The organism is Streptomyces sp. NPDC005963 (genome assembly GCF_040638655.1).
Lineage (GTDB): Bacteria > Actinomycetota > Actinomycetes > Streptomycetales > Streptomycetaceae > Streptomyces.
This window is the reverse complement of record NZ_JBEXVD010000017.1, coordinates 1-113,654: the sequence shown is the minus strand read 5'-3', so window position 1 is coordinate 113,654 and position 113,654 is coordinate 1. Positions and strand designations below refer to the sequence as shown.

Below are 113,654 nucleotides of genomic sequence, written 5' to 3'. Positions count from 1 at the left end.
CGGAACCGCGGTCTCCCAGCTCACCACGGCTGTGGAGTCCTCCGGCGGGTCCGTGACCGGTCTGGACGTCACCGCGTCCGGCCATGAGAAGCTGCGGATCGACGTCACCATCGCGGCGAGTTCCACCGCGCACGCCGAAGAGATCGTCGAGGGTCTGCGCGGCATCGAGGGCGTCGTCCTCGGCAAGGTCTCCGACCGTACGTTCCTGATGCACCTCGGCGGCAAGATCGAGATGGCGTCGAAGCACCCCATCCGCAACCGTGACGATCTGTCGATGATCTACACCCCCGGTGTGGCGCGGGTCTGCATGGCGATCGCGGAGAACCCCGAGGACGCCCGTCGCCTCACCATCAAGCGCAACTCCGTCGCCGTGGTCACCGACGGCTCCGCCGTGCTCGGCCTCGGCAATATCGGCCCCAAGGCCGCCCTTCCGGTCATGGAGGGCAAGGCCGCCCTGTTCAAGCGCTTCGCCGGCATCGACGCCTGGCCGCTCTGCCTGGACACCCAGAACACCGATGAGATCGTCGCGATCGTCAAGGCCATCGCCCCCGGTTTCGCCGGCATCAACCTGGAGGACATCTCCGCACCCCGCTGCTTCGAGATCGAGGCACGGCTGCGCGAGGCGCTGGACATCCCCGTCTTCCACGACGACCAGCACGGCACCGCGATCGTCGTCCTCGCCGCGCTGACCAACGCCCTGCGGGTGGTCGGCAAGGGCATCGGTGACGTCCGCGTGGTCATGTCCGGGGCGGGCGCCGCCGGCACGGCCATCCTGAAGCTGCTGATCGCGGCCGGCGTCAAGCACGCCGTCGTCGCCGACATCCACGGGGTGGTGCACGCCGCCCGTACGGACCTGAGAGACGCCGCGGCCGACTCGCCGCTGCGCTGGATCGCCGACAACACCAACCCGGAGGGCGTCACCGGCACCCTGAAGGAGGCCGTGGCGGGCGCGGACGTGTTCATCGGCGTCTCCGCACCGAACCTCCTCGGGGGCGATGACGTCGCCGGCATGGCGAAGGACGCGATCGTCTTCGCCCTCGCCAACCCCGACCCCGAGGTCGACCCGGCAATCGCCCGGCAGACCGCGGCAGTTGTCGCCACGGGCCGCTCGGACTTCCCCAACCAGATCAACAACGTACTGGTCTTCCCGGGTGTCTTCCGCGGGCTGCTGGACGCCCAGTCCCGCACCGTCAACACGGAGATGATGCTCGCGGCGGCGACAGCGCTTGCCGATGTCGTCACCGAGGACGAGCTCAACCCGAACTACATCATCCCGTCCGTCTTCAACGACAAGGTCGCCGGGGCGGTCGCCGGAGCCGTGCGCACCGCCGCCAAGGCCGCCGGCGCCACTGTGACGGGTCCCACGTCTCCCTGACCTACGGCGCGTCGCGGGATGCCCGGCCCTGAACACCGATCTAGGGTGGCGGACCATGGCCCCAGTGGCTCCGAGGAGTCCCCACCCTGTGGACGGAACGTCACCACGACGTGGCAGTGGCGCTTTTCGTGTGACTCTGGCGGGTGCCGGATTGGCGTTCCCGCCGTTGGTGGGGGCAGGATGCGTAACTGGGCGCGAGGGTCTGACGTAGACCCTGGTCCGGGGACTGTCAGTGGGCCCTGGCAGCATCGGCTTCGATCTCACGCCTCATAGGCAAGAAGAAACACGGGAGTAAGAACATGAACCGCAGTGAGCTGGTGGCCGCGCTGGCCGACCGCGCCGAGGTGACCCGCAAGGACGCCGACGCCGTTCTGGCCGCCCTCGCCGAGACCGTCGGCGAGGTCGTCGCCAAGGGCGACGAGAAGGTCACCATCCCCGGCTTCCTGACCTTCGAGCGCACGCACCGTGCGGCTCGTACCGCGCGCAACCCGCAGACCGGCGACCCGATCCAGATCCCCGCCGGCTACAGCGTGAAGGTTTCGGCGGGCTCGAAGCTGAAGGAAGCGGCGAAGGGCAAGTAAGCGGTTACTGCTTACGCCACTTGGCGCTAGAAGGGCGGCTCCCCGTGGGGGGCCGCCCTTGTGCGTGCCATGCAAGGACCCTGGGCCGCCCGTGGACGCTCTCGCGCTGGCCGGACGGCCCGGTGGGAGGTCCCGGGCGGGGAATGGCCGCATAGGGCCGTTGAGCGGTCGGAGCCGATGGGGCCTGTCGGGCCGTACCCGACCGGGCCCTACCCGACCGGCCGCCCGGTCTGTCCGCACCCGCCGGCCCCGCGGGATCGCTCCGGCCGGTGCGGGGCTCCGGGGTGAGGGCCTTTCGGGTGGAAACGTCGAACGCCGGGCGGGCTGGTGACAACCAGCCCGCCCGGCGTTCAGCGGTGCACCGACAGCGCGTTCCGGAGGACGTCTAGGGTCTTTCTTTTGGATCAGGCTGGATCAGGGAGCGGGGTCTGGTGCCGTGGATCGCAAGGCGGAGGAATGAATCACTGCGGAGCATTGGTGATTGACGACAACGCGGCGAGGCGCGGTGCCAGGGCACGCGAGCCCAGCAAGATCCGAAAGAAGGGCCCTAAGCCAGGCCCTTGGCGGGCAGCTCGACCTTGGCGCCGAGTTCCATCAGCTTCGCCATGAAGTTCTCGTAACCACGGTTGATCAGGTCGATTCCATGCACCCGTGACGTGCCCTGGGCGGCCAGTGCCGCGATCAGATACGAGAACCCGCCGCGCAGATCCGGAATGACCAGATCGGCGCCCTGGAGCTTCGTCGGCCCGGAGACCACCGCCGAGTGGAGGAAGTTGCGCTGGCCGAAGCGGCAGTCCGAGCCGCCCAGGCACTCGCGGTACAACTGGATGTGGGCGCCCATCTGGTTGAGCGCGGAGGTGAAGCCCAGTCGGGACTCGTACACCGTCTCGTGCACGATGGACAGGCCCGAAGCCTGGGTCAGGGCCACGACCAGCGGCTGCTGCCAGTCCGTCTGGAAGCCGGGGTGGACGTCCGTCTCCAGCGCGATGGCGTTCAGCGAGCCGCCGGGGTGCCAGAAGCGGATGCCCTCGTCGTCGATCTCGAAGGCGCCACCGACCCTGCGGAAGGTGTTCAGGAAGGTCATCATCGAGCGCTGCTGGGCGCCCCGCACATAGATGTTGCCCTCGGTCGCCAGCGCCGCCGAAGCCCAGGAGGCGGCCTCCAGCCGGTCCGGGAGCGCCCGGTGGGCGTAGCCGCCGAGCCGGTCGACGCCGGTGATGCGGATCGTCCGGTCGGTGTCCACCGAGATGATCGCGCCCATCTTCTGGAGCACGCAGATCAGATCCTCGATCTCCGGCTCCACCGCGGCGTTCGACAACTCCGTGACGCCCTCCGCCAGGACGGCGGTGAGCAGCACCTGTTCGGTCGAACCGACCGAGGGGTAGGGCAGCCGGATCTTGCAGCCGCGCAGTCGCTGCGGGGCCTCCAGGTACTGGCCGTCCGCCCGCTTCTCGATCTTCGCGCCGAACTGCCGCAGCACGTCGAAGTGGAAGTCGATCGGCCGGCCGCCGATGTCGCAGCCGCCGAGCCCGGGGATGAAGGCGTGCCCGAGCCGGTGCAGCAGCGGGCCGCAGAACAGGATCGGGATGCGCGAGGAACCGGCGTGCGCGTCGATGTCGGCGACGTTGGCGCTTTCGACGTACGTGGGGTCAAGCACCAGTTCGCCCGGTTCGTCACCGGGGCGGACGGTCACGCCGTGCAGTTGGAGCAGTCCGCGCACCACCCGCACATCGCGGATGTCTGGCACATTGCGCAGTCTGCTCGGCTCGCTACCGAGGAGGGCGGCGACCATCGCCTTCGGCACCAGGTTCTTGGCGCCGCGGACGCGGATCTCGCCCTCCAGCGGGGTTCCGCCGTGGACAAGCAGTACATCGTCTGTGCCGGTCATGAATCTCGCGTTCCGGAGGGGGTCCCCCCAGTGCAGCGAGGGGATGGCGGGCAGAGGGTCAGAGAAAAGGGTAAGGGGCCTTCACCCCTGTCCTGTATGGGCGAGGACCCTCAGCGGCGTAATGACTTCGGTACAGCACACTGGGTCCACCAGGGCTTGCACAGTGTCACGCTCTGTACGGGAGAGTGGTGGTTCGGTCCGTCCTGTCCTCGGCCCTGTCCTCGCCGACTGTGCCAACCCTGCCCCCGTGGACGCCGAACATGCGAGATCATGGCTCGCATGACCGAGGTGTCCTCGCTCACAGGCCGACTTCTCGTCGCCACCCCTGCCCTCGCGGACCCGAACTTCGACCGCGCCGTCGTTCTGCTGCTCGACCACGACGACGAGGGTTCCCTCGGCGTGGTCCTCAACCGCCCCACCCCCGTGGGCGTCGGTGACATCCTCGCGTCCTGGGCCGCATTGGCCGGTGAACCCGGGGTGGTCTTCCAAGGCGGCCCGGTCTCCCTGGACTCGGCGCTCGGCGTCGCGGTCATCCCGGGCGACGAGGGCCCCCTCGGCTGGCGCCGGGTGTACGGGGCGATCGGCTTGGTCGACCTGGAGGCGCCGCCCGAACTGCTCGGCGCGGCACTCGGTTCGCTGCGCATCTTCGCGGGGTACGCGGGATGGGGCCCGGGCCAGTTGGAGAACGAACTCGGCGAGGGCGCCTGGTACGTCGTGGAGTCGGAGCCGGGTGACGTCTCGTCCCCGCGGCCCGAGGGGCTGTGGCGAGAGGTTCTGCGCAGACAGCGCAGTGAACTGGCCATGTTCGCCACGTACCCCGACGACCCCTCGCTCAACTGAACGGTTCCGGTGGTGGCCCGGTCGTACGAGGTCGATGGGGGTCACGAGGTCCCCGGGGGGAACGGGACGGGCGGGGCCTGTGTCGTCGAGACGGGCGGTGTCGGACGGCTGGGACAGGGGAGCGTCAACGGGTCGGGGCCGCTGCAACCCGGGGGGTCGGCACCCGGGTATTCTTGGAGTTCATGAGCACTCTTGAGCCCGATCGCGGGACTGGGACGGGAACCCTCGTAGAGCCGACGCCACAGGTGTCGCATGGCGACGGCGATCACGAGCGCTTCGCCCATTACGTCCAGAAGGACAAGATCATGGCGAGCGCCCTCGACGGCACTCCCGTGGTGGCACTGTGCGGCAAGGTCTGGGTACCGGGGCGCGACCCCAAGAAGTATCCGGTCTGTCCCATGTGCAAGGAGATCTACGAGTCGATGGGCCCCGGCGGCGACAAGGGCGGCAAGGGCGGCAAGGACTCCTGACCGGTTCGCGTCACCGCTGCGACGGTGACGGTACGGCCCCGGGGGCGCGCGATCATGCGACGCCCCCGGGGCCGTTTCGCATGTCCGCCCTCCGGCGGGCCGGCTGCCCACTGCGTTTCAGGGTTCCGTCCGTATCGGGCCGGTGGCTGCCCCGCGCGGTGATGTCCGGCGGCCCCTGCGCGAGGCCGGACGGGTTTCGTCCGACGGGACGCGATGCGCTTCCGTCCCGGTGATATCACTCCGCTCCAGCCATCTGTTCGCGGCGCAGGAGCCCCTTCCGTCCCGTCGCCGATGAGCTGACCTCGGGCATCGGGAGGCCGGTGACGCCTGGGTTTCCGGCTTGCCCCCATGGGGCCCGTGCAGACCTCTTCAGTCCCTTGTGCCCCAACTGTCGCGTTGCAGAGGATGCATCTGCACGTCACAGAGTGGTTGAGACCTCTTGTCCCCGTCTTGTCCCCGCTCTAGCCTCCTCCCTGTTGTGGAGAACGAAACGCGCGTTGCGTATTTTGCAACGTCTACTTGTAGGGGACCGCCCATGAAACTCAGCTCCCGCTTCGCCGCCCCTGTCGCGGCGCTCGTGTTGGCGGGTGTCACCGCCACTGCTTGTGCACCCCAGACCTCCGACAACAGCGCCAAGAAGGACGAGAAGAAGGGCACCCTCCGCGTCTGGCTCTTCCAGGAGGTCAACAACGACCCGAAGAAGAAGGTCGTCGACGAAGCGATAGCCGCCTTCACCGGCGAGAACAAGGGTTCCAAGGTCGAGGTCGAGTACATCCCCGTCGAGACCAGGGCCCAGCGCATCAAGGCGGCATTCAACGACCCCAAGAGCGCACCCGACCTCATCGAGTACGGCAACACCGACACCGCCGGCTATGTGAAGGACGGCGGGCTCGCCGACATCAGCAAGGAGTTCAAGGCCTGGGACGAGGCCAAGGACACCGACCCGACCGCCACCCAGTCGGTCACCGTCGACGGCAAGATCTATGGAGCTCCCCTCTTCGTCGGCGTGCGCGCGCTCTACTACCGCACCGACGTCTTCAAGGAACTGGGCATCCAGCCCCCCAAGACCCAGGACGAGCTGATCTCCACCGCCAAGAAGATCCGCAAGGCGAAGCCGGAGCTGTACGGCCTCGCCGTCGGCGGCGCCTACACCTACGGCGCCATGCCGTTCCTGTGGTCCCACGGCGGCGAGCTGGCCACCGGTGAGGCCGGGTCCTACAAGTCGGCCATCAACAGCGCCGAGTCCCAGAAGGGCATCACGGCGTACACCTCGCTCTTCGGCGACGACAACTGTCCGGCCGCCAAGTGCGCCACCATGGGCGGCAACGCGACCGTCACCGCCTTCGCCTCGGGCAAGGCGGGCATGGCCATCGGCGGCGACTTCAGCCACCAGGCAGTCGAGGACGGCGTGGTCAAGGGCAAGTACGCGGTGGTCCCGCTGCCCGGGCTGAAGGCGGGCGACATCGCCCCGGCCTTCGCCGGCGGCAACAACCTGGGTGTCCTCAAGAGCAGCAGTCACCGCACGCTGGCCGTCGACCTGATGCAGCGCATCACCGGCAAGGACAGCCAGCGCAAGCTCTTCGACGCCATGGGATTCCTGCCGACCTACACCGATGTGCGCACCGAGGTGGCCCAGAAGGAGCCGTTCGTCGCACCCTTCGTCAAGACACTCGGCTCGGGCGCCAAGTTCGTCCCGGCCTCCGCCGGCTGGGGCCAGATCGACGCCTCCCTCGTCCTGCCGACGATGTTCCAGGAGATCGTCAGCGGCAAGAAGGACGTGGCCACCGCCTCGGGCGAAGCGGCCAAGAAGATGGACGCCGCCTTCTCGTCCGCAGGCTGACACGAGCGGCTGACCGAAACATGACGCACCAAGCGACAGCCCCCGGGCCGGCCGCGGTTGACAAGACCGCGCCGGCCCCGGCGGGCCGCCCCAAGAAGCGCCGGCCCATGGGTCGGCACGGCAGCCGCTGGACGCCCTGGCTCTATCTGGCGCCCGCGATCGTCGTCCTCGCCGGACTGCTGGTCTACCCGATCTACCAGCTCGGCCTCATATCCTTCCTCGAATACACCCAGGTCCAGGTCAGCGGTGGCGAACCCACCACCTTCAAGGGGCTGGACAACTACCGGGAACTGTTCTCCGACGACCAGTTCTGGCAAGTCCTCCTGGCCACGGTCGTCTTCGCCGCCGCCTGTGTGGTCGCGACCCTCGCCGTCGGCTGCACGATGGCCGTCCTGCTCACCCGCATCCGGGCGATCCCCCGACTCGCGCTGATGCTCGCCGCGCTCGGCGCCTGGGCGACGCCCGCCATCACCGGCTCGACCGTCTGGGTCTTCCTCTTCGACCCCGACTACGGACCGGTCAACAAGATCCTCGGACTCGGCGACTTCTCCTGGACCTACGGCCGCTACAGCGCCTTCGCCCTGGTCCTCTTCGAAGTCGTCTGGTGCTCGTTCCCCTTCGTGATGGTGACCGTGTACGCGGGCATCAAGGCCATCCCATCCGAAGTCCTGGAAGCGGCCTCCCTGGACGGCGCGTCCCAGTGGCGCATCTGGCGCTCCATCATGGCGCCCATGCTGCGCCCCATCCTGGTCGTCGTCACCATCCAGTCGATCATCTGGGACTTCAAGGTCTTCACACAGATCTACGTGATGACCAACGGCGGAGGCGTCGCGGGCCAGAACCTCGTGCTCAACGTCTACGCGTACCAGAAGGCGTTCGCCTCGTCGCAGTACAGCCTCGGCTCGGCCATCGGTGTCGTCATGCTGCTGATCCTGCTGGCCGTCACCCTTGTCTATCTGCGCCTGCTGCGACGTCAGGGAGAAGAACTGTGAGCCGTCCGAGCCGACTGCGCATACGCCGCCCCTGGCGCCTCGCCGCCGAAGCGTCCGCGCTCGTCATCGCCGTCGTGGTGGCCTTCCCGCTGTACTGGATGGTCCTCTCCGCCTTCAAGCCGGCGGGTGAGATCCAGTCCACCGACGCCAAGCCCTGGACCCTGTCGCCCTCGCTCGACAGCTTCCGACGGGTCTTCGAACAGCAGGACTTCGGCCGCTACTTCCTCAACAGCCTCTTCGTGGCGAGCGTGGTGGTCATCGCGTCCGCGCTGATCGCCTTCCTCGCCGCGACGGCCGTCACCCGCTTCCGTTTCAAGTTCCGCACCACTTTGCTCATCATGTTCCTGGTGGCGCAGATGGTCCCGATCGAAGCGCTGACGATTCCGCTGTTCTTCCTCATGCGGGACACCGGTCAGCTCAATACGCTCTGGTCGCTGATCATTCCGCATATCGCCTTCTCCTTGCCGTTCGCCATCTGGATGCTCAGGGGATTCGTCAAGGCGGTTCCGGAGGCCCTGGAGGAAGCCGCCTACATCGACGGCGCCAGCCGTACGAGATTCCTGTGGCAGATCCTCTTCCCACTGGTTTTCCCGGGCCTGGTGGCGACCAGCGTGTTCTCCTTCATCTCCACCTGGAACGACTTCCTGTTCGCCAAGTCGTTCATCATCAGCGACACCTCGCAGTCCACGCTGCCGATGGCGCTCCTGGTCTTCTTCAAACCCGATGAGAACGACTGGGGAGGCATCATGGCCGGCTCCACGATCATGACGATCCCCGTGCTGATCTTCTTCGTTCTCGTCCAGCGGCGCCTGGTCTCCGGACTCGGCGGCGCGGTCAAGGATTGAGCCCCGCCCGACACCACCGGGTGGTGTGCCCCGCCCGGCGACACGATGGAGGACCGACCCCATGACCCCCGAGAATCCCGTGCAACTGATCCCCGCGCCCATGTCCGTCGAAGGGATCGAAGGAAGCGACCGCGGTGGCTTCGCCCTCGATGCCCGCACCACCGTGTCGGCGGGGCCGGGCACCGGGAGCACCGAACGATGGCTGCGCTCCACCCTCGCCCCGGCGCTCGGGCTGGCCCTCGCCCCGGCCGCCGAGGGGGAGGGGGCTGCGAAGAACACCATCCGGCTCGTCGTGGACGAGACGCTGGAGCCTGAGGAGTACCGGCTCCGGATCCGTGCGGACGAGGGCGTCGAACTGCGGGGCGGCAGCGGGGCCGGTGTCTTCTGGGCTGCACAGACCCTGCGTCAACTCCTGGGCCCGGACGCGTTCCGGCGGGCACCGCTCGCCGGAACCAAGCCCGTGGTCCTCGCCGAACAGACCGTCGAGGACCGGCCACGGTTCTCCTGGCGCGGCATGATGCTCGACGTCGCACGGCACTTCACCCACAAGTCCGATGTGCTGCGCTACCTCGATCTGCTGGCCGCACACAAACTGAACGTCTTCCATTTCCATCTCACCGACGACCAGGGCTGGCGCATTGAGATCAAGCGCTACCCCAAGCTCACCGAGATCGGCGCCTGGCGGGCCCGTACGAAATGGGGCCACCGCTTCTCCGATCTCTGGGACGAGAAACCGTACGGTGGTTACTACACGCAGGACGACATTCGGGAAATCGTGGCGTATGCAGCCGAGCGCCACATCACCGTCGTGCCCGAAATCGATATCCCCGGACATTCACAGGCGGCCATCGCCGCCTATCCCGAACTCGGAAACTCCGACGTCATCGACACGGCCGCCCTCGCGCCCTGGGAGACCTGGGGCGTCAACCCGAATGTCCTCGCGCCGACCGAGTACACCGTCAGGTTCTACGAGGGCGTGCTGGAAGAGGTCCTGGAACTCTTCCCGGCCGATGTCTCCCCGTTCATCCACATGGGTGGCGACGAATGCCCCAAGGACCAGTGGAAGCAGTCCCCGACGGCCCAGGCGCGCATCGAGGAACTCGGTCTCGCCGACGAGGACGAACTCCAGTCCTGGATGATCCGTCACTTCGACGACTGGCTCTCCCATCGCGGCCGACGGTTGATCGGTTGGGACGAGATCCTGGAGGGCGGTCTCGCCCAGGGCGCCACCGTGTCCTCCTGGCGCGGCTACGCGGGCGGCATCACGGCGGCCGAAGCCGGCCACGACGTGGTCATGTGCCCGGAGCAGCAGGTCTACCTCGACCACCGGCAGGACGGCGGCACCGACGAGCCGATGCCCATCGGCTACGTCCGCACCCTGGAGGACGTCTACCGCTTCGAGCCCGTCCCGCCCGGTCTGAGTCCCGAGGCAGCCGCCCATGTGATCGGCACCCAGGCCAATGTGTGGACCGAGGTCATGCAGGACCGCTCCCGCATCGACTACCAGGTCTTCCCCCGGCTCGTCGCCTTCGCCGAGGTCGCCTGGTCCGCACTGCCCGCCCCCGAGGCCCGGGACTTCGAGGGCTTCGAGCGGCGGATGGCGGAGCACTACCGCCGGCTGGACGCCCTCGGCGTCGACTACCGTCCGCCCGGCGGGCCGCTGCCCTGGCAGAAGCGGCCGGGAGTACAGGGGTTCCCGCGTGAGGGAGCGCCCCCGAACGTGTGAGCCCCCGGCGCACGCCCCGCCCGCACGACACCCCATCGGGTTCCCGTCCGTCGCCCACCAGGGCCTCGGGCGGGCCCCGGGCCCGGCGGACGTGACGGAGGCGGCCGATCGCCCTGGTCAACTGCCCCACCCGCGCCACCAGTCAAAAAGCCCAAGGCGGGCAAGTCGCACAAGCCTCGTGTATGTCATCGGGCGGAGTGATGCGCAAAGGCTACGCAGGGGGCGTTAAACCGGGTCAACAGCACAGCAAAGACGCATCCGTCATGGATGCATCCTTCGTGGACCCTCTCGCCGGTCGTCTCAGAAGATGTGCCAGAGTTGCCACGTCCGGACCGTGAGCACGTACGGTACGGCAACACAGGCGGGATGGCCGGACACCGGGAAGGGGCAGCTGGGTGACCACGCACGCACCGCAGACACCGCGGTCGGTGACGCTGCCGACCTCGCTCGACGAGGCAGTCGCGGCGCTGACGGCCATGCCGGCGGCCGTGCCGGTCGCAGGCGGAACCGACCTGATGGCATCCGTCAACAAGGGCCAACTCCGGCCCGCCGGACTGGTGGGCCTCGGCCGCATCAGCGAGATCCGCGGCTGGCGCTACCTCGACGGCCACGCCCTGCTCGGCGCGGGTCTCACCCACGCGCGCATGGGCCGCCCCGACTTCGCCGCCCTCATCCCCGGCCTCGCCGCAGCCGCCCGCGCAGCCGGCCCGCCCCAGATCCGCAACGCGGGCACCCTCGGCGGCAACATCGCCTCCATCGCACCGACGGGCGACACCCTGCCCGTACTCGCCGCCCTGGAAGCGGACCTGATCATCGCCGGCCCCGAAGGTGCCCGCCGAGAGATTCCCGTCGCCCATCTGCTCGCCGGACGCGACATGCTTGCACCGGCGGAACTCATCGGCTACGTGCGCGTGCCCCTCCTGCACGCCCCGCAGATCTTCCTCAAGGCGACCGGCCGCACCGGACCCGGTCGCGCCACCGCGTCCGTGGCGGTCGTCCTCGACCCGGCGCGCCGCGGAGTGCGCTGCGCGGTCGGAGCCATCGCCCCCATGCCGCTGCGCCCCCTGGAGGCGGAGCGCTGGATCGCCTCCCTCATCGACTGGGACGGCCGGCGCGGACTGACCACCGAAGCGTTGACGGCCTTCGGGGACTATGTGGCTGCTGCCTGCATCCCGGACCCGGAACCGGCCCTACCGGGTGAGGAACCGCCACAACACCCGCCCGCCGTACTGCATCTGCGACGCACCGTCGCCGCACTGGCCCGTCGTGCACTGGGGAGGGCGCTGTCATGAGCAACGAGGAACACTCGCAAGGGCACCCGCCCGCGCCGCCGGGACACCCGTACGAGCACGGCGGCTGGCAGCCCACGCCGCACGGCGAGTACGACCCCGAGGGCACGGCCTTCGTCCAACTGCCCGCGGAGGACGTGCCGCACGCCGCGCCGCTGGAGGCGCCGGGGCACGGCTATGTCCCCCCGACGATCACACCGCCCGCGCCGGGCGGCCCTCCGTCCGCGCCCGCGTGGCCCACCGTCCAGCACACGCAGGGCCACCCCGGCGAGTACGGCTGGCCCGACCCCGCGGGCCATCCGCAGGGCGCGCCGAACGGAGACCCGCACGCCACCGGGCAGTGGAGCTTCCCGACGGCCGAGCAGCACCCGTCGGCACCCGAACCGACCGGGCAGTGGACGATCCCGCTGGCCGGGAACGACGTACCGGACGAGACGGGCGAGTACACCACCGCGATGCTCCAGTCGCAGTGGAGTTCCGCGCCCGCCACCCTGCCCGGGGGGGCGACGGCGCCGTGGGCGACCGACGCATCCGCGACCCTGCCGGGCGGTGCGCCGGCGCCCTGGGCGACCAACCCGCCCGAGCAGCGGGAACAGCCCGCCGATCCGGCGCGGCCCGAGCCCCCGGCCATGGGCCAGGACACCCCGCAGTCCGCCCCGCAGTCCCCCGCGGAGCCCTCCGCGGGGGAGGAGCCGGTCGAGCACGCACTGGTGGCCGACGGGGTGCCGGGGAGCGCCCCTTCGGACCCCGAGGCGACCGAACTGCCCGAGGTGTCCGCCGAGGAGCACCCGTCCGACCCGGCCTCCGCGGGGACCGACCCAGACGACCGCCCCGGCGATGAAACCGTCGAGGAGCCGACCGCCGGGACCGAGACAGTGCCGGCGTCCCCGCAGGAGCCCACCGGCCTCGCCACCGCTGACGCTGCCCCGACGGCCGACCCGGACACCACGCACGAACAGCCCACCGACCCGGGCGAGCCCGCCGAAACTGCCGAGGCGGACGCCGGGCAAGGGGCGACGGCTTTGGGCCCCGGCCGGGCGAGCACCGTCGACGAACACCCGCCCACCTCCTACGTCCTGCGCGTCAACGGCACCGACCGCCCGGTCACCGACGCCTGGATCGGCGAATCCCTGCTGTACGTGCTGCGCGAGCGCCTCGGTCTCGCCGGGGCCAAGGACGGCTGCTCGCAGGGGGAGTGCGGCGCCTGCAACGTCCAGGTGGACGGCCGGCTTGTCGCCTCCTGCCTCGTGCCCGCGGCGACCACCGCGGGCTCCGAGGTCCGTACGGTCGAGGGGCTCGCCACCGACGGCGAACCCTCCGACGTCCAACGCGCTCTCGCCACCTGCGGTGCCGTTCAGTGCGGCTTCTGCATCCCCGGCATGGCCATGACCGTCCATGACCTGTTGGAGGGCAATCACAAGCCCACCGAGTTGGAGACCCGTCGAGCGCTCTGCGGCAACCTCTGCCGGTGCTCCGGCTACCGCGGTGTGCTCGACGCCGTGCGCGAGGTCGTCGCAGGTCGGGAGGCGAGCGCGGCAGCCGCGGCCGAGGCCAGCGAAGCCGCCGCCGACCCAACTCCGGAAGCCCGCATTCCGCACCAGGCGTCGCCCGGTGCGGGTAGTGTGCAGCCCCACCCGCATGACGGAGGCACGGCGTGAGCAATGACGCGGCCACCACCGCAACACCCCTGACGGCCGGCTCGGTTCCCGGTACCGGTCCCGCAGGAGCCACGCGACCCGAGCCCTCGGCCATGGGCCTGGGGATCTCGCTGCCGCCCGCGGACGCCCGGGCGAAGACCGAGGGCACCTTCCCCTACGCCTCCGACCTCTGGGCCGAGGGCCTGCTGTGGGCGGCGATCCTGCGCTCGCCCCACGCCCACGCGCGCATCCTCGCGATCGACACCTCTGGCGCCCTGGACATGCCGGGCGTCCACGCCGTCGTCACTCACCAGGACATCCCCGGCGACACCTCCTACGGCCGGAGGATCGCCGACCGTCCCGTCTTCGCCTCCGAGATCGTCCGCCACCATGGCGAGGCGATCGCCGCCGTGGCCGCCGACCACCCCGACACCGCACGGCTGGCCGCCGCGGCCATCGTCGTCGAGTACGAGGCACTGGAACCGGTCACCGACCCCGAACGGGCCTTCGAGGCACAGCCCCTGCACCCCGACGGCAATCTCATCCGCCATATCCCGCTGCGATACGGCGACCCGGACGTCACCGGAGACGTCATCGTCGAGGGCCTCTACCGCATCGGCCGCCAGGACCCCGCCCCCATCGGAGCGGAAGCCGGACTGGCCGTACCGCGCCCGGACGGCGGTGTCGAGTTGTACGTCGCCTCCACCGACCCCCACACCGACCGCGACCTCGCCGCCGCCTGCTTCGGACTGGAACCCGACCGGGTCAAGATCGTCGTCACCGGAGTCCCCGGCGCCACCGGCGACCGCGAGGACCCGGGCTTCCAACTCCCCCTCGGACTACTGGCCCTGAAGACCGGCTGCCCGGTCAAACTGACCGCCACCCGCGAGGAGTCCTTCCTCGGGCACGCCCACCGCCACCCCACCCTCCTGCGCTACCGCCACCACGCGGACCAGGAGGGCCGACTGGTGAAGGTCGAGGCCCAACTGCTCCTCGACGCAGGCGCCTACGGCGACTCGTCCTCCGAGTCCCTCGCGGCGGCCGTCGCCTTCGCCTGCGGACCCTACGTGGTGCCCCACGCCTTCATCGAGGGCTGGGCCGTCCGCACCAACAACCCGCCGTCCGGACATGTGCGCGGCGAGGGCGCAATGCAGGTGTGCGCGGCATACGAAGCGCAGATGGACAAGTTGTCCACCAAGCTCGGCCTCGACCCGGTCGACGTCCGGCTGCGCAATGCGCTGGCCACCGGAGACATCCTCCCCACCGGCCAGACGGTCACCTGCCCGGCCCCCGTCGCCGAACTCCTCCAGGCCGTACGCGACTACCCGCTGCCGCCCCTGCCCAAGGACACGCCCGAGGACGAATGGCTCCTGCCGGGCGGCCAGGAAGGCGCGGGCGAACCGGGCGCCGTGCGCAGGGGCGTCGGCTACGCCCTGGGCATGGTCCACATGCTCGGCGCCGAGGGTGCCGACGAGGTCTCCACGGCCACCGTGAAGGTCCAGGACGGGGTCGCCACGGTCATCTGCGCCGCCGTGGACACCGGCTCGGGCTTCGCGACCCTGGCCCGTCAGGTCGTCCAGGAGACACTGGGCGTCGAAGAGGTCCACGTGGCCTCGGTCGACACCGACCAACCCCCCGCCGGACCCGCAGCCCACGGCCGTCACACCTGGGTCTCGGGAGGAGCGGTCGAGCGGGCGGCGAAGATGGTCCGTACACAACTCCTCCAGCCGCTGGCGCACAAGTTCGGGATGTCCACCGAACTCCTCCAGATCACCGACGGCAAGATCACCTCGTACGACGGCGTGCTCTCCACCACGGTGACCGAGGCGCTCGACGGCAAGGAACTCTGGGCGACCGCCCAGTGCCGCCCGCACCCCACCGAGCCGCTCGACGAGTTCGGTCAGGGCGACGCCTTCGTGGGCATGGCCTTCTGTGCCGTACGCGCCGTGGTGGACGTCGACATCGAGATCGGCTCGGTCCGGGTCGTGGAGATGGCGGTGGCCCAGGACGTGGGCCGCGTGCTGAACCCCGCCCAACTCGTGAGCCGCATCGAAGCCGGAGTGACCCTGGGCGTCGGAACGGCACTCACGGAGAACCTGCGCACGGCCCGCGGCCTCATCCGCCACCCCGATCTCACCGGGTACGCACTCCCGACATCCCTGGACGCCCCGGACATTCGCATCGTGAAACTCGTAGAGGAACGTGACGTTGTCGCCCCCTTTGGGGCGAAGGCGGCAAGTGCCGTTCCTGTGGTCACGTCCCCGGCCGCGGTGGCCGCCGCGGTACGCGCCGCAACCGGCCGGCCCATCAATCGCCTCCCCATCAGGCCCCAGGCTGCTGTGTCCGCTGCGTCCAACTAACCGCCCCGGTAAGGCATTGCACCCGCAATCAAAGGGTGCGGCTTGTCGGCGACGCTCGGTAAAGTGAATCCCCTAGGCAAGACAACGGGGAGGCGTTCGTGGCAGAGGACGACGGGACGGGGCGGCCGGTCTACGGCCGGCCGACGCCGATGCCCAGCAAGGGTGGTACTGGTAAGGACCTGGACGTCGACGCCGAAGAACTGATGAAGTTCAAGGACCGCGTCGACAAGTTGCTCATCAAGCTGGAGAGTTCGGCCGCAGCACCGACGAGGATGACCGACGGCCAGGTCCCCGCGGGTGACCTCGGCGTCGGCTTCGGCGAAGCGACCGCGCTGCACGGGATTTACCAGAAGGTCCATGCGGAGCTACAGAACCTGTCGAAGGGGCTGGCCGGCCAGATCGAGGGCCTGAGCATCGCGGTCCACGGCTCGACCAAGGGCTACCAGAACATCGAAGAAGACATCAAGGAGCGGATGCGCACCATCAGCAAGGACGCACGCGAGGCGTACGACCGACGCGAGGAAGAACGCCGCGGGTCCGAGCCGAAGCAGCCGGAGGACCCGAAGCAGCCGGGGAACGAGCAGTCCCCACAGGCCGGTTCGGGTGACACGAGCGGTGGAGCGTCCTGATGGTGACGGTTACGGGGACCACGGGGACACGGGGAAGGGTGGGATGACGTCATGGGCGCTGAGTCGACACCGGGCGGTGGGGGCTTCTTCTCTCCGCTGAGAATTCTGGGCAGCCTCTTCGGAACCACCGATTTCGAGGCCCACTCGCACGAACAGCTGCTGGCGATGGTGGAGGCGGCCAATCCCAAGTCGCTGGAAACCCTTTCGGCGCAGCTGACGGACGCGGCCAAGACCATCACCGAGATCGGTGAGGACCTGAAGACCTACATCACCACCGTCCCGTGGGAGGGCGAGGCCGGAAAGGCCATGGAGACATGGGGTGAGGGCGCTTGGAAGGCCACGCTCCAACTCGGTGAGTACAGCAACGTCGGAGGCAAATGGATGGGCCTGGCGGCCCAGACGCTCCGCGAGGTCAAGCAGAACATGCCTCCGGTGGACGCCACGGCAAAGGGCAACGTGGAGTCGGCGAAGCAGTTCCGCAACCTGCCGGACTACAAGGAACTCCTGGGACCGGCGCAAGCGAAGCTGCGCGAGGACAAGGCGCAGGCCGTCCAGCAGATGAACAAGCTGGCGCAGTCGTACTCGCTCTCGACGTTCGTCATCAGCGCGGCGGAGGCACCGACGTTCCCGCCGCCTCCGGGGGAGTTTGTGCCCCAGGCTGAGCAGCAGAGGCAGGAACTCGTAGGAACCAGCAGGCAGGAGTCTCGCGCTGCTGTCGGCTCCCAGCCAGATAGCGCCAGACGGGTACGGGGCGTCGAATCCGGCGACTTTCAGACCCAAGGGCGGCCAGAGCCTGGGACTGTTCCTCCTACTCAGAGCCATACAGAGGGCGTTCGGCCCAGCCCCCCGCCTGTTGATCGACCGACCGGACAGCCGGTAGGTATGGAGATTGACAGTGTGGACACCCTGCCGCCTCCTACAGCGTCGCAACCACAGACTCCCAGCTCTGGTCCGCTACCCAATCGACCTGATGGAGCGAGTCCGGTCCTGCCCGGATTGGTTCCGCCCACCTTTGCGCGGAGTCCTGGGAGTTCCGGTCTTCCTGGCTCAGCCGGCGGGTCGGGCGCGGGTAAGGGCGCCGTCGGTGGTCGAGGTGTAGTACCGCCTGGTCATGTGGGTACCGTGGGGTCGGCTGGCCCGGTTGGTGCAACGGGTGGTGTCGCTGCTTCTCGGGTGCCGCTGGCACGCGAAGGAGGGATCGTCGGCGGGAAGCCGGTCATGCCGACGACGAACAACCCCTCAGGTGCGATTCCTCGGGGGCCCGTGATCGGTACGGAGAACACGACTGGCTCTCGCAGTGGCGCCATGGGCCGAGGCATGGCCGGTATGCCGGGAGGCATGTACGGCGGCGGTCCCATGGGCGGTGCCGACCAGAGCGGTGTCTCCGGTGGGCGTCGACTGGCCTCCGAAGCCGGTGGCGTCGTCGGAGGAAGGCAGCAGCAGCCCGGGCAGGGGAGCGCCCGTCCGTTCACACCTGGTGGGTCCGGCCTGGTCAGAGGTTCTGGCGAGCAGAGCCAATCGGGTCGAGCGGGCATGGGTGCGGCTGCGCTGAACAGGCCCAACTCCTCGCGCGAGGAGTCGGACGGCGATCGTCCTGACTACCTCTCGGAGGATGAGGAGACCTGGCAGCAGGGACATCGCCGCGTCGTCCCGCCTGTGATCGATTGACCATCATCTCCCCCACAACAAGAAGACGGTCTGAGGAAGCAGATGCCTACCAGTAGTAATCGAAATGCTCGATACGGTCGATGTGTGTCGGGTGCCTTGGGATTGCTATTGGTGGGCGTTGCGGCAACTCCAGCTCATGCTGACTCGGTTCGATCTCAGCAGTGGCATCTCGACACGATGCGTGCAGATCAAATGTGGAAGATCAGTACTGGCAAAGGCATCACCGTGGCCGTGCTGGACACGGGTGTTAGTCATCTGGCTGAGTTGGACGGTCAAGTTCTTCCCGGAGGTGCAGACTTCACCAATATTGCTGGGGATGAGCGAGACGACTACAAGGACCACGGTAGCGGAATGGCCTCGATGATTGCCGGAACGGGTAAGGGGCCAGGTGGAAACGGTGCTTTCGGCCTCGCACCGGGGGTGAAGATTCTCTCCGTCCGTGTCCCCATGGGTGGCGGCGGTGGCCCTAGCCCTGACGAGGGAATGTCGCAGGCAATTAGGCATGCAGCGGATGCCGGGGCCCAAGTCATCAACATTTCGATGGGTAGCCCTGCGAACGAGGGTGACCTGGTTCAGAACGCAGTGCGCTATGCGCTCGGAAAGGGTGCACTGATCTTTGCGGCCTCGGGGAACGCTGGATGGGACTCGCCCGTTGACTTCCCGGCTGCTACTCCTGGTGTAGTGGGTATCGCAGCAGTCGATCAAAAGATCAATGGTACAAAGCAATCCCAGCGTGGCCCGGAGGTGGATCTAGCTGCTCCAGGGCTGGGCATCGTCGCTGGTTGTGTGGGAAAGACAGAAGAGGATGAGTATTGCAAGGGGGACGGGACCAGTGCCGCCACCGCTCTTGCGTCTGCCTCCGCTGCGCTGATCTGGTCCAAGTACCCCAGGTGGACCAACAACCAGGTGTTGCGCGTCATGCTCAACACCGCCGGTGGGCCCACCAGTGGGGCGAAGCGCAACGACGTCATCGGGTACGGCATGGTCCGGCCGCGGATCGCGTTGACCGATCCCGGGGATCCGGGGCCCGCCGATGTGTATCCGCTGCCCGATCTGGCTGCCGCCGCGCCCAAGTCCCCTTCCACGGCAGCCTCCAAGCCGGCGGCGGACGGCAAGGCGACGGACCAGCCCATCGAGGCCGCCGCTCCCGCTGCTGAGGAGGACGACGGCAACACCGGTCTGTGGATCGCGTTGGGCGTCGGTGCCGCCCTGCTCGTCGGGGCGGCAGTCGCGATCCCTGTCGTTCGGTCCCGACGCCGGGCCGCGGCGGCGCCGGCGCCCGTGCCGGCGGGGCCTCCCGGGTATCCGCAGCAGCAGTACCAGGGTGGCTATCCGCCCTACGGCCCTGCCCAACCGGGCGTTCAGCAGCCCCCCGGACAGCCCTATCCGCAGCAGGCTCCGTACCCGAACTACGGACCGCCGGCCGGAGGGCAGCAGCCGAACAACCCACCGCATCCCGGACAGCAGTGACGCATTGAGGGAATGCGGACGTATGGATTGAGTTCCGTCCGACGGGGTTGTCACCGAGCCTGCGGTTTCACAGAATCCCCACCGAACGCCGATCATGTGTGCGGGTCGCCGTCCTACGGTGGGGCCACCGGGCCCCGCCGGAAGGTCGGTAGGGCCCAGCGTCGCTTCTGCCGACGTGCACCATCACGAGACAGCAAACGGGGATCTTCCATGTCGTTCGACCAAGAGTGGGTGTCCACTCGCTCCGCTTCCACCGTGCACGTCAGCATGCGGCTGAACCAGGTCGATCCGGGGGGCGGCAGCGGTGGGGGAGGGGCGGACCTCGGGGTCAGCCAGGACAAGCTCGGGGCACTGGGCAGTGCGGCCTTCAAACTGCACGGCCATCTCTCGGCCGACGGCAAGCACGCGGATGCCAGCACCACCGAGGCGGCCACCACCATGACGGTGAACGGCTTCCAGACCGGTTCGGCGATGAGCACGGTGCAGAAGACCTGGACTTCGCAGCTCAAGACGCTTCTTGACGCTTGTGCTCATATATCGAACCACCTCGACTACACCTCCGCCTCGCACGTCAATGAGGAGAAGGACATCCAGACGGCCTTCCGGACGTCCCAGATCACCGAATTCCTCAAGTAGGGCGGGAGCCGAAGATGTTGACGTTCGACAACGTGTACCAGGCACCGCTGGGCACGATGAACTCCGCGGTCGGCGACTGGGCCGCCATGGTGACCAAGCTGGAGAAGCTGGCCGAGGACGCCCGTACGACCATGGCGAACAAGGCCAAGGACGACTATTGGCGGGGTGTGAACGCCGAGGTCACGAAGCCGTTCATCGACAAGACGGCCAAGGAGTTCGACGACGCGGCGAAGGCGGCCAAGGGCATCAAGCAGATCCTTGAGGACGGCCACCGCGAGTTCAAGAAGGCCCAGGACGAGCTGAAGAAGATCGTCGATGTGGACGCGCCCGCTCAGGGCCTCATCGTCGGCGCGCACGGTGTCGTACGACCCAAGCACGATCTCGCGCAGGACCGTGCGTACCGTCGTGACCCCGACTACGAGCCCGCGCTGAGGGAGCAGCGGGCCAAGGTCGAGGCCATGCAGGCGCGCATAGAAGCGGTGGTCGAGACGTGCAACGACGCCGATGTGGCGACGTCCAACGCGCTCAAGGCGAATATCACCGACGACCAGAACAACTTCAGCGCGCCCAAGTACACGAGCATCGATGCGGAAGAGGCGCAGCGGGCGGTCGATCTCGCGAACAAGGGTCGCGATCTCACCCACACCGAGCTCCAGGCGCTGAACGAGCTGCTGAAGGACAACCACGGTTCGCGCGAGTTCTCCCGGGCGTTCTACGACACCATGGGGCCGAAGAAGTCGCTGGAGTTCTTCGGGCAGCTGTCCACGGACACCTACAACTACAGCAAGCAGGACAAGGAGCGGCTGAAGGACGTTCAGGAGCTCCAGCGCAATCTCGGGCTGAACCTGGCCACCGCCACCGGTTCTGCGGGTGCGGACGACAAGTGGGGCCAGCGCTGGTCCGACGAGATGCGCAAGTTGGGTACCGAGCGCATTCCGTTGGCCAAGTACGACCACAACGGTCCGTTCGGCTACCAGTTGCTGGGCGGCATCATGCGGTACGGGAACTACGACCCCAAGTTCCTCACTCCGATCGCCCAGCACGTGGTCCAGCTCCATGCCAAGGACCCGTACATGTTCGCCGAGAACAAGAGCACGTCGAGCTGGGACAAGAACCCGTTCAATCCGTCCGGCAAGAACGGCTCCGGCTATGACCCGGTGCTGAGCATGTTGGAAGCACTGGGGCACAGCCCCGAGGCGTCCAAGGAGTTCTTCTCCTCCGATCCGAAGGCGTTCAACGACGACGGCACCGTCAAGAGCGGTCTGCCGAAGGACGAGGACGGCAAGGAGATCAAGAGCTATCTGGACTACTTCGGTGACAAGGACTTCAAGTCCTTCCCGGACATCACGGGCCATGACCCGGACGAGATGGGCAAGTCGCTGAACCACATGCCCGACGCGTTCGGGCATGCGCTGGAGGCGGCGACCCTCGGCCATGCGTACGACGATCCGAACCCCAAGCTGATCCGGGACGAGACCTCGTCGAAGATCATGGAGGAGGTCGTCGAGAAGTACGGCGGCGACGCTGGTCTGCTCAAGCAGCAGGAGGCGATGGCCGACAGCCTCGGGCGGATGGGCGCCGGCTATGTCGACGACATCAACTGGGCGCTCAACGAGAACAAGTCGGACAGCCTCTTCGCGCCGGGCAAGGACGCCGAGGCGCACGCCGAGTTCGGTCGGGACAACGCGCGTCAGTTCCTGAGCACACTGGGCCAGCACCCGGATGCGTACGCCTCCGTCTCCGTCGCCGAGCGCGTCTACACCACCAGCATGTTGGAAGCGCAGGTCGGTGAGGGCGGCAAGGTCAACGAAGCCCACGCCCGGGAAGTGGTCCGTACCGGCGCGGAGGTGCAGGGGATGCTCGACCAGTCGCGGGCCGACCAGGTCGACGCGACGAACAAGAAGAAGGACGAGGAGTACAACAAGGCGTTGGAGGAGCGTTCGGCCTGGGTCAACTTCGGTGCTGCGGCGGCCATCGGTGCGGGCGTCGCCTTCCTGCCGGCGACCGTGGCGGGCGCGGGAGCCGCGGCGATCCTCGTACCGCTGGCGGTGGAGACCGGGAGCGGGGCCCTGGAGACCCAGATCGGCCAGGTGATCGGCGACTGGACCAAGACCGAGCAGCAGGACAGCTCCGAGAAGACCCAGGAGACGCGCAACGAGATCTTCCGCGCGGGTGAGATGACGGCCGAGTCGCCGATGGAGAAGTTCATGCAGCAGCATCGGATCGATCCGAACAGCGACTTCGGTCAGGACCTCGAAGAGGCGCTGACCAACGGCTACAGCAAGGGAACCCTGGGGCAGGGCCGACACGGCACGACCCCGCAGACATGAGGGATGTGAAGGTCATCAAGGCGTGGCGGGCTATGACATCCGCGATCCTGGTAGGGGCACTCGGTCTTTCCCTGGTCGCCTGTTCGGGGAAGGGCGACGGGTCGAAGGGCTCGGACGAGAAGCTCGTCGGTGCCGACGAGATCTGTGAAGGGGTCTTCACCGCCCCCGCGGCTCGTCAGGCGCTGACGAAGGTCACCGAGTCGGATCGCTTCGTGCAGAACGGCGTTGCGAACGGCCTGGCCAAGACGGTCTCCAACCTCGTGTTCGACTACGAGTCGTCCGGTCCGAGCAAGGGGCGCGAGTCCAGTCTCTGCCTTGTCTACGCAGGCGGCCCTTCCGACCTGGACGACCTTTCGTTGGCGTTCGCCCTGGACGACGGTGAGTTCCTCGACAGCAAGGACCATGCCGCGAAGCTGACGGCATATCAGCTCGGGCGGCGGGCGCTGGCCGGGAAGGACTACGCCTCCCAGTACTTCCTGTGCACGAGCCCGAAGCTGGGCAGCACGGCGGACGATCCCGCGGTCGTACGCGGAGTGCTGCGGGTCAGATCGGAACCGAGCGGGGACGCGCGGGAGCTGAGCGACGCGACCATGACCGTGCTCAACTCGGCCGCTTTCGCCGTCGCCAAGGAGCTCGGATGCGCTGGGAACGGCGGATTGACCGCGTCACCGGTGCTCAAGCCGGTGCCGGGCAAGCCGACGCCCAGTAGCCCGGCCCAGTGACCCGTCCGCCCAGCCCGTCCGCATAGCCCGTCGGGCGGTGCGGTGGTCGGGGTGTCCGTGCGGTACGGGTGTCCGGGGGAGTGCCAGGGAGAAACCGGAGTGAGAGCGACGACGGGTGCGGCTAGCGTCCTCGTATGAGCGAACCGCTGGAGTCGTCCGTCGTCCTCATCACCGGGATCATGGCTTCCGGGAAGTCCACCGTCGCCCAGGCGCTCGCCGAACGGCTCCCGCAGGCCGCCCATGTCCGCGGTGACGTCTTTCGGCGCATGGTCGTCTCCGGGCGGGTGGAGATGGGCCCGGACCTCGATCCCTCGGCCGTGGCCCAGCTACGGCTGCGGTACCGACTGGCCGCCAGGACGGCCGACGCGTACGCGGAGGCCGGGTTCACCGCCGTACTCCAGGACATCGTCATCGGTGAGGAGTTCGCGCCGTACGTACGCCTGGTCCGCACCCGTCCCCTGTACGTCGTCGTCCTCGCTCCGCGCCCCCACGCCGTGGCCGCACGGGAGGCGGGTCGGTCGAAGACCGGATACGGCGAGGGGTGGACGCCGCACGCCCTGGACGAGGAGTTGCGGGCACGGACACCGAGGGTGGGCCTGTGGCTCGACTCCAGCGAGCAGACGCCGCAGCAGACCGTGGACGAGATCCTCGCGCGCCTGCCCGAGGCCGCGGTCACCACATGTCCCTGAGCGTCTCCGCGTCCCCCGCTTCCCTTCCTTCGTACGTGAGGTGGCTCACGCCGTTGCATCCGGGGCGGTGATCGGTGAGCGGCCGGAAAACGACAACGTCCCGGACCTCGACTGTGGGGAATCCCGAAGAATTCCCCCGCCGAAGTCCGGGACGTCCCGGCCTGGAGACCGCGACCGGATTCGAACCGGTGTAACTCGAGTTGCAGTCGAGTCCCTGAACCACTCGGGCACGCGGTCATGCGTTGTTACTGATGAGACCGTAAGCCGCCGTTCGGCACCCGCTCAAGACCATCGGCCACACTGCAATACAGCTGCCACAGGGCGTTCACAGTCGTACGACCAAGGGACCAGGGCAGGTCGGGTCCTCAGACAGGGTTCACCCCGGTCCACGCCCCTTACTCTTGGTCCATGACCGCCCTGGACCCACGTGACGCCGACGTCACGACATCGACCCCTGCGCCCGACGCCCCCACCATCGACGAGCAGCCCCAGGGCGGGGTACTCGGTCGGAGCTATCGGGCCCTCAGCGTGGGCATCGTCTCCGTCGTCCTGCTGATCGCCTTCGAAGCCACCGCCGTCGGCACGGCGATGCCGGTCGCCGCCCGTGAACTGAACGGCATCGGGCTCTACGCCTTCGCCTTCTCCTCGTACTTCACCACCAGCCTCTTCGCGATGGTCCTCTCAGGGCAGTGGGCCGACCGCGACGGTCCACTGCGACCGTTGGCCACCGGCATAACCGCCTTCGGTGCCGGACTGCTGCTCTCCGGCACCGCGAGCACGATGTGGCTGTTCATCCTGGGGCGCGCGGTGCAGGGCCTCGGTGGCGGCATGGTGATCGTCGCGCTGTACGTCGTCATCGGGCGCGCCTACCCCGAGCGGCTGCGCCCCGCGATACTCGCCGCCTTCGCCGCGAGCTGGGTGATCCCCTCGGTGGTCGGCCCGCTGGCCTCCGGGACGGTCACCGAGCAGCTCGGCTGGCGCTGGGTCTTCGTCGGCATCCCCGTGCTCGTGGTCTTCCCGCTCGCGCTGGCACTGCCGCAGATCCGACGCATGGCGTCCGGCCCTGCCGATCCGTCGGCGCCCCGCGGCAACTTCGACGCCCAGCGCATCCGGTTGGCCCTCGGCATCTCCCTCGGCGCGGCGCTCCTCCAGTACGCGGCGCAGGACCTGGAATGGCTCTCCCTGCTGCCGGCTGCCGTCGGCGGGGCGCTGCTGGTGCCCGCGGTCCTCGGTCTGCTGCCGAAGGGCACCTACCGGGCCGCTCGCGGGCTGCCGTCCGTCGTGCTGCTGCGCGGCATCTCCGCGGGTTCCTTCATCGCAGCCGAGTCCTTCGTGCCGCTGATGCTGGTTACCCAGCGTGACCTCTCCCCGACCATGGCCGGGTTCTCGCTCGCGGCGGGCGGAGTGACCTGGGCCCTCGGCTCGTTCATCCAGTCCCGGCCGCGGATGGAGCCGCACCGGGAGCGGCTGATGGTGTTCGGAATGGTGCTGGTGGCCGTGGCGATCGCCGGTGCCCCGACCGTACTGATCGAATCGGTGCCGGTGTGGATCGTGGCCGTCTCCTGGGCCATCGGTTGCTTCGGCATGGGCATGGTGATCGCATCAACGAGCGTGCTGCTCCTCAAGCTGTCGGAGCCCGAGGAGGCCGGCTCGAACTCAGCGGCGCTCCAGATCTCGGACGGACTGTCGAACGTCATCCTGCTGGCGGCGGGCGGCGCTGCCTTCGCGGCGCTCGGCGGCGCCTCGGTGGCCGGCCACGGCGCGGTCACCGAAGCCGGTGCCTCGCATCCGGCCGCGTTCGTGGTGGTCTTCCTGCCGATGGCGCTGGTCGCCCTGGTCGGAGCCTGGGTGTCGACCCGCGTGAGGGTCCCGGAATCCGTGTGACCCACCGCGGAGCGGACGGTACGGTCCGGGCGGCGAGGTGGAATCGCCCCGCCCGCACCGGTGGTCGTGAGGCCCATCTCACCGTCCGCGGGGGCCTCGTCCGGAGCGGAGGCGCGTGGTCACACAGGTAGGGTGGCCCGGTTGTCATACCCGTACACCACCCGTGGCACCCCCTGCCGCGTCGTGCCCTGGACGAGCGTCGAACCGGAGACCGTGACTACTACCGCCTCCCACTCCCACCACCTCTCGCCCGCCTTCCCCGGCAGGGCCCCCTGGGGTACCGCCAGCAAGCTGCGCGCCTGGCAGCAGGGCGCGATGGAGAGATACCTCCAGGAGCAGCCCCGTGACTTCCTGGCCGTCGCCACCCCCGGCGCGGGGAAGACCACCTTCGCGCTGACCCTCGCCTCCTGGCTGCTGCACCACCACGTGGTCCAGCAGGTGACCGTCGTCGCACCCACCGAGCACCTGAAGAAGCAGTGGGCCGCGGCAGCCGCGCGGATAGGGATCAAGCTGGATCCCGACTACAGCGCGGGACCGCTCAGCAAGGAGTACCACGGCGTCGCGATCACCTACGCGGGCGTCGGCGTACGGCCCATGCTCCATCGCAACCGCTGTGAACAGCGCAAGACCCTCGTCATCCTCGACGAGATCCATCACGCCGGTGATTCCAAGTCCTGGGGCGAGGCGTGCCTGGAAGCCTTCGATCCGGCGACCCGTCGGCTCGCGCTGACCGGTACACCCTTCAGGTCGGACACCAACCCGATCCCGTTCGTCACGTACGAGGAGGGCAACGACGGCATCCGCCGGTCCGCCGCCGACTACACGTACGGCTACGGCAACGCCCTCGGTGACGGGGTCGTGCGGCCCGTCATCTTCCTCAGCTACAGCGGCAACATGCGCTGGCGCACCAAGGCCGGTGACGAGATCGCCGCCCGCCTCGGCGAGCCCATGACCAAGGACGCCATCTCGCAGGCGTGGCGCACCGCGCTGGACCCCCGCGGCGAGTGGATGCCCAATGTGCTTCGTGCCGCGGACCAGAGGCTCACCGAGGTCCGCAAGTCCATCCCGGACGCGGGCGGGCTGGTGATCGCGACCGACCAGGACTCGGCCCGCGCCTACGCAAAGCTCATTCGCGAGATCACCGGGTCCAAGGCGACCGTCGTCCTCTCCGACGACACCGGTGCCTCCAAGCGCATCGACGACTTCAGCGAGAACGAGGACCGCTGGATGGTCGCGGTCCGGATGGTTTCCGAGGGCGTGGACGTGCCCCGGCTCGCCGTCGGCGTGTACGCCACCACCATTTCGACGCCGCTGTTCTTCGCCCAGGCGGTGGGCCGTTTCGTACGGTCCAGACGGCGGGGCGAGACCGCGTCCGTCTTCCTGCCCACCATCCCGATGCTGCTCACCTTCGCCAATGAGATGGAGGTCGAGCGTGATCATGTGCTCGACCGGCCGAAGAAGGAGGGCGAGGAGGACCCGTACGCCGAGTCCGAGAAGGAAATGGACGAGGCCAACCGGGAGCAGGACGAGGACACCGGCGATCAGGACATGCTGCCCTTCGAGGCGCTGGAGTCGGACGCCGTCTTCGACCGGGTGATGTACAACGGGGCCGAGTTCGGTATGCAGGCCCATCCGGGCAGCGCGGAGGAGCAGGACTACCTGGGCATTCCCGGGCTGCTGGAGCCCGATCAGGTCCAGATGTTGTTGCAGAAGCGTCAGGCGCGGCAGATCGCCCACAGCCGCAAGAAGCCCGATGCGGAGGCGGACCTACTGGAGTTGCCGGCCGAGCGCCGGCCGGTGGTCTCGCACAAGGAACTGCTGGAACTGCGCAAGCAGTTGAACACGATGGTCGGTGCCTACGTCCATCAGAGCGGCAAGCCGCACGGTGTGATCCACACCGAGTTGCGCCGGGTGTGCGGTGGACCGCCGAGCGCGGAGGCGACGGCCGGGCAGATCCGTGAGCGGATCAAGAAGGTACAGGAGTGGGCCACGCGGATGCGTTGAGACGGGCCGTCCGCCGGGGGCACTGACGCGGCCCCGGCGGACGGCTCGTACGGTTTCCGTCCGCCACCCGCACCCGCACCCGCCACCCGCACCACCTTTCGCCTTTCGACCCGCACCCACCCGCACCGCCTTTCGCCCTTCCGCACGTACCGTGCACTCCGCCGGCCTACCGCTCGAACTCCTCGGTCCGGCGTTCCTCCCCGGTGTCCCGGACGCCCCTTCGTGATGTGCTGCGCCCGGGGACTTGTCCGTGCAATCCGGTAGGAGCGGGTCGTGGGCGGAGGTACTGTTCGAACGATCTCCAACCCGTGCAATATCCCGGGTTGGCATCCGGATTCTGGACGAGGTCTTCCGCTGAGCGGACCGGATCGCTACTGTCCGGGCCATACAACCGCTCCCGCGGCGCCACGAGCCGCGGAGCCCAGCCGGTGTGCCATGGCCTGCCGGCGGCCTCCGGGTGCGGTGCCGACGCGACCGGCACCGCGGACACCACCGCGAGGGACCGCCGTCACTCACTCCGAAGGAGAGGGCGTCGTGACCGCGGAGACCTCCCAGACGCTCGACCGAGGACTGCGCGTCCTCAAACTGCTCGCCGACACCGACCACGGATTGACCGTGACCGAGCTGTCCAACAAGCTCGGCGTCAATCGAACCGTGGTCTACCGTCTGCTGGCCACTCTGGAACAACACGCCCTGGTCCGTAGGGACTTGGGCGGTCGGGCCAGAGTCGGACTCGGTGTGCTCAGGCTCGGACGACAGGTCCACCCGCTGGTGCGCGAGGCGGCGATGCCCGCGCTGCGGGCCCTCGCCGAGGACATCGGTGCGACCGCCCACCTCACCTTGGTGGACGGCGCGGAGGCCCTCGCGGTCGCCGTCGTCGAACCCACCTGGACGGACTACCACGTCGCCTACCGCGCCGGGTTCCGCCATCCGCTGGACCGGGGTGCGGCCGGGAAGGCGATACTGGCCGCCCGACTCGGCCACGCCGACGATCCTGGGTACACCCTGACCCACGGTGAGTTGGAGGCGGGGGCCAGCGGGGCCGCTGCACCGCTGGTGGGAGTGACGGGGATCGAGGGGAGCGTGGGCGTGGTGATGCTCGCCGACTCGGTCCCCGAGCGGGTGGGGCCCCGGGTGGTCGACGCTGCCCGCGAGGTCGCCGACGCCCTGCGCTGATCTTCGACCTCCTCTCTCGCCCTCGACCTCTTCTTCTCTGATCATCGGTCCTCCATCTCCCGCCCGGCCCGGGCGTCCGATCCCGGCCGGGCACACTCCGGTGAGCAGAGCGGTACGCACGGTGGGCACGGGCGGGTGCGGGTACGGTCCCGGCACCCCGCCCGGCCCGGATAGATTGGGCCGGTGCTCTCCCGTCTCTCGCGCACGCGCGCCCTCATCCTCAGCGCCGTTCCCCTCCTGGCCCTCTTCGCCGTGGTCGGGTTCGCGCCGTTGCCGTACGTCATCGCGCAGCCAGGGGACACCGCGAACGTGTTGGGCACGCACAAGGGCACGCCCGTCATCTCCATCAGCGGCGCCCCGGTCCGTACCCCCGAGGGCGCCTTGCGGATGACCACCATCCTCGCCACCGGCCCGTCCGCCGACATCGGCGTCGGGGACGTGGTCGACGGCTGGTTCCGCACCGACCGTTCCGTGCTGCCGAGGGACTCTGTCTATCCCAGCGGCAAGTCCACCCAGGAAGTCACCGAGCGGAATCTGGAGGACATGACGGATTCCCAGCACGACGCCACCTTGGCCGCACTCTCCTATCTGGACGAGGACCCCGCGAAGGTCAAGGTCACCCTCCGGCTCGCCGACATCGGCGGACCCAGTGCCGGACTGCTGTTCTCGCTGGGCATCGTCGACAAGCTCGACGGCAACGGCGAGGGCGGCGACCTCACCGGAGGACGCAGCATCGCCGGTACGGGCACGATCAGCCCCACCGGCAAGGTCGGACAGGTCGGCGGGGTCTCCCTGAAGACCCAGGCCGCAGCCCGGGACGGCGCGACCGTCTTCCTCGTACCGGAGGGGGAGTGCTCGGACGCCCAGGCCGAGCAGCCCAAGGGGATGCGGCTGATCCCGGTCACTTCGCTCCAGGACGCCGTGGAGTCCCTGCGCGCGTTGGACGACGGGGGGAAGGTGCCGTCCTGCTGAGCGCAGCGGCGGGAACGGAGTTCAACTGCCGCCAGGACGGGAACACCGCCGGCGACAGATTCGCAGCGAAGTAGATCCCTCCGAGCACCCACAGGGTCGTCACCAGCCCCATCTCTTCGATGAGGAGGCCGGCCGCGAGCCCGCCGAGGGGCGTGGTCATCAGCGCTCCGGCGACCGTGACACCGGCGACCCTGCTGCGCAGCGCGTCCGGGACCCGCTCGAACACGACCGTGGTGAGGATCGGGTTGATCATTCCGGCACCGATTCCGCCGGCCGCCAGGATCACGGCCAGCGGTACGGTTCCGTCGGTGAGTGCGGCCCCCGCGAACTTCGGCAACCCGGCGATCATGAATGCCACGGTGAACACCACCCGCCGCGGGAACCGCTCGCCGACCGCCCCGTACAGCAGCGCCCCGAGCAGGGCGCAACCGGCGAACAGGGCGACCAACATCCCCAGTTCACCGGCGCCGCCCAGGTTCTCCTTGGCGTGCACGGGCAGGAGGACCGCGCTCCACGCCTGGTCGAGGCCGTTGGTGAGCATCACCATCAGGGTCATGCCCAGCAGCAGGCGATCGCGCAGGAGGAAGGCGTACCCCTCACGGAGCTCTCCGGTGTAGGTGCGCAGCGAGACGGGCCGGGTGTCCTTGCGGGGTTCGGCCGCGGCCACGTTCCGTACGCCGAAGAAGATCAGCAGGGCAGAGCCGGCGAAGGTCAGGGCGTCGATGAGGAGCACGGCCTCCGCGCCGGTGAGCGCGATCAGTACGCCCGCGAGTGCGGCACCGGCCATGCGTGCGCCGCGCGACACGGCGTCGAAGAGGCTCGCGGCCCGGGCGATCGGGGTGCCCGCCAGGGTGGAGAGTTGGGGCAGGAGGACGTTGCGCGCGGTTTCCCCGGGGGCGTGGAAGAGGCCGGTCATCGCCATCAGGGCGCACAGCATCCAGAAGTGCAGCAGGTCCGCGTAGTGGAGTAAGGGGATCGCCGCGACGGAGACCGCACAGACGGAGTCGGAGATGATGCTGATCCGGCGGCGGCCCGTGCGGTCGATGATCGGTCCGCCGGCGATCGCGGAGACCACGACGGGCAGGGTGGCGCAGAAGGCGACCAGACCGGCTTTGGCGGGACTGCCGGTGGTCTCCAGGGCGAACCAGGGAACGCCGACCAGGGTGAGCGAATTGCCGGTGATGGAGACCGCGTTGGCCGCCAGTACATGGACGAGCGGGCCGCGCCGGGGCGGATCGGCCGAAACCGTTTCAGGAGCTTCTGGTGGTGCTGGGACTTCGGGTGTTTCAGGTGTTTCGGCCGAGGTCTCTCCGGCGGTCATGGTGGGGTCCCTTCCGTCGTCGACTCGGGGGCGCGGGAAGCGCGGGTCGCCCGGGGGAAGGCGTGGAGGTGGATGCGCACCTGCGCGGACCGGTCGGCATCCGTCGCGCTGGGTCCTGTGCCTTCCGTTCCTTTCTCGGCCGCGCCCTCGGGCTCACGGTCCCGGTAGCTCTCGATCAGTGCATGGACCTTCCGGTTGAGCTCCCTGGCCGTCTCCGCCGTCAGCCGGAGGGTGAAGTCGCTGAGGTCGGACGCCCGACGCCACTCCTCGGGCCAGCCGTCCGCGGTGTCGAGCCAGGTGGTGACCTCTTCCGCGTGCTGCGCCGCGACCTCCTGGATGAACAGGCCCGCGGCTCCCCTGACGGCCGGGTCCTCGCTGTGGAACATCGAGTGGTCGATGCTCGTGCCCTCGGCGGACGCCCGCCACCAGCGTTCGCGTCCCTTGCCGAGGTCCGGGGCGTCCTCGACGAAGCCGTGGGCCGCAAGTTGGCGCAGGTGGTAGCTGGTGGCGCCGCTGGACTCGCTGAGTGATTGGGCCAGTTGGGATGCGGTGGCGGGCCCGTCGTGGCGCAACGCGGTGAGGAGCCGCAGCCGCAGGGGGTGGGCGATGCCCCGCAGGGAGCGGGGGTCGAGGGGGCGGTAGCGGGGATCCGGCTGCGGCTCGTGCATGAGGCAAAGGTAAGGTTGCAAATAAAGCTTTGCAAGGATTCCTTTGCATCACTCCGCCATTACGGATCGATAGGGGATGTCCTAGGAGAGGGGCTCTTCCGTCCGGTCCTGTTTGCCGGTGCCCCACCTTCGTCCCTCTCGGGCCGCCTGTTCCACCAGCGGGATGATCCTCAGCGGCACCGGGTTCTCCATCACGATCGCCGTGGACGCCCGCATGATCCCCTCGAAGCCGACCACGCGGTCGATCACCCGCTGGAGATCGGCGTTAGACCGCGCCACCAGCCGACACAGCATGTCGCCCTGCCCGGTGGTCGTGTGCAGTTCCAAAACCTCCGGAACGGTGGCCAGATGCGCCCGTACGTCCGCCCCCTGCCCCTGCTTGATCTCCAGCGTGGCGAAGGCCGTCACCGGATACCCCAGCGCGGCCGGGTCGACATCGGGCCCGAATCCGCGCAGCACACCCTGGGTGCGCAGCCGGTCGAGCCGCGCCTGTACGGTCCCCCGCGCGACGCCCAGCCGGCGCGACGCCTCCAGGACGCCGATGCGCGGCTCGCGCGCCAGCAGCACGATCAGCCGGCCGTCCAAATGATCGATCGCCACACTGCACTCCCATGGGGCCTTTGGGTGGTCATCCTGTACAGAAAGCCGCACCATCGTGGACCCTGGTGGTACAGATTGCCTAGCGTTGTGACGAACTATTGCGCACCTTGTGGAGCGAGAGGAGTCTGTGGCTATGACTGAGACCATCGATCACCAGCCGACAACCGCGCGCGAGGTCGACCCCTTCCCGGTGAAGGGCATGGATGCGGTCGTCTTCGCCGTGGGCAACGCCAAGCAGGCCGCCCACTACTACTCCACGGCCTTCGGCATGAAGCTCGTCGCCTACTCCGGACCGGAGAACGGCAGCCGGGAGACCGCGAGTTACGTGCTGGAGAACGGTGCCGCACGGTTCGTCCTGACCTCCGTCATCAAGGAGGCGACCGAGTGGGGCCGCTTCCTGTCCGAACACGTCGCCGAGCACGGTGACGGCGTCGTCGACCTCGCGATCGAGGTGCCGGACGCCCGGGCCGCGTACGCGTACGCCACCGAGCACGGCGCCCGCGGCGTCACCGAGCCGTACGAGGTGACGGACGAGCACGGCACGGTGGTGCTCGCCGCCATCGCCACCTACGGCCAGACCCGGCACACCCTGGTCGAGCGCTCCCGCTACGAAGGCCCCTATCTGCCCGGTTTCGTCGCCGCCGCGCCGATCGTGGAGCCCCCCGCGAAGAGGACCTTCCAGGCCATCGACCACTGCGTCGGCAATGTCGAACTCGGCCGGATGAACGAGTGGGTGGCCTTCTACAACAAGGTCATGGGCTTCACCAACATGAAGGAGTTCGTCGGCGACGACATCGCCACCGAGTACTCCGCGCTGATGTCGAAGGTCGTAGCCGACGGCACGCTGAAGGTGAAGTTCCCCATCAACGAGCCGGCGATCGCGAAGAAGAAGTCGCAGATCGACGAGTATCTGGAGTTCTACGGCGGCGCCGGGGTCCAGCACATCGCACTCGCCACCAACGACATCGTGGCGACCGTGCGCTCCATGCGCGCCGCGGGGGTCCAGTTCCTCGACACCCCCGACTCGTACTACGACACCCTCGGAGAGTGGGCCGGGGAGACGAGGGTCCCCGTCGAGACCCTGCGCGAGTTGAAGATCCTCGTCGACCGGGACGAGGACGGCTATCTGCTCCAGATCTTCACCAAGCCGGTCCAGGACCGGCCGACGGTCTTCTTCGAGATGATCGAACGCCACGGCTCGATGGGCTTCGGCAAGGGCAACTTCAAGGCCCTGTTCGAGGCCATCGAGCGCGAGCAGGAGAAGCGCGGCAACCTCTGACGACCACGGGCGATCCCCGACGGTCTGACGATCACCGGTGGGGCGCGCTCGGTGCGCCTTTGGCTCGGACACGATCCGGTACGACACCGGGTGGGCGGGACCTGCGAGGGTCCCGCCCACCGTTCCGTTCGGGGACCGTGCATACGATCGACGCTGTGTGCGCACAGGTGATGATCGCTGAGGACGACGAGAAGCAGGCCGAGTTGGTCCGCCGCTATCTCGAACGGGAAGGGCACTGTGCGACCGTCGTGCGCGACGGGCGTGCCGCCATCGAACTGGTCCGCCGACAGCCGCCCGACCTGCTGATCCTCGATGTGATGATGCCCAAGTGCGACGGTCTCGACGTACTGCGCATCCTGCGGGCCGAGGGCTTCGACCTGCTGGTCCTGATGCTCACCGCCCGTTCCACCGAGGACGATCTACTGCTGGGGCTGGACCTCGGGGCGGACGACTACATGACCAAGCCGTACAGCCCACGCGAGTTGATGGCACGGGTGCGGACGCTGCTGCGCCGCACCCGGGTGCCGGATGCCGCCGAACCCGAACCCGAGCCCGCGGCGGCCCTGACCGTGGGCGCGCTGGCGGTCGATCCCGAGCGGCACGAGGTCACCGTCGAGGGTGAGTACGTCGAGTGCACGCCGGGGGAGTTCCGCATCCTGGCCGCGATGGCCGCCGAGCCCGGTCGGGTCTTCACCCGGCAACAACTGCTGGAGCAACTGCACGGGTTCACCCGCTACATCGGCGACCGGACGGTTGACGTCCACATCATGAACCTGCGGAAGAAGATCGAACCCGAGCCCCGGCGGCCCCAACGGCTGGTCACCGTCTTCGGTGTGGGATACAAACTGTCCGCCCCCAAGCCGCCGACCGCCTCACGGGCCCGTACGAGCACCGCCGCACCCGAGCGGCCCCGATCCCCTGTACGGCGCTCGCGGGGAGTGCGCGATGCCTAGGCGCCCCGCGCGCGAGGGCCGCAGCAGAGTGCCCCTGCGCAAGAGCCTCTTCGGGCGGCTGCTCGCCGTCTCCTCCCTGGTCGCAGCCTGCTCGGTCGCCGCGACCGCCTGGCTCGCCGTCCAGAGCACCTCCGGCGCCATCAAGGAGCAGCAGGGCCAGAACCTCACCGATGACACCCACATCTACGACACCCTGCTCGAATACGCCGCCACCCATCCACGGTGGAACGACGTCGGGAAGACGGTCCGGGAACTGGCCGCCAAGTACGACCGCCGGATCGTGCTCACCACCGAGAACCGACAGCCCATCGCCGACTCCGTCGAAACCTCCGTCCAACCGGCCGAGCTACCCATCCGGAACGCGGCCGTCCTTAATCCGCTCGCCGCCGATACCGCACTCGCCACCAGGAGGACCGGATCGGGCCGGGCCGACGGTATCGACCACCGGGCCGTCGGCCCCTTCCGGTTGACGGTGGCCGAGAGCGAGCATTTGGGGAAGATCGCCAAGCGGATCGTGCGCTGTCTGTCCGACATCGGCGTGGCCGCGGACGTGGTCCCCACCCCCAGCGGACGCCCGAGCGTCGAGGTGGTGGGCCAGGACGGCGAAGACATCCAGGGCATTCGCTGCGCGTTCGTCGGACTCGACGAGTTGGACACCCTCACCCGTACGGAACGGGTGGCGCTCGCCGCACTCAACGAACTGGCCACGCAGTGCCTCAAGGGCAAGGGCCACGGCCCGGTGAACATCGGTCTCGACCTCTCCTGGCAGCGCGGTTCGAAGGACATCCTGTTCAAGACGCGTATGCCCGTGATCACCATCGCGTCCCCCATGCCGAGTCCACCAGGACACAGGGAGAGCACCGCGGACCGTGACACCGCCACCTGTGTGAACACCGCACGCAAACAGCAACTCCGCGCCTATGTCTCACCGCCCGCGCTCCTCTTCATCGACGACCCGGTGGGAGCCGAACCGCCCGGCTTCGACCTGTCACCGGCCAACACCGTCAAGATCGCGGGCGTCGCGGCCCTCGTGCTCGCGCTGACCGTGGGCGCCACCGTGCTCGCCGCCATGCGTCTGGTGAGGCCGCTCGCGGCACTGACCGGTGCCGCACAGCGGATGAAGGACGGCGAGCGGACCGCGCCCGTCCCCGTCACCACGGACGACGAGATCGGACGACTGGCCGTCGCCTTCAACGACATGACGGCCCATCGCGCCCTGCTCGAAGCCCAACGCCGGGCGATGGTGAGCGACGTCGCCCATGAACTGCGCACTCCGCTGAGCAACATCCGCGGCTGGCTGGAAGGCGCCCAGGACGGAATCGCCGACCTCGATCCGGCGTTCGTCTCCTCGCTGCTCGAAGAGGCGGTACAGCTCCAGCACATCATCGACGACCTCCAGGACCTCGCGGAGGCCGACGCCGGAGCGCTGAGGCTGCACCCCGTGCCCGTACGGATCGACGAACTGCTCGGCCAGGTCGCCGCCGCCCACCACGCGCGGGCCGAATCGGAAGGCGTCACCCTGCACGTGCGCGTGGACGCGAACGCCCCGACGCTGCTCGCCGACCCCGTGCGGTTGCGCCAGGCCGTCGGCAACCTGGTCTCCAACGCCGTGCGCCACACACCGGGCGGCGGCTCGGTCACCCTTCGGGCGCGCGGCGTCGACGGCCGGTTGGACGTGTCGGTCAGCGACACCGGCGCCGGCATCCCGGCGGCGGACCTGCCCCATGTGTTCGACCGGTTCTGGCGTGCGGAGAAGTCCCGCAACCGCAGGACCGGAGGCAGCGGCCTCGGGCTCGCGATCGTACGGAAGCTGGCCGAGGCCCACGGCGGCACGGTCGACGCACGGAGCCGGGTGGGCGAGGGCTCCACCTTCACCCTGCACCTTCCGACCACCACCGACCCGGTGGAAGCCCCTGATCCCCGGACCACAGCGATCTGACAGGTTCTTCACATCTCCGGTCCAGCCTTGCGGACATACCGGAGCACCCCCGAAGCCCGGCGCGGCCGACCGGGCTTCGGGTCACCGCCCCCAGGCGGCCCCGGTGCTCACGCAATGAACTGGAACGGAGCCCATGTCTATGTCGTCCCCCCGCCTGTCCCTGCGCGCCCTCGCCGTCATCACCACGGCGGCCGGCGCCCTGCTGGCCCCCGCAGCCGTGGCCGTGGCCGACTCCAGCCCCACGCCGGTCGTCTCCCTGGACGCCACCGTCAAGCCGTCGCCTTCGGAGAAGGTCAAGCGCGTCCTCATCGACCGGGCCGGCACGACCGACGGTCGGCCCGGCGCCGACAAGGCCACGCGCCCCGCGGTCATGCCGCGCGGCGGTGTCGCCGCAGGTGAGAAGCCCACCGCAGCGGCCGGCAGCGACAGCGGTGTGAACGTGCCGCTGCTGGCGGCCTCCACCGGCCTGCTCCTCGCCGGCGCGGGCATCGTCGTGATCCGCCGCCGCAATGCCGCAGACGGCCAGGTCTGAGACCCCCGGCAACCCTCCTCCCGCAGTGGCACCGGCCGTCCGGTGCCACTGCGGTCCCACGTCCTCCACGGAGCCGTCATGATCAGCGCACTCTCCCGCCGCCGCAGCGCCCCGGCCCTCACGGCACTCCTCGCCGCCCTCACGCTCCTGGCCGCGGCCGGCTGCTCGGGCGGTCGGTCACCGGAGCCGAAGGAGACCAAGCAGCCGAAGCAGACGACGCAGCCGAAGCAGCCGGAAGGGGCGGCGCAGACCGTACCGCCAGCCTCACCCGTAACGGGCGGGAAGACCGCGGACCCGGTCAGCGTCACGATCCCCTCGATCGGCGTCGACAGCGAATTGATGCGGCTCGGGCTCAACGGCGACGGCACGGTGGAGGTCCCACCCGCCGACCGGGGGATGACGGCGGGTTGGTACACGGGCGGGTCCGTGCCGGGTGACCCCGGAGCCTCGGTGATCATCGGCCACAACGAGACCAAGTCGGGCCCCGCGGTCTTCGAACACCTCGGAAAGCTCCGCAAGGGCGCCGAGATCGCCGTACGCACCGCCGCGGGAACCACCAACCGCTTCACCGTCACCGGGACCGAGTCGGTGAGGAAGAAGGCGTTCCCGACGAAGAAGGTCTACGGCCCGACGAACGGCCGCGAACTACGGCTGATCACCTGCTCCGGCGCCTACGACAGCGAAGGCCACACGGTCGACAACCTCATCGTCTACGCGACCCTGAGCTGAACCGCGCCCGGCCACCCGGACGCTGGAGGCGCCCGCACCCGCTACGGGGAGCCGGAACGCCCCGCCCCACCCGACCCCGTCGACTGGCCCGAAGTGGCGGGAACCGGCCGGGCCGCCGGCTGCGGCTTGACCGGCTCGGCGGGCTTGACGGGTTCGGCGGGCTTGATCGGCTCGGCCGGCTTCGCGGCCTGTGGGGGCGCGGCCCCCGACGCCGCCCCCCGCCCCTGACCCGCCGGTGCTCCGCCCCCCGGATGCACAGTCCCCGCCTTCGGCTTGGGCTTCACCACCATCCCCTCCTTCCCCGTCACCTTCCGCGGCCCACCGGGCGGCGGTTGCCCCAGCGCGTCGAGCGCGTCCCGCGCCGCCGGCGCCAGCAGCGGCGAGAAGCGGGGATTGGTCCGCAGCGCCTGACCGATGTACCGACGGGCCGGCCCGTACCGCTGCAAAGCCCGCTCGATCTCCCCCCGGTGATAGGCGAACAGCGCACTGCGCATCCCCTCACCCGTCGCCTTCTTCGCGTACGGTAGGGCCTCCTTCACCCGGCCCGCCCGAAACAGCGCCCATCCGAGGGCGTCCGCCACCTGGACGCTGCGCCGCCCCTCGTCCCACTCGGCCTGCAACAACTCGACCGCTTCCTCGGGGTCGCCGTGGTCGGCCTCGTACCGACCCACCACCAACTCCTCGTTCCGGCCGCCCGCCGTCGCCTTCCGCGCCAACTCGCCCACCAGCGCGTACTGGGTGTCGGCATCGCCGTCCAGGCCCAGCGACTCGTTCAACTCGCCCGCCTCCAGCGCGTACTCCGCAAGCGGTCGCTTCGCCAGCGCCGACTGGTAGTCGCGCAACGCCTCTTCGGTGCGGCCCAGCGCGGCCAGCGCCCGCCCGCGCGCCGCCAGCGAAGGGTGGTGGTCGGGGGCCAGCCGCAGCGCCAGGTCGTACCGCTTGACCGCCTCCAGCGGCTCGCCCCGCTCCCAGGCCAGTTCCCCCAGCGCGTACAGCGCCGCCGCCTTCTCCGCGGCGCCGACCGCGCTGCCCACCGCGTCCTCGGCATGGGCCGCCGCGTCCTCCCGCCACCCCCGGTCCCGATAGACCCGGGCAGTGACGACCCGCACCGGAGACCCCGCGTACAACTCGTGCAGCGTCTCCAACGCCTTGCCGACCGACTTGTAGTCGCCCAGTCCGCCGTACGCCTCGATCAGCACCGGGTAGACCGTCCAGCGCCGCGGCTTCTGCTTCTGTGCCTGCCGGGCCCAGTCGCGGGCCGTGGCGTGGTCCTGCCGGGCGTTCGCGAGGACCGCCAGTCCGAGGAGCGCCTCGGTGTTGCCCGCGTCGGCGGACACGATCTCCAGCGACCGCTCCAGCACCTCCTCCGCCTCGGGCAGCGCACCCCAGTCGGCGAGCCGTACGGCCCGCTCGGTCTGCGCGGTTCCCAGCACCGCCCAGGACTCCTCGTCCCGCGGGTGCTTGCGCAGCCACCCCGTACGCTCGGCGATCAGCGCATCGAGGTCCGCCACCGCGGCAGGCGCGCCCGCCGCCGCCGCGATCCGGGCCCGGGCCACCGGCCCCGGAGCCGGCGGCGGTGCGTCGCCCCCGCCGACCGCCATGGCGCACACTCCGCCGACCAGGGCGGCGGCGACCATCGCACCGACGACCGCATTGCGCCGACGCTCACCACCACCACGGCTGAAACCGCACTCACTGGACGAACCGCTCATGACGTTCACTCTGCGTCAGCGGTCGGTCTATACGAAGAACGCTCCCCGCCGTGTGAGTCGGAAGGCGTACGGGTTCACACCGATGGCCCCGGGTGCGACGCTGGCAGCATGGACGATCTCCTAGAACGGCTGCACGCCGGGCTCCCCGCCGAGGCCCTGATCAGCGACCCGGACATCATGGCCTTCTACAGCCGGGATATGGCGAGCTTCTGCGACGCCGGGCTGCCGGCCGTCGTCGTCCTGCCGCGCACCGTCGAACAGGTCCAGCACGTGATGCGCACGGCCACCGCCCTGCGCGTCCCCGTCGTCCCGCAGGGCGCCCGCACCGGCCTCTCCGGCGCGGCCAACGCCTCCGACGGCTGCATCGTCCTCTCGCTCGTCAAGATGGACCGCATCCTGGAGATCAGCCCCGTCGACCGGATCGCCGTCGTCGAACCGGGAGTGATCAACGCCGTCCTCTCCCGCGAGGTCAACAAGCACGGCCTGCACTATCCGCCCGACCCCTCCAGTTGGGAGACCTGCACCATCGGCGGCAACATCGGCACCGCGTCCGGCGGGCTGTGCTGCGTCAAGTACGGGGTGACCGCCGAATACGTACTGGGCCTCGACGTCGTCCTCGCGGACGGACGCCTCCTGACCACCGGCCGCCGCACCGCCAAGGGAGTGGCCGGCTACGACCTCACCCGACTGTTCGTCGGCTCCGAAGGGAGCCTCGGCATCGTCGTCCGTGCGGTGCTCGCCCTCAAGCCCAAGCCTCCCCAGCAACTGGTGCTCGCGGCCGAGTTCGACTCGGCAGCCGCGGCCTGTGCCGCCGTCTGCGCGATCATGGAGGGCGGCCACACCCCCTCACTGCTGGAACTGATGGACGGCACGACCGTACGGGCCGTCAACAAGCTCGCCCACATGGGTCTGCCGGAGACCACGGAAGCCCTCCTGCTCGCCGCCTTCGACACCCCTGACCCGACCGCCGACCTGGCCGTGGTCGCCGAGGTGTGCCGCGCCCACGGCGCCACCGAAGTCGTCCCCGCCGACACCCCCGCCGAGTCGGAACTGCTCCTCCAGGCCCGCAGGATCTCCCTCAACGCTCTGGAGGCCGTCCGGACGGCCACCATGATCGACGACGTGTGCGTCCCGCGCTCCCAGTTGGGCGCCATGCTCGACGGCACGGCGGCCATCGCCCAGAAGTACGACCTGACCATCGGCGTCTGCGCCCACGCGGGCGACGGCAACACCCACCCCGTGGTCTGCTTCGACCACGCCGACCCGGACGAGTCCCGCCGGGCCCGCGAGTCCTTCGACGAGATCATGGCCCTCGGCCTCTCCCTCGGCGGCACGATCACCGGGGAACACGGCGTCGGGGTGCTGAAGAGGGAATGGCTCGCCCGGGAACTCGGCCCGGTGGGCGTGGAGTTGCAGCAGGGCATCAAGCGGACGTTCGATCCGCTGGGCATCCTCAATCCCGGCAAGGTCTTCTGAGCCAACCGGCCTGAATTCGACTCGTCCGTCAGACCGGTGGGGGGAGCCGACCGGGGTCCTACGACGGATGCCCCCGCACCTCCACCCTTGGCCCGATGCCCCGGCACGGCATGTCTTCCTACGGTGAAGTCACCAAGCACCAGAGCTCTTTGGAGCCCTTCAGGGAGGACCCATGCCCGCTCGTCTCGACCACACCATCGTCCATGTCTCCGACCGCTTCGCCGGCGCCCGCTTCCTCTCCGAACTCCTCGACGGCCCCGAACCCGTGGTGAACGGCCCCTTCGTCGCCGTCACCCTGGAGGGCGGGGTGACCCTCGACTACCTCGACGAGCGCGAGGGCCCCCAGCCCTCGCAGCACCTGGCCTTCCGGGTCTCCGAAGAGGAGTTCGAAGGCATCTTCGCCAGGGTCGTCGAGCGGCGGCTCACCTACTGGGCCGATCCGGCCCGGCAGACACCGGGGGAGACCTTCCGCCGCCACGACGGCCGTGGGCTGTACCTCGACGACCCCGACGGACATCTGCTGGAGTTCCTGACGTCGGACACCCCGTAGGTCGTGCCGTCGAAGTCCCGACCGCCCGGTACGGACCATCCGGGCGGAACACGGCACTTCGACGGCACTCCCCGGCGCGGGACCGGTCGTCAGCAGCCATCGCCGTCCTGGGCATCATCCAGCGGTCCCGGAGCGTCCTTGCCGCCCGCCGGATGGTGCCCCCGGGCCCACAGCCCGTCCGCACGCCGTGGCGCGAGCAGATCGGCCAGGGCGGCGTCCATCCCCAACTGCCCCGACTCCGTCCCGGGCGGCACCAGCCGAAGGGTCCGCTCCACCCAGGCGGACACCACCGAGGCCGACGCCTCAAGGAGTGCGTCCCCGTCGGGCGAGCTCAGCGCGATCAGTACGACGTTGCGACTGTCCACCTTGGTCGGCCAGATCCGCACGTCCCCGTGCCCACACGGCCTGAACACCCCTTCCACCAGCAACTCACGGGCGAACGTCCACTTCACCGGGTTCTCCGACCCGATGTGGAAGGTCACGTGGACGGCAAAGGGATCATCCGACCGGTAGCTCAGCAGCGCGGGCACCAGGATGCTCCGCTCCGGCGACAGCACCAGTTTCAACTCAAGCTCGCGTTCCACCATCGAGTGCATAGCAACGGCCCTCTTCTCTTCTGTGTCCCGTCCGTACGACTCCGTGTGTGCACGTATACGTACGGGCGACCCTGTTTTGAGGCCCTTGGGTGAGCCCTGTGAGAAGAGAGCGACAGGTCACACGACTATGACGCGACTTTCGGTAAGAACTTTCTGTGTTCATGCGATGACATACAGTGACCCAGTGCCTGCGGGCGGGCCTCCGGGAACGTCAATCGCGAACGAGCGCCGCCCGGCCGTGCGGTTGTCCGCCGGACGCCGAAGGGCCGGGCCGTGGGCAATGCCACACCCGGGGCTGGGTCAGGGAGCGATCCCCGACAGCTTCGAGAGCCTCAAGATCTCCGCATTGCTCCTCCGGTGAAGGGAGGAGACGACCCGGAAGACCTCCCGCCCCATCGGATGGATGCGCGCCATCTGCGGCGCCAGTGCCCACGCGCGGCCCAGGTTCTCCAGTGCTCCATCGCGATCCCCGATGTCGAGCTGCGCCCGGGCCGCATTGATGTACGTCGGTGCCGTCCTCGTGGGTGGTAGTCCGGCCAGCGCCGCGGTGAGGTCGTCGGTCAGTTGCAGAGCCTCGCGGGGACGACCGAGGTCCACATAGGTGGCCAACCGGTGCGCGAAGGTGTTCTGCTGGCCGACCGTGAGCCCGTGGACCTCCCTATCGCGCTCGATTCCCGCCGATGACGCCAGGGCGGATCGAATGTGCCGGGTGGCTTCCTTAGCGGCTTCACCCTTGTCACCGAGCCGGCCGGCCAGCGTCATTCCGCGCAGATTGAGGATGCACACGGCGATGTCACGATCGACTCCGCTCAATGATTGCTCGGCATCGGAAATCGCACGGTCGACGATGTTCAACCCGCGTTCGATATCACCGAAGTTGAGATACGTACCCGCCCTGTCCCGGGCTGCCACGGCACGCCCCAGTGGATTCGGCTGCTGCTCGACCGCCCAATGTTGTCGGGCCACCGCCAATTCCGCCAAGTCCATCCACCGATGCCTCGCGGCCAGCCAGTAGACGCTGCTGTAGACATCGGCGAGGAGCATCCAGCTCTCTGCGCTGTTCTCGCCGTGCGCATGTGCCGTCGCCTCGCGCACGAGATCCGGGAGAAGCCGAAGCAGCCCGTCCACTTCGACGTTCTTCCGATGGGTGCCCGCGGCGCCGAGGGAAGCTTTGAGCTTCTTCACGCTCACGGGCTCAGGTGCAGGGAGATCGTAGTCGCGCAGCGCCGCCCGCAATTCGGTCAGGGGTCGTTCGCCACCACGGGCAACGGCCGTTCGGCCCAGTACCTCGGCCATGGAGAGGCCCATCGGCTTTCCGAGCGCCGTGGCGACGGCTGGTGTCAGCGTCCGGTCCCCCACCTCGATCTTGGAGAGGAGCGATACGGAGATGCTCGCCCTTCTGGCGAGCTGCGATTGCGAGAGGCCGCGCGCTTTCCGCAGCGCGGCCAGATGTGCACCGGGTGGAAGGTCAGTGCTCATGGTCTCGGTCTTCCTTGCGGAGTCGTAGCCAGTCCATGGTCACAGCATTCCGACGTACCCGCTCGACGTCCGGGTAAACGGAAGTCGACCTGTGCAAGAGCTGTGCAAGTTCACCCCTGCACGGCCTGCGTTGATAGGGAAACGCACCCCGTGACTGTCGATCAGTCCTGGGTACGACCTATGCAGCTGAAGGAGAGTCGAAATGACGGACGTTCTCGTTCATCCCTTCGAACCGAAACGGAAAGACGACTTAGTTCCGCCGCGCGGAACGGAAGTGGTCCGATGACTCAGTCGTGCAGCAATGGGCCCGTGGTGTACCGGTGGCCGTACGCTCCGCGGAGCGTGGGGCTGGCGCGGGCCGAGTTGCGCAGGGTGCTCGACGGGTGGGGGCTCGCTCCGGTGGAGGCTTCCGCGTCGATCGTGCTCTCCGAGCTGTTCACCAATGCCGTACGCCATGCCAAGGTGCCGGGATGGGAGATCGAGACCCGCTACGCACCGCTGTGGCGCGGTGTGCGCATCGAGGTGCACGATGCCTCGCAGGCGCTGCCCCGGATCGTCCCCGCCGGCCCCGACGCCACCGGTGGACGCGGCCTGCCCCTGGTCGAAGAACTGTCCGACGCCTGGGGCGTGACCCCGCGCAACGGCCCAGGCAAAGCCGTCTGGGCCGAACTGACCCTCCCCAGAGCCCTCTAGGCCGTGCCCTCGAAGTCCCGTCCCGCTCCCGGCCCTCACCCTCAAGGCGGGGGCGGGTCGCGTTGAGCCACCCGGGTGACAGCGGTCCGATGACAGCGGTACGAGTCCGGACGCAGGGGTACGGGAGTGTGCAACCACCCCGGCGGGCACGCGCCGTGGGCCCCACCTCCCGCCCACCTGACCCGGATTCGCGGGTGCCTCCAAACCGCCGTACTCCGTCCCCCGAACGCGCCCTTTCTCACGGTCTCCTTCTTCAGCGCCCCCCGTTCTTCGTTACTGTCCTCCTTGGACAGCCGGGGGACAGACGGGGGTGCGCCCCCAAGCCGGGTGTCGTAGGTCGCACAGCCCGTGCAGTGTCCGGCATCGCGGGCGGCCCACAGAGGTAGTGAACGAACGGAGTTGGGGGCATTGGCTACTCCTCCAGGTGACGGCAGCCCGGCGCAGGGCTTCTACCCGGACCCCTCCATTCCCGGCTACGTCCGGTACTGGAACGGCGCCGCCTGGGTGCCCGGTACGAGTCGGCCCGCGCCCAAGGACGGCGAGACCATGCCCGCGGCGCCGGGCCAGGGCGCATCCGCCCCCGCAGCGGTCCCGCCGCAGGGCGGCCAGCGGCAGCAGCGCTCCGCGCCGGCCCCCGAAGCACGGGTGGAGGAGACGGGCCCGGTCTTCCTCGACGAGGATCCGCCCGCCGAGCCCGTACGCCAGGAACCCGCGAGCGTCTGGCAGGCCGACACCTCCCGCCAGACCGGGTTCGGCGGCGAACGTGACAACCGGGTCTCGTGGGGCGGCGAGCAGGGACAAGGCCCGCCCGTGCAGGGCCAGTCACCAGTCGCCGACCCCGCTCAGGCCGATCCCTCCGGCGGCGCCCTGCCCGGAGTGCGGTCCAGCCGTCCGGCTCCCGAGCCCGCTGCTTCCTCGGGACTGCCGGTCCGGCCCCGCAAGAACACCGAAGGGCCGGAGCCCCAGCCTTCCGCCGAGAGCACCATGGCCATCCGTGCGCTGCGCGCCCGGGTCGCGCAGAAGAAGGCCGATGCGAGCCCCGGCCGGTCGTCTGCGCCCCAGGGACCCCAGACCGCCCAGCCACAGCAGCAGGGCAGGTCCGCGCCGCAGGTGCCGCAGGGCAGGTCGGCGGAGCCCGTGGCCCCGACATCCCGGAACGAGCCGCCCCTCACCTCCCGGTCCATGAATCCGCCCGCCTCCTCGCGCGGCTCCGATTTCCCACAGCAGTCCACCGTCACGCCCGGCCCCGGCGGCGGTTCCGCGTCCTGGCCGCAGCAGGTCCACCAACTCGCCCAAGGGGGCGCTGCGGGTGAGCCTCCCGTCGTCCCGTGGAAGCCCCCGGTCGACGACCCCTTCCTCCAGGCCGCGCAGGCGCACGCCGCAGCCCGGCCCGCTCCGCTCGGCAAGCGACTGGCCGCCCGGCTGATCGACACCGTGGTCCTCGGGGTGCTCGTCGGCGGGGTCGCCGTACCGGTGGGCACGCAGGCACTCGCCCACATCGACGACAAGATCGAGGCGGCGAAGCAGTCCGGGGAGACCGTCACCGTATGGCTGCTGGACGGCACGACCGGCGTGCACCTGGCGATCGTGCTCGGTGCGCTCCTCTTCCTGGGGGTGCTGTACGAGGCCGTTCCGACGGCCAAATGGGGGCGCACGCTCGGCAAGAAGATCTGCGGGCTGGCGGTGGTGGACATCGAGTCCCACGGCCCGCCCGGCTTCGGCGGAGCACTGCGCCGCTGGCTCCTCTACAGCGGACTCGGTTTGCTCGCCGTCGGTGTGATCAACGTGCTGTGGTGCCTGTTCGACCGTCCGTGGCGGCAGTGCTGGCACGACAAGGCGGCGCACACCTTCGTCACCCGGGCCTGATCGGCTGACCCGTCATCAGCAACGCGTCCCCCGAACGGCGTGTCAGCTTTTGCGGACTCCTCCGAGGCGGGATGCACTGCCCTCATGAGTAACGATCAGCCTCCGCCCCCCGGCCCGGGAGGCCCCGACGACGACCCCTTCCTGAAGAAGCCCCAGCAGCCTCCTCAGGGCGGCTCGGGCGGTGGCGATCAGTCGCCTCCGCCACCACCGCCGCCCGGGGATTCCCCGTACGGCGGCCAGGGGGGCGGTGCAGGGCAAGGTTCTCCCTATGGTGGGCCGGGCCAGGGGCAGGGCGGCAGCCCGTACGGCGGCGGGAGTGGGACACCCCCTCCGTACGATCCCAACGCCTATGGCGGGCCATACGGCGGTGGCCCCGATCCGCTCGCCGGAATGCCGCCGCTCGCCGAGTTCGGCAAGCGGTTCAGTGCCCGGGTCATCGACGCCCTGATCATCTTCATCCCGTTGTTCCTGCTGTCGCTGATCTTCGGCGGCTGGAACGTCAACGGCGACAGCGGGGACGGTTGGGACGACATCGCCAATGACGTGAACACCGGACGTCAGTGGATCTGGTCCGCGATCTCCCTCATCGCGTACGTCGGCTACGACACCCTCATGGTGAAGAAGACGGGCCAGACCGTCGGCAAGCGGCTGCTGAAGATCCGGGTGGCGATGCTGAACGACGGCAGCACCCCGGACACCCGCTCCTCGCTGCTGCGGGCCGCGGTGCTCTGGGTGCCGGCGCTGGTGTGTTGCTTCTGCATCTGGTGGCTCGTCATCATCGCCACGATCCTCACCGACAAGCCGTACAAACAGGGGTTGCACGACAAGGCAGGCAAGACGGTGGTGGTCGCCGTGCCCCCCGTGGGTACGAGGTGAGCCCGTTCCGGTGGGACGACGGGTCAGCGGCGCAGCGAGTGGTCGCGCGAGGAGCGGACCCGGGTGGTCAGACCGTCGGACGAGGGCGCCGACGTGGCACGACCTGCGGCGGTGCGGCTCGCGGAGAGCGAGCGGGCCGCCCCGGCGACCTTGGCCGCCCGTGCCGCCCGACCGATCGGCACGGCCACTGCGACGGTCAGTCCGACCACCATCGAGCCGAGGCCGATGGCGGCGATCGCGAGGAGACCGGTGGCTTCGGTGAGCAGCAGCAGGGCCAGTGCGCAGAGCACGACGGCGGCCGTACCGGAGGCGAGCTGTGCGGCAGTCGGACGAGGCATGACGGTATCCGTCCTGGGGCTATGCCGGGAGGCATGGTGGTCGGGAAACGGTCGAGGGTCTGACGTAACGCAATCGCACTGACAGAAGACTCTACGGTGCTCGATGCCCGGACGGAACCTGGGGTAAGCGTCGCCTCACCCGGTGCAGGTCAGGGCTCGGTGCATAGGGGGCGCACGGATTCATACAGGGCAAGAACTGGCCTGTTCCATGCGCCGGTTTTGAGCAGCCGTCCTGTCCGGAAATCGGAACTCGACTTCTGCATAGTGCAGTTGGAATGTCCGTGTCAAGGTCTGTCTTTTCTTCCTGTACTACGGTCGAATGCCGTCACTTGTGACGCGACGCCTCCCGCGGACAACCCCACATCGGTCCGCGGCGAAGGAACGCAGGGGAGGACACCACCAAGTGACCACCAAACGACGGACGATCAGAGCGTCCGCGGTGCTCGTCGCGCTTGCGGCGACCACCGCCACGGCCTCGGCGTTCAGCACCGCCCAGGCGGGGGATCAGGGGTCCCACGCCAAGGCGGCGCCGACAGCCATCGAGCGCCACGACCCGGCTCCGCACAAGGGCCACGTCGAGCACGACCTCGACGGGCCCTTCAGCAAGCAACAGGAGATGGAGCGCCAGGCGGCGCTGGAGCAGGTCATAGCCGGGGACGCGACCGTGCAGCAGCGCGGCGCGTCCAAGGTCGTCAAGCTCGACGACAAGAAGTACGTCGAGTTGGGACGGGAGAAGACCGACAAGATCTTCACCATCCTGGTCGAGTTCGGCGACAAGGTCGACGACACCACCATGTACGACCCGGACGGGCCGGGAGGCCCCCAGCCGCCCGTCAAGAAGTACGGCGGCACCCCGGGTCCGCTCCACAACCAGATCGCCAAGCCCGATCGCGCGGTCGACAACTCCACGGCCTGGCAGGCGGACTACAACCGCCAGCACTTCACCGACCTCTACTTCGGCTCCGGCAAGGACACCGCCGGCAAGCCCAAGGAGTCGCTGAAGACCTACTACGAGAAGACCTCGTCCGGCCGTTACTCGGTCGCCGGTACGGTCTCCGACTGGGTGAAGGTCGAGCACAACGAGGCCCGCTACGGCTCCAACTACTGCGGCGACTCCAACTGCGACAACGTCTGGGACACGGTCCGCGACGGAGTCACCGCCTGGGTCGCCGACCAGCGCGCCCAAGGCCGCACGGACGCCCAGATCAAGGCCGACATCGCCCAGTACGACCTCTGGGACCGCTACGACTTCGACGGCGACGGCAACTTCAACGAGTCCGACGGCTACATCGATCACTTCCAGATCGTGCACGCCGGTGAGGACGAGTCCGCGGGCGGCGGTGCACAGGGGCCCGACGCGCTGTGGGCGCACCGCTGGTACGCGTACGGCACCGACGCGGGACAGACCGGACCGGCCCACAACAAGGCCGGCGGCACCCAGATCGGCGACACCGGCATCTGGGTCGGCGACTACACCATGCAGCCCGAGAACGGCGGCCTCGGCGTCTTCGCCCACGAGTACGGCCACGACCTCGGTCTGCCCGACCACTACGACACCTCGGGCCGCGGCGAGAACTCGACCGGCTTCTGGACCCTGATGTCGTCCGGTTCCTGGCTCGGCAACGGCAAGGACTCCATCGGCGACCTCCCCGGCGACATGACCGCCTGGGACAAGCTGCAACTGGGTTGGCTCAACTACACCAAGGCCAAGGCGGCGACCGCGTCGACGCACACCCTCGGCGTGGCCGCCTACAACACCAACCGGCCGCAGGCACTGGTCGTCGAACTGCCGAAGAAGCCCGTCACACGGACGATCGTCAAGCCCGCCCAGGGCGCCGGCCAGTGGTGGAGCAACCAGGGCGACAACCTGAAGAACACGCTCTCCCGCCAGGTCGACCTGACCGGAAAGTCCAGCGCATCCCTCGAACTCGCCGGCTGGTGGGAGATCGAGAAGGGGTACGACTACCTCTACACCGAGGTGTCCACGGACGGCGGAGCCAACTGGACCGCGATCGACGGGACCGCCGACGGCGCGCCCCTGACCCGCGACGCCAGCAACGCACCCGCGCTGACCGACGTGTCGGGCGCCCACAAGAAGCTCGTCTACTCGCTCGACGCATACGCGGGCAAGAAGGTCGACGTCCGCTTCCGCTACCAGACGGACGGCGGCGCCGGCGGCAAGGGCTTCGTGGCCGACGAGATCACCGTCAAGGCGGACGGCGCAGCGCTGTTCACCGACAATGCCGAGACGACCGACGCGGCCTGGACCGCGAAGGGCTTCTCCCGCATCGGCGAGTCCTTCACGCAGGAGTACGAGCAGTACTACCTGGCCGAGAACCGCCAGTACGTCTCGTACGACAAGACGCTCAAGGTCGGCCCGTACAACTTCGGGTTCAAGGCGCCGAAGGACTCCTGGGTCGAGCACTACCCGTACCAGAACGGTCTGCTGGTCTGGCTGTGGGACACCTCGCAGCGTGATAACAACACCAGCGTCCACCCCGGGACGGGCCGCGTGCTGCCGATCGACGCCAACGCCTCGCCGCTGAAGTGGGCGGACGGCACCCTGATGCGCAACCGCATCCAGGCGTTCGACTCCACCTTCAGCACCTTCCGCACCGACGCGCTCACGCTGCACCGGGCGGACGTCCCGACCTCGATCAAGGCGAGGCCCGGCAATCCGGTCTTCGACGACCGCAAGGGCGTCTACTGGTACCCGGAGAACCCGACCGCGGGGGTGAAGGTAACTGACACCAACACCAAGATCTCCATCGTCAAGGAGCCGCGCAATGGCTCGACGATCACCGTGAAGGTCGGCCCCTCGACCAAGTAGAAGTTAATAATTGCAGGTCAGAGCATGATCGGCCGTTGCCCCCTGGCGGGCGGCGGCCGATCGTGTTTAGGTGCGTGGTGCCAGACCGTTATTGACACGCCATCTCACGGGGGAGTGGTTCGCCATGCCAGGCGGAGGTTTCAGCAAGCTGCCGAGCGGCAGCGTGGTCGTCGCGCTCAGCCTGCCCAGTCCGCTGGGCGACGGGCGCCCGGCCCGCTTCCTGGTGCACGCACCGAACCGGGCGCGGGCCCTGACCCGGCTGCGCAACCTGGGGCTGCGGGCGGTGTACCTGCGGGGGAACGCGGAGCCCCCCACCCCGGACGAGATCACCGCGGTGCTCCACCACCCGGACGGCCTGCTGTGGCGGACCCAGCCGGAGACCGGAGCGGAACTCTGGCATCCGATACGCACGCTCGTCCGGGAGCGCGCCCCGCGGGCGCCCCTGCCGGGCGACACCGCCGTACCGGCCCCCTCGTCGCTCTAGCCGGCCCGTGCTCGCTCGCCGACGTGTCGGGGAGGGTCCTAGGCCACCGGCTTGCCCGACACCTCGACCCCGGCCGCCCGCAGGTCATCCAGCGCGCGTGCCGTCGTCTCGGGGGACACGGCCGCCGTCAGATCCAGCAGCACCTGCGTGGTGAAGCCCTCACGGGCCGCGTCCAGCGCGGTCGCCTTCACACAGTGGTCGGTCGCGATGCCCACGACGTCCACCTCGGTGACGTCGTGGTCCCGCAGCCACTGCGCCAGGGTCATGCCGTTCTCGTCGGCGCCCTCGAAGCCGCTGTACGCAGCCTCGTACGCGCCCTTGTCGAAGACCGCGTCGATCGCTCCGGAGGCCACCGCGGGCGCGAAGTTCGGGTGGAAGCCCACCCCCTCCGTGCCGGCGACGCAGTGCCGCGGCCAACTGGTCACATAGTTGGGCGTCTCGGAGAAGTGGTCGCCGGGGTCGATGTGGTGGTCACGGGTGGCGACGACATGGCGGTAGCCCGCGGGCACGGTCTGGCCGATGAGGTCGGTGATGGCTGCGGCGACCTCGGCACCTCCCGTCACCGCGAGGCTGCCGCCTTCGCAGAAGTCGTTCTGAACGTCGACGACGATCAAGGCGCGGTGCATGGCGGCTGTCCTTAGGGAGTGCTGGGCGTCCTGCTCGGTGCACGGGTGAGGGTGGGGACGCGGCGGCGCGGCCGGGCCCCGTCACCCGGTCCGCCGCATGGGAAGAGGCTCCCCACCGACAAGCAGTTCATACGTACGTCATACATACTCCGTCGGGAGGACGGGTTCACCCCTGGAGAGCTGGATGGCAGACATCGGCAGCCCGGCCCGGGCCGCGATGTGGCGCTGTCGAGCCGCCTCCAGCGGCTCACGACCGATGACCTCGCCGCCCTTGACCAGCTCGACGAGCAACTGTCGCCCGACGAGTTCGGCGGGCACCGGACCGAGTCCCACCACCTCGGCTTCGGCGATGCCCTCGTCGTCCACCCGGCGGGCTGCCCACTTGCGTCCACCGATCGAGGACTTCGAGCCGAGGGACTTCTTGGCCACCGCCTCCAGCGGGGCCTCCGGCTCGGCGGACCGGGCGCGGGCGACCAGCTTGTAGACCATGGAACAGGTCGGATGGCCACTGCCGGTGACCAGCTGCGTACCGACGCCGTAGGCGTCCACCGGAGCGGCTGCCAGCGAGGCGATCGCATACTCGTCCAGATCGGACGTGACCACGATCTTGGTGTTCCGGGCGCCGAGCTCGTCGAGCTGCTGACGCACCCGGTGGGCGACGAGCAGGAGGTCACCGGAGTCGATCCGGACGGCTCCGAGCTCCGGGCCGGCGATCTCGACGGCCGTACGGACCGCTTCCGCCACGTCGTAGGTGTCGACGAGCAGGGTGGTGCCGCGGCCGAGGGAGTCGACCTGGGCCCGGAAGGCGTCCCGCTCGCTGTCGTGCAGCAGGGTGAAGGCGTGGGCGCTGGTGCCGACGGTGGGGATCGCGTAGCGGAAGCCCGCCGCCAGATCGGACGTGGAGTCGAAGCCTCCGACGTAGGCGGCGCGGGCCGAGGCGACCGCGGACAGTTCATGGGTGCGTCGGGCGCCCATCTCGATCAACCGACGTCCACCTGCCGCCGCGGACATCCGTGAGGCCGCCGCGGCGATCGCGGAGTCGTGGTTGAGGATCGAGAGGATCACGGTCTCCAGCAGCACGCACTCGGCGAACGAGCCCTCCACCCGCATCAGCGGCGAGCCCGGGAAGTACACCTCGCCCTCCGGGTAGCCCCAGATGTCCCCGTTGAAGCGGTAGGAGGCCAGCCACTCCAGCGTCGGCTCGTCGACGATCCGCTGCTCGCGCAGGAAGCCGAGCACGCCCGCGTCGAAGCGGAAGTTCTCCACGGCGTCCAGCACCCGTCCCGTACCGGCCACGACCCCGTAGCGCCGCCCGCCGGGCAGTCTGCGGGTGAAGACCTCGAAGACCGAGCGGCGGTCGGCGGTGCCGGCCTTGAGGGCCGCCTGGACCATCGTGAACTCGTACTGATCGGTAAAGAGGGCCGTCGAAGGGACATCCACCGGGAGCCCCAGGTCCGCAGTGTTCACGGCGCTCAACCTCGCTCTGTCATCGTCGGAGCCCGGAAAACCCCGGGCGATCCAGCCATGGCCAGGATGCTACCCCACATTTCGTCAAACTGACGAGATGGCCGACCGGGCAACTCCTGTGACCTGCTGCGTTCCCGCCATCACGGCCCGTCCGTATCCCTTCAGGGGGGTGCCCGGCCCGGTCGGGAGCATGGCCGGGACACGGGGGCTGTTTGTGCGCCAGAGCTCCCTGAGTGGCAGCATGGACCAGGTGAGTGTTGCTCCCACTGAAATCGAACGCACCGAGTCCGCGGAGAAGCCTTTCGCTGTCCCCGAACCGGACGTGCCGTGGGTGACGCTCGTCCACAATGACCCGGTCAATCTGATGAGCTATGTCACCTATGTCTTCCAGGCATATTTCGGCTATTCCAAGGACAAGGCGCGCAAACTGATGCTCGATGTCCACCACAAGGGCCGCGCCGTGGTCTCCAGCGGCAGTCGCGAGGAGATGGAGCGCGACGTCCAGGCCATGCACGGCTACGGGCTGTGGGCGACCCTCTCCCAGGACCGCAACTGATGGCGGGACAGTTCGAAGCCATCGGCGGCGGCGGAGCGGCCGTCGCTCTCGACGAGGTCGAGATCTCCATCCTGCGCTCCCTGGCCGTCCAGCTCCTGGAGCTGATCGGGCCGGGAGACGAGCCGGTCGAGGGTGAAGACCCACTGGCCGCACTGTTCAACGACGGGCCGACCGAGCCGCCCAGCGACCCCGCGCTCGCCCGGCTCTTCCCCGAGGCCTACATCGGCCCCGACGTCACCGAGCAGACCGACGAGCTGCAAGCGGCCTCCGCCGAGTTCAGACGGTTCACCGAGAACGACCTGCGCTCGCGCAAGCGCGCCGACGTGCTCTGCGTCGTCCGCACCCTCGATGCGCTCACGGTCGGCGGCGAAGGTGGGGCGGTCCTCAAACTGACCGCCGACGAGTGCCTCAACTGGCTCGGCGCCCTCAACGACCTGCGGATCACCATCGGCACCCGGCTCGAAGTCTCCGACGACGACGAGAGCGACGACCTGTACCACCTCCCCGACGACGATCCGCGCAAGCCGATGGTGATGGCCTACCTCTGGCTCGGCGCGCTCCAGGAGACGCTGGTCGAGACCCTGATGCCCGACTCTTGACCTGACCGGGCAGAACACGACCTGGCCCCGCATCCCTCCGCCGAGGGGTGCGGGGCTTCTCCGCTGTCAGGGGGCTTGCGGTGGCGTCGTCCGCGGACCGCCACGAGCCCGGGGCGTCGGGCCATCCCCGTACGCTCAGCGCACCCTCAAATCCGAATAACGATCACGTCACCTGAACGGTCCCGTTTGCCGCGCCAAGGGACCTTTCTCCCCTTCTGCTTGTGGTGTGCCCCACAATCGCGCTCGTCGTCCGTCAGATCGACCGTGATAGATCTTCACGACCGCCAGGGACCCCACCCACGGCCCCCAGCGGCGCTTGAGCCGGCCGACCGCCGGTGGCACTCCATCCACATCCGGGGGGATCAGGACCTGATCCGCGCCCGCGCGCGAGCCGCAGCGGGGCGGATCAGATGGAGAAAGGGCGCAAACCACATGACTTCAGTGCAGGTAGGCGACGAGAACGGGCCGCACGGCCCGCAAGCGGTCGCCACTCCACCGGACACCGGAACACTCCATCCGGAGGGGTCGGACCAGGGATACCACCGTGGACTCGGTGCCCGTCAGATCCAGATGATCGCCATCGGCGGAGCCATCGGCACCGGACTCTTCCTCGGCGCAGGCAAGGCCATCTCCAAGGCCGGACCCAGCCTCATCCTCGCCTACGCCATCGCGGGCCTGGTCATCTTCTTCATCATGCGGGCCCTGGGCGAACTGCTCATGTACCGCCCCGTGGCCGGCTCCTTCTCGGAGTACGCCCGCGAGTTCATCGGCCCCTTCGCCGGCTTCGCCACCGGCTGGACGTACTGGCTGTTCTGGGTCGTCACCGGAATGACCGAGGTCACCGCCGCCGCCCAGTACATGACGTACTGGTTCGATGTGCCCCAGTGGATCTCCGCACTGGTCTTCACCCTCGTGCTCTACGGCGCCAACCTGATCTCCGTGAAGCTCTTCGGCGAGCTGGAGTTCTGGTTCTCGATGATCAAGGTCACCGCCATCGTTGGCATGATCCTCATCTGTGTCGGCATCCTCACCCTCGGCTTCTCCGACGCCGGCGACACCGCGTCCGTCTCCCTGCTGTGGAGCGACGGCGGATTCTTCCCCAAGGGCATCGGCGGCACCCTGATGACCCTTCAGATCGTCATGTTCGCCTTCCTCGCCGTCGAGTTGGTCGGCGTCACCGCGGGCGAATCCAAGGACCCCGAGAAGACCCTGCCCAAGGCCATCAACACCGTGCCCTGGCGGATCGCCGTCTTCTACATCGGCGCCCTCATCATGATCCTCTCCGTGGTCTCCTGGACGAACTTCCAGCCCGGCGTCTCCCCCTTCGTCGCCGCCTTCGACAAGATGGGCCTCGCCGTCGGCGCCGGCATCGTGAACTTCGTCGTCCTCACCGCCGCCCTGTCCTCCTGCAACTCGGGCATGTACTCCACCGGCCGGATGCTCCGCGACCTCGCCCTCAACAACCAGGGCCCGGCCCTCTTCACCCGACTCACCAAGAACGGCACCCCCCTCATCGGCACCACCTTCTCGGCCGGACTGATGATGATCGGCGTCTGGATCAACTACCAGTGGCCGGGCGAGGCGTTCAACAAGGTCGTCTCCTTCGCCACCATCTCCGGCATGTGGGCCTGGATCATGATCCTTATCAGCCAGCTCCGCTACCGGGCCAAGGCCGATCGCGGCGAAGTGCCCCAGTCGTCCTTCAAGGCCCCCGGAGCGCCCTGGACCAGCTGGTTCGCCCTCGCCTTCATCGGCATGGTCATCGTGATGATGGGCATCGACGAGGAAGCGCGGATCTCCCTCTACTGCGCACCGCTGTGGGCGCTCGGACTGTTCGTCAGCTACCGCGCGCTCAGGAAGCGCGATCCGCAGGGCGCCGCGTTCGTCCCACGCTGACCCGGGGCACGCAGACCCAGCGAGACCCGGAAGAGAGCGCCTGGGACCCGTACCCCCGCACGACACCGTCACCGGGGGTACGGACCCGGCCGGGCGCCCATGACGTCCTCGGCCAGGTGCGGCTGCTATCGACCCGCTGCCCGTCCGGACGGGCTGCTTATCCTGATCGACATGCTGACTCTCACCCAGGCCCTCTACGACCAGATCGTCGCGCACTCCCGCGCCGACCACCCCGACGAGGCGTGCGGCGTCGTCGCCGGACCCGTCGGCCAGGGCCGCCCCGAGCGGTTCATCCCCATGCTCAACGCCGCCCGCTCGCCCACCTTCTACGAGTTCGACTCCGCCGATCTCCTCAAGCTCTACCGGGAGATGGACGACAACGACGAAGAACCGGTGATCATCTACCACTCCCACACCGCCACCGAGGCGTACCCCTCCCGTACGGACGTTTCGTACGCCAATGAGCCCGGCGCCCACTACGTGCTCGTCTCCACCGCCGACAAGGACGACGAGGGCCCCTTCCAGTTCCGCTCGTACCGCATCGTGGACGGCGTGATCACCGAGGAAGAGATCAAGGTCGTGGAGAGCTACTGAACCGGCCCTTCAGCGCCCCGCAACAGGCTCGGAACACCGCCCCTCACCGGAGATTGACCGCACTGTGAGCAGAATGCATCCATCATCTGAGATCACACTCCAGAATCCGGATGGGGAATCGATACGATGACCGCATGGTTCCCCATGACGTGAGCGACAAGACGCCGAGCACAGTCCTGCTCGTGGCGCGGCTGCACGTCGACCTGTGCCGCCTCGCAAGCGCGATGTGTACGGCCCGGACCGCGCACTGACCCAGGCCCGAACCGCACCGCCCGGCTGAGCGCGACCGTACGAGCACCACCCCCTCGCGCGGGGGCCAGACGCGCGCCCCTGAGCCACCGTCCCGACAGGAGCCCACACCATGGCCATCGAGGTCCGCATCCCGACCATCCTCCGCACGTACACCGACGGGGCGAAGGCCGTCGAAGCCAGCGGAGGCACCATCGCCGAACTCTTCGCCGACCTCGACTCCCGCCACAACGGCATCCAGGAGCGCATCGTCGAAGGCGGCGAACTCCGCCGCTTCGTCAACGTCTACCTCAACGACGAAGACGTCCGCTTCCTCAGCGGCATCGCCACCGAAATCTCCGACGGCGACAGCGTCACGATCCTCCCGGCGGTCGCCGGCGGATCGACCGCGGCGCACCCCCGTTCCGCCCGGTGGCGTGCGGGAATGCGCTGATGCGCTACGACTCCCCCCTCGCCGCGGTCGGCAACACCCCCCTGGTGCGCCTGCCGCGGCTCTCGCCGTCCGAAGACGTCCGCATCTGGGCCAAGCTGGAGGACCGCAACCCCACCGGCTCCATCAAGGACCGCCCCGCGCTGTTCATGATCGAGCAGGCCGAGAAGGACGGCAGGCTCACACCCGGCTGCACCATCTTGGAACCCACCTCCGGCAACACCGGCATCTCCCTCGCCATGGCCGCCAGGCTCAAGGGCTACCGCATCGTCTGCGTCATGCCGGAGAACACCAGCGAGGAGCGCCGCCAACTGCTCGCCATGTGGGGAGCGGAGATCATCTCCTCGCCGGCGGCCGGCGGCTCCAACACCGCGGTACGCGTCGCCAAGGAACTCTCCGCCGAGAACCCGTCCTGGGTGATGCTCTACCAGTACGGCAACCCGGCCAACGCCGGAGCGCACTACGCGGGCACCGGGCCGGAGATCCTCGCCGACCTGCCGTCCATCACCCACTTCGTCGCCGGCCTCGGCACCACCGGCACCCTGATGGGCGTGGGCCGCTACCTGCGCGAACACGTCCCCGACGTCAAGATCGTCGCCGCCGAGCCGCGCTACGACGACCTGGTCTACGGGCTGCGCAACCTCGACGAGGGATTCGTCCCCGAGCTCTACGACTCCTCCGTCCTCACCACCCGCTTCTCCGTCGGCTCGGCGGACGCCGTGACCCGCACCCGGGAACTGCTCCAGCAGGAAGGCATCTTCGCCGGCGTCTCCACCGGCGCGGCGCTCCACGCGGCCATCGGCGTGGGACGGAAGGCGGTCAAGGCCAACGAGTCCGCCGACATCGTCTTCGTCGTCGCCGACGGTGGCTGGAAGTATCTGTCCACCGGGGTGTACACGGCCAAGACCACGGAAGAGGCCATCGACCTCCTCCAGGGACAGCTCTGGGCCTGACCCCCGACCCGACCTGAGCCGATCCGGGCCCACCCGGGCCGTCCCGAGTCGAGCAGACTCCCGAAGCTCAGGACGCCCGCCACACCGCCGCCCGCCCCGCCCCTCGATCCGGCAGCCGAGCACCGCAGCTCAGCTCCGAGCGGGCGGCGCCGGTCCGCCCGGACCGCTGAGGAGTCCGCGGCGCACTCCACCCGGCGCGAAGCGGAACAGCCGGCCCGGCAGCACCGCCCCGCACCACCGCTCGAACGCCACGGGCCACCCCCGAGCGGGCCGACCGAGCCGATCGACCGACCACGAGCCCCGTTCCCTTTACCAAGGGAACGGGGCTTTTGGCCACCCTCACGCCCCGTGCGCTCCCACCCACACCCCCCGTACGCCCTCCGAATCGGTGACAGCGCAGGTGAGTTCCCCCACACCCCCCCTCCCCGAAGGAGCGGTGCCCCCTTTTGCGCTTTACGCTCGATCCACCGCACGCCCCCCACCCCAGCCCTCCCCGTCAACGGAGGTTCAGGCTCCATGAAGCTCACCGTCGTCGGCTGCTCGGGCTCGTTCCCGTCCGCGGAATCGGCCTGTTCGAGCTACCTCGTAGAGGCCGACGGCTTCCGGCTGCTCCTCGACATGGGCAACGGCGCCCTCGGCGAGTTGCAGCGCCACGTCGGTCTCTACGACCTCGACGCCATCTTCCTCAGCCATCTCCACGCCGATCACTGCATCGACATGTGCGCGTACTTCGTCGCGCGCTACTACCGTCACGACGGCGGTCGCTGCGAGCCGCTGCCCGTCTACGGCCCGGAGGGCACCGAACAGCGACTGACCACGGCGTACGCGGACACTCCCTCCCCGTCCTCGATGAGCGAGGTCTTCGACTTCCACACGCTCAAGTCGGGCAGCTTCGACATCGGCCCCTTCGCCGTCCGCACGGAACGCGTGGCCCATCCCGTCGACGCGTTCGGCATCCGCCTGGAGCACGGCGGCAGGACGTTGACGTACTCGGGCGACACTGGCGTCTGCGATGCGCTGGACGAGTTGGCCGAAGGGGCGGACCTCTTCCTGTGCGAGGCGTCCTTCACCTACGGCAAGGAAGACGTACCGGACCTCCATCTCAACGGCCGGGAGGCCGGAGCCCATGCACAGCGGGCCGGAGCCGGCCGGCTGGTGCTGACGCACGTGCCCCCGTGGACGGACGGACAGCGCAACCTCGCCGACGCCCGCGCCGTGTACGAAGGCCCCGCTGAGATCGCCGTGGCCGGCGCGGTGTACGAGGTCTGAGCCCGGCGCACGAGGGCCGGCGCACACGGTACGAACAGGCCGAAGCCCCCGGTTCCGGCGCGGGAACCAGGGGCCACGGGCGGAGGTGGTGAGCGGCCTACTTGGCCTCCGCCTTCATGAGGTCAGCCAGTTCCTCGTCCGATTCCCGCCCCGGAGTGGGCAGGTTGAACCTGGTGATGGCCCATCGGAAGACCACGTAGTACACGGCCGCGAAACACAGCCCGACCAGTGCCAGCCCCCAGGGGTTGGACGCGATCCCCAGATTCAGCAGGAAGTCGATCGCACCGGCCGAGAAGCCGAAACCGTCCTTCATGCCGAGTCCCCAGGTCAGGGCCAGCGAGACACCGGTGAGAACGGCGTGGACGGCGTAGAGCACCGGTGCGATGAACATGAAGGTGAACTCGATCGGTTCCGTCACCCCCGTCACGAACGACGTCAGCGCCAGCGAGAACATCATTCCTCCGACCACCTTGCGCCGCTCCGGACGGGCGCTGTGGACGATCGCCAGACAGGCCGCGGGCAGCGCGAACATCATGATCGGGAAGAAGCCGGTCATGAACTGTCCGGCCGTCGGGTCTCCGGCCAGGAAGCGGGCGATGTCACCGCTCTTGCCGTCGTAGGAACCCGCCTGGAACCAGGGGAACGAGTTCAGCAGATGGTGCATCCCGACGGGGACGAGCGCCCGGTTGGCGACACCGAAGACACCCGCTCCCACCGCACCCGAGCCGACGAGCCATTCGCCGCTGTTGTGGAGCGCCGTGCCGAGCACCGGCCAGACGAAGCCGAAGGCGATGCCGATCAGCAGCCCCGCGAAGGCGGCAAGGATAGGAACCAGCCGTCGGCCACCGAAGAAGCCCGCCCAATCGGGCAGTTTGGTGCGGTGGAAGCGCTGGTAGAGCAGGGCGACGACCAATCCCATGACCACCCCGCCGAGCACCTTGGCGTCCACCGGTGCTTCCCGCATCACGATCGCGCCGTCCACCACTTCGGCGACCTTCGGCAGATTGTCGTCGGTGAAGGTGGCGAGCACGCTCTTGAAGACCAGATAGCCGGTGACGGCCGCCAGCGCGGTCGAGCCGTCGGCTTTCTTGGCGAATCCGATGGCGATGCCCACGGCGAACAGCAACGCCATGTTGTCGAGGATCGCGTTGCCGCCGGCGTGCATATAGCCGGCTATCTCGGTGAGGAAGGAAGGGAACGACTCCCGGCCGAGCATGTCGTCATTGCCGAGGCGAACGAGGAGTGCGGCGGCGGGAAGTACGGCCACGGGGAGCATCAGGCTGCGGCCAATGCGCTGCATGACGGCCATCGCGCCCGCGCCCCACCTTTTCCGAGCCGCCGGGGCGGTGCTGGCGGTGGACATCAACTTCCTCCAGGAGAGCAAGGCGCCGCAGGGGACGGGAAGCAGGGGAGGCGGCGTCTACAAGGGGGGTGCGGCGAACCGCATGGTCTAAACCACTAAGTGGTTTAGACCTTTTTAACATGGGGGGAGTCGATGAGGAACAGCGGAAAAGCATCGAATGTGACGTGCGCCATGTGAATTCCAACACCGTTCGATCCGGCTCCGGGGCAAAGGTGTTCGATCATCAATGCGGGTGGCGGCACGCAGGCGAAAGGCGGTGCCGGGCGTTGCGGTGGAAGGAAACCGCCCCCGCCACGGGCGCGCGGAAGTCGCCGCTCAAAACCCATGGACCACTGCGGACGGTTCGACCGTCGCACGCGGATGCGAACGCCGTAATCCTCTGTCCCCCCGCCGGTGCGCAGAATTGGTCCTGTTCGCAACGGTGAATGGTCCCGGGAAACACGCCCCCATGCGCGGATCCGCGCCGCAAGAAAGTCGTTGCGGATGTTCCGCTACTTCACATTCTCGCGTTCCATCTCATCGCCGACTTCCTCTGGTTCACGTCCCGGCGTCTGGATGTTGAATTTGATGATCGCGAACCGGAACACCACGTAGTACACGAGGGCGAAACCGAGCCCGATCGGAATGATCAGCCAAGGTTTGGTGGCCAACGACCAGTTGATGACGTAGTCGATCAGACCGGCCGAGAAACTGAATCCGTCCTTCACGCCCAGCGCCCACGTCACCGCCATCGAGACACCCGTGAGCACCGCATGGACCGCATACAGCGCCGGTGCCACGAAGAGGAACGAATACTCCAACGGCTCCGTGATCCCGGTGACGAACGAAGTCAACGCCACCGACAGCATCAACCCGCCGATCTCCTTGCGCCGATGGGGCTTGGCGCAATGGGTGATGGCCAGGGCCGCTGCCGGCAGCGCGAACATCATGATGGGGAAGAAGCCCGTGGTGAACTGGCCCGCGTCGGGGTCGCCCGCCAAGAACATCGAAATGTCACCGTGCACCACCGTGCCGTCCGGCTTGGTGTAACTGCCCAGTTGGAACCAGATCGGCACGTTCAGGAACTGGTGCAGACCGATGACCAACAAGGCCCGGTTCGTGACGCCGAAGATGCCGGAACCCCACGGTCCCAACTCCACCAGCCAGTCGCTGAAGCTCTCCAGGCCGCGACCCACCGGCGGCCACACCCACAGCGAGATCACAGCAATGGCGATGCCGACGAACGACATGATGATCGGAACCAGTCGACGGCCATTGAAGAAGCCCAACCAGTCCACCAGCTTCGTACGGTGGAAGCGCTGCCAGAAGTACGCCGCCAGCAGGCCCATCACGATGCCGCCGAAGACCCCGGGGTTCTGGTAGGTGAACGCCGCGACCGAGTTGTCCGGCGCCTGACAGCCCGTCGCCACCGCCGACGACTGGTCGGGGCAGTCCTCCGGGAACTGCCGCAGCACGTTGTAGTAGACGAGGAAACCCGCCACCGCCGCGAGCGCCGTCGAGCCGTCCGCCTTCTTCGCCATGCCGATGGCGACACCCACACAGAACAGCAAGGGCAGACCGATGTTGGAATCCAGCAGGGCACCACCCGCGCCCGCCATCACCTTCGCCACGTCGTTCCAGCCCAGCCCGTCCGTACCGAAGACGTCGGGCTGTCCGAGCCGATTGAGAATGCCGGCCGCGGGCAGCACAGCGATGGGGAGTTGAAGACTGCGCCCCATCTTCTGAAGTCCCTGGAACAACTTGCTTCCCCAGGAGGGCTGCGGTCTGGCGACGGCGCTCTCGGAGCTCATCGGCGTCCTCCTGGAACTGGGCCGGTTGGCAGGTGTTGCAGACTGGTGTAGACCAGTCGCGGCAAGGCTCCGGCTCGCCATGGCTGACGTCGCGGCATCGGGCGGGGCCGATGGTCTCGATCAGGAACGGAACGCCGGTGATCGTTATCTTGAGCGATGAACCGGACACTCGCCCGTGAAGTTGGGCCAACCGTGCGTTAACGTGAAAAAGCGGACCATCGGTGGGCCGACGCAGCACCGGGCGACCACGCAGGGCGCCCTAGGAACGCAGGGAGAGAACATGGCCAGCAAGGCTGAGAAGATCGTCGCCGGCCTCGGCGGCATCGAGAACATCGAGGAGATCGAAGGCTGCATCACCCGCCTCCGCACCGAAGTCATCGACCCGGCCAAGGTCGACGAAGCCGCCCTCAAGGCCGCAGGCGCACACGGAGTCGTGAAGATGGGCACCGCGATCCAGGTCGTCATCGGCACCGACGCCGACCCCATCGCCGCCGACATCGAAGACATGATGTGAGCTGACCACCCCTCAGCCCGACCCTGGCACGGACGTGCGAACGGGCCCCCTTCCCGCGGTGAAATCCTAGGGACGGGGCCCTTCCACCCAGCCGCTAGGCTCATCCCCATGTCTCGCATCGACGGCCGCACCCCCGAACAGCTCCGCCCGGTCACCCTTGAGCGCGGATGGAGCAAGCACGCCGAGGGCTCCGTCCTCATCTCCTTCGGCGACACCAAAGTCTTCTGCACCGCGTCCGTCACCGAAGGCGTACCGCGCTGGCGCAAGGGCACCGGAGAAGGCTGGGTCACCGGCGAGTACTCGATGCTGCCCCGCTCCACCAACACCCGCGGCGACCGCGAATCCGTCCGCGGCAAGATCGGCGGACGCACCCACGAGATCAGCCGCCTCATCGGCCGATCCCTCCGGGCCGTCATCGACTACAAAGCACTCGGCGAGAACACGATCGTGCTCGACTGCGACGTACTCCAGGCCGACGGCGGCACCCGCACCGCCGCCATCACCGGCGCCTACGTCGCCCTCGCCGACGCCGTCACCTGGGCCCAACAGAAGAAGCTCATCCGCGCCGGACGCAAGCCGCTCACCGGCACCGTCGCCGCCGTATCGGTCGGCATCGTCGACGGCATCCCCCTCCTCGACCTCTGCTACGAGGAAGACGTCCGCGCAGACACCGACATGAACGTCGTCTGCACCGGCGACGGACGATTCGTCGAGGTCCAGGGCACCGCCGAAGCCGAGCCCTTCGACCGCGAGGAACTCAACGCCCTGCTCGACCTCGCCACCGCCGGCTGCACCGACCTCGCCGCCCTCCAACTCGAAGCCCTCGGCCGCACGGCCACCACGGCCTGACCCGCCGCCCCCAAGCCGACGGGCACACGGGCTGACCCGCCCCCAAACACCCGGGCACGAGGGGCGGCTCCCCCAACTCGGGGCAGAACACCCAGCCGCCCCCGCCGCACTGCTGACCGACCGGCCGGCTGGGTAAAGAAGCAACCAAGAACGCCCCGACGGGCGTCGTTAAGGACACGGGCGCACGGGCCAAACCGTGCGCCCGGCCGTATCCGGGAGGGACCGAACCATGTCTGCGCGCCGCCGTATCGCACTCACGCTCGCCACCACCGCACTGATCATCCCGATCACCGTGGGCTGTAGCGCCATCGACAAGGCCCTCGACTGCGTGGAGACCGCCGAAGCCATCGCGACCAGCGTCGACAAGCTCACCGAGGCCGCCTCCAACGCGACCGAGAACCCGACACAGGCCCGCCAGGCACTCGACGACATCGACAAAGAGCTCAACAGCCTCAGCGACAAGACCGACAACGCCGACCTCACCAAGGCCGTCGACGATCTGAACGCAGGTGTCGACAGCGTCCGCAAGGCCATCGAAGGCGGCGACGCCACCCCCGACCTCAAGCCCGTCACCGACGCCGCCTCCGAGATCGGCAAGGTCTGCAGCCCCTGATCCGCCCGAGCACCGATCTTCCCCAGCGTCTGAATCCGACACCCGAGTCCGCCCCCGCGCGGCACTCGCCGATAATCGGTGCATGACCCGACTCATCCTTGCCACCCGCAACGCCGGGAAGATCACCGAACTGAGGGCCATCCTCGCCGACGCGAAACTGCCGCACGAACTCGTCGGCGCGGATGCCTACCCCCAGATCCCCGACGTCAAGGAAACCGGCGTCACCTTCGCGCAGAACGCCCTGCTCAAAGCACATGCGCTCGCCCAAGCCACCGGGCTGCCGGCCATCGCAGACGACTCCGGCCTCTGCGTCGACGTCCTCGGCGGCGCACCCGGAATCTTCTCCGCCCGCTGGGCCGGAACACACGGCGACGACACCGCCAACCTCAATCTGCTCCTCGCCCAACTCTCCGACATCGCACCGGAACACCGAGGAGCCCACTTCTTCTGCGCCGCGGCGCTCGCTCTCCCCGACGGCACGGAACGCGTCGTCGAAGGGCGGATGCTCGGAACCCTGCGCCACCTTCCGGCGGGCACGAACGGCTTCGGCTACGACCCGATCCTCCAGCCGGAGGGCGAGACCCGCACGGCCGCGGAACTGAGCCCGGCGGAGAAGAACGCGATCAGCCACCGCGGCAAGGCATTCCGGGCCTTGGTGCCGGTCATCGAGGAACTGGTGTCCTGAAAAGGCTGTAGGGCGCCTCGTCGTAGAGGCGCCCTACAGATGGTGTGCGGCCGATGGGACTCGAACCCACATGGGCAAACGCCCAGAGGCACCTAAAACCTCCGCTTATACCAATTCAGCAACGGCCGCGTGCCAAGACACATGGTAGCGGGCCGTGTGGCCTCTTGGTATGGAGCATTAGGCGGGACGCGACCTGCGGTCACCGCCGCGGCACCAGGTGCTGGTGATCGCATGACAGTTGGGACAGAGCAACCTCAGGTTGTGCGCGCGGTCGTCATCTCGACGGCCGTTGATGTGATCGACCTCAAGGGTCATGGGCCGTCCGCGCCACACCGGGCCGATACCGCACTCCGCGCACTGGTCGGGAACTCCGATCGCGTACAGCGCACGGCGTAGCACCACTGCCTGGGTGCGGCGGTTGTCGTTCCGCTGCACCAGGACTTCTTCCGGATGTTTGGCCGGCGTGGTCCCGGGTCTACCCCGTTGGTGTGCCTGTCCGAGGAAGTGTGCTGTATCGATGCCCTCCTCTTCCGTCCACTGACGGAAGAGCGCCCGTTGACTGCTGTTGTAGGGCCTGCCGAGTCGACGAAGTGCGGCTGCGACGGAGAGGGAGGAGGTCACTGCTCTACGTAGCTCGTCGGAGTCAGGGCGGGGGAGCCTTCCGCTCCTTCGGAAGTGCGAGGTGTCGATGCCGTGGTGATCGAAGCGTTCCCTGAGGTACTGGCCCAGTCTTTCGTAGGGCGTGATACCGAGATACGCGATGACCTCGTCAATGCTCTGGCAGTGCTCGGCGGCCTTCCGCAGCACGGCGGGAGAGTAGCGCCGTCGGCCGGTCATGAGCCGTCTGCCGCTGCCGCCGCCCGGCGGGTAACACCACTCCAAGCGCGGCGACCACGGTAGGTGTCCGTCGTCGCATGGCAATTGGGGCAGAGGAGCCGCAGGTTCCCGATGCGGTTGTCCCGCCAATCGCCGTCGATGTGGTCGACTTCGAGGGGAAGCGGATGCCCACGCCAGGACGCTTCGATGCCGCACGATGCACAGCGTTCCGGGACCCCGACTTCCCTCAGGGCTCTTCTGAGACGCTCGCTCGGCACCCGGCGGGGGTGCTTCCGGTCGAGCATGACCAGCACTTCCCCCGCGCTCTGCCGAGGATGTCTGCGGCCCGGTCCCCTCGGTGTGTGGAAGTGCGAGGTGTCGATGCCGTACGCCTTGATCCTTCGGCTTATGTGGCTGTGGTGACCGCCCACCTCGTCGATCCCCAGCCGCCGCAACACCTCGGAGACGCTGATCGAGGCCGCCACCGCAGGCTCCAGGACCGCTCTCGACCAGCGAACGCCCTCGTGTTCGAAGTGGTCCGTGGGTATCCCCAGCCTCCGCATCCGCTCACGGAGGTACTTGCGGGTGGGGCTTGTCGGGGCGACCCCGAGCTTGAGCAGCATCTCCGTCATCGTCCGTGATGACTCGGCCGCCTCGGTGAGGCGGGCCGTGGTATACGGGCTCCTGGTCATCCGCTCGCTCCGTCCCGGTCGTACGTCCGTTACCCGAACGGATCAACGAGCCGGTATTCGGGCGGTTACGTCCAAAACGCGGAGCGGCCTGTCTCACTTGCTGGAGAGTGAGACAGGCCAGTCCCGAGGTCACCAGGCGATCGCGCCCCTGTTCAGATGCCCAGGTCCTTGATGATCTTGGCGACATGTCCGGTCGCCTTCACGTTGTAGAGCGCACGCTCCACCTTGCCCTCCTCGTCCACCACCACCGTGGACCGGATGACCCCCGTGACGACCTTCCCGTACAGCTTCTTCTCGCCGTACGCGCCGTAGGCCGTGAGGACCTCCTTCTCCGGGTCCGCGACCAGGGTGACCTTGAGGTCCTCCTTGTCGCGGAACTTCGCCAGCTTCTCCGGCTTGTCCGGCGACACGCCGATCACGTCGTAGCCGGCTCCGGCCAGCAGCTCCAGGTTGTCCGTGAAGTCGCACGCCTGCTTGGTGCAGCCGGGGGTGAGGGCCGCCGGGTAGAAGTACACGATCACCTTGCGGCCCTTGTGGGACGCGAGCGACACCTGGTTGCCGTCCGCGTCGGGGAGGGTGAAGTCGGGGGCCGGGTCGCCGGGCGCAAGTCGCTCGCTCATGGTTCTCCTCGTCAAGCCGTGCGGGTGTACGCCGTCGAGCGTAATGGGGGTGCCGGCGGGTAGGTGCGTGGCAGAGCTGACAGACTGTCGACGGAGTACCACTGGACACGACCACGGAGGCAGCGCGGTGTCGGACGCGAGGACCCCTGCGCAGATCGAAGCGGACATCGTCCGCAGGCGCGACCAGCTTGCCGAGACGCTCGACGAGATCGGGGTGCGGGTGCACCCGAAGACGATCATCGGCGATGCGAAGGCGAAGGCGGCTTCCACGGTCGATCAGACCGCGGGCCGGGCCTTCGCCGCGGTCAATCGCAAGGTGTCGGACGTGCGGTCGGTGTTCGTCTCGCCCGACGGCGAACCGCGACTGGAGCGGCTGGTTCCGGTGGTGGTGGCCGTGGTCGGGCTGGTGGGCCTGATGGCCGTTTCGGCCGGACGTAAGCGCCGTCCCTGACCCTTGGGCGGGGGAACCGCCCGGGGGCAGGTAGGTTCATCGCGTGAGCCCCAACAGTCATGAGCACGGCACCCAGCACGACAAGCTGCCCATTCGCATGTTGCACGACCGCGTGCTGGTGCGCACCGACGGCCCGGAGGGCGAGCGTCGGTCCACGGGTGGCATCGTGATTCCGGCGACCGCGGCGGTCGGTCGACGTCTGGCGTGGGCCGAGGTCGTTGCGGTGGGTCAGAACGTGCGGACCGTGGAGACCGGTGACCGGGTGTTGTACGACCCCGAGGACCGGGCCGAGGTCGAGGTCCGCGGGGTGGCGTACGTCCTGATGCGCGAGCGCGATCTGCATGCGGTGGCCGCCGATCGCTTCCAGGGCTCCGAGGACTCCACCGGGCTCTATCTCTGACCGGAGCCGACCGGGGCCAACGAGAGCCGACCGGAGCCGACCGGGGCCGACCGGGGCTGACCGAGCCGCCGGGACTGGCTCTGGCCCAGTGTGTTCACGGGTCCCGGCATCTTCGCGAGCATGGTGCTGCTGGCCCAGGCGGCCAAGACGCTACCGATCGGTACCGCGTACGGCGTGTGGGTCGGGATCGGCGTCGCAGGTGCGGCGATCGTGGGCATGGTGGCCCTCAACGAGCCGGTGACGGCCGCCCGGATCTTCTTTGTCTCGCTGCTGCTGGTCGCGGTGGTCGGGCTGAAGGCGACCTCGGGTCACTGAGGACCGCAGCACAAGAGAAGTCGCGGTGCGGGTGGAGGTGGCGACGCCGAGGGCGTCCGTCACCTCTGCTCGTCGGCCCGGTCCTGGCGGATCGGCACGTTGTGGTGGTTCGGCGGGGGTACGCCGGGTTGCTCCTCTCCCGGGCGCCCGTCGGGTCTGCGCGGTCCGGGACCGGTGTCCTGGTATCTGCCGTGGTCCGGAGGCCCTTGGTGGTGGCCGCCGCCGGGTCGTGGATCGTAGCCGGACCCTGCCGGTCCGCTTTCTTGGGGCGCGCTGCTGTCGCCCCGACCCGTGTCGCCGTCTCCGGTGCCGGTGCTGCCCGTGTCGGTCCCCGAGGGCTCTTCGCTGGGAGCCCCGCTTTCGTCGGGGCTCTGTTCGCTGGGCTCGGGCGAGGGGCTTTCGTCGGTGTCGGACGGGGAGGGGGACGGGTCCTCGTCGGACGATTCGGGGAGGGGTTCCGGTTCGTTTGCGCCCGGTTCCAGTCGTAGGTCGAATTCGGTGATCTCGGTGCCTTCGAGCGCGGCCCCGGTGAACTGTCCCCAGATGCGTGCGGGTGCTCCGCCGCCGTTGATCCGGGGCAGGCCGAGTGCCCCGTACAGGGATTTCTGTACGCCGGTGTCCGGGTCCTGGCCCATCACGGCGACGACGGTGGCGAGCTGGGGGGTGTAGCCGGCGAACCAGGCGGCCTTGTCCTCCTCCGCGGTGCCGGTCTTGCCCGCTGCCGGGCGTCCGGCGGACTGCGCGGCGGTTCCGGTGCCCTCGTCGACGACGCTCTGGAGGACGGAGGTGGTGGTGTCGGCGGCCTCCCGGCTGACGACCTGTCTGGTGTCGGCCTTCGGCAGTGCCACGGCCGCGCCATCCTTGGTGATCTTGCTGACGAGGGTGTAGGTGCCGTGGCGGCCGTGGTTGGCGAGGGTGGCGTACGCCTCGGCCAGGTCGAGCACGCTCGCCGTCGCGGGTCCCAGTGCGATGGAGGGGCTGGCCGTCAGATCCGGGGTGGTGGCCGGGATGCCGAGGTCGATCGCGGTCCGGCGGACCCTGGTGGGTCCCACGTCGACCGCCATCTGGGCGTACACGGAGTTCACGGAACGGTCGGTGGCCTCGCGGACCGTGATGGGGCCGTAGGAGATGCCGCCCTCGTTCTCGGGGGCGTAGCGGCCTCCGCGCCAGCCGCGTACGGGCCGTTGGTCGGTGCCGTCGTAGACGGTTTCTGGGGTGATGCGCCGGCCGTCCTGGGTGCGGGAGTCGTTCTCCACGGCCGAGGTGAAGACGAAGGGCTTGAACGTGGAGCCGACCTGGTAGTCGCGGCGGGTCGCGTTGTTGACGTACTGGCGGGTGTAGTCGACGCCGCCATACAGGGCGACGACCTCCCCGGATTCGGGGTCGATGGACGCACCGCCGACGCGTACGTTGCGGTCGGCCTTGCGGTCCGGGTCGAGCCGTGAGGTCACCTCGTCGTCGACGGCTTCGACGAACGCGTCCTGCTTGGCGCGCTGGAGGGTGGTGGTGAGGCGGTAGCCGCCGGCGGCCAGGGTGTTCTCGTCGATGATGTCGTGGCCGGTCACGTACTCCTCGACGGCTTGGACGACATAGCCGCGTTGGCCCGAGAGCCCGATGGCGGGCTTGGCCTTCTGCGGTACGGGGAAGGTCATCGTCACCCGTTCGGCCTCGTCGAGCCAGCCCTCCTTGACCATGCCGTCGAGCGTGTAGTTCCAGCGGCCGAGGGCGGCGCCCCGGTTCTCGGGGTGGGTGGTGACGTCGTATGCGGTGGGCGCGTTCAGGAGTGAGGCGAGGTAGGCGCCTTCGGCGGTGTCGACGTCCTCGATGTCCTTGCCGTAGTACGCCTGTGCCGCCGCCTGGATCCCATAGGCGTTGCGGCCGAAGTAGCTGGTGTTGAGGTATCCCTGGAGGATTTCGGACTTGCTCTGCTCCCGGCTGAGCTTGATCGAGATGAAGAACTCCTTCCACTTCCGGGAGAGGGTCTGTTCCTGGCCGAGGTAGTAGTTCTTGACGTACTGCTGGGTGATGGTGGAGCCGGATTGTTTGCCCTTTCCGGTGAGGGTGTTCCAGGCGGCGCGGACCATGGCCTTGGGGTCGACGGCCCGTTCGGAGTAGAAGTTGCGGTCCTCGGCTGCCAGGACGGCGCGTTGCACGGTCAGGGGGACCTGGGAGAGTTGGACGTTCTCCCGGTTGACCTCGCCGTCCCGGGCGATCTGGGTGCCGTCCGCGTAGAGGTAGACGTTGGACTGGGCGGTCGCGGTGGCGTTGGCGGGCGGGATGTCGACGAGCAGGTATCCGGCCGCGAAGCCGCCGATCAGGAGGAGGGCGATCAGCAGGATCGCCCCGAGGACCATGCGCCAGGTGGGTACGAGGCGCCGCCAGCCGGTGCGTCGGGGCCGGCTCCCGCGCGGCTGCGGCTGCCCGGGTGCCGAGACGGTCTCGTCCCGGGGGGTCCAACCCTGCTGGGGCTCCTGACTCATATGCCCATAGTGCACTTTCAGGGGGATATCTCCCGGACCGCCGTCATTATTGCGTCGCGGCTGTCGGCCCGATTGGGCTACGGTCTTGCGCTTTGGTGTCGTGCGCTGAGGCCGTACGGAAGAGGGGGTGAGGGCGTGCGACTCTACGGGGTCGTTCTGATCGGTTGGTTCCGGCGGTACTCGACCTACCGCATGGCGACGGCCGCGGGGGTGTTCACCAACACCGTCTTCGGATTCATCATGGCGTACGCCTACATGGCCCTCTGGGACGAGCGTCCCCAGTTGGGCGGTTATGACGTCTCGCAGGCGGTGACCTTCGTCTGGCTCGGGCAGGCGCTGTTGGCGGCGGGTGCCCTGATGGGCGGGGGCTTCGAGGTTGAGCTGATCGAGCGCATCCGTACGGGTGACATCGCCGTCGACCTGTACCGGCCCGCCGATTTCCAGCTGTGGTGGTTGGCGTGCGATCTGGGGCGGGCGCTGTTCCAGTTGGTGGGTCGGGGTGTCGTTCCCATGGCGATCGGGGCTCTCGCGTTCGATCTGGCGCTTCCCGGTTCGGTGTTGACCTGGGTGGCGTTCTCGGGGTGCGTGGCGCTGGCCCTGGTGGTCAGCTTTGCCCTGCGGTTCCTGGTGGCGCTGTCCGCGTTCTGGTTGTTGGACGGGGCGGGAGTGGCGCAGCTCAGTTGGCTCGCGGGCATGTTCTTCTCCGGGATGCTGCTGCCGTTGACCCTCTTTCCCGGGGTGTTGGGCGAGGTGGCGCGGGCGCTGCCCTGGTCGTCGCTGTTGCAGGTGCCGGCCGATGTGTTCCTCGGACGTACCACCGGGTGGCAGGTGGTGGAGGCGTACGCGTTCCAGGCGGGTTGGGCGCTGGCGCTGTTGGCGTTGGGCCGGTTGGTGCAGACGGCGGCGACGCGCAGGGTGGTGGTGCAGGGTGGCTGAGCCATCGCGGACGGCGGTCGCGGTCGGCCCGGAGCGGGATGCCACCGAGGTGCCGGTCGTCGCGTCCGATCCATGGGAGCGGCAGGGGCGGTGGGCCGCGACGGTCGACGGGCTGCGCGCGTACGGGTTGATCGTGGCGATGTGGGTGCGGTCGACGATGGCGTACCGGGCGTCGTTCGTGATGACGACGATCACGAGCTTCGCGATCACCGGTTTCGACTTCCTCGCCATCCTGTTGATGTTCGTGCACATCGACAGTCTCGGCGGCTACCGGCTGGCGGAGATCGCCTTCCTCTATGGTGCCGCGGCGACGTCCTTCGGTCTGTCGGACCTGTTCATGGGGTCCACGGAGCGGTTGGGGCGGCGGGTGCGGGACGGCACGCTGGACACGTTGTTGGTGCGGCCAGCGCCCGTGCTCGCGCAGGTGGCGGCGGACCGGTTCGCGCTGCGCCGGGTCGGTCGGATCACCCAGGGGTTGGCGGTCCTCGGCTACGGCCTGGTGACGGTCGACGTGGACTGGGGCCTGGTGAAGGTGTTGATGGTCCCGATGATGGTGGTCAGCGGGGCGGTGATCTTCTCGGCGGTGTTCGTCGCCGGTGCCTCCTTCCAGTTCTGGGCGCAGGACGCGTCCGAGGTGCAGAACGCCGTCACCTACGGCGGCAACACGGTCTTGCAGTACCCGCCGACGGTCTTCAGCAGGGATCTGGTGCGGGGGGTGACGTTCGTGGTGCCGCTCGCCTTCGTCAACTGGTTGCCGGCGTTGGCGGTGCTGGAGCGGCCCTATCCGCTCGACGTGCCGCACTGGGTGGCGTATCTGCCGCCGCTGGTTGCGGCCGTCTGTTGGTGGCTCGCCCTCGTGGCCTGGCGGGCCGGTCTTCGTTCGTACCGCAGTACAGGGAGCTGATGCCGACCATGGACGCCTTGATCGAGTTGGACGGGGTGGAGAAGGTCTTCGACGTGTTCCGCCGCGCTGGTCTGCTGCGCCGGGAGAAGCGGCAGGTGCGCGCGGTGGACGGGATCACCTTCACCGTGGCCCGGGGGGAGATGGTGGGTTACATCGGGCCCAATGGCGCGGGCAAGTCGACGACCATCAAGATGCTGACGGGCATCCTGACCCCGAGCGGTGGTCGGCTGCGGGTGGCGGGCATCGACCCGGCGCGGGAGCGCACCCGGCTGGCGCGGCGCATCGGGGTGGTGTTCGGGCAGCGGACGACGCTGTGGTGGGACCTTCCCCTGAAGGACTCCTACCGGTTGATGCACCGGATGTATCGGATTCCGGACCGGCGGTTCAAGGAGAACATGGACCGTTGTGTCGAACTGCTCGATCTGGCGGAGCTGCTCGACACTCCGGTACGACAGTTGTCGCTGGGCCAGCGGATGCGCGGTGACATTGCGGCGGCGTTGCTGCACGATCCGGAGGTGCTGTACCTCGACGAGCCGACGATCGGGCTCGACGTTGTCTCCAAGGCGAAGGTCCGTGACTTTCTGCGGGATCTGAACGCCGAGCGCGGTACGACGGTGTTGCTCACGACCCATGACCTCACCGACATCGAGCAGTTGTGCCGACGGGTGATGGTGATCGACCACGGGCGGTTGATGTACGACGGGGCGCTCGCGGGTCTGCACGAGGTGGGCGAGAGCGAGCGGACGTTGGTGGTCGACCTGGAGCGGGAGTTGCCGCCGGTGGAGGTGGAGGCGGCGCGTACGGTGCGGGTGGAGGGGCCCCGGCAGTGGTTGGCGTTCCCGGCGTCGCAGTCGGCTGCGCCGTTGGTGGCCGCGCTCGCCGCCCGCTATCCCGTGGTGGACCTGTCGATCCGTGAGCCGGACATCGAGGCCGTGATCGCCAAGATGTACTCGGAGCGGGCTGCGGCGCACTGACCGCGGGGGCCGCTGCTGCTCGGGTGTGGACGACACGTACCCCATGTACGGCACGGACACCACCCGTACTCGCTGTCGCTCGCTCGATGGCCGCCCGGGGGCAGGCCCCTAAACTGGTGCATATGAGTGAACTCCCTGAGATGCGGGCCTCGGACAGTGAGCGCGAGCGGGTCGCGGAGCGGCTGCGTGAGGCGGTGGCCGAGGGGCGTCTCACGATGGAGGAGTTCGAGGAGCGTCTGGACGCCGTCTATCAGGCGCGCACCCACGGCGAGTTGGCGCCGCTGGTGAGCGATCTGCCCGCCGGGGTGGGTGCCGGGGTGGCGCCGGTGGCTGCGGCGGGCACGCCGTCCTGGTCCGAGCGGATCGGCGGCACGATCGCCCGGTCCAAGTTCGCCTTCGCGTTCTGGGGCGGGTTCCAGCGGCGGGGGGCGTGGACGGTACCGCGGCTGTTCACCACCTTCACCTTGATGGGCGGTGGTGAGCTCGATCTGCGCGAAGCGCACTTCGAGGCCCGTGAGGTGGAGATCCGCTGCTTCGCGGTCATGGGCGGGGTGAGCGTGATCGTGCCGCCGGACCTCCAGGTCGAGGTCAACGGCATCGGTTTCATGGGTGGCTTCGGTGAGCACGGCGGCGATCAGGCTCCCGATCCTTCGGCGCCGCGGGTGCGGGTCTCCGGGTTCGCGCTGATGGGCGGGGTCGGGGTCGAGCGGAAGCGGACGAAGGCCGAGAAGCAGCGGCTGAAGGCCGAGCGCGCCGCGGAGCGCGAGCGGCTGGAACAGGGCGAAGGCGAGTCCCACCGGCGCAAGGAACTGGACTGACCTCCGCTCCCGCCGTGGCCCGGTGGCGGGCTCGGGAACTCAGGATGCGTTCCGGGAGTACCTGGGGTAGGGACAATGCGTACCGGGTGCGCGCGGACGGGTGGAGCGGATGAACAGCACAGATCGGGAACGACCGGAGCCGGAGTCGGCTTCGGCGTCACAGGGGGCGTCCGGCGCGCCCGCGGGTGGCGGTGCCCCCGGCCCGGGGGTGCGGTCCACCGCGGATCGGGGCGCGGGCGCCGGGGGTGCGGCGCGCCGCAGCGGACTGCCCTCCTTCGCGTACACGGAAGCCGATGAGGAGAAGCAGCGGGGTGTGCGGCGGATGAAGCTGACCGCCACCGGTCTGCTGGTCTTCGTCGCCGTCGTCTTCGCCCTCGCCACCTGGGCGAAGAATTCGGGTGCCGGCCCCTGGGCGGGCTATGTGGCAGCAGCCGCGGAGGCGGGCATGGTCGGTGCGCTCGCCGACTGGTTCGCGGTGACGGCGCTCTTCCGTCACCCCCTGGGCATCCCCATTCCCCACACGGCGATCATCCCCAACAAGAAGGACCAGCTCGGGGCCTCACTCGGCTCCTTCGTCGGGGAGAACTTCCTCTCGGAGGACGTGGTGCGCGCCCGGCTGCGGTCCGTCGGCATCGGCGGCAGGCTCGGTGCCTGGCTCGCGGAGCCCGCCCATGCGGACCGGGTGACGGCCGAGGTCTCCACCGCCCTGCGCGGTGCGCTGACGGTGCTGCGCGACTCCGATGTGCAGGCGGTGGTCGGTGAGGCCATCACCCGGCGGGCGAACAGTGTCGAGGTCGCCCCGGGGGTGGGCAAGACGCTGGAGAAGGTCGTCGCCGACGGCGCCCATCACCGTGCGGTGGATCTGATCTGTGCGCGCGCCCATGACTGGCTGGTCACCCACTCGGACTCCGTGATGGATGCGGTGGAGGGCGGTGCCCCCGGCTGGACCCCGCGGTTCGTCGACCGCAAGGTGGGCGAGCGGGTCTATCGGGAGCTGCTCCGCTTTGTGACCGAGATGCGCGACATGCCGGGCCATCCGGCCCGTGGTGCGATCGACCGCTTCCTGACCGACTTCGCCTCGGACCTCCAGTCGGACACGGACACCCGTGCGCGGGTGGAGCGGATGAAGTCGGACCTGCTCTCCCGTACTGAGGTGCAGGATGTGATCGCCTCCGCGTGGTCCTCCGTACGGGCCATGATCATTTCGGCTGCGGAGGACGACCGGAGCGAGTTGCGGTTGCGGGCACGGGCCTCGCTGTTGGCCCTGGGTGCCCGGTTGGCGACAGACGAGCGTCTGCAACGCAAGGTCGACGGGTGGGTCGAGGACGCCGCGGTGTACGTGGTGACGACCTACCGCGGCGAGATCACCTCGCTGATCTCCGAGACCGTCGCCGGTTGGGATGCGGAGCACACCTCACGGAAGATCGAGGCCCACATCGGCCGTGACCTCCAGTTCATCCGCATCAACGGCACGGTGGTGGGAGCCCTGGCCGGTCTGGTGATCTACACCGTCGCGCACGCACTGGGCGGCTGAGGGCTGCCGGGTGCGTGGCCGACGCTCGTTGGGTGCCGCGCGATCGGTCCCGCACCCGGCTACCAGGGGAGGTGCCCTGGAGTACGGAACGCCGGGCCGTCGCGTTCAGCGACGGCGGTGACGGGGCGGCACCCGTGTTGAGCCCCTACTCAGTCGGGCACGGGCGCTACTGGCCCCCGCCACTGCCTTTGACGAGGGCGGTTGCGCCCGGAGGCGGTGGATCAGGCCGATTCCGCGCCGTGGCACTCCCGGTAGGCGACGGTCGAGCCGCACCAACACGATGCGCCCTTCGCCGGCGGCCAGGACGCCGCACGCCCCCGGGCGGCCAGGGTCGTCGCGTACTGGGGGAGCAGGTCCGCATGGGCCGGCGACGACTGCTCGGACGCGGCGAACGCCTCGTACGAGGGAACCGTGCCCGTCACGATGCCGAGATTGCCGGTACCCGCAGACGCCAACTCGCGCAGGGACGCCTCGATGCCCGCCAGATGGTCCGCGTGCGTCGGATACTCCACGGTCAGGACCGGGTAGCCCGTCAGCAGTTCCCGCAACTCCGTCTCCGGCCAGTGCAGCACGGCCACCGGGAACGGACGCGACAGTGCCGACCGGTAGGAGCCCAGCTCGGAGCGGAGCCGGGCGATCTCGGCACGCAGCTCGGCAGGATTCTCCGAGCCGAGCGACCACAGCCGTTTGGGGTCGTGGAGCTCATCCAGGGAGATGGGCGCCTGGGCCGTGTGGACCCGGTCCGCCAACTGGTCCCAGGCGTCGTGGGCGCGGCCCAGCAGCCGACGGACCCGATGACGACCGTTGAGCAGGGCTTGCATCTCGTACGGCACGTCCTCCTCGTCCGTGGTGAGGAGCAGGGTCAGTGCCGTGGTGAAGCAGTCGTGCGACGCCTCAAGTTCGTCGTGGGTCTCCAGCGTCTCCGCCACGATCTCCCACGGCGCCGGATCGGTGGGGGCCGCGGCCCGGATGCCGGCGATCAGGGCGCGGGCCTCGGCCTCGTGCCCGTACTCCCACAGGTTCGCCGCCTGGAACGCCTTCACCAGAAGGGGGTGCTCGGGCCCGGACGCCAGCAGGCTGTCGTAGAGGGTGGAGGCGCGTTCGCGATCCCCGGCCAGTTCGAGATGAGCTGCGGCACGGAGGAGCAGCGGTTCGTTGTCCTGCGGGTACTGCGTCGCGGTACGCAGCAGGCGTTCGGCTTCGGCAGTGTGATCGGCGGGCGTGTCGGGGCGCATCTGAACACCGTACTGCGGTACGGGGGTGGGGAGGAGTGGCGTTGGGCACTCCCCGTCGGACGTGCGCGGCTGCTGACTTCAAGGAACACCACCCCCGCCCCACACGTCGCAGCGAGTGCGATTTCCGGCATAAAGTTTGAATAGCAGTCAAAGGGATCTCACGGTCTCGCTCCGCCGTTCGCCGACCACGGCCGGGAGGGCGCCCGGGAAGGAGAGCAACCCGCACCGCCCGAGGGGGGTCCTGTATAACGGGCGGTACGAACGGGCAGCGGACAAGCGGAGGGGGAGCGGGTGTGAACGGTCTCATCCGGCGTTCCGCACGCGGACTCCAGCCCGCGGTCCTCGCGCTCCTGTTCGTCCTGGAGTTCCTGATCGCGGACGGCAGCAGCCTCTCCGCCGCCGTCGCCCTGGCCGCGACCGCCACCGCGGCGGCCGGTACGGCCCTCGTCGTGTGCGCCGTCATCAGCGCACGCTGCGCCCCGCCCGTCCCCCGCACGCGGGTGCGGACGGCCCTGCGCGACCGTGAGCAGCGGACCGCCTTCCTGCCGCAGCGCGATCCCGACGCCAGGGGGCGCACCAGGCCCCGGGCTCCCGGGCACGCCCTTCCGACGGCCGCGTAGCACTCCACGGTTCCTCGCCCCTACGCGGTTCGTCCTGCCGACATCCGTCACTTCCGGCACGACGAGACCCCTCGGAGGGCTCCCCCATGTCCGTTTTCGCCAGTCTGGTCGAGCGCCTGGCCGACCTGCTGCAACCGCTGTTCCACACCTCGGCGACCGCCGCCGCGATCATCCTGTTCACCGCGCTGGTGAGGCTCGCGGTCCATCCGCTCTCCCGCGCCGCCGCCCGCGGCCAGCAGGCCAAGGTCAAACTCGCCCCGCGCGTTGCGGAACTGCGCACCCGGTATGCGAAGGACCCCGAACGGCTGAGTGAGGCCCTGACCAAGCTGTACGCGAAGGAGGGGACTTCGCCGCTGGCGGGCTGCCTGCCCAGCCTGCTCCAGTTGCCCGCGTTCTTCCTGATGTACTACCTGTTCTCCAGCTCCCACATCGGCGGCGAGCCCAATGGGCTGCTGAGCCATACGCTGCTGGCCGCACCGCTCGCCGACCGCTGGAGCGACGCCCTGGCGCAGGGCGGTCCGTGGGGCGACGCAGGACTTGTCTACCTCGTCCTCTTCGTGATCGTCACCGGGGTCGCCGTGTTCAACTACCGCCGTACCAAGCAGCAGCTGGCGGCGAGCCCGCAGCCGCAGGAAGCGCTGCCCGGGATGGGCGCGATGACCTCGGTGCTTCCGCTGATGTCCTTCGCCACCCTGATCACGGTCGCGGTGGTGCCGTTGGCCGCGGCGCTGTATGTCGTCACCACGACCGCCTGGTCGGCGGTCGAGCGGGCCGTGCTCTACCGGGACACCCCCGCCGGGCCGGTGAACTCCCTGCTCTGAGGCCGGCCCCTGCTCTGAGACCGGCGGGACGTGCCGGTTGCTAGACGGGCAGGGTGACGGTGATCCCTTCGCGGGCGGAGCGCGCCGCCGCCTCCAGTACGTCCAGTGCGGCAGCCGCCTGCTCCGCGGTGACCGGGGGAGCGGTGCCGTCCCGCAGGGCGCGGGCGATGGCCGCGTAGTACGCCGGATAGTCGCCCGGGACGGTCTCCACCGGGCTGCCGCCTCCGGTCAGCGGCGATTCGCCGGCCCCCGTGCGTCCCCAGTGGGCGGTGTCCTCCACTCCCCAGGGGACGTCGGGGGAGGGGCGTCTGCCCGCGCGCAGTTCGCCCTCCTGTGGGTCGAGCCCGTACTTCACAAAGCCCGAACTGCTGCCCAGTACGCGAAAGCGCGGGCCGAGTTGGGCGGTGGTGGCGCTCATGAACAGGTGGGAGCGGACGCCGGATGCATGGGTGAGGGCGATGAAGGTGTCGTCGTCAGCCTCGGCACCCGGGCGGCGGACGTCCGCTTCCGCGTAGACCCGTACCACCGGGCCAAAGAGGGTGAGCACCTGGTCGACGAGATGGCTGCCGAGGTCGAAGAGGAGTCCGCCGATCTCCTGCGGATCGCCGGACTCCCGCCAGCCGCCCTTGGGCTGCGGGCGCCAGCGTTCGAAACGGGACTCGCAGCGCTGTACGTCTCCCAGGGCGCCGTCCTCGATCAGTCGGCGCAGTGTCAGGAAGTCCCCGTCCCAGCGACGGTTCTGGAACACCGACAGCAACAGCCCGCGCTCTTCGGCGAGCGCGGCGAGGGCCCTGGCCTCGGCCGCCGTGCCGGCGAGCGGTTTGTCGACCACGACCGGGAGCCCTCGGGTGAGGGCCTCGGTGGCGAGGGGCACATGGGTCTTGTTGGGGGAGGCGATCACCAGGAGGTCGAGCGGGTCGGGGCGGTCCCACAGTTCGTCGGCGCGGGCCGCGAAGCGCACCCCGGGGAACTCGGCGCCGGCTCGTTCCCGCCGCTCCGGGTCCGAGGTCACGATCGTGTCCAGGGTCAGGTCCTTCGTGGCCGCGATCAGGGGCGCGTGGAAGAAGGAGCCCGCGACGCCGTAGCCGATCAGTCCGACGCGCAGGGGGCTGGCGGTGCCTGTCATGCCTCCCACTTAAGCAGGGGCGGGCCCGTGGTGCCTGGTACTCGCGCGGGCCGCTTCCGCCGCGCAGCCGGTCTGGCGCGGAGTGGTCATCTGTGCGGTCGGCTGCGGCTGGCCCTCCGGATCGCTGGCCCTCCGGATTGACGGCCATCCCCTCGCCGTGGGTCCGGGCCCGCGGAGGTGCGCTCCATTCAAATTGATCAGAAAATACGCTAATAGGGCGGATTTGCCTCGCTCCTATGGCACGTGCCGGACGTGGCGCCCCCACCGCCGGGTCCGACTGTGCCAGCGTCTCGTCCGCCCCGGCCCTGTCTCTGTCCCTGCTTCCCGAAGAGCACCACCAGCGGCAACACCCCGGCAGCATCACCACCAACAGCCCGACCGCCATCACCTGCCCGCAGCAGTACGAGCAGCAAAGGCCGCCCTCATGCGCACGCGCACAGTCCTGACCAGCAGCGGCGTCGCCGCAGCCGCCTTTCTGCTGCCGTTCGCAGCGGTGGAGCCCGCCGCCGCCGACTCCGCTGCCGCCGCCCGACAACCCCGCTGCGGCACTCCCTCCGGCAAGGACTTCCCCATCGGGACCCGCATCCTCGGCGGCCCCCTGGTCCACCATCCGGGCGCCGGTTTCGAGCAGTGGTCGGTCGAGCTGACCAACAGCACCGCCCGCGCCTGCCGCAACATCCATCCGGTGATCGTCTTCGCCGCCCGGGACCGCGGACTGAACCCAGCCCGGCTCATGCTGGAGTTCTACGACGACAAGCGCGCCCAATGGCAGCCCGCCCCCCTGGAATCGACCTCCGAAGACGAGTTGATCGGGGTGCTCGACGGCGACGGGGCCCAGGGCGACCGGGGCGGTTTCACCGTCCCCGCACGGGCCACCCTCACCGTTCGCGTGCGGCTCGCGGTGACCACCGACACCCCGCCCAACCAGGTCACGGTCAAGGCCGCCGTCGTCCAACGCCGCGGCGGCGACGGTGACTGGGTGGGGGAGTCCGACGACTACCGCTTCGCCGTACTCGACGACCGGGGCGACGGCGCCACGGTCACCCGCGAAGAACTCGCCACCACCGGCTCCACCTCACTGACGCGCCTCGCGGTCGCCCTCGGAACGGTCCTGCTCGGCGGGGCGGTCCTGGCGCTGGTGTCCCGACGGCTGCGCCCACGCCGTCGCTGACTCCGACCGTGCCCCGATCCCCTGGGTTTCGGCCACTGAATCGGCGTACCGGGCCCTGCCCGAAAGAGCCGCCCCGGACGTTGCTGCCCGGGGCTCGCCATGCCCCCACCGCAGACCAGGGCCGCTCTGCCACGGCGGTGGACGGTCCCGCGCGGGGCCGCTCGGTCGACCGTGCCGGGTCAAGATCAGGACTTCCTGACTAGGCTGTTGGTGCCGGAGTGACACAGTGCCGTGCCTCCGGCGCCTGTATCCCGAGCAATTTGCGTAATTCGCGTATTTCCATACGCCGCAGCACGGCAGGAGCCCCGTTGATGGCAGAGCGCAAGCCGATTGAATCCTGGCTGACCGACATGGACGGTGTCCTGATCCACGAGGGTGTGCCGATCCCGGGCGCCGACGCCTTCATCAGGAAGCTGAGGGAGACCGAGCGGCCCTTCCTGGTCCTCACCAACAACTCCATCTACACGGCCCGTGACCTGCACGCCCGGCTCGCCCGCATGGGCCTCGACGTCCCCGTGCAGAACATCTGGACCTCCGCGCTGGCCACCGCCCGGTTCCTGGACGACCAGCGGCCCGGTGGCACCGCGTACGTCATCGGTGAGGCCGGCCTCACCACCGCACTCCACGACATCGGCTACGTCCTCACCGACCACGACCCCGACTACGTGGTGCTCGGCGAGACCCGCACCTACAGCTTCGAGGCGCTGACCAAGGCGATCCGCCTGATCAACGGCGGTGCCCGGTTCATCTGCACCAACCCGGACGAGACCGGACCGTCCACCGAGGGCCCGCTGCCGGCCGCGGGATCGGTCGCCGCCCTGATCACCAAGGCCACCGGCAAGGACCCCTACTTCGCAGGAAAGCCCAACCCGCTGATGATGCGGACCGGGCTGAACGCGATCGGTGCCCACTCCGAGACCAGCGCCATGATCGGCGACCGGATGGACACCGATGTCCTCGCCGGTCTGGAGGCCGGCATGGAGACCTTCCTGGTGCTGACCGGAGTGACCACGCCGGCGGGCATCGACCGCTATCCGTTCCGTCCGTCCAGCGTCGTCGACTCCATTGCGGACCTCGTCGACCGGATCTGAGGCACTCGGGGCCGTCCCGTCCGAGTGGCTCGCCCCGGGCGGGCGTCACCCGATGACCCCACTGGGGATGCGCCGTCGACCGGCGCGCGTGAACCTTGCGGTACCAGGAGGTTCACGATGCGTACCAGGTCGATCGCTTTCCGTGCGGCAGGGGTCGCGGGTGCCGCAGGGACGGCCGCCGCCCTGCTGCTGGCCCCCGCTGCCGGCCCCGCCCGCGCCCATGACTCCGTGAGCGCCACCGTCTCGCCGGCGCGCGTCACCCCCGGGGACCGGGTGGAGATCCTGGTGCACGGCTGTCGGGGCGGTACCGGCCTGGCGACCTCGCCGGCGTTCAGCGGCCCGGCGGAGCTGCGGCGATCGGACGCCCGTACTCAGGAGCGGTACGAGGCCCGGGACACCGGATCCGCCGAGCAGGGCCGGTCCGGCTCCTACGGCAGCCGGTCTGGCTCCGCGCTGAGCGGCCACACCGTCGTCAAGGCGCGGCTGAGCCCCGGCAGCCATGCCGTCACCGTCCGCTGCGACGGCCATGACCACCGGGCGGCCGGCACGTTCCAATCTGTGGGGGGAGTGGGCGGAACAGACGACCCTGCGCGGCCCGCGCATCCGTCACCCGTGGCGCCCGTCCGGGCCGGCGGGGGCGGCACCGCCGCACTGGCCGCTGCCGAGCGCCGGCAGCAGGACTCGGACGGCCCCGGCACCCCGCACACCATCATCGGACTCGTCCTCGCCGGTGTGGCTGCCGTCGCGGTCGCCATCCGCACCTCCCGTCGCCGTCGCCCCGGCTCCGACTGAGATGCCCCCCGCCGAGCGACCGTCGAGTTCCGGCCGGCTGCTGATGGGAGTGGCCTGGGCGATGCTGCTACTCGGACTCTGGCTGTGGGGTCGCGAGCACAGCGGTGGCCTCGGTGCCGCATCGGGCCCCACCACAGGTGATGTCGCGGCCGTCGGCCGACCACGGGCCGTGCCATTGCCCCCGGCCCATCGGCCGCTGGAACCGGCCAGACCACAGCGGGTGGAGATTCCCTCGATCGGGGTCGCCGCCCGGGTCGTGCCCCGCGGGCTGGACGCGGCCGGGGCGATCGAACCGCCCCCGTACGCGAGCGCGCAGAGCATCGGTTGGTACGGAGCCGGCACCCAGCCGGGCGCCAGGGGGGCGTCGCTCTTGGTCGGCCATGTCGACACCCGTACCGCACCGGCCGTCTTCTACGGACTCAGCGCAGCCCGCCCGGGGCAGAAGGTGCGGGTCAGCCGGGCCGATGGATCGGTGGCCGAGTTCACTATCGACGACGTGCAGGTCTTCGGGCGGGACCGGTTCGACGCCCGCAAAGCGTACGGCCAGCGGCGGGCAGGCCGGGCGGAGTTGCGGCTGATCACCTGCGGCGGCACCTTCGACCGGGCGACGGACAGCTATGCGGCCAACGTCGTCGTCTCCGCCTATCTCACCGCGGTCAGCCGCACGGGCTGACGCCCGCCGCCGACCCCACCACCGTACGTACGCGCCACCACGCGTTCGGGCGACCACCGGTCGTGGTCCGGTCGGGGAGAGTACGGCAAGTCTCGTGGCCCGTTGATCGGTTGTGTCAGGATGGCCGGTACCGGTCTTGTCCAACGGCGGGGAGGCTCTGGACGACCGGCGAACCGTGCGGCCGAGGGGGAGTGGAATGTTCGGGAGTCTGGGCCGTCGTGCCGGTGTGCGGCTGGCGGTGGTGGGGGCGGTGCTGCTGGCCGCGGGGTGTTCGTCCGACGGCGGCGACGAAAAGGCGGAAGTCACCCAACGCCCCAAGGAAACCGTTCCGTACTGGGTCAATCCGGAGGGTAACGCGGCCCGTCAGGTCGCCGAGTACCGCGGGGACGGCAAAGATGCCGAAGCCGATCTGATCATGAAGATAGCCGGCCAGCCCGTCGCCGAGTGGATCGGCCTCGACCGGCCCGACGAGCGCACAGAGGAGCTGACGAAGAAGGCCACCGAGGCCGACCGGGAAGCCCTGCTCGTCCTCTACAACATTCCGCACCGGGACTGCGGACAGTTCTCCAAGGGCGGCGCCGCGGACGGGAACGCCTACCGCGCCTGGGTCGACAAGGTGGCCAAGGGCATCGGGGACCGCAAGGCCACGGTGATCCTGGAGCCGGACGCCGTGCTCCACCTCGTCGACAGCTGTACCCCGCAGGAGTTCCACGACGAGCGGTACCACCTGCTCAAGGAAGCCGTCCAGCGGCTCAAGCAGCAGCCCAACACCAAGGTCTACCTCGACGCGGGGAACGCGGCCTGGTCACAGCCCGATGCCCTGCACGAGCCACTGCGGCGGGCCGGCATCGACCACGCCGACGGCTTCTCCGTCAACGTCTCCAACTTCTACCCCACCGCCGCCAGCAAGGACTTCGGCAAGCGGCTCTCCGCGAAGGTCGGCGGCAAACCGTTCGTCATCGACACCAGCAGGAACGGCAACGGCCCCTTCACCGGCGGCGACCCCAAGGAGAACTGGTGCAACCCGCCGGGCCGCGCCCTTGGCGACACACCGACCGTCAAGACGGACGATCCCCAGGTGGACGCATATCTGTGGATCAAGCGACCGGGGGAGTCGGACGGCGACTGCAAGGGTGGCCCGAAGGCGGGCGACTGGTGGGCGGAGTACGCCCTCGGTCTCGCCAGCGGCAGATAACCCCCCGGGCCCGACGCAGGGGGCACGACGGGCGCAGCGGGCACAGCGGACAGGAGAGAGCCCCGGCCAACCGGCCGGGGCCCATGCGTCCATCACGACCGCCGCGCACCAAGGCGGGCTACGGCACCTCGACCCACACCGCCTCCGAGGGCGTCCCCCGGTCGTCGGTCACGAAGAGCATGTACCAGCCGGCGGGCACCAACGCACGGTTCTTGGGCACCGTGACCTCGATACCGCCCTCGGTCCGCGTGGTCTTCAGCGCGATCGTGCGCTGGTCGACGTCCGTGACGTGGGTGACCGCGCTCGGCCGCATCAACTTCGCCGTCTTCAACGGCTTGTCACTGGTCACCTCGAACGTCCCCGTGCCGCCCCGGGCGATCTTCTTCGGCCCTCCGGTCACCTCGGGCCGTGAGTCCGCGAAGAGGTACGGGGGCTTGTAGATCTCGATCCGCTGCTCGAAGACACCGGGCTTGGTGTTGGCCTTGTCCCCGAACAGCGAGTCCGAACCGAAGATCATCACGCGTCCGTCGGGCAGCAGCACCGAACCGGAGTGGTAGTTGCGCCCGACGTTCGGGTCGGCGACCCGCTTGTAGGTGCCGCTGCTCGGGTCATAGGTGCGCGCCTGGAGGATGTTGGTGCCCCCGCGCCCCCGGTAGTCCTCGGAACCGCCCGTGACCAGGACGGTGTCGTCCGGCAGCAGCGAAGCGCTCGGATAGCGGGTGCCCTTCTCCAGCGTCGCGCCGTCCTTGAACCGCGGCTTGGCCTCCTTGAGGTCGATGAGCCGGGACTTCTCGCTCGAATCCTCGGACTCGCCGATTCCGCCGCCTCCGATGACCATGAACCGCTGGTCCTGGGCGGGCGGCAGCATCACGGACGCCGAGGTCTCCAACTGGTCGGGATCACTCATCCCGGGCACCTTCTGGAAGGTGTCGGTCTCCACGTCCCAGATGCCCGGCTCGCGCCCCTCGTCGGCGAGGCCGTACCCGGAGTTGGAGCCGGTGAAGAACAGCTTCCCGTTGTCCATCAGGAACAGCGCCGGGTACGTGGGGAACTTCCGCAGCTTCTTCGCGTACTCCCACTTCTTGGTGGCGGGATCGAAGATCTCGTTCTTGCCGGGGACGAGTTCCCCGATGTCGTTGAGCCCGGAGACCGCGAGTACCTTGCCGTCCTCCAGGGTGGCGAGCGTCGGGTACCAGCGGGCCTCGTTCATGGGGTCGACGGGGATGTACTTCTCCGCGACCGGGTCGAACTCGTAGGTGTCCTTGATCCCCTGGAAGTCCTTCTTGTCCAGGGCGAGCTTCTGGGCCATGCCGTACACATTGCGGGCGTCGGCCCCGGTGAGGCCCTGCACCCGGAAGTTCTCCTGGGCGCCCGTCTCGAACTTCTTGCCCGCCTTCTCCGCCTCGACGTAGACGCGACCGCGCCCGCTCTCGGTGCGCACGACCTTGCCCGTCTTGGGGTCGAAGACCTTCTTCGCCTTCTCCACCAGCAGCGAGTCCATCGAAACGAAGGTCTTGCCGCTCTTCTTCGAAGTGAACTTGGTGCCGGCAGGAAGCGTCTTGGGCTCGTCCGGGTCCTCGTTGTGGACGATCATCAGCCCACCGGCCTTGGTGACGTCACCCTTGAGCTTCTCGTACCGCTTGGTGCCCCCGGCGACCAGCAACTTGCCGTCGGGCAGTTGGGTGTGGCCGGAGCAGAACAGGTCCTTGGGCGTGGGTATGTGCTTGAAGTCCTCGGTCTTCGGGTCCCACAGGACGGTCTCGAACTTCTTGGCGTCGAAGTTCTTCTGGTTGTTGCCGGAGCCCGCGATGATCAGGACCTTGCCGGTGTGCAGCACCGCGGCGTGCACCCCGTTGACCCGGTACTCGGACGGGACGTCGAGGAAGGACCAGTGGCCCTTGTCCGCCTTGTACTCCGGCTGGTTGATCTCGTACTCGTGGTACTTCTCCGCACCGAAGCGCCAGAGCGCCGGCCCGTTCATCCCGGCCACCGCGATGACCACCGCCGCGCCGATCGCCATGCGACGGGCGCGTCTCTTGCGGTAGTTCGTCACAGCGGGCTGCCTACTCATTTCTTCTGTCCCCCAAGGGCGATCTGCATGGTCTCTTCAGGGTTGCCGGAGCCTTCGCCCGGACGGGGTCCGGGGATCTGCGGCGCAGGGCCGTCGGTCGACGACTGCTTGTGCCCGCCCGCATGGCGACGCCTGCTCTTCTTCTTGGCCTCGTGGATGCCGTGCTGCCAGACGAGGATCGGTGCGGCGGTGATCAGCAGCGCCAGCACGGCCCAGGTGATCATCGCCGGATGGTCGTGCCCGAGGAAGAAGGAGGAGACCAGGGAGGCGCCGAAGACGAAGATGAAGAAGAGGTGGATGCGGAAGGTGCCGAAGAGGGTGTCGGGGCTGGAGGAGTCGCCCTTGGGGGTCACCACGAAGCTGCTCTTGCGGCGCAGCGCGGCGTCCATCAGGGAGCGGGCGTAGATGGGCGCGGAGAGCGCGGACATCACCATTCCGGCGAGACCGCCGGAGCCCTCGGGTTCGTGGGGGGAGACGTTGTGGCGGCGGTTCCAGATGTAGAGGCCGATCTGGAGCGCCGAGGCGTTGCCGTAGAGCATCATCCAGATCAGTGGGTCGATCTGGACGCCCGATGCGCCCATGCCGAGGAACAGCGCACAGCTGAGCGCCGCGAGGATCCAGTTCAGCGCGGACATCGGATAGAAGATGATCATCATCGTGTAGTTGAAGAGCTTGCCGGCCGGCAGGCTGCCGAAGCCCTTCCAGTACTGCTTGAGGATCGTCTCGTACGTCCCCCGCGACCAGCGCAGCTGCTGGGTGAAGAAGTCGGTCCAGGCCGTGGGGCCCTCTCCGACCGCGAGGACGTCGGGGGTGTAGACCGAGCGCCAGAGCCGACCGGAGGCCGGGTTCTTGGCCCGGTGCATCTCGAAGCCGGTCGCCATGTCCTCGGTGATCGAGTCGTACAGGCCGCCGATCTGCTTGATGGCCTTGATGCGCACGGCGTTGGACGTGCCCACGAACATGGGCGCGCCATAGCGGTTGCCGGCGCGTTGGATCAGGGCGTGGAAGAGGAACTGCTGTGACTCGGCGGCCTTGGTGACGAAGGTGTCGTAGTTGCCGTAGACCTGGGGGCCGATGACGAAGCCGACATCCGGGTCGCGGAAGTAGCCGAGCATCCGCTCCAGATAGTTCGGCAGGGGGATGTGGTCGGTGTCGACGGAGGCGAAGAAGTCGTAGTCGTCGCCGTGGGCCTCAAGCCAGGCGTTGTAGTTGCCGTGCTTGGTCTTGGCGCGGTGGGGGCCCTTCTCCTGGTTCCACTTCGCGACGCCCTTGCGGGAGAAGTGGTGGACGCCGAGGCGTTCGCAGACCTCCTTGACGGCGGGGTCGTCGCCCTCGTCGAGCAGCCAGACGTGCATCAGCCCGCGGTGGCGGATGCGTACGGCGGCCTCCAGGGTCTTCGTCACCATCTCCAGGGGCTCCTTGCCCGGGACGAAGGAGGTGAGGAACGCGACCTTGGTGCCGTTCTCGGGGACGACGGGGACCGGGTCCCGCGCCACCAGCGTGGCGTGCGCGTTGGAGAGCACGTTCATCGTGCGGAACAGCTCGATCAGCCCGATGGACACGAGCATGACGACGTCGAAGACGAGGAGGAGGTCGTTCTTGAGGTTGGGGTCGCGCTCGGTCCAGTGGGAGGGCTGCATCAGCCAGATGAACAGTCCGAGGGAGACGAGGGGCGCCGAGCCCAGCAGCAGGGCCGCCCGTATCCGATGGGGCTCCTGGGACAGCAGGGAGCGGTACTGGACCGTGTACGGCTTGGCGGGGTCGGGTTGGGTGAGGGGGCCGGCGAGCCTGCTGTAGTGCTCGTAGTCGTACCGGGGCAGCGCCTTCTTGGGGCGCGGCCGGTGACCGCCGGTGCGCAGGTTGGCGGGCAGGCGGAGCTGGGTCGTTCGAGAAGGGTCTTCGGGCTTCCCGGCGCCGTTGGGCGTCGACGTCATTGGTCATCCCCCCGCACGCAGCAGGACTGCGTGTGTTCTGGTGTGTCGTTGAATTCCGGCCATGGGGCCCCCGACCCATGTACCTGGACCAATCGATGGTCGGCTGCCGTGAGCACAGACATGCGACAGCCGCCCGCCGGTTGCATCATGCCCGTCGCGTGCCGGAGCGGTGAGGGGGACCCCCATCCCGAACCCCACCCGCATATCCGCACGAACCCTGCCCTTCAGGTGCCCCAACTGCGCTGATGTGGACGCCTGGTCGCGGGCGTTGACAGCGATTCAGCATAGGTTCCATGACCCGAGTCATGATCGCAAGGGTCAAATGTACGGTCAACCAGCCATATGTACGATTTCGGAAAACCTGAGGTCGCGGCGGTCGCCATAGATCGACTGCATCCAGCCGATCCGGGCATGACGAAGGCCCCCTCGCTCGATCGCGAGGGGGCCTTCGTGGAGCGTGCGCCGCCAGGGACTCGAACCCCGGACCCGCTGATTAAGAGTCAGCTGCTCTAACCAACTGAGCTAGCGGCGCGTGCTGACCGGGCCAACTCTACCGGACCTCGGAGAGTGCCTCGGCCGATTTCGGACCGCCTGCTTCCGGTCGAGGGCATTAGTGGTCGACTCCGGCCTGTCGGATGGTCGGTTTTTACCTTTTGTCCCTCAAGATAGGAAAGGTCCGGGCCCTCGGTGTGCGGTTCTTTCCCACGCCGTTCGGCCCCCGAAAACGATCTCCATGGAGTGCGGAGGGGACACGGATGACGGTGCCGGTCTTCGAGGAGTACGAACCTGCTCCCGACTGCGACTGTCCGGGATGCGTGGGGCAACGGCGAACGCTCGCGGCCGGCGGCCACCCCGCGGCCCACGGGTGCCGACGGGCCCTGGTGCTGTTCACGGCCGCGGGGGTGGTGCTCACCGCCCCGGACATCGCATCGGCGACACAGACGGTGAAGCCCCCCGACCCCGCCAGTACCAGACGGGCCGCTGCCGAGCCCGGCCATGAGCAGGGCGGCCGGGGGCCACTGTACGGCGGACCGCTCTCGGGTCCCTCGGGCGTGCCGGCGGTGGCGCTGCCGGAGACCACCCGCACGGACATCATCAACCGGGCCAAGAAGTGGGTCACGGCGAAGGTCCCGTACAGCATGGCGGCCTACTGGTCCGACGGATACCGCCAGGACTGCTCGGGCTATGTCTCGATGGCGTGGAACCTGGCGAGCAACGAGTGGACCGGTTCCCTCGCCCAGTTCGCCACCAAGATCACTCGCGAGGAACTCCAACCCGGGGACATCCTGCTCTTCCACAACCCGGCCAATCCGACCAACGGCTCCCACGTCACGATCTTCGGTGGCTGGACCGACGCCACCCACACCTCGTACACCGCCTACGAGCAGACGAAGCCGCACGCCATCAAGCAGGCCACGCCCATGGCGTACTGGAGCAACTCCGACAAGTACGTCCCCTACCGCTATCGCGGGGTCGTCGACAGCGCGACCGGTGCGCTGGCCGACGCCTATCCCGGTGCGGGCTCGTTCGGTCCCGGCGCGGACAACCCCCACGTCACCCGGCTCGGCGAAATGCTCGTGGCCCGCGGTGGCAAGCGCTTCTACCAGGAGGGGCCCGGGCCGCGGTGGGGCGAGGCGGACCGCAAGGCCACCGAGGCGTTCCAACTGGCCCAGGGATGGACCGGAAGCAAGGCCACCGGACTGCCCGGACCGGACGCCTGGGAACTGCTGGTCACCGGCAAGGGCAAGGACATCCCGGCTGCTCAAGCCGAGGCGCCCGCACCGACTGCGGGCCCCGGGGGCACGGGCGCGGCCGTCCCCCCGTACCCCGGCGCCCGGTACTTCCGGCCCGGGCAGTCCAACGAGCACATCACCAAGCTCGGCCGTCGACTGGTCGCACGCGGCTACGGCAAGCACTACAAGACCGGGCCCGGGCCGCGGTGGGGCGAGGCGGACCGGCGCAACGTGGAGGCGTTCCAGCGGGCGCAGGGCTGGCGGGGCTCCGAGGCGGACGGCTACCCGGGGCGCGAGACCTGGCGTCGCCTCTTCGCACCCACCCCGTGACGGTGGTCCGGCGCTGGCCGGACGGGCAGCCGTGGGCACTTTGAGGGGAGCGGGCCACGGCATCGGCCGGGGCTCTTCCGGCGGCGGGGGTACGTGACGATCAGCGGAGGCATTGGCAGTCATGACCACCACCACGACATCGGAGCCGGAGGGCGACGGACCGTCGACCGGTGCGGCCCGGCACACCCCGGTCATCGCCCAGGAGGCGACCACCGAGATCCCGGTGCACCTCCTCTTCCGGGACGATGTCACCGGTGACGACTCGGGGCCCGAGGACTTCACGCACGGCTGGTCCCCGCCGATCGCCCTGCGCCCCGCCGTGGTCGCGCGCCGGCTCGGCACCGGGGAACAGCCGAGGATCGCCCGCCCGCCGGTGGCCACCGCGACCTCGGTGCGCCCCGGCCCGCCCGAGGATCCCGAACTCGCCGAACGACCGGGTGCGGTGCTCTCCGGGTGGACGGGAGTGGTCGCCGGCGCCTGCGCACTCGCGGGCATCGGTGCGGTGCTCTGGGGCGCCGGCGCGCTGCCCGCCCGGCTGATCGCGCTCCTCGGACTGCCCGTGTACCCGTACCGGGGGCTGGGCATCGACCTGTGGTGCCTGTTGACGCTCGGCGTGGTCATCGCGCTCTTCGCACTCGGCGGCATCGGACGGGGGCAGGTGGGCCATGCCTGGGTGCTGACGCTGTTCGGGGAGTACCGGGGGAGCGTACGGCGCACGGGGCTGCTCTGGATGAGCCCGCTGGTGCTGCGTCGACGCGTCGAGGTGCGACTCCGGCACTGGCGCAGCGAGCCGATGCCGGCGGTGGATGCGGAGGGCGCGCCCCTGAGTGTGGTGGTGCAGGTGGTGTGGCGGGTCCGGGACACCGTGCGTGCGGTGCTGGGCGTGGAGGACCATGAGGAGTACGTGAGCGAACAGGTGGAGGCGGCGACGGCCCGGGTCCTCTCGCAACTGCCCGCCGACGCCTTCGCGGACGCGGCCCGTGGGGCGGGCGCCGCTCCGGTGGCCGTCGGTCGGACGTTGCGGGACGCGGAGTCGGTCGGCGGGGCCCTGACGCGGATGCTGCAAGCGGAATGCGCGGCGGTGGGCATCGAGGTCTTCTCCGCCCAACCGGTGACCATCGAATATGCGCCAGAGATCGCTGCCGCGATGCGACGCCGTCGGATCGCGGCGCTCGACGCCAGACACCGTGACGCGGTGCTGACCTCTGTGGTGGACGCAGTCGAAGAAACCGTACGGAGACTGACCTCACGTGGGCTTGTGGAGTTGGACGACTACGAACGCAAGGTGTTGGTGAAAGATCTGACAGTTGCGTTCTATGCCCAGCACGCGTCAGAAACTGAGAGATAGTTTTGGTCTGGACATGATGAAGTTCGGTCAATACATTGGGTGTTGGTCTAGACCTAAATGAGGCGCGGAAGGAGCGCTTCCGAACTACATCGAACAGACGTAGTCAACGACACGCACGCGTGCAAGCAAGGCTCACGAACTCCCCCACGTTCTCTGGAGCGAAGCATGCGCAAAAGGTTTACCGCCGCCGCCGTCGGCCTGTTGGTGATGGGCGGCACCGTGGTCGCAACCGGCAGTGCCAGCAGCCACGGCTACACCGATTCTCCGGTGACCAGCCGTCAGAAGCACTGTGCCAACCGCACGGTGTCCAACTGCGGCAACATCCAGTGGGAGCCGCAGAGCGTCGAGGGCCTCAAGGGGTTCCCGTCCGCCGGTCCCGCCGACGGTCTGATCTGTGCCGGAGGCAACGGCCAGTTCTCCCAGCTCGATGACCCCCGTGGTGGCGCATGGCCCGCCACCAAGGTGAACTCGGGCTCCAACCAGACGTTCACCTGGCGGTTCACCGCCCGGCACCGCACCACCGACTTCAAGTACTTCATCACCAAGCAGGGGTGGAACCCCAACCAGAAGCTGACCAGGGCGGCGCTTGAGTCGCAGCCGTTCCTGACCGTTCCCTACGGTGGCAAGCAGCCGCCGGAGACCCTGTCGCACTCCGGCAACCTGCCGTCGCGCTCGGGCAAGCACGTGGTACTGGCGGTGTGGACCGTGCACGACACCCCCAACGCCTTCTACGCCTGCTCGGACGTCCAGTTCTGACGTTCCGCCGCTGACGCACGATCGGTCACCCGGCAACACGGGTCTCCGGGGCGTACCCAGCCCGTGGAACTCGTGGAGCGCCGACCGGACGCCGTGCGGGGTGGCAGGGCCTGAGCCGGGTCCTCGTCCTCTCGCACGGTCGTCGGCGCAGCCGCCCGGGCAACGCTCCCCGCGGTTTCCCGCCGCGGGGAGCACCGTCATGTCCGGGGTCGGTCGACCGTGATCGTAGAGAGGGGAGGCGGACGGTCGCCGAAGCTCGCCCCGCCAGGGAAACACCGAGGCCAGGGAAACAGCGAGGGCGCCCCGGAAAATCCGGAACGCCCTCGATGATCAATGTGCGCCGCCAGGGACTCGAACCCCGGACCCGCTGATTAAGAGTCAGCTGCTCTAACCAACTGAGCTAGCGGCGCCTGACGAGATAAATAATACCTGCTCCAGAGGGGTGCTCCGACACGTGCCCGGCCCGTGCGGGACAGGGCGTGCAGGACGGGGGGCCACCCCGGGGTGGACCAGCCCCGGACGGCCGGAGGAAGGCCTAGAGCACGAGTGACAGCACGACCGGTGCCGCCCTGCGGTTCAGGGTGTCCGCTGCCGAGCGGAGTCGATGGGCGTGCTCGATCGGCAGCGAGAGCGCGAGGCAGCCCACCGTCGATCCGGCGGTCAGGGGCACCGCGGCGCAGACCGTGCCCACCGCGTACTCCTGGAGGTCCAGGATCGGGACGGTCGCCGGCTGGCTGTCCAGTTTGGAGAAGAGGAGGGTCTCGCTGGTGATCGTCCGCGAGGTGAACCGGGTGATCTTGTGGCGGGCCAGGTGCTCGCGCCGGCCGTCGCCGTCCAGCTGGGTCAGCAGGCACTTGCCGATGGCGCTGGCGTGGGCCGCGAACCGAAAGTCCACGTACTCGTTGACCCGGGGCGTGCACGGGCCGTCCGCGTACTGGGTGATCTTGACTTCGCCGTCGATGTATCTGCTGATGTAGACGGCGGCGCCCACCGAGTCCCTGATCTCCGTCAGGGTGTCCTGGAGCTTGGCCTCCAGCGCCTGCTGCCGTGCGGCACCGGAGCCGAGCAGCACCAGGGAATCGCCGATCACATAGGTCCCGCCGTTGTCGGCGGCCCGCTCCACATAGCCCTCGCGGCGCAGCATCTCCAGGAGCGGCGCCAGATGCCCGGTGGGCAGACCCGTCTCCCGTGCGATCTGGGTGTCGCTCACGCCGCCCGAGTGCCGGGAGACCGTCTCCAGCACCCGCAGGACGTACTGCACCGAGTGGAACGGCGCGGTCGGCTCAGGCTTCAGCGCCACGGTCTCCCCCTACCAGTTCGTCACCGCAAGGTCCTCTACCACACGATAGCGGTCAAGGGGCGCTTGAGGGACGCCTGTTGGCGAGAATACCCGGGTGGAGGACCCCTCCCAACTGGGGCGCATCTCTTAGGCATATGCCAAAGGCACGATCCAGCTGGCGATTCCCGTGTCACAGTACGGCGCTGAGGAACTCCTTCGTACGTTCGTTCTCCGGGTCGCTGAACATCTTGTCGGGGTGGCCGAACTCGATGACCTTGCCCTGGTCGAACATCATCACGCAGTCGGAGACGTCCCGGGCGAAGCCCATCTCATGGGTCACGCAGAGCATCGTCACATCGGTCGTGTGCGCGATGTCCCTCAGCAGGTCCAGCACGCCCGCTACCAGCTCGGGGTCGAGCGCGGACGTCACCTCGTCCAACAACAGCACCTTGGGGCGCATCGCCAGGGCCCTGGCGATCGCCACCCGCTGTTGCTGCCCGCCGGAGAGCTGGCTCGGATAGGCGTCGCACTTGTCCCCGAGCCCGACCAGCTCCAACAGGTCACGACCCCGCTCGTGCGCCTCGTCCGATGACAGCCCGAGCACGTGCACCGGCGCCTCGGTCACGTTCCGCAGCACCTTCATATTGGGGAACAGATTGAACTGCTGGAACACCATGCCGATGTTCTTGCGCACGTCGCGGATGTGCTTTTCGCCCGCCGGCACGAGTCTGCCGTTCTTCTCCTCGTGGTTCAGGTACTGCCCACCGACCGTGATCGTGCCTTCGTCCGGCTTCAGCAGGGTCATCAGCAGTCGCAGGATCGTGGTCTTGCCCGAACCGGATGGGCCGATCAGGGTCACGTGCTTCTTCGGGAAGACCCGGAAGTCCAGACTGTCCAGGACGACGTTCTCGCCGAAGCGCTTGGTGACGCGGTCGAACCGGATCAGCTCGTCCTGCGCGACCGGCGCGGCAGTCGCCCGCGGGCTCTCCTGGGGGCTCCGGTCGGTCGGGGAAAGAGTGCTGTCAGCGGACAAGACGACGCTCCAAGGCTCGCATGAGGACGGATGCCGGATAGGCGATGAGGATGAAGGCGATGCCCACGACCGTGAACGCCTCCACCGTCAGGAAGGTCTCGGAGGCGAACTGGCGCGCCTGTCCGAGCATCTCCATCACCCCGATCACGAAGATCATCGGAGTGTCCTTCAGCATCGCGATGACGTAGTTGCCGAGGGCCGGGGCGACCCGGCGGATTGCCTGCGGCAGGATCACCGAACCCCAGGTGCGCCGCCGCGACAGATTGAGTGCGGTCGCCGCCTCCCACTGCCCCTTCGGCACACCGTCGATCCCGGCCCGGTACACCTCGGAGGTGTAGGTCGAGTAGTGCAGACCGAGGCCGATGACGCCCGTCATCATGGCCGAGAGGGTCAGGCCCCACTCCGGCAGCACGTAGTAGAGGAAGAACAACTGCACCAGCAGCGGCGTGTTGCGGACGAACTCGGTGACCGCGGACACCGGCCAGCGCACCACCGCGGGGCCCGACCGCTGGGCCACCGCCCACACCAGGCCGAGGGCGAACGCCAGCAGCGCACCCAGCACCAGGGCCTGGAGCGTGACCAGCAGTCCATCGAAGAAACGCGGCAGGAAGTCGTCGACCGCGGACCAGTCCCACTCCATCAGCTCTCACCTCCGACCGCGACCCGCTCCCGGCGTCGTAGCGGGAAGGCACGCGCGGGCTGTTTCTGCCCGATGCCGGCCTTCGCCCGGCGTTCCAGCACCCGCATGCCCCGGGTGAGGACGAAGGCGAGCACGAAGTACATCAGCAGGATCACCGTGTAGACGGGGGCGCTCTGACCGGTCGCGTTGCGCACCAGGGAAGCGCCGAAGGCGATGTCGGCGACGCCCATGATGGAGACCAGGGCGGTCCCCTTCAGCAACTCGACCAGCAGGTTGTTGAAGGGCGGGATCATCTCGGGCCACGCCTGCGGCAGCACCACCTTGCGCAGTTGCTGCGCGGGGGTGAAGCTCAGTGCGATCCCGGCCTCCCGCTGCCCCTGTGCGACGGCGGCCACCGCGCCCCGCACCACCTCGGAGCCGTACGCCCCGTACGTCAGCCCCAGCGACAGCACCGCGGCCCACATGGGCACCAGCTGCCAACCGAAGCCCAACGGCAGCACGAAGAAGATCCAGAACATCAGGATCAGGGCGGAGGTGCCGCGGAAGACCTCGAAGTAGGTGCCGGCGAGAAAGCGCACGATCCACAGCCGGTGGGCGCGCGCCAGACCGATGACGAAGGCCACAGCCGCGGCGAGCAGGGCGCTGTAGACGGTCAGCTGGACCGTGATCCACACGCCCTTGAGGAGGAGTTCCCACAAACCCGGGCTTATTTCGCTCATGGCTTGCACTTCTCCTTGGCGGTGATGGTGGTCATCTGGTCCTTCGTGAAGCCGAAGGGCCGCATGATCTCCAGCAGTTCACCGCTCTTCTTCAGCTTGTGGAGCTCGCGGTTGAACGCATCGCGCAGGGCCGTCTCCGGAGTGCGGAAGGCGAATCCGCCCACGTCGACGACGGGCTTGCCGTCCACGGTCGGGGTGACCTCCTCGGTCGCCTCCGCCTTGGTGCTCCGCGTCTCCTTGACAACGTTGCGCACGGTCACGGCCGTGCCGACGAAGACGTCCACCCGCCCCTGCTCCACGGCGAGCAGACCCGCCAACTGGTCCGGCAGGGTGGTGACCTTTTTGATTCCGGCCCCTTTGGCGTATTCGATCTGGGCATAGCCCACACCGGTCGCCATGGACGCCCCGGATTCGGCGATGTCCTCGTACGTCCGCAGGTTCTTCGGGTTGCCCTTGCGCACCAGGAAGGCGTCGAGCATCTGGTATTCGGGGTCGGCGAAGATGACCTGCTCACAGCGGGCCGGATTGATGTACATGCCGGCCGCGACCGTGTCGAACTGGAGCGAGTTCAATCCGGTGATCAGCGAACCGAACTCGGTGGGGAAGGGCTGGACGTCCTCGACGCCGAGTTCGCGGAAGACGCGTTGGGCGATGGCCGGTGCTGCGCCGGTCATCCTGCCGTCCTTGCCGATGTAGCTGAAGGGTTGCTCGCCGGCGAGCCCGAGGCGTACGGAGCCCTTGGCGCGCAACTGTTCCAGCAGCTGACCGCCGTCCCCCGCGTCGGCGGTCGACACCCTGCTGCAACCGCTGGTCACACCGACGGCACCGGCGGCGCCGAGGGCCACGGCCCCGGCGAGCAGTGATCGCCGGGCGAGTCCTCGGGCCGGGGGCGTGCTGTGTCTCGTTCTCTCCTGTCGTGGAGCCATGAGTGCGCGGCTACCCCGATGTCATGTGTACATGCGGATGAATTCCGGTCCCTTTTTCGATGTGCCCGTGATGTGCCGGTGCCTTCGGTGTCCCGGGCGCACGGAACGCCGGGGGCCGTGCTTTCGGATCGGAGACCGGGACGGTCGGACGCTTTGAACCGGCCTCGAAGTGGTACCCGACAAGCTGGACGGCCCGCACGGGACCGGAAAAGAAACCCCGAAGGAAGGTTCTCTATGACCACGGTCGGACTATTGATCCCCGGGCATTCCGCCGAGGAGGACTATCCCCGGCTGGAGGTGCTGCTCGACAGTGACATCAGGATGCCGTCCGTCCACACCGGGACGGCCGAGCCGTCGGAGGAGAACATCGCCGAGCTACGGCTCGGGGGCGCCGAGTCCGTGCTGTGGGCGAGCACCAGGGGAAGCTTCGGCCGTGGCTGGGAAGGGGCCCACCAGCAGATCCGCGAACTGGCGAGGGCCGGGGGGCTGCCCGCTTCCAGCACCTCCTTCGCCTTCGTCCACGCGGTACGGAAGCTGGGTGCCGCTCGGGTCGCGGTCGCGGCCACCTATCCGCAGGACGACACGGACCGCTTCACCGAGTTCCTCCGGGCGGCGGGCGTCGAGGTGGTCGCCGCCCATGCGGGCGGTGCGACGGCGGCGGAGGTCGCAGGTTGGGGAGAGGCCGAGGTGCTGGCGCTGGCCCGGGCGGGTGACGACCCGCGGGCGGACGTGGTGCTGCTGCCGGACACCGCGCTGCACACGGTGGCGCACCTGCCCGAACTGGAGGAGACCTTGGGCAAGCCGGTTCTGACGGCGACCCAGGTGACGGTCTGGGAGGGGCTGCGGCTGGCGGACCGCAGGACCTGGGCGTTGAAGGTGGGCCGGCTCTTCGCCCAGGACGGTCGGGAGTCCGACGCCTGAAGCCCGACCGCCCGCCGTCGGGCGGCGGAGTGTCTCCGGAGGCGGAATGCCTCCGGTGGCGGGGAGCCGCCGGATCAACGTGCCCATCACACGGGGATGGGCGGGAATAAAGCGGAGTCATCCTCCTGTTCTTGGGTGCTGTACGTTGCCTCATGCTCAGGAGGACAGACCCCGTGGGACGACCTGACGACCTGGCGGCAGGACGCACCGTCGAGGCTCCCGGTGACCCCGTCCGAGCCACTGCACGCGGCACCGCGCCCGTACCGCTCTCCGTGCTCGATCTGGTCACCGTGGGGGCAGGCAGCACCGCCGCGGACTCGCTGCGGACCAGCGTGCGACTGGCCGGGCTCGCCGAAGCGAACGGCTACCACCGCCACTGGGTGGCCGAGCACCACTCCATGCCGGGTGTCGCCTCCTCGTCCCCCGCCGTCATCCTGGCGCACCTCGCCGCACACACCCGCCGCATCCGGCTCGGCTCGGGCGGGGTCATGCTCCCCAATCACGCCCCGCTGGTGATCGCGGAGCAGTTCGGCACCTTGGAGGCCCTGGCACCGGGGCGGGTGGATCTGGGTCTCGGGCGTGCCCCGGGCACGGACGGCGGTACGGCCGCGGCGCTGCGCCGCACCGGCCGTACCGGGGAGGCCAGGGGCGAGGGCGCCGAGGACTTCCCGCAGCAGTTGGCCGAGTTGACCCGCTTCTTGGACGACGACTTCCCCGACGGCCATCCCTACACCCGCATCCACGCGGTTCCGGGCCCGGTGCAGGGGCCTGCGGCCCGCCCGCCGATCTGGCTGCTGGGCTCGTCCGGGTTCAGTGCCCGGTTGGCCGGCGTCCTCGGGCTGCCGTTCGCCTTCGCCCACCACTTCTCGGCGCAGAACACGGTTCCTGCGCTGGACCTCTACCGCGAGTCCTTCCGCCCGTCCGCGGTGCTGTCATCGCCGTACGCGCTCATCGGAGTCGCCGCGCTGGCGGCCGACGACGAGCGGGAGGCGCGCCGTCAGGTGTTGACGGGCGCGCTGGCGATGCTGCGGCTGCGCACCGGCAGCCCGGGGCTGATTCCCACGCCCGATGAGGCGGAAGCCCACGCGTTCACGCCGTTGGAGCGGGAGTTCACGGACGGCTGGATGTCCAACGTCGTCCACGGCACGCCCGACGCGGTCCGGGCGGGCCTCGATGCACTCCAGAAGCGCACCGGGGCCGACGAGTTGATGCTCACGGCCAACGTCCACGGCGGTGAGCAGCGGCTGCGCTCGTACGAACTGATCGCCGAGGTGTACGAGTTGGCTGGTCAAACGTCTGCCGAAGTGGTTCAGAACTGAACCGTCTTTATGCTTCCTTCAAAGCACCCTTAACCGGTCCTTAAACCCCTTGTCAGTTACATGGCAAGGGGATTTTCTTGATCTCGCACGGCTCTGACGAGCGGTTTTTCGTTGAAATTGGTCTAGTCCTCATTTGGTCGAGACCATTGACGCGGGCATGGCCGAATCGCTATCTCTTTGCCAGCACCATCGATCGATCCCCCCACTACCGGAGGCTGTTCGTGCTCTCCCGTAAACCCATGATCGCGGCCCTGACGACTGCGGCGATCGCCGCAGGCGTTGCGGCGGGCTTTGCCGTCAACGGCACGGCCAACGCGACCGCTCCTGCCTCCGCCGCCCCCACCGGTGGAGTCAAGATCGCGTACTACGACCAGTGGAGCGTGTACGGCAACGCCTTCTTCCCCAAGCACCTGGACACCCGGGGTATCGCGAGCAAGTTGGACATCATCAACTACTCGTTCGGCAACATCCACCCCACCGAGCACACGTGCTTCATGGCGAACAAGGCGGCGGGCGACGACAACAACCCCAACGCCGGTGATGGCGCGGGCGACTCCTTCGCGGACTACACCAAGACCTTCGGCGCGGCCGACAGCGTCGACGGTGTCGCGGACCGTTGGGACCAGCCCATCGCGGGTGCCTTCAACCAGTTCAAGGAGCTGAAGGCGAAGTACCCGCACCTCAAGCTCAACATCTCGCTCGGCGGCTGGACGTACTCCAAGTACTTCCACGACGCGGCCAAGACCGACGCCAGCCGCAAGAAGCTCGTGAGCTCCTGCATCAACCAGTACATCAAGGGCGACCTGCCGGTCACCGAGGGCTTCGGCGGACCGGGCACGGCGGCCGGGATCTTCGACGGTATCGACATCGACTGGGAGTACCCCGGTACGAACAGCGGTCACCTCGGCAACCACTACGGACCCGAGGACAAGGCCAACTTCACCCTGCTCCTCGCCGAGTTCCGCAAGCAGCTCGACGAGTACGGCGCGGCCAACGGCGGCAAGAAGTACCTGCTGACCGCCGCCATGCCGGCCGGCCAGGACAAGATCAAGCACATCGAGACGGACAAGGTGGGCGCGTACCTCGACTACGCGAACATCATGACGTACGACATGCACGGCTCCTGGGCGGGCAACGGCCCGACGTACCACCAGTCGCCGCTGACCTCGCCCGCGTCCGACCCGACCGACCCGATCGCGCCGGGCACCCAGAAGTACTCGATCAAGAACACGGTCGATGCCTGGCTCGACGGCAACCCGGCCTACGGCATCGCGGGCGGCTTCCCGGCCAACAAGCTCACCCTCGGGTACGAGCTGTACTACCGCGGCTGGAAGGGCGTTCCCGCCGGCACCAAGAACGGTCTCGGTCAGACCGCGACCGGGGGCAGCGCTCCTCGTCCGCTGAGCCAGCAGGCGGGCATCGCGCAGTACAAGGAACTGGCCGGCATCGTCGACAACCCGGCGACGACCTTCTGGGACGCCGAGGCGCAGTCCGCGTACTTCTACAAGGACGGCGAGTTCTTCACCGGCCTCGACAAGCGGACCATCCAGGCCCGTGCCGACTACGGTCGCAGCCGCGGCCTCGGTGGCTCGATGCTCTACTCGCTGCTCGGTCTGGACGCGAACACCACGCTCCTTAACGACATCGTCGCCGCGCTGGGCGCAACCCCCCACAGCCCCAACCCCGGCACGCCGTCCCCCTCCGCCCCGGTGACGAACAGCCCCTCCCCGGGCACCCCGTCGCCGTCCTCTCCGGGAGGCACGTGCTCGGCCGCCGCATGGAGCGCGGGCAGCACGTACAACGCCGGCTCGCTCGTCTCGCACAAGGGCCGCACCTGGAAGGCCGGTTGGTGGAACCAGGGCGAAGAGCCCGGCACCACCGGTGAGTGGGGCGTCTGGCGCGACCAGGGCGCCTGCTGACCCCACCGGAACGGCCCCACGGCCCGACCGGGGCCCGTCCGACCAACCGCACAACAACTGAACAGGGTTGAAGGGCTGATGAACATCGGATCTGTCCCCCCACACCGCAGATCCGACACCGGACCGCTCTGAGTCCCCCCACAACACCGCCCCCGCCCGGAGGTTCGCCTCCGGCCGGGGGCGGTTTCCATGGACCGCTCCCCCGGGCGGTTCAGGGGTCCGTCACAGGGGCCGGACGGATTCAGGCGGACAGCGGATCGCTGCCGATCATCTGCCCGATGCGATCCGCCGAGACCGCACGCGAGTACAGCCAGCCCTGTCCGAGGTCACAGCCGATCCTGCGGAGCCGGGACGCCTGCCCCGAGGTTTCCACACACTCCGCCGTGACCGTCAGCCCCAGCCGGTGGGCCAGTTGGGCGAGTGCCTCCACGATCATCTCGTCCGCCGGATTGGGATGCGCCTCGTCCTGGAAGCCGCGGACGAACGCCCCGTCCAGCTTGAGCGCCGACACCGGCAGCCGACTGAGGTACGCCAGGTTCGAGTACCCGGTGCCGAAGTCGTCGATGGCGATCTGCACGCCCATGTCGCTCAGCGCCTGGAGGGCCTGGAGCGGGCGGCCTGCTGAGCCCATCACCGCGGACTCCGTCAACTCCAACTGCAACAGCTCGGGAGCCAGTCCCGTCTCGGCGAGGATCTCCGCCACGTCGGCCACCAGGTCCGAGTCCCAGACCTGGCGCACCGCGACGTTGACGCTGACGAACAGCGGATCGGCCCCCGGATATTCGCACTGCCACTGCCGTGCCTGGTGACATGCGGTCCGCAGGACCCAGCGCCCCAACTGCACGATGGAGCCGTCCTCCTCCGCAATTCCGATGAACCGATTCGGCGCCAACATCCCGAACTGCGGGTGGTTCCAGCGCACCAGCGCCTCCACCCCTCGGGTGACCCCGTCCGAGAGCCCCACCAGGGGTTGGTACTCCAAGGCGAACTCGCCGCGCTCCACCGCCGGCCGCAGTGTGGACGACAGGGCCTGCCTGGTCACCTGATGGGCGTTGCGCTCGGGGTCGAAGAGCGTCCAGCGGGCCTTGCCGTCGGCCTTCGCCCAGTACAAGGTCGTGTCCGCGGCCTGCATCAGACCCGTGGCGGTGGTCCCGGTGACGGAACGCTCCACGACCCCGATCGAAGCCGACACCGACAACCGCTGACCGTCGAGGTCGAAGGGCTGCTGGAGGGCGAGCAACACCGATTGGGCGAGCTCGCCGAGCTGTTCCGTACCGAGCGAGTCCTCGACCAGGACGGCGAACTCGTCACCCCCCAGCCGGGCCACCAGATGGCCCCCGCCGTGGGTGTAGCCGTCGTTCTCCACGCATTCGGTGAGCCGGCCGGCCACGGCGGCGAGCAGCCGGTCCCCGACCCGGTGTCCCAGCGTGTCGTTGACGGCCTTGAAGCCGTCCAGGTCGAGGTAGCACAGACCGATGCGGCCCGTGCAGCCGTCGTCGTACGCCGATGAGTCGAGGGCGGCCGTCAACCGCTCGAAGAACAGGGTCCGGTTCGGCAGCCGGGTCACCGCGTCGTGCATCTGGAGGTGTCGCAGCCGGGCCCGCAGCTCGCGGCGATCACTGATGTCCGCGACCGACAACAGCAGTCGACGGCTCCCCCCGACCGGCGTGAGAGTGATCTCGGCCCACAGTGTCCCCCCGTCGGGGTGCTTGAGCCGCCGCGTGCAGCGGAAGCGGGAGCGCCGGCCGTGCAGCACCTCGCGGTAGGCGTGTCGGATGCGGCGATCGGCGGAGAGCCGGACGAGATCGTCCGCGGCCCGCCCGATCAGTGCCTCGGCCACGGTGCCGAAGAGTGCGGCGAGGGCGGGATTGGCGCGGAGGACCAGACCGCCGCGGTCGACGAGGGCCAGGGCGAACGGTGCTGACTCGAACGCGGCCCGGTACTCACGCAGTTCGGACAGGGGCGGTTCGGAGGGGGAGACTACGTGACCCTCCGTGATCTTCCGCTCCGTTTGGTCGGGGGCCGCAGCTCCCTTTCGCCCTGTTCCTTCGGAGGTTCCGCTCACCGCTCACTCCCGCAGTGCAGTTGTGTCGTCCAGGGGCGTACAGATGTGGTCGGGAAGACCGACCAACAGGTCGATGAAGGTCGAAATGGCGCTCACGCTTGGGAAAAGAGATCGGGAAAGTGTGCCGATCATAGGGGCTGCCCCCAGGGCCGTTCCAGCTCCCCCACGGGGTCGAGCACCCTTCGGAGTGCGCGCCCGATCGTTTCTGCGCGGCTCTGTACAGGGCCTGATCCATAGCTGATCAAATGTGACGTTCCGTGATCTCTCATTGCGGTGAACCCATCTGCGCGTGGCTTGACCGTCTCCAGCCCCCTCCGGGCCGCGGCGAACCGGTGCCGATCCCGTACCCGACCGGTCACCCGAGTGGGGCAGCGGAACAGGGCGTACACCGGTAAACCCCGACAAGGTGGTTGAGGTGTCTCCCATTTCCGTGGTCGGAGGTCTACGTGGAGGGTCAGCAGTCACCCGCGGGAACACCCGGGGGAGTGGAAGGCGACCGTCCGCGTGGCGCGAAGAAGGGCGGCACCCGCTGTGAGGCCCCCTTCCGACGGCTCACCGGTGCACCCCTCGCCGTCGGGTCGGGCGTCCGGTCCGGTCCCTTCCCGGGCGGCGGGCGCGGTCGACCGGACCGGGACGTCGAGCACTTCGACCCCGGGGACGGGCCCGGGGCCTCCGACGGCAGCGGGGACCGCGGCACGACCGGCGGCGGCCCGCCCGGATCGGGCGGCGGACCCGATGACCCCGGCGATCGGGGCGGCGGACCAGCCGGATCGGGCGCCGGCCGACCCCGCGGCGGTGAAGGGGGCGAACGCGGCCGGCTGCGCAGCGCCGCAGCCGCCCTCACCTCCCTGATGGCGCTCGCCGCCACCTCGCTGGTCGCAGGACCAGCCGTCGCCAAGACCTCGTCCGCCTCCTGCGCACTGCCGCGCACGGGAGCCCACCACTCACTCGGCCTCGACACCTGGAACTCCGCCTATCCCCGGCCCACCGGAGTCCTCGACGCGGTGATGGTCTTCCTCTCGTTCCCGGACGCCTCACCCCAGTACGCGCCGTCCGAACTCGCCGCCGACCACTTCCCCACCACCAGTGACTTCTTCGCGCGGGCGTCCTACGGACAGTTCTCCCTCCGCGCCGACGCCCAGCGCACCTGGGTACGGATGCCCAAGCCGTCGACCGCGTACGGAGTGAGCCGCGACTGGGCGCCCGACAAGCGCAACGCCTATCTGCGCGACGCCCTCGCGGCGGCCGACCCCACGGTCGACTTCTCCCGCTACGTCGTCGTCTATCTGGTCGCCGACCCCGAGGCGCCCGGGGTCGACTCCGACGCCACCAAGGTCGTCAACCTCGACCGGCCGCTCAACGCCGACGACAGCCGGATCAGGCGCGTCGTCACCGTCTTCGAGCGCCACCCGCCCGACCGCAATGTGCTCGCCCACGAGACGGGGCACGTCTTCGACCTTCCCGACCTCTACCACCGCCCCACCGACGGCAAGGGCGACTGGGACACCCACGTGGGCGACTGGGACGTCATGGGCAGCCAGTTCGGCATGGCTCCCGACCTCTTCGGCTGGCACAAGTGGAAACTCGGCTGGCTGCCGGGCCGCGCCGTGCGCTGCATCACCCGCCCGGAGCTGATCACCCTGGAGCCGATCGCCGCGCCCGCGCCCGGCGGAAGCCTGGGAACCCGACTGGCCGTGGTGCGAACCGGACCCGGCACCGCACTGGCCATCGAGGCGCGGGGGGCCGTGGGCAACGACCGGACCCTGTGCACCGAAGGGGTGCTGCTCTACCGCGTCCGGGCGGACAAGGTGTCCGGGGGCGGCCCCGTCGAGGTCGTGGACACCCACCCGAACAGCGAGGCGTGCTGGGACCGGTCGGTCTATCCGGAACTGGCCGATGCGCCCCTGGGGGTGGGGGAGACCTTCACCCTGCCGGGAGGACGTACGCGGGTGGAGGTGGCGGACCGCTCGGCCTCCGGCGCCTGGACCGTCAAGATCACCACGGGCTAGTGGCGCCGACCCCAGCAGATCCCATAGGAGCGGAGCCGACGGCAGCCGATCCGACGGCCCAGGAGACAGGCCCGGAGACGGGAGGCGCGAAGACGGGAGGTCTGAGAGGAGCGGCCCGGAGGCAGGGGAGCCGAAGGCATGAGAAAAGCCCCCCGCGATCGCGAGAGGCTTTTCGTGTCTGTGCGCCGCCAGGGACTCGAACCCCGGACCCGCTGATTAAGAGTCAGCTGCTCTAACCAACTGAGCTAGCGGCGCCTGCTGACGTCGTAGACCTTAGCACCCTGATCGGGGTGGGGAAAAATCGACATCCGCCCGGCCGTCGTCGCGGCCGTGCGGGCCGCCCGCACACAGGCCCACAGCACGACCTCGGGGCCGGGCAGCCAGGGATGCCGGCTGTTCGGGGCGACCAGCCAGCGCGATCCGCAGGCCGCTCGGGCGCTCGGCGCCGGCGGAGGAACCGTCACCGCGTCCCCCGTGCCGTGACAGAGCAGGGGGGGCACCCGATCACCCCACTCCTCCCACCCCAGCAGCGCCGGCAACCGGGCGGCCGTGCCCGGCGCGGCGAAGATCAAAGCCCGCCCACGGTGCATGGCCACCGGCCCTGAACCCGGCCCCTCCTCGCAGAGCCGGGCGAGCATCCGACGGCCGAAGACCGCGGGAGCGTTGACGACGTCGAACACCCCACCGCACGGAAGCACGGCGGGCGCGGCAGGGCGCGCCTCCCACAGATCGAGCGTGTCACGCGGATCGGGCCCGGCCGAGGCGAGCCACCCCGCACCCGGGTCGACGCCGCCAGCGGGGTCGACCGGGTCGTTCGCGGTGGCGGGTAAGGGGTCGGGTCGGTACGCGCCGATCGGACTGCTCGGAGCGGCGGAGGGGTTCGGGGTCTCGGGGAGCCATGCGCACATACCTCCATGTCTACCGGGGGTGACGATCCGCTTCCGAAGGGTTGCCGAAAATGGAGACAGAGTCATGCCCGAGGGCGTATCTTTCGCGCGGGCATATGCCGGACTGGTCCATGAGGACTACGGAAACTCCCCCGGGGACCACAAGGGTCCCGTGTGAACCACTACTGCGGTGAACCATCCCGCAGTAGTCCCTGCCCGAATTCGATCATCTTGCGCGCATAGTCCGTGGTCCACCCCGCCCGATGGGCGATCTCCTCCGCGGTCAGCCGATCGAACCGCCGCGGATCGGCCAGCTGGGCGGCGCCGAGAGCCTGGAACTCGACGGCACGATCGGCAGCCGCACGGAAGGCCAGGGCCAACTCGGTGGAACGGGAGAGCAGCTCCCGAGGATCCTCGATCGATTCCAGATCGAAGAAGTGCTCGGGGTCGGCGGCGGCCTCCGACGGCTCGAACAACAACGGCGCGGGCCGCGGCTTGCGCGCACGCTGATGAGACTCCGCTTCCGCCATGTGCTGCTCCCTCCTCACCCGGGACCCTCCCGGCACACTGTGGACCGCCCCCCATTGTCCAGACGCCCGCAAGGGCGCGCGAGGTACGTGTTCCAGCCGCGGCCGGCTTCGCGCACCACGGTCGGGTACGCATCGGGGCAGGCCCTGGCAGGCCGGTCACCGCCCCGATGGCGGGACGGTCAGGACTCGGTCAGGACTCCAGATGGGAGACGTCGTTCCAGTGGTTCAGCGCCGGCTCCCCGTACGCCCACCCCAGCACCGAGAGCGACGCCGGGTCCAGCTTCACCCGGGCCGCGAACGACGGGTCCAACGAGAGCCACCGGGCCACCAGCACCCGCAGGATGTGCCCGTGTGCGAAGACCAGCACGTCCCGGTCCGCAGACTTGGCCCACTCCACGACCTCGTCGGCCCGAGCACCCACCTGGGCCAGCGTCTCCCCGGCGGGCACGCCGTCCCGCCAGATCAACCAGTCGGGCCCGGCGACCTCTTTGATCTGTAGGGGGGTCATCCCCTCGTACTGCCCGTAGTCCCACTCCATCAGCGCGTCCCACTCGGTGGCACGATCGCCGAAACCGGCCAGTTCGCACGTCTCTGCGGCACGCGACAGAGGGCTCGTGCGGACCTCCACGTCCGGCAGTCCGGACCAGGGGGAGCGCCCCAGCCGATCACCCAGCAGGGTCGCCCCGCGCTTGCCCTCCTCGATGAGAGGGATGTCGGTCCTGCCGGTATGCCTGCCCAGCAGGGACCATTCGGTCTGGCCGTGCCGGACGAGCAGGATGCGCGGTGCCATGTCGGGGCTCTCCCAGAGGTTCACGGAGGATGGCCCTCCATCATCACCCAGCCCGGTTCGCTCGCCGCGCAGGGCACCCGAAGAAGCGACTTCAAGCCAGCCAGCGCCTTCGCTCCTAGGCGCAACCCCGGCGCTCGCACACGCGTCCTTCTAGGGTCGGGACCCGCGGGGGGCCCACTGACGGAGCCACACCCCTTACACCGTACGGTTGACTGGTGGCCGTCGACCACTGCACACCATGGGGGGAAAAGCTCGAATGCCGTACGCCGTGTCTCGACACCGGCCACGCTGGTGGACCGAATTGCTCCTGCTCGCCGTCGTCTACGCCGCCTATTCGGCCGGCCGGCTCCTGGCCCGCGGGGACGTGAACACCGCCGTCGACCACGGCCTCGCGATACTCCGGGCCGAGAAGGCACTCTTCCTCGACGCCGAAACCCCGCTGAACCGGCTGTTCACCGACGTACCGGCCATCGGCATACCCTCCGACTTCATCTACGCCTCACTCCACTACCTCGTCACCCCCGCCATCCTGATCTGGCTCTTCCGCCGCCGGCCCGCCCACTACCGGGTCGCGCGCACCTGGCTGATGCTCTCCACCCTCCTCGGACTCATCGGCTTCACCCTGATGCCGACCTGCCCGCCCCGGCTCCTCGACGCCAGCCACGGCTTCGTCGACACGATGGCCCAGTACAGCTCCTACGGCTGGTGGGGGGCCGAAGCCAGCGCCCCGCGCGGACTCGGCGGACTCACCAACCAGTACGCGGCCATGCCGAGCCTCCACGTCGGCTGGGCCCTGTGGTGCGGAGTGATCCTGTGGCGCCACGGCCGAACGCCGCTGATGAAGACGCTCGCCGTCGCCTACCCCCTCATCACCACCATCGTGGTCATGGGCACCGCCAACCACTACTTCCTCGACGCCGTCGCAGGTGCCGCAGTGATGGGACTCGGCGCGCTGGCCACCCGCCCCGCCCTCCGCCTCGCCGACCGGACGCGCAAGCGCCTCGCCCAACAGCCGGCGGCAACCGAAACCCCCGCAGAATCCCCCGTTGTCGGTGCCGGATGCCAGACTGCGCCGGGTGAGCGAATCCCTGGACAGCGGACCCCCTCCGCCGACGCCGACGACAGCACTCCGGCAGCGGCTCGCTGAATTGCGCGGCCCGGCCGTGCGCCCCCGCCCGCTGGACGCCCGGGCCCTCGCCGCCCTCGCCGCCAACCCCGGGTGCAAGAGACGGGCCCTGCTGGACGGCGCCGGAGTCGACAAGGGCGCGCTCGCCACCGCACTGCACTCGCCCATGGCGTCCGGACAGTCGCAGTTCGCCTTCATGCGGGGCAACGCCTTCGAAGCCAGGGTGAAATCGGACGGCGGCGCCGAACTGATGCGACTGCTGGGAGTGGCCGAGCCCACCGGATTCCAGGTCCCCGACCTGGCGGCGGCCGGTCCCGAAGGCAGAGCCGCCCGTACCGCGCTCGCCCTGCGCGATGCCACCGCTGACGCCGCATGGACCCTCCTGGACCACCCCTTGCTCGTCCTGGAGGTCGCCGGGTCGCCCGTCTATCTGGAGCCGGACGCCGTCGTCGTCCACCCCGACGGCCGATGGAGCGTCGTCGAGATCAAGTCCTTCCCCATGATCGACGCCTCCGCCGATGCGGCGAAGGTCGGCGCCGCAGCCCGCCAAGCCGCCGTCTACGTACTCGCCCTGGAACGGGTCGCGGCCCGCACCGAAGGCGCCCGGGTGGCCGAAAGCGTACTGCTCGTCTGCCCCAAGGACTTCTCCAACCTTCCGACCGCATCCGTTGTCGACGTGCGCAAACAACTGGCGGTCACCCGCCGCCAACTCTCCCGGCTGACCCGTATCGAAGAGATCACCGCAGCCCTGCCCGAAGGGGCCACCTTCGACCTGGAACGCCCCACCGAGGAACTGGTGGCGACCGTGGAGTCAGTGCCCGCCGCCTACGCCCCCGACTGCCTCGCCGCCTGCGAACTCGCCTTCCACTGCCGGGGCTCGGCCCGCGCCGAAGGAGCCGTCACCGCCCTCGGCCGCTCACTCCGCGGTGAACTCGGCGGACTGGCCACCGGCAGTGCCGTACTGGCCGCCGCACGCGGACAAGCAGGCGACCCGGACGACCCCGCCGTGGCAGCCCTGCGCCGCGCCGCCGTCCTGCGCGCCTGGGCACTGGAGGCCGCGGGATGTCGTTGATCACCACCCTGGCCCGACTGGAAGCCGCCGAATCAGGCCGAGCCAGCCCCCTGGCGACCGTCCGCCACCGGCACCTGTCCGCACACCCGCTGGTCCTGGTACCTCTGACCACCGCAGGAGAGGCCGGCGCACCCCTCGGAGCGCTCATCGGCACCGATCGCGACGAACCACGGCTCCTGACCGTGGCGCAGCCCCGCGACCGCGAACTGCGCTTCGCCTTCCTCGCCGAACTCGCCGACGCCGTACTGCCCTACCTGGAGACCTACGGCGACGACGTCGAACTCGTCGAGCGCAACGCCACCGACGCCGAGACCGGCAAACGCGTCAAGGAACAGGCCGAACTCTGCGCCGACGCACCGCAACTGATCGTCCCCGGGCGGGCCGGCATCGACTTCGTCCGACTCCTCGGACGGTCCATGCGCTTCCGCCGCACCGCTGAACAGGACCCCGACGCCGCCTATCCCGCACCACCGCACGTACCCCTCCTCGGCCGTTGGCTCACCCACTACGGCGAACGCGCCCGGGTGCCCGGCTCCTCGCTGCTCCTAGCGGCGACCGACCTCCTCAACCGGCACTGGGCCACCGGACAGTCCTCACTGGAGGACCAACACCTCGGCGCACTCCTCGCCTGGATCGACCCACCCGAAGGCACCTCGGGGGCCGAGGCGGCGCTGAGTGCCGAATCGGGGCGGGACGAGCGGGGGCAACTGCTGTGTCCACCCGCCGGACCGGCCACCGACCCCGCCTTCGACAACAGGCTGCTCGCGCCGGCCGTCGAGGCGTACGACCGGGTGCGCCAACGTCTGCACGCAGCCCAGGACGGGGACGAACAGGACTCCTGGATGGGGCAGCTTGCCCTCGCCGAGCGCCAGATCCGTCAGCTCCTCCTCAGCCAGCTGGAACCGACCTGGCAGTCGGTGTGGCGCGCCGTCGACCTGGCGCGCCAACTCCCGCCCGGAGCCAGGGTCGAAGACCGTTGGACCCGTGACCGCTGGTCGTTCACCGCCCATCGCGACCGGGTCAGGGCGGGAGAACCACCCCAGCCGCGCCGCGACGACGCCGTCACCGCAGCCCGCAAGCTCGCCGCCCGTGAGAGCGCCCAAGCCCAACTCGAAGCACAGGAAGCCCTGGACGATCCGCTGGTGCTGGCGGGGCGCAGACTTGCGGGGGAGGCATTCGTCGGCGAGGTGTCCGACGTCGTGATGGCCTGGTCCGAATCCAAGCGGCCCGCGCCCCGACCCCTGCTCACCCTGCGCACCGACGACCGGCCCCATCTCGCCGAACGTGCCAAGGTCTACCGATCCCATGAGGGCAAGCCCCAGTCGGCCGAGTTCGTACGGTACGAACCGGACGGCTCCCTCGTGCTGCGGCTGACCGACCGCATGGGCCGCGCCAAGGACCCGGCCCCGGGCTCCGTCCCCGAGAAGGGCGACTGGATCGCCTGGACCCTCTTCGAGCACGACCAACGGGGCGGGCCCAAACTGCCCGACCCCGAGGAAACGCCCTGGACCCACGGCGGCCCGCCCGGCACGGATGCCGAAGCCGCCGACCCCATCACCCCGGAGGACCTGCTGTGACCGTCTTCGACCCGGCGGCCGAAGCGACCAAGGCGACCGACGCGATCCTTCACGACACGCTCAACGGCACCCACCGCGGAGTGGTCGTCGACTCCCCGCCCGGCGCGGGTAAGTCAACCCTCGTGGTCCGGGCCGCCCGGGAACTCGCCGCCGCAGGGCGCCCGCTGATGGTCATCGCCCAGACCAACGCCCAGGTCGACGACCTCGTCCTCCGACTTGCCGAGAAGGACCCAGAGCTCCCGGTGGGCAGGCTCCACAGCAATGACCCCGACCCCTACGACAAGGCACTCGACGGCCTGGAGAACGTCCGCAAGTCCGCCAAGGCAGCCGACCTCGCCGGCCTGGAGGTGGTGATCTCCACGGCGGCCAAATGGGCCCACGTACAGGGCGTCGATCCCTGGGAACACGCCATCGTGGACGAGGCGTACCAAATGCGTTCGGACGCCCTGCTCGCGGTCGCCGGCCTCTTCGAACGGGCCCTCTTCGTCGGCGACCCCGGACAGTTGGACCCCTTCTCCATCGTGGGAGCCGACCAGTGGGCCGGACTGTCGTACGACCCGTCCGCGAGCGCCGTGTCCACCCTGCTCGCCCACAATCCGGAACTGCCGCAACACCGGCTGCCGGTGTCCTGGAGACTCCCGGCATCCGCCGCCCCGTTGGTGTCGCGGGCGTTCTATCCATACACCCCCTTCCGCAGCGGTACGGGACCGGAGGACCGACAGCTCTCCTTCGCGGTGTCCGCCGACGGTTCGGCACACGACCGGGTGATCGACGAAGCGGCCGAATCGGGCTGGGGCCTGCTGGAACTGCCCGCCCGCCACACCCCGCGAACGGACCCCGAAGCGGTACGGGCGGTCGCACACGTCGTCCGCAGACTGCTGGACCGCGGTGGTGCGGCCACCGGCACGGCCGGTGCGAGCCCCACTCCGGTGACGGCCGACCGCGTCGCGGTGGGAACCGCTCACCGCGACCAGGCCGCCGCGGTGCGATCCGCCCTCGTCGAACTCGGTGTGACGGATGTGACCGTGGACACGGCGAACCGGCTCCAGGGGCGGGAGTTCGACGTGACCGTCATCCTCCACCCGCTCTCAGGCCGCCCCGACGCAACCGCCTTCCATCTGGAGACGGGCCGCCTCTGCGTCCTGACCTCACGCCACCGACACGCGTGCATCGTGGTCTGCCGCGAAGGAGTGGCGGAACTCCTGGACGAACACCCCTCCACCGAACCGGTCCAGTTGGGCGTCACGGTCAAGTTCCCCGACGGCTGGGAGGCCAACCACGCGGTACTCGCACGCCTCGCGGAACACCGGGTGAGGCTGTAAGCCCCGGGGCGGGGTTTGGCTTGTTCCGGGTGGGGCTCGTTCCTTGAGTTCAGCCTTGGGGGGCTGGGGGTTCCGTCCTCAAACGCCGGACGGGCTGAGCTTGCCGGGGCTGGGTCTTTGCCAGGGCTGGGGTACGGGTGGTGCTGGTCTTGCACTTTCCGGGCTGGGGCTGTTCTTTGGGTTCTGCCTTGAGGGGCTGAGGTTTCCGTCCTCAAGCGCCGGACGGGCTGGGGGTGCTCGGGTTTGGGGGTTTTGGGGGTCCGGGTGCGGGTTGGGGGTGGGGTGCG

The 113,654-nt window shown here is 69.1% G+C and carries 101 protein-coding genes, 5 tRNA genes and 1 pseudogene (1 of these 107 running past the window's edge); 73 read left to right on the top strand and 34 right to left on the bottom strand.

Features of this window, described 5'->3' with window-relative positions; all coding sequences use genetic code 11:
- Both ABZ348_RS22390 and ABZ348_RS22385 read left to right on the top strand, forming a co-directional pair.
- Positions 1-1,375, top strand: partial view of an NAD-dependent malic enzyme gene (locus tag ABZ348_RS22390; RefSeq protein ID WP_358935654.1) — the 3' portion only. 59 nt of this gene lie to the left of the window's left edge; the window shows 1,375 of its 1,434 coding nt (coding positions 60-1,434); its start codon lies beyond the left edge, outside the window; the stop codon is at positions 1,373-1,375.
- A gap of 299 nt (positions 1,376-1,674) precedes the next feature.
- A complete protein-coding gene (locus ABZ348_RS22385) occupies positions 1,675-1,956 on the top strand; it encodes an HU family DNA-binding protein (RefSeq protein WP_004571953.1) in 282 nt (93 codons plus the stop codon).
- Between the two features lie 547 nt (positions 1,957-2,503).
- On the opposite strand, the gene murA is transcribed toward ABZ348_RS22385, so the two are convergent.
- A complete protein-coding gene (murA, locus tag ABZ348_RS22380; protein WP_358935652.1) occupies positions 2,504-3,844 on the bottom strand; it encodes a UDP-N-acetylglucosamine 1-carboxyvinyltransferase in 1,341 nt (446 codons plus the stop codon).
- 279 nt (positions 3,845-4,123) lie between these two features.
- On the opposite strand from murA, the gene ABZ348_RS22375 reads away from it, so the two are divergent.
- The 16 genes from ABZ348_RS22375 (at position 4,124) to ABZ348_RS22300 (ending at position 23,987) form a co-directional block, all read left to right on the top strand.
- Positions 4,124-4,684, top strand: a complete 561-nt coding sequence (locus tag ABZ348_RS22375) for a YqgE/AlgH family protein (protein ID WP_358935650.1) — start codon at positions 4,124-4,126, stop codon at positions 4,682-4,684.
- Positions 4,685-4,866: 182 nt separating this feature from the next.
- Positions 4,867-5,154 carry a DUF3039 domain-containing protein gene (locus tag ABZ348_RS22370; RefSeq protein ID WP_250922584.1) on the top strand — a complete coding sequence of 96 codons (288 nt, stop codon included), beginning with the start codon at positions 4,867-4,869 and terminating at the stop codon, positions 5,152-5,154.
- 535 nt (positions 5,155-5,689) lie between these two features.
- On the top strand, positions 5,690-6,994 hold the full coding sequence (locus ABZ348_RS22365; RefSeq protein ID WP_358935648.1) for an extracellular solute-binding protein: 1,305 nt from the start codon (positions 5,690-5,692) through the stop codon (positions 6,992-6,994).
- A gap of 20 nt (positions 6,995-7,014) precedes the next feature.
- A complete protein-coding gene (locus ABZ348_RS22360; RefSeq protein ID WP_358935646.1) occupies positions 7,015-7,986 on the top strand; it encodes a sugar ABC transporter permease in 972 nt (323 codons plus the stop codon).
- Positions 7,983-8,831: a carbohydrate ABC transporter permease gene (locus ABZ348_RS22355; RefSeq protein ID WP_358935645.1), complete on the top strand. Its 849-nt coding sequence runs from the start codon at positions 7,983-7,985 to the stop codon at positions 8,829-8,831. The genes ABZ348_RS22360 and ABZ348_RS22355 overlap by 4 nt, the downstream gene beginning before the upstream one ends.
- Before the next feature lie 61 nt (positions 8,832-8,892).
- A complete protein-coding gene (locus ABZ348_RS22350) occupies positions 8,893-10,557 on the top strand; it encodes a beta-N-acetylhexosaminidase (RefSeq protein WP_358935643.1) in 1,665 nt (554 codons plus the stop codon).
- Between the two features lie 395 nt (positions 10,558-10,952).
- The gene (locus ABZ348_RS22345) at positions 10,953-11,849 is read left to right on the top strand and encodes an FAD binding domain-containing protein (RefSeq protein ID WP_358935641.1); all 897 of its coding nucleotides are present in this window, start codon (positions 10,953-10,955) and stop codon (positions 11,847-11,849) included.
- On the top strand, positions 11,846-13,504 hold the full coding sequence (locus tag ABZ348_RS22340) for a 2Fe-2S iron-sulfur cluster-binding protein (RefSeq protein ID WP_358935639.1): 1,659 nt from the start codon (positions 11,846-11,848) through the stop codon (positions 13,502-13,504). Before ABZ348_RS22345 ends, ABZ348_RS22340 begins: the two co-directional genes overlap by 4 nt.
- Positions 13,501-15,843, top strand: a complete 2,343-nt coding sequence (locus ABZ348_RS22335) for a xanthine dehydrogenase family protein molybdopterin-binding subunit (protein WP_358935637.1) — start codon at positions 13,501-13,503, stop codon at positions 15,841-15,843. Before ABZ348_RS22340 ends, ABZ348_RS22335 begins: the two co-directional genes overlap by 4 nt.
- A gap of 98 nt (positions 15,844-15,941) precedes the next feature.
- Complete coding sequence (locus ABZ348_RS22330) at positions 15,942-16,472, top strand: hypothetical protein (protein ID WP_358935635.1); 531 nt, start codon at positions 15,942-15,944, stop codon at positions 16,470-16,472.
- A gap of 51 nt (positions 16,473-16,523) precedes the next feature.
- Positions 16,524-18,140 (top strand): hypothetical protein, encoded by a 1,617-nt coding sequence (locus ABZ348_RS22325; RefSeq protein ID WP_358935633.1) that lies wholly within the window; start codon positions 16,524-16,526, stop codon positions 18,138-18,140.
- Between the two features lie 42 nt (positions 18,141-18,182).
- Positions 18,183-19,610 carry a S8 family serine peptidase gene (locus ABZ348_RS22320; protein WP_358935631.1) on the top strand — a complete coding sequence of 476 codons (1,428 nt, stop codon included), beginning with the start codon at positions 18,183-18,185 and terminating at the stop codon, positions 19,608-19,610.
- 210 nt (positions 19,611-19,820) lie between these two features.
- Positions 19,821-20,246: a hypothetical protein gene (locus tag ABZ348_RS22315; RefSeq protein ID WP_358935629.1), complete on the top strand. Its 426-nt coding sequence runs from the start codon at positions 19,821-19,823 to the stop codon at positions 20,244-20,246.
- Positions 20,247-20,260: 14 nt separating this feature from the next.
- Positions 20,261-22,576: a DUF6571 family protein gene (locus ABZ348_RS22310; protein ID WP_358935627.1), complete on the top strand. Its 2,316-nt coding sequence runs from the start codon at positions 20,261-20,263 to the stop codon at positions 22,574-22,576.
- 32 nt (positions 22,577-22,608) lie between these two features.
- Complete coding sequence (locus tag ABZ348_RS22305; RefSeq protein ID WP_358935625.1) at positions 22,609-23,298, top strand: hypothetical protein; 690 nt, start codon at positions 22,609-22,611, stop codon at positions 23,296-23,298.
- Between the two features lie 134 nt (positions 23,299-23,432).
- Positions 23,433-23,987, top strand: coding sequence for an AAA family ATPase (locus ABZ348_RS22300; RefSeq protein ID WP_358935623.1), 555 nt, complete (start codon positions 23,433-23,435; stop codon positions 23,985-23,987).
- Positions 23,988-24,149: 162 nt separating this feature from the next.
- Here the strand turns inward: ABZ348_RS22300 and ABZ348_RS22295 are convergent.
- A tRNA-Cys gene (locus ABZ348_RS22295) sits at positions 24,150-24,224 on the bottom strand.
- A gap of 171 nt (positions 24,225-24,395) precedes the next feature.
- On the opposite strand from ABZ348_RS22295, the gene ABZ348_RS22290 reads away from it, so the two are divergent.
- From ABZ348_RS22290 to ABZ348_RS22275, 4 genes are all read left to right on the top strand, one after another.
- On the top strand, positions 24,396-25,871 hold the full coding sequence (locus ABZ348_RS22290; protein WP_358935622.1) for an MFS transporter: 1,476 nt from the start codon (positions 24,396-24,398) through the stop codon (positions 25,869-25,871).
- A gap of 213 nt (positions 25,872-26,084) precedes the next feature.
- On the top strand, positions 26,085-27,875 hold the full coding sequence (locus ABZ348_RS22285) for a DEAD/DEAH box helicase (RefSeq protein ID WP_358935739.1): 1,791 nt from the start codon (positions 26,085-26,087) through the stop codon (positions 27,873-27,875).
- Positions 27,876-28,409: 534 nt separating this feature from the next.
- Complete coding sequence (locus ABZ348_RS22280) at positions 28,410-29,051, top strand: helix-turn-helix domain-containing protein (protein WP_329019606.1); 642 nt, start codon at positions 28,410-28,412, stop codon at positions 29,049-29,051.
- 183 nt (positions 29,052-29,234) lie between these two features.
- The gene (locus ABZ348_RS22275; protein WP_358935620.1) at positions 29,235-30,023 is read left to right on the top strand and encodes a S16 family serine protease; all 789 of its coding nucleotides are present in this window, start codon (positions 29,235-29,237) and stop codon (positions 30,021-30,023) included.
- Here the strand turns inward: ABZ348_RS22275 and ABZ348_RS22270 are convergent.
- The 3 genes from ABZ348_RS22270 to ABZ348_RS22260 form a co-directional block, all read right to left on the bottom strand.
- Positions 29,953-31,344, bottom strand: a complete 1,392-nt coding sequence (locus tag ABZ348_RS22270; protein ID WP_358935618.1) for an MFS transporter — start codon at positions 31,342-31,344, stop codon at positions 29,953-29,955. The two genes, ABZ348_RS22275 and ABZ348_RS22270, sit on opposite strands and share 71 nt — an antisense overlap.
- A complete protein-coding gene (locus ABZ348_RS22265) occupies positions 31,341-32,012 on the bottom strand; it encodes a winged helix-turn-helix domain-containing protein (protein ID WP_358935616.1) in 672 nt (223 codons plus the stop codon). The genes ABZ348_RS22270 and ABZ348_RS22265 overlap by 4 nt, the downstream gene beginning before the upstream one ends.
- An 81-nt stretch (positions 32,013-32,093) precedes the next feature.
- Positions 32,094-32,612 (bottom strand): Lrp/AsnC family transcriptional regulator, encoded by a 519-nt coding sequence (locus ABZ348_RS22260; protein ID WP_358935614.1) that lies wholly within the window; start codon positions 32,610-32,612, stop codon positions 32,094-32,096.
- Positions 32,613-32,745: 133 nt separating this feature from the next.
- On the opposite strand from ABZ348_RS22260, the gene hppD reads away from it, so the two are divergent.
- The 5 genes from hppD (at position 32,746) to ABZ348_RS22235 (ending at position 38,044) form a co-directional block, all read left to right on the top strand.
- Entirely contained in the window at positions 32,746-33,891 is a 1,146-nt protein-coding gene (gene hppD, locus ABZ348_RS22255; RefSeq protein WP_358935612.1) for a 4-hydroxyphenylpyruvate dioxygenase, read from the top strand.
- Between the two features lie 170 nt (positions 33,892-34,061).
- The gene (locus ABZ348_RS22250) at positions 34,062-34,844 is read left to right on the top strand and encodes a response regulator transcription factor (protein ID WP_358935737.1); all 783 of its coding nucleotides are present in this window, start codon (positions 34,062-34,064) and stop codon (positions 34,842-34,844) included.
- Positions 34,837-36,783, top strand: a complete 1,947-nt coding sequence (locus ABZ348_RS22245) for a HAMP domain-containing sensor histidine kinase (RefSeq protein ID WP_358935610.1) — start codon at positions 34,837-34,839, stop codon at positions 36,781-36,783. Before ABZ348_RS22250 ends, ABZ348_RS22245 begins: the two co-directional genes overlap by 8 nt.
- Before the next feature lie 139 nt (positions 36,784-36,922).
- The gene (locus ABZ348_RS22240) at positions 36,923-37,315 is read left to right on the top strand and encodes a hypothetical protein (RefSeq protein WP_358935608.1); all 393 of its coding nucleotides are present in this window, start codon (positions 36,923-36,925) and stop codon (positions 37,313-37,315) included.
- Between the two features lie 78 nt (positions 37,316-37,393).
- A complete protein-coding gene (locus tag ABZ348_RS22235) occupies positions 37,394-38,044 on the top strand; it encodes a class F sortase (RefSeq protein ID WP_358935606.1) in 651 nt (216 codons plus the stop codon).
- Between the two features lie 41 nt (positions 38,045-38,085).
- Here the strand turns inward: ABZ348_RS22235 and ABZ348_RS22230 are convergent, their stop codons facing one another.
- Positions 38,086-39,756, bottom strand: coding sequence for a tetratricopeptide repeat protein (locus ABZ348_RS22230; protein ID WP_358935604.1), 1,671 nt, complete (start codon positions 39,754-39,756; stop codon positions 38,086-38,088).
- A 108-nt stretch (positions 39,757-39,864) separates the two neighbouring features.
- Here ABZ348_RS22230 and ABZ348_RS22225 point away from each other — a divergent pair, with 108 nt between their 5' ends.
- Together ABZ348_RS22225 and ABZ348_RS22220 are read left to right on the top strand one after the other, a co-directional pair.
- Positions 39,865-41,232, top strand: a complete 1,368-nt coding sequence (locus tag ABZ348_RS22225; protein ID WP_358935602.1) for an FAD-linked oxidase C-terminal domain-containing protein — start codon at positions 39,865-39,867, stop codon at positions 41,230-41,232.
- Between the two features lie 172 nt (positions 41,233-41,404).
- Positions 41,405-41,782, top strand: a complete 378-nt coding sequence (locus ABZ348_RS22220; protein WP_358935600.1) for a VOC family protein — start codon at positions 41,405-41,407, stop codon at positions 41,780-41,782.
- Between the two features lie 89 nt (positions 41,783-41,871).
- Here ABZ348_RS22220 and ABZ348_RS22215 read toward each other — a convergent pair whose 3' ends face one another.
- Positions 41,872-42,378, bottom strand: coding sequence for an SsgA family sporulation/cell division regulator (locus ABZ348_RS22215; protein ID WP_358935598.1), 507 nt, complete (start codon positions 42,376-42,378; stop codon positions 41,872-41,874).
- A gap of 300 nt (positions 42,379-42,678) precedes the next feature.
- A complete protein-coding gene (locus ABZ348_RS22210) occupies positions 42,679-43,857 on the bottom strand; it encodes a helix-turn-helix transcriptional regulator (RefSeq protein ID WP_358935596.1) in 1,179 nt (392 codons plus the stop codon).
- Between the two features lie 342 nt (positions 43,858-44,199).
- Here ABZ348_RS22210 and ABZ348_RS22205 point away from each other — a divergent pair, with 342 nt between their 5' ends.
- The 3 genes from ABZ348_RS22205 to ABZ348_RS22195 all read left to right on the top strand — a co-directional run bounded on the left by ABZ348_RS22205 (position 44,200) and on the right by ABZ348_RS22195 (position 47,292).
- Positions 44,200-44,550 (top strand): ATP-binding protein, encoded by a 351-nt coding sequence (locus tag ABZ348_RS22205; RefSeq protein WP_358935594.1) that lies wholly within the window; start codon positions 44,200-44,202, stop codon positions 44,548-44,550.
- 408 nt (positions 44,551-44,958) lie between these two features.
- Positions 44,959-46,416 (top strand): RDD family protein, encoded by a 1,458-nt coding sequence (locus ABZ348_RS22200; protein ID WP_358935592.1) that lies wholly within the window; start codon positions 44,959-44,961, stop codon positions 46,414-46,416.
- An 84-nt stretch (positions 46,417-46,500) separates the two neighbouring features.
- Positions 46,501-47,292, top strand: coding sequence for an RDD family protein (locus ABZ348_RS22195; protein ID WP_358935590.1), 792 nt, complete (start codon positions 46,501-46,503; stop codon positions 47,290-47,292).
- Positions 47,293-47,315: 23 nt separating this feature from the next.
- Here ABZ348_RS22195 and ABZ348_RS22190 read toward each other — a convergent pair whose 3' ends face one another.
- Complete coding sequence (locus ABZ348_RS22190; RefSeq protein WP_358935588.1) at positions 47,316-47,630, bottom strand: hypothetical protein; 315 nt, start codon at positions 47,628-47,630, stop codon at positions 47,316-47,318.
- A gap of 403 nt (positions 47,631-48,033) precedes the next feature.
- Between ABZ348_RS22190 and ABZ348_RS22185 the strand changes: the two genes are divergently transcribed.
- Together ABZ348_RS22185 and ABZ348_RS22180 are read left to right on the top strand one after the other, a co-directional pair.
- Positions 48,034-50,460, top strand: coding sequence for an immune inhibitor A domain-containing protein (locus ABZ348_RS22185; protein ID WP_358935586.1), 2,427 nt, complete (start codon positions 48,034-48,036; stop codon positions 50,458-50,460).
- 124 nt (positions 50,461-50,584) lie between these two features.
- Positions 50,585-50,944 (top strand): hypothetical protein, encoded by a 360-nt coding sequence (locus tag ABZ348_RS22180; protein ID WP_358935584.1) that lies wholly within the window; start codon positions 50,585-50,587, stop codon positions 50,942-50,944.
- Positions 50,945-50,982: 38 nt separating this feature from the next.
- On the opposite strand, the gene ABZ348_RS22175 is transcribed toward ABZ348_RS22180, so the two are convergent.
- The gene (locus tag ABZ348_RS22175; RefSeq protein WP_358935582.1) at positions 50,983-51,570 is read right to left on the bottom strand and encodes an isochorismatase family protein; all 588 of its coding nucleotides are present in this window, start codon (positions 51,568-51,570) and stop codon (positions 50,983-50,985) included.
- A gap of 138 nt (positions 51,571-51,708) precedes the next feature.
- Positions 51,709-53,037 (bottom strand): nicotinate phosphoribosyltransferase, encoded by a 1,329-nt coding sequence (locus tag ABZ348_RS22170; protein WP_358935580.1) that lies wholly within the window; start codon positions 53,035-53,037, stop codon positions 51,709-51,711.
- Between the two features lie 241 nt (positions 53,038-53,278).
- Here ABZ348_RS22170 and clpS point away from each other — a divergent pair, with 241 nt between their 5' ends.
- From clpS to ABZ348_RS22130, 8 genes are all read left to right on the top strand, one after another.
- Positions 53,279-53,593 (top strand): ATP-dependent Clp protease adapter ClpS, encoded by a 315-nt coding sequence (gene clpS, locus ABZ348_RS22165; protein ID WP_250922541.1) that lies wholly within the window; start codon positions 53,279-53,281, stop codon positions 53,591-53,593.
- A complete protein-coding gene (locus tag ABZ348_RS22160; protein ID WP_358935578.1) occupies positions 53,593-54,192 on the top strand; it encodes a DUF2017 domain-containing protein in 600 nt (199 codons plus the stop codon). Before clpS ends, ABZ348_RS22160 begins: the two co-directional genes overlap by 1 nt.
- Positions 54,193-54,624: 432 nt before the next feature.
- A complete protein-coding gene (locus ABZ348_RS22155; RefSeq protein WP_358935576.1) occupies positions 54,625-56,088 on the top strand; it encodes an amino acid permease in 1,464 nt (487 codons plus the stop codon).
- A gap of 171 nt (positions 56,089-56,259) precedes the next feature.
- Positions 56,260-56,682 carry a M67 family metallopeptidase gene (locus tag ABZ348_RS22150; protein ID WP_358935575.1) on the top strand — a complete coding sequence of 141 codons (423 nt, stop codon included), beginning with the start codon at positions 56,260-56,262 and terminating at the stop codon, positions 56,680-56,682.
- A gap of 134 nt (positions 56,683-56,816) precedes the next feature.
- Positions 56,817-56,933: a putative leader peptide gene (locus ABZ348_RS22145; protein WP_358935573.1), complete on the top strand. Its 117-nt coding sequence runs from the start codon at positions 56,817-56,819 to the stop codon at positions 56,931-56,933.
- 110 nt (positions 56,934-57,043) lie between these two features.
- Positions 57,044-57,364, top strand: a complete 321-nt coding sequence (locus ABZ348_RS22140; RefSeq protein WP_358935571.1) for a MoaD/ThiS family protein — start codon at positions 57,044-57,046, stop codon at positions 57,362-57,364.
- Positions 57,364-58,314 (top strand): cysteine synthase, encoded by a 951-nt coding sequence (locus ABZ348_RS22135; RefSeq protein WP_358935570.1) that lies wholly within the window; start codon positions 57,364-57,366, stop codon positions 58,312-58,314. The genes ABZ348_RS22140 and ABZ348_RS22135 overlap by 1 nt, the downstream gene beginning before the upstream one ends.
- 516 nt (positions 58,315-58,830) lie before the next feature.
- Positions 58,831-59,583, top strand: a complete 753-nt coding sequence (locus ABZ348_RS22130) for an MBL fold metallo-hydrolase (protein ID WP_358935568.1) — start codon at positions 58,831-58,833, stop codon at positions 59,581-59,583.
- A 97-nt stretch (positions 59,584-59,680) separates the two neighbouring features.
- Here the strand turns inward: ABZ348_RS22130 and ABZ348_RS22125 are convergent, their stop codons facing one another.
- Complete coding sequence (locus ABZ348_RS22125) at positions 59,681-60,946, bottom strand: PTS transporter subunit EIIC (protein WP_358935566.1); 1,266 nt, start codon at positions 60,944-60,946, stop codon at positions 59,681-59,683.
- Here ABZ348_RS22125 and ABZ348_RS22120 point away from each other — a divergent pair.
- Positions 60,882-61,037, top strand: coding sequence for a hypothetical protein (locus ABZ348_RS22120; protein ID WP_358935747.1), 156 nt, complete (start codon positions 60,882-60,884; stop codon positions 61,035-61,037). The genes ABZ348_RS22125 and ABZ348_RS22120 overlap by 65 nt on opposite strands.
- A 400-nt stretch (positions 61,038-61,437) precedes the next feature.
- Here ABZ348_RS22120 and ABZ348_RS22115 read toward each other — a convergent pair whose 3' ends face one another.
- A complete protein-coding gene (locus tag ABZ348_RS22115) occupies positions 61,438-62,736 on the bottom strand; it encodes a PTS transporter subunit EIIC (RefSeq protein ID WP_358935564.1) in 1,299 nt (432 codons plus the stop codon).
- Between the two features lie 175 nt (positions 62,737-62,911).
- On the opposite strand from ABZ348_RS22115, the gene ABZ348_RS22110 reads away from it, so the two are divergent.
- From ABZ348_RS22110 to rdgB, 4 genes are all read left to right on the top strand, one after another.
- On the top strand, positions 62,912-63,250 hold the full coding sequence (locus ABZ348_RS22110; protein ID WP_358935562.1) for a PTS glucose/sucrose transporter subunit IIB: 339 nt from the start codon (positions 62,912-62,914) through the stop codon (positions 63,248-63,250).
- A 108-nt stretch (positions 63,251-63,358) separates the two neighbouring features.
- Positions 63,359-64,099 carry a ribonuclease PH gene (rph, locus tag ABZ348_RS22105; protein ID WP_358935560.1) on the top strand — a complete coding sequence of 247 codons (741 nt, stop codon included), beginning with the start codon at positions 63,359-63,361 and terminating at the stop codon, positions 64,097-64,099.
- Between the two features lie 229 nt (positions 64,100-64,328).
- Positions 64,329-64,712: a hypothetical protein gene (locus ABZ348_RS22100; protein ID WP_358935559.1), complete on the top strand. Its 384-nt coding sequence runs from the start codon at positions 64,329-64,331 to the stop codon at positions 64,710-64,712.
- Positions 64,713-64,794: 82 nt separating this feature from the next.
- Positions 64,795-65,397, top strand: a complete 603-nt coding sequence (rdgB, locus tag ABZ348_RS22095) for an RdgB/HAM1 family non-canonical purine NTP pyrophosphatase (protein ID WP_358935557.1) — start codon at positions 64,795-64,797, stop codon at positions 65,395-65,397.
- 45 nt (positions 65,398-65,442) lie between these two features.
- On the opposite strand, the gene ABZ348_RS22090 is transcribed toward rdgB, so the two are convergent.
- The 4 genes from ABZ348_RS22090 to bcp form a co-directional block, all read right to left on the bottom strand.
- A tRNA-Leu gene (locus tag ABZ348_RS22090) sits at positions 65,443-65,526 on the bottom strand.
- A gap of 48 nt (positions 65,527-65,574) precedes the next feature.
- Entirely contained in the window at positions 65,575-66,204 is a 630-nt protein-coding gene (locus ABZ348_RS22085; RefSeq protein ID WP_358935555.1) for an HNH endonuclease signature motif containing protein, read from the bottom strand.
- Positions 66,205-66,230: 26 nt separating this feature from the next.
- A complete protein-coding gene (locus ABZ348_RS22080; protein ID WP_358935553.1) occupies positions 66,231-66,905 on the bottom strand; it encodes an HNH endonuclease signature motif containing protein in 675 nt (224 codons plus the stop codon).
- 152 nt (positions 66,906-67,057) lie between these two features.
- Complete coding sequence (gene bcp / locus ABZ348_RS22075) at positions 67,058-67,525, bottom strand: thioredoxin-dependent thiol peroxidase (RefSeq protein WP_358935551.1); 468 nt, start codon at positions 67,523-67,525, stop codon at positions 67,058-67,060.
- A 127-nt stretch (positions 67,526-67,652) separates the two neighbouring features.
- Between bcp and ABZ348_RS22070 the strand changes: the two genes are divergently transcribed.
- The 3 genes and pseudogenes from ABZ348_RS22070 to ABZ348_RS22060 all read left to right on the top strand — a co-directional run.
- The gene (locus tag ABZ348_RS22070) at positions 67,653-67,976 is read left to right on the top strand and encodes a DUF3618 domain-containing protein (protein ID WP_358935549.1); all 324 of its coding nucleotides are present in this window, start codon (positions 67,653-67,655) and stop codon (positions 67,974-67,976) included.
- A 43-nt stretch (positions 67,977-68,019) separates the two neighbouring features.
- Positions 68,020-68,376 (top strand): co-chaperone GroES, encoded by a 357-nt coding sequence (locus ABZ348_RS22065; protein ID WP_358877425.1) that lies wholly within the window; start codon positions 68,020-68,022, stop codon positions 68,374-68,376.
- Between the two features lie 78 nt (positions 68,377-68,454).
- A pseudogene (locus tag ABZ348_RS22060) lies at positions 68,455-68,691 on the top strand (SMR family transporter); the annotation flags it as partial.
- 59 nt (positions 68,692-68,750) lie between these two features.
- On the opposite strand, the gene ABZ348_RS22055 reads toward ABZ348_RS22060, so the two are convergent.
- Positions 68,751-71,171, bottom strand: a complete 2,421-nt coding sequence (locus ABZ348_RS22055) for a transglycosylase domain-containing protein (RefSeq protein ID WP_358935547.1) — start codon at positions 71,169-71,171, stop codon at positions 68,751-68,753.
- Positions 71,172-71,306: 135 nt separating this feature from the next.
- Between ABZ348_RS22055 and ABZ348_RS22050 the strand changes: the two genes are divergently transcribed.
- From ABZ348_RS22050 to ABZ348_RS22030, 5 genes are all read left to right on the top strand, one after another.
- Positions 71,307-72,107, top strand: coding sequence for an ABC-2 family transporter protein (locus tag ABZ348_RS22050; protein WP_358935545.1), 801 nt, complete (start codon positions 71,307-71,309; stop codon positions 72,105-72,107).
- A 49-nt stretch (positions 72,108-72,156) separates the two neighbouring features.
- Positions 72,157-73,011 (top strand): ABC transporter permease, encoded by an 855-nt coding sequence (locus ABZ348_RS22045; protein WP_358935735.1) that lies wholly within the window; start codon positions 72,157-72,159, stop codon positions 73,009-73,011.
- An 8-nt stretch (positions 73,012-73,019) separates the two neighbouring features.
- Positions 73,020-73,985, top strand: a complete 966-nt coding sequence (locus ABZ348_RS22040) for an ATP-binding cassette domain-containing protein (RefSeq protein WP_358935734.1) — start codon at positions 73,020-73,022, stop codon at positions 73,983-73,985.
- Positions 73,986-74,107: 122 nt separating this feature from the next.
- Positions 74,108-74,803: a DUF1707 domain-containing protein gene (locus tag ABZ348_RS22035; RefSeq protein WP_358935544.1), complete on the top strand. Its 696-nt coding sequence runs from the start codon at positions 74,108-74,110 to the stop codon at positions 74,801-74,803.
- A gap of 109 nt (positions 74,804-74,912) precedes the next feature.
- Positions 74,913-76,337, top strand: coding sequence for a DUF445 domain-containing protein (locus tag ABZ348_RS22030; protein ID WP_358935542.1), 1,425 nt, complete (start codon positions 74,913-74,915; stop codon positions 76,335-76,337).
- 221 nt (positions 76,338-76,558) lie between these two features.
- Here the strand turns inward: ABZ348_RS22030 and ABZ348_RS22025 are convergent, their stop codons facing one another.
- The gene (locus ABZ348_RS22025) at positions 76,559-77,572 is read right to left on the bottom strand and encodes a hypothetical protein (protein ID WP_358935540.1); all 1,014 of its coding nucleotides are present in this window, start codon (positions 77,570-77,572) and stop codon (positions 76,559-76,561) included.
- Positions 77,573-77,865: 293 nt separating this feature from the next.
- On the opposite strand from ABZ348_RS22025, the gene ABZ348_RS22020 reads away from it, so the two are divergent.
- Both ABZ348_RS22020 and ABZ348_RS22015 read left to right on the top strand, forming a co-directional pair.
- Complete coding sequence (locus tag ABZ348_RS22020; protein ID WP_358935538.1) at positions 77,866-78,192, top strand: DUF6412 domain-containing protein; 327 nt, start codon at positions 77,866-77,868, stop codon at positions 78,190-78,192.
- 86 nt (positions 78,193-78,278) lie between these two features.
- Complete coding sequence (locus ABZ348_RS22015) at positions 78,279-79,013, top strand: YidC/Oxa1 family membrane protein insertase (protein WP_358935536.1); 735 nt, start codon at positions 78,279-78,281, stop codon at positions 79,011-79,013.
- Positions 79,014-79,053: 40 nt separating this feature from the next.
- Here the strand turns inward: ABZ348_RS22015 and ABZ348_RS22010 are convergent, their stop codons facing one another.
- On the bottom strand, positions 79,054-80,139 hold the full coding sequence (locus ABZ348_RS22010) for a Gfo/Idh/MocA family oxidoreductase (RefSeq protein ID WP_358935534.1): 1,086 nt from the start codon (positions 80,137-80,139) through the stop codon (positions 79,054-79,056).
- A gap of 424 nt (positions 80,140-80,563) precedes the next feature.
- Here ABZ348_RS22010 and ABZ348_RS22005 point away from each other — a divergent pair, with 424 nt between their 5' ends.
- The 5 genes from ABZ348_RS22005 (at position 80,564) to ABZ348_RS21985 (ending at position 85,061) form a co-directional block, all read left to right on the top strand.
- The gene (locus ABZ348_RS22005) at positions 80,564-81,310 is read left to right on the top strand and encodes a hypothetical protein (protein ID WP_358935532.1); all 747 of its coding nucleotides are present in this window, start codon (positions 80,564-80,566) and stop codon (positions 81,308-81,310) included.
- A 311-nt stretch (positions 81,311-81,621) separates the two neighbouring features.
- Positions 81,622-82,401 (top strand): HAD-IIA family hydrolase, encoded by a 780-nt coding sequence (locus ABZ348_RS22000; RefSeq protein WP_329019457.1) that lies wholly within the window; start codon positions 81,622-81,624, stop codon positions 82,399-82,401.
- 117 nt (positions 82,402-82,518) lie between these two features.
- The gene (locus tag ABZ348_RS21995; protein WP_358935530.1) at positions 82,519-83,193 is read left to right on the top strand and encodes a hypothetical protein; all 675 of its coding nucleotides are present in this window, start codon (positions 82,519-82,521) and stop codon (positions 83,191-83,193) included.
- Position 83,194: 1 nt separating this feature from the next.
- The gene (locus ABZ348_RS21990) at positions 83,195-83,866 is read left to right on the top strand and encodes a class F sortase (RefSeq protein ID WP_358935528.1); all 672 of its coding nucleotides are present in this window, start codon (positions 83,195-83,197) and stop codon (positions 83,864-83,866) included.
- 196 nt (positions 83,867-84,062) lie between these two features.
- Entirely contained in the window at positions 84,063-85,061 is a 999-nt protein-coding gene (locus tag ABZ348_RS21985) for a glycoside hydrolase family 6 protein (RefSeq protein ID WP_358935526.1), read from the top strand.
- Between the two features lie 118 nt (positions 85,062-85,179).
- Here ABZ348_RS21985 and ABZ348_RS21980 read toward each other — a convergent pair whose 3' ends face one another.
- The 3 genes from ABZ348_RS21980 to ABZ348_RS21970 all read right to left on the bottom strand — a co-directional run bounded on the left by ABZ348_RS21980 (position 85,180) and on the right by ABZ348_RS21970 (position 89,598).
- A complete protein-coding gene (locus tag ABZ348_RS21980) occupies positions 85,180-87,132 on the bottom strand; it encodes a galactose oxidase-like domain-containing protein (protein ID WP_358935524.1) in 1,953 nt (650 codons plus the stop codon).
- Positions 87,129-89,066 carry a glycosyltransferase family 2 protein gene (locus tag ABZ348_RS21975; protein ID WP_358935522.1) on the bottom strand — a complete coding sequence of 646 codons (1,938 nt, stop codon included), beginning with the start codon at positions 89,064-89,066 and terminating at the stop codon, positions 87,129-87,131. Before ABZ348_RS21975 ends, ABZ348_RS21980 begins: the two co-directional genes overlap by 4 nt.
- Before the next feature lie 458 nt (positions 89,067-89,524).
- Positions 89,525-89,598 (bottom strand) — tRNA-Lys (locus ABZ348_RS21970).
- Positions 89,599-89,821: 223 nt separating this feature from the next.
- Between ABZ348_RS21970 and ABZ348_RS21965 the strand changes: the two genes are divergently transcribed.
- The 3 genes from ABZ348_RS21965 to ABZ348_RS21955 all read left to right on the top strand — a co-directional run bounded on the left by ABZ348_RS21965 (position 89,822) and on the right by ABZ348_RS21955 (position 93,233).
- Complete coding sequence (locus tag ABZ348_RS21965) at positions 89,822-91,129, top strand: peptidoglycan-binding protein (RefSeq protein WP_358935520.1); 1,308 nt, start codon at positions 89,822-89,824, stop codon at positions 91,127-91,129.
- A 121-nt stretch (positions 91,130-91,250) separates the two neighbouring features.
- Positions 91,251-92,477, top strand: coding sequence for an SPFH domain-containing protein (locus tag ABZ348_RS21960; protein WP_358935518.1), 1,227 nt, complete (start codon positions 91,251-91,253; stop codon positions 92,475-92,477).
- A 165-nt stretch (positions 92,478-92,642) separates the two neighbouring features.
- Positions 92,643-93,233, top strand: a complete 591-nt coding sequence (locus tag ABZ348_RS21955; protein ID WP_358935516.1) for a lytic polysaccharide monooxygenase — start codon at positions 92,643-92,645, stop codon at positions 93,231-93,233.
- A 336-nt stretch (positions 93,234-93,569) separates the two neighbouring features.
- Here the strand turns inward: ABZ348_RS21955 and ABZ348_RS21950 are convergent.
- The 6 genes from ABZ348_RS21950 to ehuB form a co-directional block, all read right to left on the bottom strand.
- Positions 93,570-93,643: transfer RNA gene (locus tag ABZ348_RS21950), tRNA-Lys, on the bottom strand.
- 125 nt (positions 93,644-93,768) lie between these two features.
- Positions 93,769-94,533 carry an IclR family transcriptional regulator C-terminal domain-containing protein gene (locus tag ABZ348_RS21945; protein WP_358935514.1) on the bottom strand — a complete coding sequence of 255 codons (765 nt, stop codon included), beginning with the start codon at positions 94,531-94,533 and terminating at the stop codon, positions 93,769-93,771.
- A 169-nt stretch (positions 94,534-94,702) separates the two neighbouring features.
- A complete protein-coding gene (gene ehuA / locus ABZ348_RS21940; protein WP_358935732.1) occupies positions 94,703-95,458 on the bottom strand; it encodes an ectoine/hydroxyectoine ABC transporter ATP-binding protein EhuA in 756 nt (251 codons plus the stop codon).
- Between the two features lie 76 nt (positions 95,459-95,534).
- On the bottom strand, positions 95,535-96,185 hold the full coding sequence (gene ehuD / locus ABZ348_RS21935) for an ectoine/hydroxyectoine ABC transporter permease subunit EhuD (RefSeq protein WP_358935512.1): 651 nt from the start codon (positions 96,183-96,185) through the stop codon (positions 95,535-95,537).
- Positions 96,185-96,904 carry an ectoine/hydroxyectoine ABC transporter permease subunit EhuC gene (gene ehuC, locus ABZ348_RS21930; protein ID WP_358935510.1) on the bottom strand — a complete coding sequence of 240 codons (720 nt, stop codon included), beginning with the start codon at positions 96,902-96,904 and terminating at the stop codon, positions 96,185-96,187. The genes ehuD and ehuC overlap by 1 nt, the downstream gene beginning before the upstream one ends.
- Complete coding sequence (gene ehuB / locus ABZ348_RS21925) at positions 96,901-97,830, bottom strand: ectoine/hydroxyectoine ABC transporter substrate-binding protein EhuB (RefSeq protein WP_358935508.1); 930 nt, start codon at positions 97,828-97,830, stop codon at positions 96,901-96,903. The genes ehuC and ehuB overlap by 4 nt, the downstream gene beginning before the upstream one ends.
- Before the next feature lie 234 nt (positions 97,831-98,064).
- Here ehuB and ABZ348_RS21920 point away from each other — a divergent pair, with 234 nt between their 5' ends.
- The 3 genes from ABZ348_RS21920 (at position 98,065) to ABZ348_RS21910 (ending at position 101,989) form a co-directional block, all read left to right on the top strand.
- Positions 98,065-98,751 (top strand): decarboxylase, encoded by a 687-nt coding sequence (locus tag ABZ348_RS21920; RefSeq protein WP_358935507.1) that lies wholly within the window; start codon positions 98,065-98,067, stop codon positions 98,749-98,751.
- Between the two features lie 191 nt (positions 98,752-98,942).
- On the top strand, positions 98,943-100,070 hold the full coding sequence (locus tag ABZ348_RS21915) for an LLM class flavin-dependent oxidoreductase (RefSeq protein WP_358935730.1): 1,128 nt from the start codon (positions 98,943-98,945) through the stop codon (positions 100,068-100,070).
- 239 nt (positions 100,071-100,309) lie between these two features.
- The gene (locus ABZ348_RS21910; protein ID WP_358935506.1) at positions 100,310-101,989 is read left to right on the top strand and encodes a glycosyl hydrolase family 18 protein; all 1,680 of its coding nucleotides are present in this window, start codon (positions 100,310-100,312) and stop codon (positions 101,987-101,989) included.
- A 241-nt stretch (positions 101,990-102,230) separates the two neighbouring features.
- On the opposite strand, the gene ABZ348_RS21905 is transcribed toward ABZ348_RS21910, so the two are convergent.
- Positions 102,231-103,988, bottom strand: a complete 1,758-nt coding sequence (locus ABZ348_RS21905; RefSeq protein ID WP_358935728.1) for an EAL domain-containing protein — start codon at positions 103,986-103,988, stop codon at positions 102,231-102,233.
- Positions 103,989-104,872: 884 nt separating this feature from the next.
- Between ABZ348_RS21905 and ABZ348_RS21900 the strand changes: the two genes are divergently transcribed.
- The gene (locus ABZ348_RS21900) at positions 104,873-106,063 is read left to right on the top strand and encodes a M6 family metalloprotease domain-containing protein (protein ID WP_358935726.1); all 1,191 of its coding nucleotides are present in this window, start codon (positions 104,873-104,875) and stop codon (positions 106,061-106,063) included.
- Between the two features lie 181 nt (positions 106,064-106,244).
- Here ABZ348_RS21900 and ABZ348_RS21895 read toward each other — a convergent pair.
- The 4 genes from ABZ348_RS21895 to ABZ348_RS21880 all read right to left on the bottom strand — a co-directional run bounded on the left by ABZ348_RS21895 (position 106,245) and on the right by ABZ348_RS21880 (position 108,270).
- Positions 106,245-106,318: transfer RNA gene (locus ABZ348_RS21895), tRNA-Lys, on the bottom strand.
- Positions 106,309-106,971 carry a bifunctional DNA primase/polymerase gene (locus tag ABZ348_RS21890; RefSeq protein WP_358935505.1) on the bottom strand — a complete coding sequence of 221 codons (663 nt, stop codon included), beginning with the start codon at positions 106,969-106,971 and terminating at the stop codon, positions 106,309-106,311. Before ABZ348_RS21890 ends, ABZ348_RS21895 begins: the two co-directional genes overlap by 10 nt.
- A 161-nt stretch (positions 106,972-107,132) precedes the next feature.
- On the bottom strand, positions 107,133-107,480 hold the full coding sequence (locus tag ABZ348_RS21885; RefSeq protein WP_358935503.1) for a hypothetical protein: 348 nt from the start codon (positions 107,478-107,480) through the stop codon (positions 107,133-107,135).
- A 190-nt stretch (positions 107,481-107,670) separates the two neighbouring features.
- Positions 107,671-108,270: a histidine phosphatase family protein gene (locus ABZ348_RS21880; protein ID WP_358935724.1), complete on the bottom strand. Its 600-nt coding sequence runs from the start codon at positions 108,268-108,270 to the stop codon at positions 107,671-107,673.
- Between the two features lie 256 nt (positions 108,271-108,526).
- Between ABZ348_RS21880 and ABZ348_RS21875 the strand changes: the two genes are divergently transcribed.
- From ABZ348_RS21875 to ABZ348_RS21860, 4 genes are read left to right on the top strand one after another with little or no spacing between them, the layout of a single operon-like run.
- Entirely contained in the window at positions 108,527-109,417 is an 891-nt protein-coding gene (locus tag ABZ348_RS21875; RefSeq protein WP_358935501.1) for a phosphatase PAP2 family protein, read from the top strand.
- Complete coding sequence (locus ABZ348_RS21870; protein WP_358935499.1) at positions 109,347-110,468, top strand: hypothetical protein; 1,122 nt, start codon at positions 109,347-109,349, stop codon at positions 110,466-110,468. The genes ABZ348_RS21875 and ABZ348_RS21870 overlap by 71 nt, the downstream gene beginning before the upstream one ends.
- Entirely contained in the window at positions 110,459-112,045 is a 1,587-nt protein-coding gene (locus tag ABZ348_RS21865) for a hypothetical protein (RefSeq protein WP_358935497.1), read from the top strand. Before ABZ348_RS21870 ends, ABZ348_RS21865 begins: the two co-directional genes overlap by 10 nt.
- Complete coding sequence (locus ABZ348_RS21860) at positions 112,042-113,367, top strand: AAA domain-containing protein (RefSeq protein WP_358935495.1); 1,326 nt, start codon at positions 112,042-112,044, stop codon at positions 113,365-113,367. The genes ABZ348_RS21865 and ABZ348_RS21860 overlap by 4 nt, the downstream gene beginning before the upstream one ends.
- Positions 113,368-113,654: the final 287 nt, after the last annotated feature.

What these genes read in the sequence shown, in the direction of transcription:
- ABZ348_RS22385 (WP_004571953.1), top strand. Translation starts at nt 1,675, where the DNA reads ATGAACCGCAGTGAGCTGGTGGCCGCGCTGGCCGACCGCGCCGAGGTG.
- murA (WP_358935652.1), bottom strand. Translation starts at nt 3,844, where the DNA reads ATGACCGGCACAGACGATGTACTGCTTGTCCACGGCGGAACCCCGCTG.
- ABZ348_RS22375 (WP_358935650.1), top strand. Translation starts at nt 4,124, where the DNA reads ATGACCGAGGTGTCCTCGCTCACAGGCCGACTTCTCGTCGCCACCCCT.
- ABZ348_RS22370 (WP_250922584.1), top strand. Translation starts at nt 4,867, where the DNA reads ATGAGCACTCTTGAGCCCGATCGCGGGACTGGGACGGGAACCCTCGTA.
- ABZ348_RS22365 (WP_358935648.1), top strand. Translation starts at nt 5,690, where the DNA reads ATGAAACTCAGCTCCCGCTTCGCCGCCCCTGTCGCGGCGCTCGTGTTG.
- ABZ348_RS22360 (WP_358935646.1), top strand. Translation starts at nt 7,015, where the DNA reads ATGACGCACCAAGCGACAGCCCCCGGGCCGGCCGCGGTTGACAAGACC.
- ABZ348_RS22350 (WP_358935643.1), top strand. Translation starts at nt 8,893, where the DNA reads ATGACCCCCGAGAATCCCGTGCAACTGATCCCCGCGCCCATGTCCGTC.
- ABZ348_RS22340 (WP_358935639.1), top strand. Translation starts at nt 11,846, where the DNA reads ATGAGCAACGAGGAACACTCGCAAGGGCACCCGCCCGCGCCGCCGGGA.
- ABZ348_RS22325 (WP_358935633.1), top strand. Translation starts at nt 16,524, where the DNA reads ATGGGCGCTGAGTCGACACCGGGCGGTGGGGGCTTCTTCTCTCCGCTG.
- ABZ348_RS22320 (WP_358935631.1), top strand. Translation starts at nt 18,183, where the DNA reads ATGCCTACCAGTAGTAATCGAAATGCTCGATACGGTCGATGTGTGTCG.
- ABZ348_RS22315 (WP_358935629.1), top strand. Translation starts at nt 19,821, where the DNA reads ATGTCGTTCGACCAAGAGTGGGTGTCCACTCGCTCCGCTTCCACCGTG.
- ABZ348_RS22310 (WP_358935627.1), top strand. Translation starts at nt 20,261, where the DNA reads ATGTTGACGTTCGACAACGTGTACCAGGCACCGCTGGGCACGATGAAC.
- ABZ348_RS22305 (WP_358935625.1), top strand. Translation starts at nt 22,609, where the DNA reads ATGACATCCGCGATCCTGGTAGGGGCACTCGGTCTTTCCCTGGTCGCC.
- ABZ348_RS22300 (WP_358935623.1), top strand. Translation starts at nt 23,433, where the DNA reads ATGAGCGAACCGCTGGAGTCGTCCGTCGTCCTCATCACCGGGATCATG.
- ABZ348_RS22290 (WP_358935622.1), top strand. Translation starts at nt 24,396, where the DNA reads ATGACCGCCCTGGACCCACGTGACGCCGACGTCACGACATCGACCCCT.
- ABZ348_RS22270 (WP_358935618.1), bottom strand. Translation starts at nt 31,344, where the DNA reads ATGACCGCCGGAGAGACCTCGGCCGAAACACCTGAAACACCCGAAGTC.
- ABZ348_RS22265 (WP_358935616.1), bottom strand. Translation starts at nt 32,012, where the DNA reads ATGCACGAGCCGCAGCCGGATCCCCGCTACCGCCCCCTCGACCCCCGC.
- hppD (WP_358935612.1), top strand. Translation starts at nt 32,746, where the DNA reads ATGACTGAGACCATCGATCACCAGCCGACAACCGCGCGCGAGGTCGAC.
- ABZ348_RS22250 (WP_358935737.1), top strand. Translation starts at nt 34,062, where the DNA reads ATGATCGCTGAGGACGACGAGAAGCAGGCCGAGTTGGTCCGCCGCTAT.
- ABZ348_RS22245 (WP_358935610.1), top strand. Translation starts at nt 34,837, where the DNA reads ATGCCTAGGCGCCCCGCGCGCGAGGGCCGCAGCAGAGTGCCCCTGCGC.
- ABZ348_RS22240 (WP_358935608.1), top strand. Translation starts at nt 36,923, where the DNA reads ATGTCGTCCCCCCGCCTGTCCCTGCGCGCCCTCGCCGTCATCACCACG.
- ABZ348_RS22235 (WP_358935606.1), top strand. Translation starts at nt 37,394, where the DNA reads ATGATCAGCGCACTCTCCCGCCGCCGCAGCGCCCCGGCCCTCACGGCA.
- ABZ348_RS22230 (WP_358935604.1), bottom strand. Translation starts at nt 39,756, where the DNA reads ATGAGCGGTTCGTCCAGTGAGTGCGGTTTCAGCCGTGGTGGTGGTGAG.
- ABZ348_RS22225 (WP_358935602.1), top strand. Translation starts at nt 39,865, where the DNA reads ATGGACGATCTCCTAGAACGGCTGCACGCCGGGCTCCCCGCCGAGGCC.
- ABZ348_RS22220 (WP_358935600.1), top strand. Translation starts at nt 41,405, where the DNA reads ATGCCCGCTCGTCTCGACCACACCATCGTCCATGTCTCCGACCGCTTC.
- ABZ348_RS22215 (WP_358935598.1), bottom strand. Translation starts at nt 42,378, where the DNA reads ATGCACTCGATGGTGGAACGCGAGCTTGAGTTGAAACTGGTGCTGTCG.
- ABZ348_RS22210 (WP_358935596.1), bottom strand. Translation starts at nt 43,857, where the DNA reads ATGAGCACTGACCTTCCACCCGGTGCACATCTGGCCGCGCTGCGGAAA.
- ABZ348_RS22195 (WP_358935590.1), top strand. Translation starts at nt 46,501, where the DNA reads ATGAGTAACGATCAGCCTCCGCCCCCCGGCCCGGGAGGCCCCGACGAC.
- ABZ348_RS22190 (WP_358935588.1), bottom strand. Translation starts at nt 47,630, where the DNA reads ATGCCTCGTCCGACTGCCGCACAGCTCGCCTCCGGTACGGCCGCCGTC.
- ABZ348_RS22180 (WP_358935584.1), top strand. Translation starts at nt 50,585, where the DNA reads ATGCCAGGCGGAGGTTTCAGCAAGCTGCCGAGCGGCAGCGTGGTCGTC.
- ABZ348_RS22175 (WP_358935582.1), bottom strand. Translation starts at nt 51,570, where the DNA reads ATGCACCGCGCCTTGATCGTCGTCGACGTTCAGAACGACTTCTGCGAA.
- clpS (WP_250922541.1), top strand. Translation starts at nt 53,279, where the DNA reads ATGGACCAGGTGAGTGTTGCTCCCACTGAAATCGAACGCACCGAGTCC.
- ABZ348_RS22160 (WP_358935578.1), top strand. Translation starts at nt 53,593, where the DNA reads ATGGCGGGACAGTTCGAAGCCATCGGCGGCGGCGGAGCGGCCGTCGCT.
- ABZ348_RS22155 (WP_358935576.1), top strand. Translation starts at nt 54,625, where the DNA reads ATGACTTCAGTGCAGGTAGGCGACGAGAACGGGCCGCACGGCCCGCAA.
- ABZ348_RS22150 (WP_358935575.1), top strand. Translation starts at nt 56,260, where the DNA reads ATGCTGACTCTCACCCAGGCCCTCTACGACCAGATCGTCGCGCACTCC.
- ABZ348_RS22145 (WP_358935573.1), top strand. Translation starts at nt 56,817, where the DNA reads ATGGTTCCCCATGACGTGAGCGACAAGACGCCGAGCACAGTCCTGCTC.
- ABZ348_RS22140 (WP_358935571.1), top strand. Translation starts at nt 57,044, where the DNA reads ATGGCCATCGAGGTCCGCATCCCGACCATCCTCCGCACGTACACCGAC.
- ABZ348_RS22135 (WP_358935570.1), top strand. Translation starts at nt 57,364, where the DNA reads ATGCGCTACGACTCCCCCCTCGCCGCGGTCGGCAACACCCCCCTGGTG.
- ABZ348_RS22130 (WP_358935568.1), top strand. Translation starts at nt 58,831, where the DNA reads ATGAAGCTCACCGTCGTCGGCTGCTCGGGCTCGTTCCCGTCCGCGGAA.
- ABZ348_RS22120 (WP_358935747.1), top strand. Translation starts at nt 60,882, where the DNA reads ATGACGGCCATCGCGCCCGCGCCCCACCTTTTCCGAGCCGCCGGGGCG.
- ABZ348_RS22125 (WP_358935566.1), bottom strand. Translation starts at nt 60,946, where the DNA reads ATGTCCACCGCCAGCACCGCCCCGGCGGCTCGGAAAAGGTGGGGCGCG.
- ABZ348_RS22115 (WP_358935564.1), bottom strand. Translation starts at nt 62,736, where the DNA reads ATGAGCTCCGAGAGCGCCGTCGCCAGACCGCAGCCCTCCTGGGGAAGC.
- rph (WP_358935560.1), top strand. Translation starts at nt 63,359, where the DNA reads ATGTCTCGCATCGACGGCCGCACCCCCGAACAGCTCCGCCCGGTCACC.
- ABZ348_RS22100 (WP_358935559.1), top strand. Translation starts at nt 64,329, where the DNA reads ATGTCTGCGCGCCGCCGTATCGCACTCACGCTCGCCACCACCGCACTG.
- rdgB (WP_358935557.1), top strand. Translation starts at nt 64,795, where the DNA reads ATGACCCGACTCATCCTTGCCACCCGCAACGCCGGGAAGATCACCGAA.
- ABZ348_RS22080 (WP_358935553.1), bottom strand. Translation starts at nt 66,905, where the DNA reads ATGACCAGGAGCCCGTATACCACGGCCCGCCTCACCGAGGCGGCCGAG.
- bcp (WP_358935551.1), bottom strand. Translation starts at nt 67,525, where the DNA reads ATGAGCGAGCGACTTGCGCCCGGCGACCCGGCCCCCGACTTCACCCTC.
- ABZ348_RS22055 (WP_358935547.1), bottom strand. Translation starts at nt 71,171, where the DNA reads ATGAGTCAGGAGCCCCAGCAGGGTTGGACCCCCCGGGACGAGACCGTC.
- ABZ348_RS22040 (WP_358935734.1), top strand. Translation starts at nt 73,020, where the DNA reads ATGGACGCCTTGATCGAGTTGGACGGGGTGGAGAAGGTCTTCGACGTG.
- ABZ348_RS22035 (WP_358935544.1), top strand. Translation starts at nt 74,108, where the DNA reads ATGAGTGAACTCCCTGAGATGCGGGCCTCGGACAGTGAGCGCGAGCGG.
- ABZ348_RS22030 (WP_358935542.1), top strand. Translation starts at nt 74,913, where the DNA reads ATGAACAGCACAGATCGGGAACGACCGGAGCCGGAGTCGGCTTCGGCG.
- ABZ348_RS22025 (WP_358935540.1), bottom strand. Translation starts at nt 77,572, where the DNA reads ATGCGCCCCGACACGCCCGCCGATCACACTGCCGAAGCCGAACGCCTG.
- ABZ348_RS22015 (WP_358935536.1), top strand. Translation starts at nt 78,279, where the DNA reads ATGTCCGTTTTCGCCAGTCTGGTCGAGCGCCTGGCCGACCTGCTGCAA.
- ABZ348_RS22010 (WP_358935534.1), bottom strand. Translation starts at nt 80,139, where the DNA reads ATGACAGGCACCGCCAGCCCCCTGCGCGTCGGACTGATCGGCTACGGC.
- ABZ348_RS22005 (WP_358935532.1), top strand. Translation starts at nt 80,564, where the DNA reads ATGCGCACGCGCACAGTCCTGACCAGCAGCGGCGTCGCCGCAGCCGCC.
- ABZ348_RS22000 (WP_329019457.1), top strand. Translation starts at nt 81,622, where the DNA reads ATGGCAGAGCGCAAGCCGATTGAATCCTGGCTGACCGACATGGACGGT.
- ABZ348_RS21995 (WP_358935530.1), top strand. Translation starts at nt 82,519, where the DNA reads ATGCGTACCAGGTCGATCGCTTTCCGTGCGGCAGGGGTCGCGGGTGCC.
- ABZ348_RS21990 (WP_358935528.1), top strand. Translation starts at nt 83,195, where the DNA reads ATGCCCCCCGCCGAGCGACCGTCGAGTTCCGGCCGGCTGCTGATGGGA.
- ABZ348_RS21985 (WP_358935526.1), top strand. Translation starts at nt 84,063, where the DNA reads ATGTTCGGGAGTCTGGGCCGTCGTGCCGGTGTGCGGCTGGCGGTGGTG.
- ABZ348_RS21980 (WP_358935524.1), bottom strand. Translation starts at nt 87,132, where the DNA reads ATGAGTAGGCAGCCCGCTGTGACGAACTACCGCAAGAGACGCGCCCGT.
- ABZ348_RS21975 (WP_358935522.1), bottom strand. Translation starts at nt 89,066, where the DNA reads ATGACGTCGACGCCCAACGGCGCCGGGAAGCCCGAAGACCCTTCTCGA.
- ABZ348_RS21965 (WP_358935520.1), top strand. Translation starts at nt 89,822, where the DNA reads ATGACGGTGCCGGTCTTCGAGGAGTACGAACCTGCTCCCGACTGCGAC.
- ABZ348_RS21960 (WP_358935518.1), top strand. Translation starts at nt 91,251, where the DNA reads ATGACCACCACCACGACATCGGAGCCGGAGGGCGACGGACCGTCGACC.
- ABZ348_RS21955 (WP_358935516.1), top strand. Translation starts at nt 92,643, where the DNA reads ATGCGCAAAAGGTTTACCGCCGCCGCCGTCGGCCTGTTGGTGATGGGC.
- ehuD (WP_358935512.1), bottom strand. Translation starts at nt 96,185, where the DNA reads ATGGAGTGGGACTGGTCCGCGGTCGACGACTTCCTGCCGCGTTTCTTC.
- ehuC (WP_358935510.1), bottom strand. Translation starts at nt 96,904, where the DNA reads ATGAGCGAAATAAGCCCGGGTTTGTGGGAACTCCTCCTCAAGGGCGTG.
- ehuB (WP_358935508.1), bottom strand. Translation starts at nt 97,830, where the DNA reads ATGGCTCCACGACAGGAGAGAACGAGACACAGCACGCCCCCGGCCCGA.
- ABZ348_RS21920 (WP_358935507.1), top strand. Translation starts at nt 98,065, where the DNA reads ATGACCACGGTCGGACTATTGATCCCCGGGCATTCCGCCGAGGAGGAC.
- ABZ348_RS21910 (WP_358935506.1), top strand. Translation starts at nt 100,310, where the DNA reads ATGATCGCGGCCCTGACGACTGCGGCGATCGCCGCAGGCGTTGCGGCG.
- ABZ348_RS21890 (WP_358935505.1), bottom strand. Translation starts at nt 106,971, where the DNA reads ATGTGCGCATGGCTCCCCGAGACCCCGAACCCCTCCGCCGCTCCGAGC.
- ABZ348_RS21885 (WP_358935503.1), bottom strand. Translation starts at nt 107,480, where the DNA reads ATGGCGGAAGCGGAGTCTCATCAGCGTGCGCGCAAGCCGCGGCCCGCG.
- ABZ348_RS21880 (WP_358935724.1), bottom strand. Translation starts at nt 108,270, where the DNA reads ATGGCACCGCGCATCCTGCTCGTCCGGCACGGCCAGACCGAATGGTCC.
- ABZ348_RS21875 (WP_358935501.1), top strand. Translation starts at nt 108,527, where the DNA reads ATGCCGTACGCCGTGTCTCGACACCGGCCACGCTGGTGGACCGAATTG.
- ABZ348_RS21865 (WP_358935497.1), top strand. Translation starts at nt 110,459, where the DNA reads ATGTCGTTGATCACCACCCTGGCCCGACTGGAAGCCGCCGAATCAGGC.